The 115,343-nt window shown below is 74.5% G+C and carries 91 protein-coding genes (2 of these 91 running past the window's edge); 40 read left to right on the top strand and 51 right to left on the bottom strand.

Going from position 1 to position 115,343, the window contains the following annotated elements; all coding sequences use genetic code 11:
- On the bottom strand, positions 1-99 hold the 5' portion of the coding sequence (locus AMOR_RS14230) for a hypothetical protein (protein ID WP_248362268.1). The gene continues 99 nt to the left of window position 1, outside the view; the window shows 99 of its 198 coding nt (coding positions 1-99); its start codon is at positions 97-99; its stop codon lies beyond the left edge, outside the window.
- A 113-nt stretch (positions 100-212) separates the two neighbouring features.
- On the opposite strand from AMOR_RS14230, the gene AMOR_RS14225 reads away from it, so the two are divergent.
- Entirely contained in the window at positions 213-833 is a 621-nt protein-coding gene (locus AMOR_RS14225) for a DUF2231 domain-containing protein (protein ID WP_248362265.1), read from the top strand.
- 30 nt (positions 834-863) lie between these two features.
- Here AMOR_RS14225 and AMOR_RS14220 read toward each other — a convergent pair whose 3' ends face one another.
- Positions 864-1,187: an FKBP-type peptidyl-prolyl cis-trans isomerase gene (locus AMOR_RS14220; RefSeq protein ID WP_248362262.1), complete on the bottom strand. Its 324-nt coding sequence runs from the start codon at positions 1,185-1,187 to the stop codon at positions 864-866.
- Between the two features lie 241 nt (positions 1,188-1,428).
- Here AMOR_RS14220 and AMOR_RS14215 point away from each other — a divergent pair, with 241 nt between their 5' ends.
- Together AMOR_RS14215 and AMOR_RS14210 are read left to right on the top strand one after the other, a co-directional pair.
- Positions 1,429-3,153, top strand: a complete 1,725-nt coding sequence (locus tag AMOR_RS14215; RefSeq protein ID WP_248362259.1) for an acyl-CoA carboxylase subunit beta — start codon at positions 1,429-1,431, stop codon at positions 3,151-3,153.
- 49 nt (positions 3,154-3,202) lie between these two features.
- Positions 3,203-6,145 (top strand): ATP-binding protein, encoded by a 2,943-nt coding sequence (locus tag AMOR_RS14210; RefSeq protein WP_248362257.1) that lies wholly within the window; start codon positions 3,203-3,205, stop codon positions 6,143-6,145.
- Positions 6,146-6,293: 148 nt separating this feature from the next.
- Here the strand turns inward: AMOR_RS14210 and AMOR_RS14205 are convergent, their stop codons facing one another.
- Complete coding sequence (locus AMOR_RS14205; protein ID WP_248362254.1) at positions 6,294-7,502, bottom strand: BamA/TamA family outer membrane protein; 1,209 nt, start codon at positions 7,500-7,502, stop codon at positions 6,294-6,296.
- A gap of 135 nt (positions 7,503-7,637) precedes the next feature.
- Here AMOR_RS14205 and AMOR_RS14200 point away from each other — a divergent pair, with 135 nt between their 5' ends.
- Together AMOR_RS14200 and hpnR are read left to right on the top strand one after the other, a co-directional pair.
- Positions 7,638-8,633, top strand: a complete 996-nt coding sequence (locus tag AMOR_RS14200) for a phosphatase PAP2 family protein (RefSeq protein ID WP_248362251.1) — start codon at positions 7,638-7,640, stop codon at positions 8,631-8,633.
- 120 nt (positions 8,634-8,753) lie between these two features.
- Complete coding sequence (gene hpnR / locus AMOR_RS14195) at positions 8,754-10,274, top strand: hopanoid C-3 methylase HpnR (RefSeq protein WP_248362248.1); 1,521 nt, start codon at positions 8,754-8,756, stop codon at positions 10,272-10,274.
- Here hpnR and AMOR_RS14190 read toward each other — a convergent pair.
- Entirely contained in the window at positions 10,262-11,401 is a 1,140-nt protein-coding gene (locus AMOR_RS14190; RefSeq protein ID WP_248362245.1) for a Gfo/Idh/MocA family protein, read from the bottom strand. The two genes, hpnR and AMOR_RS14190, sit on opposite strands and share 13 nt — an antisense overlap.
- Positions 11,398-12,738, bottom strand: coding sequence for an aspartate aminotransferase family protein (locus AMOR_RS14185; protein ID WP_248362242.1), 1,341 nt, complete (start codon positions 12,736-12,738; stop codon positions 11,398-11,400). The genes AMOR_RS14190 and AMOR_RS14185 overlap by 4 nt, the downstream gene beginning before the upstream one ends.
- A gap of 179 nt (positions 12,739-12,917) precedes the next feature.
- Here AMOR_RS14185 and AMOR_RS14180 point away from each other — a divergent pair, with 179 nt between their 5' ends.
- The 4 genes from AMOR_RS14180 to AMOR_RS14165 all read left to right on the top strand — a co-directional run bounded on the left by AMOR_RS14180 (position 12,918) and on the right by AMOR_RS14165 (position 16,836).
- Positions 12,918-13,697, top strand: a complete 780-nt coding sequence (locus tag AMOR_RS14180) for a CDP-alcohol phosphatidyltransferase family protein (RefSeq protein ID WP_248362240.1) — start codon at positions 12,918-12,920, stop codon at positions 13,695-13,697.
- Positions 13,694-14,161 carry a GtrA family protein gene (locus tag AMOR_RS14175; protein ID WP_248362238.1) on the top strand — a complete coding sequence of 156 codons (468 nt, stop codon included), beginning with the start codon at positions 13,694-13,696 and terminating at the stop codon, positions 14,159-14,161. Before AMOR_RS14180 ends, AMOR_RS14175 begins: the two co-directional genes overlap by 4 nt.
- Before the next feature lie 192 nt (positions 14,162-14,353).
- Positions 14,354-16,321: a lysylphosphatidylglycerol synthase domain-containing protein gene (locus AMOR_RS14170; protein ID WP_248362236.1), complete on the top strand. Its 1,968-nt coding sequence runs from the start codon at positions 14,354-14,356 to the stop codon at positions 16,319-16,321.
- Between the two features lie 56 nt (positions 16,322-16,377).
- A complete protein-coding gene (locus tag AMOR_RS14165; protein WP_248362233.1) occupies positions 16,378-16,836 on the top strand; it encodes an SRPBCC family protein in 459 nt (152 codons plus the stop codon).
- Between the two features lie 23 nt (positions 16,837-16,859).
- Here the strand turns inward: AMOR_RS14165 and AMOR_RS14160 are convergent, their stop codons facing one another.
- A complete protein-coding gene (locus tag AMOR_RS14160; protein WP_248362230.1) occupies positions 16,860-17,075 on the bottom strand; it encodes a hypothetical protein in 216 nt (71 codons plus the stop codon).
- Between the two features lie 42 nt (positions 17,076-17,117).
- Positions 17,118-17,384, bottom strand: a complete 267-nt coding sequence (locus AMOR_RS14155) for a hypothetical protein (RefSeq protein ID WP_248362228.1) — start codon at positions 17,382-17,384, stop codon at positions 17,118-17,120.
- A gap of 306 nt (positions 17,385-17,690) precedes the next feature.
- Here AMOR_RS14155 and AMOR_RS14150 point away from each other — a divergent pair, with 306 nt between their 5' ends.
- Positions 17,691-18,068 (top strand): protease inhibitor I9 family protein, encoded by a 378-nt coding sequence (locus tag AMOR_RS14150; protein WP_248362225.1) that lies wholly within the window; start codon positions 17,691-17,693, stop codon positions 18,066-18,068.
- Positions 18,069-18,173: 105 nt separating this feature from the next.
- Here the strand turns inward: AMOR_RS14150 and AMOR_RS14145 are convergent, their stop codons facing one another.
- The 5 genes from AMOR_RS14145 to prmA all read right to left on the bottom strand — a co-directional run bounded on the left by AMOR_RS14145 (position 18,174) and on the right by prmA (position 25,119).
- Positions 18,174-19,736 (bottom strand): acyl-CoA carboxylase subunit beta, encoded by a 1,563-nt coding sequence (locus AMOR_RS14145; protein WP_248362222.1) that lies wholly within the window; start codon positions 19,734-19,736, stop codon positions 18,174-18,176.
- A 199-nt stretch (positions 19,737-19,935) separates the two neighbouring features.
- Entirely contained in the window at positions 19,936-22,422 is a 2,487-nt protein-coding gene (locus tag AMOR_RS14140; protein WP_248362220.1) for a GspE/PulE/PilB domain-containing protein, read from the bottom strand.
- A 32-nt stretch (positions 22,423-22,454) separates the two neighbouring features.
- Complete coding sequence (locus AMOR_RS14135) at positions 22,455-23,480, bottom strand: RDD family protein (protein WP_248362216.1); 1,026 nt, start codon at positions 23,478-23,480, stop codon at positions 22,455-22,457.
- Between the two features lie 62 nt (positions 23,481-23,542).
- Positions 23,543-24,265 carry a 16S rRNA (uracil(1498)-N(3))-methyltransferase gene (locus AMOR_RS14130; RefSeq protein WP_248362212.1) on the bottom strand — a complete coding sequence of 241 codons (723 nt, stop codon included), beginning with the start codon at positions 24,263-24,265 and terminating at the stop codon, positions 23,543-23,545.
- Positions 24,262-25,119 carry a 50S ribosomal protein L11 methyltransferase gene (prmA, locus tag AMOR_RS14125; protein ID WP_248362209.1) on the bottom strand — a complete coding sequence of 286 codons (858 nt, stop codon included), beginning with the start codon at positions 25,117-25,119 and terminating at the stop codon, positions 24,262-24,264. The genes AMOR_RS14130 and prmA overlap by 4 nt, the downstream gene beginning before the upstream one ends.
- A gap of 113 nt (positions 25,120-25,232) precedes the next feature.
- Between prmA and AMOR_RS14120 the strand changes: the two genes are divergently transcribed.
- Entirely contained in the window at positions 25,233-27,929 is a 2,697-nt protein-coding gene (locus AMOR_RS14120; protein WP_248362206.1) for a response regulator, read from the top strand.
- 88 nt (positions 27,930-28,017) lie between these two features.
- Here the strand turns inward: AMOR_RS14120 and AMOR_RS14115 are convergent, their stop codons facing one another.
- From AMOR_RS14115 to AMOR_RS14100, 4 genes are all read right to left on the bottom strand, one after another.
- Positions 28,018-29,739 (bottom strand): putative ABC exporter domain-containing protein, encoded by a 1,722-nt coding sequence (locus AMOR_RS14115; protein ID WP_248362203.1) that lies wholly within the window; start codon positions 29,737-29,739, stop codon positions 28,018-28,020.
- Positions 29,740-29,744: 5 nt separating this feature from the next.
- Positions 29,745-30,527, bottom strand: a complete 783-nt coding sequence (locus tag AMOR_RS14110; protein ID WP_248362200.1) for an ABC transporter ATP-binding protein — start codon at positions 30,525-30,527, stop codon at positions 29,745-29,747.
- Positions 30,524-32,578: an OPT family oligopeptide transporter gene (locus AMOR_RS14105; protein WP_248362197.1), complete on the bottom strand. Its 2,055-nt coding sequence runs from the start codon at positions 32,576-32,578 to the stop codon at positions 30,524-30,526. The genes AMOR_RS14110 and AMOR_RS14105 overlap by 4 nt, the downstream gene beginning before the upstream one ends.
- A gap of 143 nt (positions 32,579-32,721) precedes the next feature.
- Complete coding sequence (locus tag AMOR_RS14100) at positions 32,722-34,107, bottom strand: APC family permease (protein ID WP_248362195.1); 1,386 nt, start codon at positions 34,105-34,107, stop codon at positions 32,722-32,724.
- A 25-nt stretch (positions 34,108-34,132) separates the two neighbouring features.
- Here AMOR_RS14100 and AMOR_RS14095 point away from each other — a divergent pair, with 25 nt between their 5' ends.
- Positions 34,133-35,401 (top strand): hypothetical protein, encoded by a 1,269-nt coding sequence (locus AMOR_RS14095; RefSeq protein WP_248362192.1) that lies wholly within the window; start codon positions 34,133-34,135, stop codon positions 35,399-35,401.
- Between the two features lie 18 nt (positions 35,402-35,419).
- On the top strand, positions 35,420-36,361 hold the full coding sequence (locus AMOR_RS14090; protein ID WP_248362190.1) for a hypothetical protein: 942 nt from the start codon (positions 35,420-35,422) through the stop codon (positions 36,359-36,361).
- On the opposite strand, the gene AMOR_RS14085 is transcribed toward AMOR_RS14090, so the two are convergent.
- Positions 36,358-36,927, bottom strand: a complete 570-nt coding sequence (locus AMOR_RS14085) for a hypothetical protein (protein ID WP_248362187.1) — start codon at positions 36,925-36,927, stop codon at positions 36,358-36,360. The genes AMOR_RS14090 and AMOR_RS14085 overlap by 4 nt on opposite strands.
- 82 nt (positions 36,928-37,009) lie before the next feature.
- Between AMOR_RS14085 and AMOR_RS14080 the strand changes: the two genes are divergently transcribed.
- From AMOR_RS14080 to AMOR_RS14065, 4 genes are read left to right on the top strand one after another with little or no spacing between them, the layout of a single operon-like run.
- Positions 37,010-38,149 (top strand): coproporphyrinogen-III oxidase family protein, encoded by a 1,140-nt coding sequence (locus tag AMOR_RS14080; RefSeq protein WP_248362184.1) that lies wholly within the window; start codon positions 37,010-37,012, stop codon positions 38,147-38,149.
- Positions 38,150-38,176: 27 nt separating this feature from the next.
- On the top strand, positions 38,177-38,971 hold the full coding sequence (locus AMOR_RS14075; protein ID WP_248362181.1) for a hypothetical protein: 795 nt from the start codon (positions 38,177-38,179) through the stop codon (positions 38,969-38,971).
- Positions 38,972-39,020: 49 nt separating this feature from the next.
- Complete coding sequence (locus AMOR_RS14070) at positions 39,021-39,575, top strand: TfoX/Sxy family protein (protein ID WP_248362178.1); 555 nt, start codon at positions 39,021-39,023, stop codon at positions 39,573-39,575.
- Between the two features lie 9 nt (positions 39,576-39,584).
- Positions 39,585-40,199, top strand: a complete 615-nt coding sequence (locus tag AMOR_RS14065) for a DUF4230 domain-containing protein (protein WP_248362175.1) — start codon at positions 39,585-39,587, stop codon at positions 40,197-40,199.
- Between the two features lie 416 nt (positions 40,200-40,615).
- On the opposite strand, the gene AMOR_RS14060 is transcribed toward AMOR_RS14065, so the two are convergent.
- The 10 genes from AMOR_RS14060 to AMOR_RS14015 form a co-directional block, all read right to left on the bottom strand.
- Entirely contained in the window at positions 40,616-44,329 is a 3,714-nt protein-coding gene (locus AMOR_RS14060) for a DUF3857 domain-containing protein (protein WP_248362172.1), read from the bottom strand.
- The gene (locus tag AMOR_RS14055) at positions 44,326-48,147 is read right to left on the bottom strand and encodes a DUF3857 domain-containing protein (RefSeq protein WP_248362170.1); all 3,822 of its coding nucleotides are present in this window, start codon (positions 48,145-48,147) and stop codon (positions 44,326-44,328) included. The genes AMOR_RS14060 and AMOR_RS14055 overlap by 4 nt, the downstream gene beginning before the upstream one ends.
- 222 nt (positions 48,148-48,369) lie before the next feature.
- Positions 48,370-49,056: a ComF family protein gene (locus AMOR_RS14050; protein ID WP_248362169.1), complete on the bottom strand. Its 687-nt coding sequence runs from the start codon at positions 49,054-49,056 to the stop codon at positions 48,370-48,372.
- Between the two features lie 260 nt (positions 49,057-49,316).
- Positions 49,317-50,867, bottom strand: a complete 1,551-nt coding sequence (gpmI, locus tag AMOR_RS14045) for a 2,3-bisphosphoglycerate-independent phosphoglycerate mutase (protein ID WP_248362167.1) — start codon at positions 50,865-50,867, stop codon at positions 49,317-49,319.
- Positions 50,868-51,006: 139 nt separating this feature from the next.
- Complete coding sequence (locus tag AMOR_RS14040; RefSeq protein ID WP_248362164.1) at positions 51,007-51,498, bottom strand: protease complex subunit PrcB family protein; 492 nt, start codon at positions 51,496-51,498, stop codon at positions 51,007-51,009.
- On the bottom strand, positions 51,495-54,104 hold the full coding sequence (locus tag AMOR_RS14035; protein WP_248362161.1) for a S8 family serine peptidase: 2,610 nt from the start codon (positions 54,102-54,104) through the stop codon (positions 51,495-51,497). The genes AMOR_RS14040 and AMOR_RS14035 overlap by 4 nt, the downstream gene beginning before the upstream one ends.
- A 115-nt stretch (positions 54,105-54,219) precedes the next feature.
- Positions 54,220-54,681, bottom strand: coding sequence for a 23S rRNA (pseudouridine(1915)-N(3))-methyltransferase RlmH (gene rlmH, locus AMOR_RS14030; protein WP_248362158.1), 462 nt, complete (start codon positions 54,679-54,681; stop codon positions 54,220-54,222).
- Between the two features lie 16 nt (positions 54,682-54,697).
- A complete protein-coding gene (locus tag AMOR_RS14025; protein ID WP_248362155.1) occupies positions 54,698-55,801 on the bottom strand; it encodes a glycosyltransferase family protein in 1,104 nt (367 codons plus the stop codon).
- A 23-nt stretch (positions 55,802-55,824) separates the two neighbouring features.
- Complete coding sequence (locus AMOR_RS14020) at positions 55,825-57,228, bottom strand: anti-sigma factor family protein (protein WP_248362152.1); 1,404 nt, start codon at positions 57,226-57,228, stop codon at positions 55,825-55,827.
- Positions 57,225-57,803, bottom strand: a complete 579-nt coding sequence (locus AMOR_RS14015) for an RNA polymerase sigma factor (RefSeq protein WP_248362521.1) — start codon at positions 57,801-57,803, stop codon at positions 57,225-57,227. The genes AMOR_RS14020 and AMOR_RS14015 overlap by 4 nt, the downstream gene beginning before the upstream one ends.
- Before the next feature lie 231 nt (positions 57,804-58,034).
- Between AMOR_RS14015 and AMOR_RS14010 the strand changes: the two genes are divergently transcribed.
- Positions 58,035-59,930, top strand: coding sequence for a hybrid sensor histidine kinase/response regulator (locus AMOR_RS14010; RefSeq protein ID WP_248362520.1), 1,896 nt, complete (start codon positions 58,035-58,037; stop codon positions 59,928-59,930).
- A 20-nt stretch (positions 59,931-59,950) separates the two neighbouring features.
- On the opposite strand, the gene AMOR_RS14005 is transcribed toward AMOR_RS14010, so the two are convergent.
- Both AMOR_RS14005 and AMOR_RS14000 read right to left on the bottom strand, forming a co-directional pair.
- Positions 59,951-62,752, bottom strand: a complete 2,802-nt coding sequence (locus tag AMOR_RS14005; RefSeq protein WP_248362149.1) for a M16 family metallopeptidase — start codon at positions 62,750-62,752, stop codon at positions 59,951-59,953.
- A 74-nt stretch (positions 62,753-62,826) separates the two neighbouring features.
- Positions 62,827-65,610, bottom strand: a complete 2,784-nt coding sequence (locus AMOR_RS14000) for a M16 family metallopeptidase (protein ID WP_248362146.1) — start codon at positions 65,608-65,610, stop codon at positions 62,827-62,829.
- A 142-nt stretch (positions 65,611-65,752) separates the two neighbouring features.
- On the opposite strand from AMOR_RS14000, the gene AMOR_RS13995 reads away from it, so the two are divergent.
- Positions 65,753-67,192 carry a phytoene desaturase family protein gene (locus AMOR_RS13995; RefSeq protein ID WP_248362143.1) on the top strand — a complete coding sequence of 480 codons (1,440 nt, stop codon included), beginning with the start codon at positions 65,753-65,755 and terminating at the stop codon, positions 67,190-67,192.
- Positions 67,193-67,203: 11 nt separating this feature from the next.
- Here the strand turns inward: AMOR_RS13995 and AMOR_RS13990 are convergent, their stop codons facing one another.
- From AMOR_RS13990 to AMOR_RS13980, 3 genes are all read right to left on the bottom strand, one after another.
- The gene (locus AMOR_RS13990; RefSeq protein WP_248362140.1) at positions 67,204-67,422 is read right to left on the bottom strand and encodes a hypothetical protein; all 219 of its coding nucleotides are present in this window, start codon (positions 67,420-67,422) and stop codon (positions 67,204-67,206) included.
- A 124-nt stretch (positions 67,423-67,546) separates the two neighbouring features.
- Positions 67,547-70,729, bottom strand: a complete 3,183-nt coding sequence (locus tag AMOR_RS13985) for an efflux RND transporter permease subunit (RefSeq protein ID WP_248362138.1) — start codon at positions 70,727-70,729, stop codon at positions 67,547-67,549.
- A gap of 161 nt (positions 70,730-70,890) precedes the next feature.
- Positions 70,891-72,051: an efflux RND transporter periplasmic adaptor subunit gene (locus AMOR_RS13980; protein ID WP_248362135.1), complete on the bottom strand. Its 1,161-nt coding sequence runs from the start codon at positions 72,049-72,051 to the stop codon at positions 70,891-70,893.
- A gap of 210 nt (positions 72,052-72,261) precedes the next feature.
- On the opposite strand from AMOR_RS13980, the gene AMOR_RS13975 reads away from it, so the two are divergent.
- Positions 72,262-73,413 carry an endonuclease/exonuclease/phosphatase family protein gene (locus AMOR_RS13975; protein ID WP_248362134.1) on the top strand — a complete coding sequence of 384 codons (1,152 nt, stop codon included), beginning with the start codon at positions 72,262-72,264 and terminating at the stop codon, positions 73,411-73,413.
- Between the two features lie 81 nt (positions 73,414-73,494).
- On the opposite strand, the gene AMOR_RS13970 is transcribed toward AMOR_RS13975, so the two are convergent.
- The 3 genes from AMOR_RS13970 to nifJ form a co-directional block, all read right to left on the bottom strand.
- Entirely contained in the window at positions 73,495-73,686 is a 192-nt protein-coding gene (locus AMOR_RS13970) for a hypothetical protein (RefSeq protein ID WP_248362131.1), read from the bottom strand.
- Between the two features lie 110 nt (positions 73,687-73,796).
- Positions 73,797-75,302, bottom strand: coding sequence for a methyltransferase (locus AMOR_RS13965; protein ID WP_248362128.1), 1,506 nt, complete (start codon positions 75,300-75,302; stop codon positions 73,797-73,799).
- Positions 75,303-75,506: 204 nt separating this feature from the next.
- A complete protein-coding gene (nifJ, locus tag AMOR_RS13960) occupies positions 75,507-79,100 on the bottom strand; it encodes a pyruvate:ferredoxin (flavodoxin) oxidoreductase (protein ID WP_248362125.1) in 3,594 nt (1,197 codons plus the stop codon).
- Positions 79,101-79,383: 283 nt separating this feature from the next.
- Here nifJ and AMOR_RS13955 point away from each other — a divergent pair, with 283 nt between their 5' ends.
- The 3 genes from AMOR_RS13955 to AMOR_RS13945 all read left to right on the top strand — a co-directional run bounded on the left by AMOR_RS13955 (position 79,384) and on the right by AMOR_RS13945 (position 83,211).
- On the top strand, positions 79,384-80,451 hold the full coding sequence (locus AMOR_RS13955) for a serine/threonine-protein kinase (RefSeq protein ID WP_248362123.1): 1,068 nt from the start codon (positions 79,384-79,386) through the stop codon (positions 80,449-80,451).
- Positions 80,452-80,471: 20 nt separating this feature from the next.
- Positions 80,472-81,353 (top strand): DMT family transporter, encoded by an 882-nt coding sequence (locus tag AMOR_RS13950; RefSeq protein WP_248362120.1) that lies wholly within the window; start codon positions 80,472-80,474, stop codon positions 81,351-81,353.
- Positions 81,354-81,486: 133 nt separating this feature from the next.
- Positions 81,487-83,211: a CxxxxCH/CxxCH domain c-type cytochrome gene (locus tag AMOR_RS13945; protein ID WP_248362117.1), complete on the top strand. Its 1,725-nt coding sequence runs from the start codon at positions 81,487-81,489 to the stop codon at positions 83,209-83,211.
- Between the two features lie 108 nt (positions 83,212-83,319).
- Here AMOR_RS13945 and AMOR_RS13940 read toward each other — a convergent pair whose 3' ends face one another.
- From AMOR_RS13940 to proB, 4 genes are all read right to left on the bottom strand, one after another.
- Positions 83,320-84,234, bottom strand: a complete 915-nt coding sequence (locus AMOR_RS13940) for a DUF4382 domain-containing protein (protein WP_248362114.1) — start codon at positions 84,232-84,234, stop codon at positions 83,320-83,322.
- 336 nt (positions 84,235-84,570) lie between these two features.
- A complete protein-coding gene (rsfS, locus tag AMOR_RS13935) occupies positions 84,571-85,158 on the bottom strand; it encodes a ribosome silencing factor (RefSeq protein ID WP_248362111.1) in 588 nt (195 codons plus the stop codon).
- Between the two features lie 17 nt (positions 85,159-85,175).
- Entirely contained in the window at positions 85,176-86,462 is a 1,287-nt protein-coding gene (locus AMOR_RS13930) for a glutamate-5-semialdehyde dehydrogenase (RefSeq protein WP_248362108.1), read from the bottom strand.
- A gap of 5 nt (positions 86,463-86,467) precedes the next feature.
- Positions 86,468-87,607 (bottom strand): glutamate 5-kinase, encoded by a 1,140-nt coding sequence (gene proB, locus AMOR_RS13925; protein WP_248362105.1) that lies wholly within the window; start codon positions 87,605-87,607, stop codon positions 86,468-86,470.
- Between the two features lie 90 nt (positions 87,608-87,697).
- Between proB and AMOR_RS13920 the strand changes: the two genes are divergently transcribed.
- Positions 87,698-88,582, top strand: coding sequence for an energy transducer TonB (locus tag AMOR_RS13920; protein ID WP_248362102.1), 885 nt, complete (start codon positions 87,698-87,700; stop codon positions 88,580-88,582).
- An 86-nt stretch (positions 88,583-88,668) separates the two neighbouring features.
- On the opposite strand, the gene AMOR_RS13915 is transcribed toward AMOR_RS13920, so the two are convergent.
- Together AMOR_RS13915 and AMOR_RS13910 are read right to left on the bottom strand one after the other, a co-directional pair.
- On the bottom strand, positions 88,669-90,393 hold the full coding sequence (locus tag AMOR_RS13915) for an HNH endonuclease signature motif containing protein (protein ID WP_248362518.1): 1,725 nt from the start codon (positions 90,391-90,393) through the stop codon (positions 88,669-88,671).
- Between the two features lie 638 nt (positions 90,394-91,031).
- Complete coding sequence (locus AMOR_RS13910) at positions 91,032-91,814, bottom strand: hypothetical protein (RefSeq protein WP_248362099.1); 783 nt, start codon at positions 91,812-91,814, stop codon at positions 91,032-91,034.
- Between the two features lie 125 nt (positions 91,815-91,939).
- Between AMOR_RS13910 and AMOR_RS13905 the strand changes: the two genes are divergently transcribed.
- On the top strand, positions 91,940-92,848 hold the full coding sequence (locus AMOR_RS13905; protein ID WP_248362097.1) for a M48 family metallopeptidase: 909 nt from the start codon (positions 91,940-91,942) through the stop codon (positions 92,846-92,848).
- A 12-nt stretch (positions 92,849-92,860) separates the two neighbouring features.
- Here the strand turns inward: AMOR_RS13905 and AMOR_RS13900 are convergent, their stop codons facing one another.
- The 4 genes from AMOR_RS13900 to AMOR_RS13885 all read right to left on the bottom strand — a co-directional run bounded on the left by AMOR_RS13900 (position 92,861) and on the right by AMOR_RS13885 (position 95,886).
- Positions 92,861-93,463, bottom strand: a complete 603-nt coding sequence (locus AMOR_RS13900) for a LysE family translocator (RefSeq protein ID WP_248362094.1) — start codon at positions 93,461-93,463, stop codon at positions 92,861-92,863.
- A 129-nt stretch (positions 93,464-93,592) separates the two neighbouring features.
- Positions 93,593-93,955: a DUF5684 domain-containing protein gene (locus tag AMOR_RS13895; protein ID WP_248362091.1), complete on the bottom strand. Its 363-nt coding sequence runs from the start codon at positions 93,953-93,955 to the stop codon at positions 93,593-93,595.
- Between the two features lie 141 nt (positions 93,956-94,096).
- Positions 94,097-94,615, bottom strand: a complete 519-nt coding sequence (locus AMOR_RS13890) for a 3'-5' exonuclease family protein (RefSeq protein WP_248362088.1) — start codon at positions 94,613-94,615, stop codon at positions 94,097-94,099.
- A 2-nt stretch (positions 94,616-94,617) separates the two neighbouring features.
- The gene (locus AMOR_RS13885) at positions 94,618-95,886 is read right to left on the bottom strand and encodes an MFS transporter (RefSeq protein WP_248362086.1); all 1,269 of its coding nucleotides are present in this window, start codon (positions 95,884-95,886) and stop codon (positions 94,618-94,620) included.
- A gap of 120 nt (positions 95,887-96,006) precedes the next feature.
- On the opposite strand from AMOR_RS13885, the gene AMOR_RS13880 reads away from it, so the two are divergent.
- Genes AMOR_RS13880 through AMOR_RS13870 form a run of 3 tightly spaced genes read left to right on the top strand, consistent with a single transcriptional unit; the run spans position 96,007 to position 98,836 of the window.
- Positions 96,007-96,921 carry an ABC transporter ATP-binding protein gene (locus tag AMOR_RS13880; RefSeq protein ID WP_318653870.1) on the top strand — a complete coding sequence of 305 codons (915 nt, stop codon included), beginning with the start codon at positions 96,007-96,009 and terminating at the stop codon, positions 96,919-96,921.
- Positions 96,918-97,754, top strand: coding sequence for a hypothetical protein (locus AMOR_RS13875; RefSeq protein ID WP_248362084.1), 837 nt, complete (start codon positions 96,918-96,920; stop codon positions 97,752-97,754). The genes AMOR_RS13880 and AMOR_RS13875 overlap by 4 nt, the downstream gene beginning before the upstream one ends.
- Positions 97,754-98,836 (top strand): hypothetical protein, encoded by a 1,083-nt coding sequence (locus AMOR_RS13870; RefSeq protein ID WP_248362082.1) that lies wholly within the window; start codon positions 97,754-97,756, stop codon positions 98,834-98,836. Before AMOR_RS13875 ends, AMOR_RS13870 begins: the two co-directional genes overlap by 1 nt.
- 132 nt (positions 98,837-98,968) lie before the next feature.
- Here AMOR_RS13870 and AMOR_RS13865 read toward each other — a convergent pair whose 3' ends face one another.
- The 3 genes from AMOR_RS13865 to AMOR_RS13855 form a co-directional block, all read right to left on the bottom strand.
- A complete protein-coding gene (locus AMOR_RS13865) occupies positions 98,969-99,265 on the bottom strand; it encodes a hypothetical protein (RefSeq protein ID WP_248362080.1) in 297 nt (98 codons plus the stop codon).
- 66 nt (positions 99,266-99,331) lie between these two features.
- A complete protein-coding gene (locus AMOR_RS13860; RefSeq protein ID WP_248362077.1) occupies positions 99,332-100,873 on the bottom strand; it encodes an SPFH domain-containing protein in 1,542 nt (513 codons plus the stop codon).
- Entirely contained in the window at positions 100,801-101,394 is a 594-nt protein-coding gene (locus AMOR_RS13855; protein ID WP_248362075.1) for a flotillin family protein, read from the bottom strand. Before AMOR_RS13855 ends, AMOR_RS13860 begins: the two co-directional genes overlap by 73 nt.
- A gap of 175 nt (positions 101,395-101,569) precedes the next feature.
- On the opposite strand from AMOR_RS13855, the gene AMOR_RS13850 reads away from it, so the two are divergent.
- The 7 genes from AMOR_RS13850 (at position 101,570) to AMOR_RS13820 (ending at position 107,830) form a co-directional block, all read left to right on the top strand.
- A complete protein-coding gene (locus AMOR_RS13850; protein ID WP_248362072.1) occupies positions 101,570-102,220 on the top strand; it encodes a glutathione S-transferase family protein in 651 nt (216 codons plus the stop codon).
- Between the two features lie 334 nt (positions 102,221-102,554).
- Positions 102,555-102,857 (top strand): STAS domain-containing protein, encoded by a 303-nt coding sequence (locus AMOR_RS13845; protein WP_248362069.1) that lies wholly within the window; start codon positions 102,555-102,557, stop codon positions 102,855-102,857.
- A gap of 98 nt (positions 102,858-102,955) precedes the next feature.
- Positions 102,956-104,758 carry a GTPase HflX gene (hflX, locus tag AMOR_RS13840; protein ID WP_248362067.1) on the top strand — a complete coding sequence of 601 codons (1,803 nt, stop codon included), beginning with the start codon at positions 102,956-102,958 and terminating at the stop codon, positions 104,756-104,758.
- A 16-nt stretch (positions 104,759-104,774) separates the two neighbouring features.
- The gene (locus tag AMOR_RS13835; protein WP_248362064.1) at positions 104,775-105,734 is read left to right on the top strand and encodes a hypothetical protein; all 960 of its coding nucleotides are present in this window, start codon (positions 104,775-104,777) and stop codon (positions 105,732-105,734) included.
- A gap of 61 nt (positions 105,735-105,795) precedes the next feature.
- A complete protein-coding gene (locus AMOR_RS13830) occupies positions 105,796-106,485 on the top strand; it encodes a hypothetical protein (protein WP_248362061.1) in 690 nt (229 codons plus the stop codon).
- A 73-nt stretch (positions 106,486-106,558) separates the two neighbouring features.
- Positions 106,559-107,512, top strand: a complete 954-nt coding sequence (locus AMOR_RS13825) for a COX15/CtaA family protein (RefSeq protein ID WP_248362059.1) — start codon at positions 106,559-106,561, stop codon at positions 107,510-107,512.
- Positions 107,513-107,662: 150 nt separating this feature from the next.
- Positions 107,663-107,830: a hypothetical protein gene (locus tag AMOR_RS13820; protein ID WP_248362056.1), complete on the top strand. Its 168-nt coding sequence runs from the start codon at positions 107,663-107,665 to the stop codon at positions 107,828-107,830.
- A gap of 38 nt (positions 107,831-107,868) precedes the next feature.
- Here the strand turns inward: AMOR_RS13820 and AMOR_RS13815 are convergent, their stop codons facing one another.
- Positions 107,869-108,315 carry a CoA-binding protein gene (locus AMOR_RS13815; RefSeq protein WP_248362053.1) on the bottom strand — a complete coding sequence of 149 codons (447 nt, stop codon included), beginning with the start codon at positions 108,313-108,315 and terminating at the stop codon, positions 107,869-107,871.
- A gap of 193 nt (positions 108,316-108,508) precedes the next feature.
- On the opposite strand from AMOR_RS13815, the gene AMOR_RS13810 reads away from it, so the two are divergent.
- On the top strand, positions 108,509-108,838 hold the full coding sequence (locus AMOR_RS13810) for a hypothetical protein (RefSeq protein ID WP_248362050.1): 330 nt from the start codon (positions 108,509-108,511) through the stop codon (positions 108,836-108,838).
- 76 nt (positions 108,839-108,914) lie between these two features.
- On the opposite strand, the gene AMOR_RS13805 is transcribed toward AMOR_RS13810, so the two are convergent.
- Positions 108,915-110,288: a hypothetical protein gene (locus tag AMOR_RS13805; RefSeq protein ID WP_248362047.1), complete on the bottom strand. Its 1,374-nt coding sequence runs from the start codon at positions 110,286-110,288 to the stop codon at positions 108,915-108,917.
- 163 nt (positions 110,289-110,451) lie between these two features.
- Here AMOR_RS13805 and AMOR_RS13800 point away from each other — a divergent pair, with 163 nt between their 5' ends.
- From AMOR_RS13800 to AMOR_RS13785, 4 genes are all read left to right on the top strand, one after another.
- Positions 110,452-110,721 (top strand): FmdB family zinc ribbon protein, encoded by a 270-nt coding sequence (locus AMOR_RS13800; protein ID WP_248362045.1) that lies wholly within the window; start codon positions 110,452-110,454, stop codon positions 110,719-110,721.
- A gap of 4 nt (positions 110,722-110,725) precedes the next feature.
- Positions 110,726-111,634 (top strand): RluA family pseudouridine synthase, encoded by a 909-nt coding sequence (locus tag AMOR_RS13795; protein ID WP_248362043.1) that lies wholly within the window; start codon positions 110,726-110,728, stop codon positions 111,632-111,634.
- An 87-nt stretch (positions 111,635-111,721) separates the two neighbouring features.
- Positions 111,722-113,065, top strand: a complete 1,344-nt coding sequence (locus tag AMOR_RS13790; RefSeq protein ID WP_248362041.1) for a serine hydrolase — start codon at positions 111,722-111,724, stop codon at positions 113,063-113,065.
- A gap of 90 nt (positions 113,066-113,155) precedes the next feature.
- Positions 113,156-114,289, top strand: a complete 1,134-nt coding sequence (locus AMOR_RS13785) for a hypothetical protein (protein ID WP_248362037.1) — start codon at positions 113,156-113,158, stop codon at positions 114,287-114,289.
- 22 nt (positions 114,290-114,311) lie between these two features.
- Here AMOR_RS13785 and AMOR_RS13780 read toward each other — a convergent pair whose 3' ends face one another.
- Positions 114,312-115,343, bottom strand: the 3' portion of a protein-coding gene (locus tag AMOR_RS13780; protein ID WP_248362034.1) for a DUF4303 domain-containing protein. Its footprint extends 99 nt past the window's final position; the window shows 1,032 of its 1,131 coding nt (coding positions 100-1,131); the start codon falls outside the window, past its right edge; the stop codon is at positions 114,312-114,314.

Genomic DNA, 115,343 nt, shown 5'->3' with positions numbered 1-115,343 from the left:
GACGCCGGGGCTCGCGAGGCGCGCGCCCCGGGTGCCGTCGAGATAGCGTCGCCCGGTGTCCCGCAGATCGGGCAGGGGTCCCTTCGCTTGCCGAGCCATGGCCGGCATGCTCGCACATCCGCGGAACGCACGGCGTCCGTCCGGCAGGGCGGACGGGTCTCCGTTGCGCGCCGGATCGCCGGTCCGCACCGTGGTTCCGGGGGGAACGTTCCATGGCGATGCGTACGCACGAGCTGCACCCGTCCGTGATCCACATGCCGCTGACGCTCCTGCCGACGGCGGCGATCGTCGATCTCGCCGCCGCGTCGGCGCCGCGCTTTGGCCGCTCGATCGATCGGACGGGGCGCACGCTCTGGTGGGCGGCCGCGGGCAGCGCGCTCTTCGCCGGGCTCGCGGGCATGGCCGCGTCGCAGGAGGTGGAGACGCGCTCCGACCACGCGCGCGACATGATGTTCCTGCACGGGATCGGGAACTTCGGGCTCGTGCTCGCCGCGTTCGGCGTCGCGTCCTGGCGCGCGCGGAACCGCGCCTCGTACACGAGCGCGCTGACCGGGCTCGTGGCGTCCGGCGCGGCGATCTACACGGCGTACCTCGGCGGCGAGCTCGTCTACGCGCACGGCGTCGGGGTGAAGACGCTCGGCGGCGCCGCGGCCGAGGCGCCCGCGCTCTTCTCGGGCCAGGGGGTCGCGCGCCTCGGGCGCGACGCGGTGAAGGGGCTCGGGTGGCTCCTCTCCCGCGGAGCGCGCGCGGTGACCGGGCGCGAGCGGGTGAGCCGCGCCGCGCTCGGCCCCATCGCCGAGGCGGGCACCGGCGGCGCGCCGGCGATGCACTAGGCGACGAGCGCGCCGGAGCGTCCGGGCCGCTCACACGATCCGGAGCAGCTCCACCTCGAAGACGAGCGTCGCCATCGGCGGGATGAGGCCCGCGAAGCCGCGGCTGCCGTACGCGAGCTCCGGCGGGATGGTGAGCTGGCGTCGCCCGCCGACGCGCATGCCGGCGACGCCCTGGTCCCAGCCCTTGATCACCTCGCCCGCACCGAGCCGGAACGCGAACGGTCCGCGGCCGTGCGACTGGTCGAACACCTGCCCGCTCTCCAGCGTGCCGCGGTAGTGCACCTCGACGGTGTCGCCCCTCCGCGCCTCGGCGCCGCTGCCGGTGGTGAGATCCTCGACGATCAGGTCTGCCATCCGTTCCTCCTGCCGCCCTCCGTGCCGCCGCGCGTCACGCGCGTCGCGGACGGGAAAAGTCCACGAACGATCGGGCGGGCGCCACCCGTGAGCCCTTGCCCCGCCCCCACCAACCTTGTCAGAATCCGGCTCCTTTTTCCCAACTCGGGACCTCGGGCAAGCTCGTTCACCCACATCGGGCCGCCGGGGCGAGAAGCGCGCTTCACGCTCGGACGAATCACCTCATCAACAAGGGACGCCAATGTCGACGAAAGCGATCAAGCCGATCCTGACGAACCCGCTGGATCCGCCCGAGAAGGTCGAGTTCAACATCCCCGGGGAGATCTCCCGCGCGACCGGCGGCTACGAGGAGGCGATGAAGGAGGGCTGGGATCTCATCCAGCGCCCCATCCGCTCGGTGCCGATCGACCAGATCGAGAAGCAGCACTCGAAGAAGCGCATGACGGTGTGGGAGCGGATCCGCGTCCTCACGGACAAGGAGCCGAACGTCCTCTTCCAGAACTGGGGCCGCAACCTCGACGGCGCCTCGCTCGTCACCGCCATCCTCAACATCAACGGCCGCGACGTCGCCTGCTACGGGCACGACTTCACCGTGCGCGCCGGCTCGATGGACGCGACGAACGGCAGCAAGCTCGCCCGGCTGTTCCGCCTCGCCGGCGAGAAGGGCATCCCCCTCATCGGCATGAACGACAGCGCCGGCGCGTACGTGCCGGCCGGCGTCGGCGGCCTCGACGGCTACGCCGAGGCGTTCACCGCGCTCCGGAAGATCAGCGGCGTCGTCCCGTCGATCATGTGCATGTTCGGCTTCAACGCCGGCGGCGGCTCGTACCTGCCGCGGCAGGGCAGCTTCCTCATCCAGCCGGCGGAGACCTTCTTCGGCCTCACCGGCCCGGGCGTCGTGAAGTCGGTGCTCGGCGAGGACATCTCGCCGGAGGACCTCGGCGGCCCGAAGGTCCACGGCGCCTCGGGCGTCGCCGACCTCACCGTCGCCGACGAGCTCGCCGCCCTCCGCCAGGCGGTCCGGCTCCTCGCGTACATCCCGGACAACAACTCCGTCTCGGCGCCGTACCAGGAGACGAGCGATCCGCTCGACCGCAAGACCTGGGAGATCAACACCCTGCTCAAGAAGGCGTTCAACTCGCCGACGGGCTTCAACACGCCGTTCGACGTGTCGATCATCATCCAGCAGGTCTGCGACTACGGCGACTACTTCGAGATCCAGCCGGAGCGCGCGAAGGAGGTCGTCACCGCGTTCGGCCGGCTCGGCGGCAACGTGGTCGGGTTCGTCGCGAACAACAGCGCCGTCGCCTCCGGTCAGATCGACTGCGACTCCGCGCTGAAGATCGCGAGGTTCGTCCGCTTCTGCAACATCTACAACATCCCGATCATCTTCATGGAGGACACGACCGGCTTCCTCCCCGGTCGCGAGCAGGAGGCGCGCGGGATCGTGGGGGCGGGTCGCTCGATGCTCGACGCGATCGTCGACGTCCGCACCCCGCGCATCCTCCTCATCCTGCGGAACGCCTTCGGCGGCGCCTATGCGTCGTACAACAACTACCCGACCGGCGCGGACCTGGTGCTCGCGCTGCCCACGACGCGCCTCGCGGTGATGGGGCCCGCCGGCAAGGAGTTCGTCTACAAGGACGAGCTCCGGAAGACGCGCGCCGCCGCGGCCGAGATGGTGAAGAAGGGCATCCAGACGCGCACCGCCGCCGGCCTCGACGGCGCCGAGGCCAAGAAGGACGCCGAGAAGGAGGCGGGCGAGTGGCTGAAGCAGCAGGAGGCCGCGCTGAACCGCCGCTACGAGAAGGAGCTCATGAACCCGAAGGAGGGCCTCGCGCTCGGCTCGATCTCGTCGCTCGTGATGCCGACCGATCTCCGCAAGGTGCTCGGCGAGAACATCAAGTTCCTGCTCCGGCACTACAAGCCGTCGCCCATGTCCGGCCCGCAGCGCGAGTTCCACTAGGCGTCCGTCGGAACGACCCGACTCGATCCAAGACTGGAGATAGAGACCGATGGCTCCGACCGTTGATACCTACAAGTCGAACCCGCTCGTCCACCGGGACCGCCGCCTCGGCAAGTCCGAGTCGGCGTGGGTGCGCTCCTTCGCCTGCGAGGACCTGAAGCCGCTCATCGTCTGCCGCGGCCCGATCCGCAAGGAGGCGATGGACGTCTTCGAGGAGATGGGGATCCGGCACTACGGGATCCTGCTCTCCGAGAAGGACTCGATCGTCTACCCGAACGCGCTCGCGCCCGAGCTCCGCCAGCTCACCGACAACAGCCGCGTCCACCGCGTCCCCGACTACTCCGGCGCGTCGAAGGAGGAGCGCGTCGAGCGGATGAACCAGATCGTCCAGATCGCCAAGGACAACGGGTACGACTCCGTGTTCGCCGGCTACGGCTTCATGGCCGAGGACGAGGAGTTCGTGGCGACGATCGAGCGCGCCGGCCTCAAGTTCATCGGCCCGAACTCGATCACGCAGGCGCGCGCCGGCAAGAAGGACGAGGCGAAGCGCACCGCGCTCGAGGTGAAGGTCAGCGTCACGCCCGGCATCAACAACGTGACGGCGCGGACGCTCCTCCGGAAGTTCGACACGCGCAAGAAGCTCATGCTCGTCGTCGAGGCCCGCGAGTTCGACATCGATCCGAAGATCCTGAAGAACGAGAAGCTGCCGCTCGAGGAGCTCGCGGATCACATCCTGGCGGCGTCGTACGCCAAGGGGATGGACCTGTTCTCCATCGAGGAGCTCGGGGAGCAGGTGCGGCTCGAGGTCGCCCAGATGTTCGAGAAGTACCCGGCGAGCCGCGTGCGCCTCAAGGCCATCGGCGGCGGCGGCGGCAAGGGCCAGCGCATCCTCGGCGGTGCGCTCCTCACCGCGAAGGACCCGAGCGACCCGAAGCTCATCGAGGAGGCGGCGGCCGAGGCGCCCGCGCTCGTGCGCGAGGTGCTGAACGAGGTCAAGGCGACCGGCGTCGGCGACAACAAGAACGTCCTCATCGAGCTCAACATCGAGCAGACCCGCCACAACGAGATCCAGCTCCTCGGCAACGGCAAGTGGTGCGTGTCGCTCGGCGGCCGCGACTGCTCGCTGCAGATGCACGAGCAGAAGCTGCTCGAGATCTCCGTGACGCAGGAGGGCCTCGCCGCCGCCATCGCCCGGGCGGAGAAGGCCGGCAGGAAGGAGGAGGCGAAGTCGCTCCAGACGGACCTCGAGATCCTGAAGCGGATGGAGGACGACGCCGCCCGGTTCGGCCAGGCCGTCGGCCTCGACTCCGCCTCGACGTTCGAGTGCATCGTCGACCGCGACCGGTACTACTTCATGGAGGTCAACACCCGGATCCAGGTCGAGCACCGGGTGACGGAGCTCTGCTACAGCCTCCAGTTCACGAACCCGCAGGACCCGAAGGACTCCTTCGTGGTCGAGTCGCTGGTCGAGGCGATGGCGCTCCTCGCGCGGCACAAGGAGCGGCTCCCCAAGCCCACGCGCATCCCGCGGTTCGGCGCCGCGGCGGAGGCCCGGCTCAACGCCACCGACGCGTCGCTCTCGCCCCACGCCGGCGGCCTCATCCGGTTCTGGTCGAAGCCCATCGACGGCGAGATCCGCGACGACCAGGGCATCTGCCTCGTGAACCCCGACACCGGCATGTTCATGCGGTACCGGGTCGCGGGCGCGTACGACTCGAACATCGCCCTGCTCCTCACGAAGGGCGACGACCGGCTCGACAGCTACCACCAGCTCTCGCGCGTCCTCGGGAGGACGAGCCTCCGCGGCATCCAGCTCGCCACGAACCTCCAGTTCCACTACGGCCTCGTGAACTGGTTCATCGGCCAGAACGTGATGGCGAAGCCGACGACGCGCTTCGTCGTCCCGTACCTCACGCTGGTGGGCCAGCTGAAGGAGGAGGCGAACAAGCTCGACGTCGCGTTCGCGTTCGCGGAGATGAAGAAGCACTACGCGAAGCAGGTCGCCGGCGAGGATCCGTCGGTGGCGAAGGCCCTGGCCGAGGTGCTCGACCGGAAGGCGACGCTCCTCACCCGACCGATGGAGAAGCTGCTCGAAGATCCGCACCTGTTCGCCGGGTGGCTCTCGCTCAACCGGAACCAGTACCGGATCGAGAACGGCAAGCTGCTCTGGCTGCGCAACCCGCTGGGCGTCCTCAACGACACGTACCAGTACCTGAACATGGCCTACGATCCCAAGGCGCCCGCCGCCGAGGTGATCTGGCAGCACGACGACGAGCTGCTCAAGAAGTCGATCCGCTTCTACCAGGAGCTCCGCAAGACGTTCGGCCTCCAGAAGGACGAGTTCTACAAGCTCAACGAGATCCTGAAGAGCGAGGCGCCGCAGGGCGGCTACGACGCCGAGACCTGGGGCAAGATCCGCGCGGCGCACCTCGGCTACGAGGCCGGCAACGAGCTGCTCGGGCTGCTCTTCATGATCGCGGAGGCGGTGAAGTTCTTCGACTTCCGCGTCGAGACCAACCTCGACGTCACCATCCCCGCGTACCTGAACGATCCGGACCTGCAGGCGCGGATGAAGAAGATCCTCGTGCCGCCCCCGTCGACCAAGGCCGACGAGATCGTCGCCGCCTTCGGCGGCATGTTCTACCGGCAGGAGGCCCCGGGCCGCCCGCCGTTCGTGACGGAGGGCCAGCACTTCGACAAGGGCCAGCCGCTCTACATCATCGAGGTCATGAAGATGTTCAACACGGTCCGGGCGCCGTTCTCCGGCACCGTCGACAAGATCATCATGACCGGCGGCGACGGGACGGTCGTCTCGAAGGGCCAGCCGCTCTTCAAGATCACGCCGGACGAGAAGTTCGTGCCGGTCGATCCGAAGGCGATCGAGCTCGAGCGCCGCAGCCGCACCGGTGATCACCTGAAGGCCGTCCTCATGACCCTGGAGCAGAAGTTCAGCGACGCAGGGCCGAAGAGGACGTCGGTCGTCGCGGCCTGACCGCCGACGCCGGTCTCCCGGCCCGAGCGCCGGGACGAGGACCCCGCCCCCTCCGTGGGTGGCGGGGTCTTCGTGACTTCACCGCGCCCGCGGCGCTCGGGAGCGCCTCGCCCGATCGTCCGGCGGCGCGCCCGCGAGGCGTCGCCGGTCAGTACGGATACCCGAGCTCGACGTACACCTTGACGCCCTCGCCGGCGTAGGCCACGTCGACGCGGCCGAGCACGTTCGGGTGGACGAACGCGCGAAACCCCGCCCCCGCCGCGGCGCGCGGTCGCGAGCCGGCGTCGCGGAAGGCGCCGAAGACCTGCCCGACGGCGACGAACGGGTCGACGCGCCAGTCGGTGATCACGCCGAAGACGTTCGTCCGCAGGACCTGGATGCGCTGCTCCAGCTCGACCGTCCACGCCTGGCGGTCGACGAAGCGGCCCTCCGTGAAGCCGCGGAGGAGCAAGGAGCCGCCGAGGGCGCTCTGCTGATAGAACGGCGCGCGACCGGACGTGACGCCCGTCCAGTAGCCGCGCGCCGCCCCGGAGAGCCGCGGCGCCTCCGCCCAGATCGCGCGCACCTGCACGCCGCCGCGGAGGAACGTCGGCGAGCCCTCGATCCCCTCGACGACCGCGCCGCCCGCCTCGAAGCGCAGCCCGCGCTCCGCGTAGTCGCCCCCGCGCCGATCGTCGTAGCGGACGTCGAGGCCCTGCGACGCGAGGGTGGCTCCTCGCATCCCCGGCGCGTCCGGGAAGACCTGCGGGCTGAGCGGCAGGCCGGGGACGCCGGTCGATTGCACGCCGTCGCCCTCGAGGGCGAGCGTGAGCCCCGCGTTCACGTGCTCGAGGACGTTGACCCCGCGGCGGGCTTTCACGACGAGGCGCACGCTCGTGTAGCTCGACTCGGCGGACGCGGGCGCGTCCGGGCCGATGCCGAAGAAGCGCTCGAAGATGGAGCGCTGGAGCCGCACGAGGACCTCGTCCGTCGACCGGCCCGCCCCGGTGGGCAGCCTCTGCCAGACGAGCAGGTTGTTGTAGTTCGTCCGCGTGCTCGCCGACAGCATGATGGTGAGCGCGGAGTCCTCGCGCGGATAGTGGAACCAGCGGAACGTACCGGTGAACCGGATGACGGAGTTCCAGGTCAGGCTCGGTGCGAAGATGGACTCGGTCCGGTGGTCGTCGCGGCAGACGCGGAGCACCACCGGCAGGACCCCCCATGTGTCGCCCTCGTTCGGGAGCGTGGCGTACACCGGGAGCGGGATCAGCTCGCTCGTCAGGCCGCCCGGGCAGTCGGCAGCGGCACGCCCCGCGAACGCCAGCGCGAGCGCGGCGGTGGCGGCGCGGAGCCTCGATTTGGGTGAGAAGAGGTTCACGTCGACGCCAGGGCGGTGTTGCGTTACGCGAGCGGGGGCGCGGAGGCAAGGAGTTCGGGGAAGACGCGAGCGTTCGCCCCCCGCCGCGCCGAGGGACGTGGCAGCCATTCGAGACGAGCGCCATCCTTGGACCCGATGACCGACCGCGCTTCGACGGCGCCGCAGACGGCTGCCGAGACCAGGCAGGAAACGCCCTTCCCCATCGCGGTGCGCCGCGCGATGAGCGAGTGGCTCCTGCCGTCCTGGACGATGCGACGGAGCCCGTGGGCTCCCGCCGCGGGGCTGCTCTACGTCGCGACGATCGGCGCGCTCGGCGGCCTTCGCGTCGACCACGTCTTCCTCGGCATGCTCGGCCTCCTCGACCTGTACAACGAGAAGACGCGGCTCTTCCTGCGGGCGTTCTCCCCGCTCATCCTGACCGGGGCGATCTTCGACGGGATGCGATACTTCTACTGGGAGGGCATCGCAGGGCGGGTCCACGTTGCGGAGCCGTACCTGCTCGAGCGCGCCTGGTTCTCGGTGGGGGGGCGGACGCTCAACGAGCTCTTCCTCGAGCATCACTGGCCCGCGCTCGACCTCGCCTGCGGCTTCGCCTACCTCGTGTTCGTCGGGGAGTACGTGGGGCTCGCGATCCTGCTCTTCTTCCGCGGGCGCGAGGACGCGGCGCAGACGTTCGCCCGCTGCTTCCTCCTCGTGAACGTGATGGGGTTCGCCACGTACTTCGTCTACCCGGCGGCGCCGCCGTGGTACGTGACCGCGTACGGCTTCGGGCCGGCGCGCATGCACATCGAGCCCGCCGCGGCCGCGGCGCAGCGGTTCGACGCGCTGCTCGGGACGCACCTGTTCGCCGACATGTACGGGCGCGGGATCGACGTGTTCGGGGCGTTCCCGTCGCTGCACGTGTCGTACCCGCTCATCGCCGCGCTGCTCGCCTTCCGGCTCCGCGAGCTCAAGTGGGCGCGCGCGCCGGCGGTGCTGTTCTTCCTGCTCATGTGCCTGAGCGCGGTGTACCTGCAGCACCACTACCTCATCGACGTGCTGCTCGGGATCGCGTACGCCCTCGTCGCCCTCGGCGCCGTGTCGGCGCTCGAGCGGCGCGCCGGTGGGCGCCCGAGCGGCGCGCCGGCGTGACGGTGGCCTTGCGGTACCCGCGCGCGGGGGGCTCCACCCGCCGACCCCGACATTCCACCGCGGTCGGCGCCGGGAACGGGGAGGATCGCGCGACGCCGGCACGTGACGAGGGGGGATCCCGTGAGAGTGCTGCTCGTGAACCCCAGCGGGCTGATGTACTCGCGGATCTTCCTGCGGCTGGAGCCGCTCGGGCTCGAGCTCGTGGCCGAAGCGGTCCGGCGGGCCGGGCACGACGTCGTGCTCCTGGACCTGCAGACGCACGAGCACGGCGACTACTTCCGGCTGCTCGAGTCCTGGAAGCCGGAGGCGGTCGGCTTCTCGCTGAACTACCTCGCGAACGTCCCGGAGGTCATCGACCTCGCCAAGGCGACGCGCCTGCGGCTTCCCGGGTGCCTCGTCTTCGTCGGCGGGCACAGCGCCTCGTTCACGGTGCGTGAGATCCTGGAGCACGCGGGCGGCGCCATCGACTGCGTGGTGCGCGGCGAGGGCGAGGACACGGCGCCGCGCCTGCTGGAGGCGGCGGCGGAGGATCGGGCCGGCCTGCACGCGCTCGCCGGCGTGAGCACCCGTGCCGGGGACGGGCCCGCGCCGGCCCTGCGCGCGGGCCTCGACGATCTGTCGCCGGCGCGTGAGCTCCTGGCGAGGCGCAGGCGGTACTTCATCGGCGTGCTCGATCCGTGCGCGTCGGTCGAGTTCACGCGCGGGTGTCCGTGGGACTGCGCCTTCTGCAGCGGCTGGACCTTCTACGGCCGCAGCTACCGCAAGGTGAGCCCCGAGCGCGCCGCCGAGGACCTCGCGAGCGTCCGGGAGCCCGGCGTGTTCATCGTCGACGACGTGGCGTTCGTGGACGCGGACCACGGGTACGCGATCGGGGAGCTGGTGGAGCGGCGGGGCATCCGCAAGCAGTACTACCTCGAGACGCGCGCCGACGTGCTCCTCCGCAACCAGGAGATCTTCCGGTACTGGAAGCGGCTCGGGCTCCGGTACATGTTCGTCGGCCTCGAGGCGATCGACGACGCGGACCTGCGCGCGTTCCGGAAGCGCACCACGCTCGCGAAGAGCCTCGAAGCGCTGCAGGTCGCGCGGTCGATCGGTCTCACCGTAGCGGTGAACGTCATCGCCGATCCGTCCTGGGACGAGCAGCGGTTCGCGGCGGTGCGCGAGTGGGCGACCTCGGTCCCCGAGATCGTGCACCTCACCGTCGCGACGCCGTACCCGGGCACAGAGACCTGGCACACCGAAGCCCGGGGGCTCACGACGCGCGACTACCGGCTCTTCGACGTGCAGCACGCGGTGCTCCCGACGCGCATGCCGCTGGCCCGGTTCTACGAGGAGCTCGTCCGGACGCAGCAGGTGCTGAACCGGAAACACCTCGGCTGGGCGGCGCTGCGCGCGACCCTCGGGATCGCGGCCCGGCACCTCGCGCACGGCCAGACGAACTTCGTAAGGATGCTGTGGAAGTTCGACCGCGTCTACGACCCGGCGCTGCTGCTCCGTGATCACGGTCGCGCCTGCCCGTACGCCATGGGGCTGCCGCCGCACGCGCCGACGTCGAAGATCGCTCCGGAGCAGCTGTACGTTCACCGGCCCGCCGCCCCGGACGGCCGCACGCCCGACCACGGGCGCCCTCACGCACCGTGAGCGATGCCGGCGGCGAGGACCGAGCCGATCGCCCGCTCGCGGCACTGGTCGGCGGCGGAGGCGTACGCGGCGTCGATGAGCTCGATGCAGCGGTACGCGTCCTGCGCGTCGCGGCCGACGTGGTCGCCCGACTCGATCGCCGCCACGAACTCGTCGAACATGGCGTTGAACCACCGCGTGTGGCTGGCGTCCATCCATTCCGACGGCAGGGTGCGGCGCTCGACCCGCCACGTCGCCGGGCCGCCGCTCGGCGCCGGCTGCAGCTCCGCGAGCTGCAGGTCGTCGTCGTCGACCGTGATCGCGCCGCGGTCGCCCTGGACCGAGTAGATGACCTTGCGCACGCCTGCGGCCCAGGTGAGGTGGACGTGCGCGAGGCCGTTCGGAAAGGTCAGCACGGCCGAGACGGTGTCCTCGGTGGTCCACCGGCCCGGCTCGGAGTTGGCCATCTTCGCGGTCACCGCGGTCGGCCACGCGCCCATCCAGTCGAAGGCCAGGTAGAACGTGTGGCTCCCGTGGTCCATCGTGACGCCGCCGCCCGACGCGAGCACCTGGCGGCGCCAGTCCGGCTTCCACTCCGGCACCCCCCTCGCGTGCGTGTTGCGGAAGGTCTGGAGCGTGACGGACCGCACGCGGCCCACCCGGCCGGACCGGATCACCCCTCGCACGGCCTGGACCACCGGCGCGTGCTTGTAGTTGTGGCAGGGGAACAAGGTCCGCTTCGCGTGCGCCGCGTGATCGAGCAGCGCCCTCGCGTCCGAGACGCGGGTGGCGAGCGGCTTCTCGCAGAGGACGTGGAGACCGAGGTCGAGCGCGCGATGCGCGATGGCGGCGTGGTCGCACGGTGGCGTCGCGATGTCGACGAAGTCGAGCCGCCCGGCCTCCGCGGCGAAGAGCTCGTCCGCGGAGGCATACGTCGCGGCGCCCGGGAGCTGCGCGGCGACGAGCGCCCGCCGCGCGGCGCAGACGTCCCCGACCGCCCGGATCTCCACGTCGTCGCGCTGCAGGTACGCCGGGACGTGCCCCTGCGCCCCGATGAACCCGTAGCCGAGGAGCGCGCCCCGGAGCCGCGGGCGGTGCGGCGGCCGCGCCGTCGACCCTGCTCGTGACCCCGGTGACGCGCCGCTCATCGCCACCGGCCCCCGCGCGCGAGCTCCGCGAAGACCGCGTCGAGGACCGACAGGCCCTCGAGCGCGGTGTCGGCGTCGATCGTGAGCGCCGGCTGGAGCCGGACGTGCGGCGTGTAAGTCATCGCGAGGAGGCCACGCCGCAGGCACTCCTCGTAGACGTGCCGCGTCACCGCGGCGTCGAGCGGCTCCTTCGTGGCGCGGTCCTTCACGAGCTCGACGCCGATGAAGAGTCCGGCCCCGCGCACGTCGCCGATGAAGGGGTGGCGCTCCTGCATCCGGCGGAGCTCGGCCACCATCGCCGACCCCACGCGCGCGGCGTTCTCCCAGAGCCGCTCCTCCGAGATCGTGGTGACCGACGCGAGCGCCGCCGCCGCCGCGAGCGCGTTCCCGCCGTAGCTCGACGACGCGCCGGAGGGGTTCGACCAGGGCTTCGCCCGGGACACGGCGTCGCGCGCCAGCACCCCGGAGATCGGGAACCCGGAGCCGAAGCCCTTACCCACCGTCGCGATGTCCGGCCGGACGCCGGAATGATCGACGCCCCAGGGCCTCCCCGTCCGGCCGAAGCCGGTGATCATCTCGTCGGCGACGAGCAGCGCGCCCGCCTCGCGCGCCGCGTCGGCGATCGCCGGGAGGAACCCGTCCGGCGGGATGACGTTCCCGGCCGTGCCCTGCATCGGCTCGAAGACCACCGCCGCGAGCGGACCGGCGGCCTGCGCCTTCATCGCCTTCCTCGCGAGCTCGGCGCACGCGAGCCCGCACGACTCGCGCGCGAGCCCGAGAGGGCAGCGGTAGCAGTCCGCGTACGGCACGAGGGTCGCGCCGGCGGGCAGCGGTCCGAGCGCCTCGCGCGCGCTCGAGCCGAGGAGCGCCGCGGCGCCCGCGGTCTTCCCGTGAAAGCCGCCCCAGAACCCGAGGACCTCCGTCCGCCCCGTGGCGCAGCGCGCGAGCCGCAGCGCGGACTCGACCGCCTCGGTGCCGGACGAGTAGAGCTGCAGGCGATCGAGGCCCGACGGCGCCAGCTCGCACACCGCGTTCACCAGGGCGGCGCGCGGCTCCGACGTGAAGCTCCCCACGACGAGGGTCCACGCCTGGGATGCGATGGCCTCGACGTGCCGCGGGTGACAGTGGCCGAGCGCGTTCACGCCGATGCCGCCGATCAGGTCCACGTACGTGTTCCCGTCGACGTCCGTGAGCGTGGACCCCTGGCCGCTCGCCATCGCGACACCCGCCCACGTCGCGAACGCCTGCAGGCCCGGCGCCAGGTGCCGCTGCTCCTCCGCGACGACCTCGCGCGAGCGGGGACCCGGGATATCGGTGCGGACCCTGATCTTCCCCATGCGTGAAGATCCTTCCCGCCGTGAAGACGAGCGGAGACTTCGCCGGTACCATGCGTACCGGCGCGCGGCAACGCACCAGACGTCTCACGCCGCGTCTGGTACTCGCGAGGGATCGGGACGTCGGGGCCGCGACGCGCTATCCCGAGTATGCAGTGCCTCCGACGCGCCATGACCCATCCGTGTCGTTCGAGTGGCTCGCGCCGGTGGCCCGATCCGGGCCCCTGCTGGTGGCCGCGGCGCTCTCGCTCGCGCTCCTCGCGTTCGCCATCACCACCGCGATCCGCGGCCGTCCGCGCAGCGCACGCGTGGAGAAGGCCGGCGGGAGCATCCTCCTCTCGAAGTACGCGATGGAGTGCGGGCTGTGGATGTTCGGCCCGGTGACCCGCACGGCGATCCGGCTCAAGATCCACCCCGACGTGTTCAGCTGGGCGTCGCTCGTCCTCCAGGGCGCGTCGGCGATCCTCCTCGCGAACGGCAGCTTCGGGACGGGCGCGCTGCTGCTCATCGTCGGCGCGGCCTGCGACGCGGCCGACGGCGCCGTCGCGCGGGGGCGAGGGATGGCGTCGGACGCCGGCGAGGTCCTCGACGCCGCGATCGATCGCTGGGCCGAGATGGCGGTCTTCTTCGGGTACGCCTGGTACTACCGGTCGCTCTGGTGGGGCTTCCTCCTCGCCGTCGGCGCGTGCGCCGGCGCCGTCATGGTGAGCTACACGCGCGCCAAGGCGGAGGTGTACGGGATCGACGCGACGTTCGGGCTGATGCAGCGGCACGAGCGCGCCGTCTGGCTCGCGGCCGCAACCCTCGGCTCGAGCCTCTGGCAGGCGTGGCGCCCCACGCCCGCCGGCGCGCTCGCGCTGCACCTCCCGGTGCTCGTCGTGCTCGGCCTCATCGCGGTCCTCGCGAACGGGACCGGCTGGCTGCGGATGCGCCACACGCGCCGGGAGCTCCGCCGCAGATGAGCCGGGGCGCCCGGGGCGTCGCGGCGGAGGCCGGCCGGTTCGCGCGCGCGAACGTGACGGCGGCGATCGCGTCGGGGCTCGAGTGGCTGCTCGTGACGGGGCTCGTGCTCCTCGGGGTGCATTACCTCGCGGCAGCGGCGGCGGGGGCCGTGACCGGCGCCGTCACCGACTTCTCGCTGAAGCGGTGGTGGGCCTTCGATCGGGCGCACCGGGCGGGTATCGGACGCGAGGGGCTGCGCTACGTCGCGGCGTCCACGGTCTCGCTCGCGCTCAACCTGGCGGTCGCCTACGCGCTCGTGGACGGCGCTGGCGTCCCGGCGGTGCCGGGCGTCATCGCTGCGTCCGTCGTGGTGGGCCTCGCGTGGAATTACCCCGTACACCGTCTGTACGTGTTCCGCGCGGCCGCGCGCCCCCCGCCGCCCGCCGAGCGCGCGCGACGCCCCCGTTCGGCCGACTCCGCTTGACCGAGAGCGGCCCAGGCGACCCGACCGGATCTTGCTCCGTCGTGCGGACCGGGGTCACGGGCCGGAACCGCTGCGTCGGGAGTCACCTGCTGCGGCTCGGCGTCGAGACGAGCACGTGGTGCAGGGCGGGGCGGCTCGGTGGCGGCGGTGCGATTGGCCGGTAATACGCCCTCGGTCGACCGAGGCCCGCCGATGCGAAAGCTCGCGATCGGAGAACGCGCACGAGCCCGCCTGCGCTGGCTCGCGGCGATCGTCGTGCTGGCGCTCTGCGTCCGTTACCTCGCCCGCCAGGTCGACCCGGGTGCCCTCGGCCGGGCGCTCGCCGGGGTCGACTACCGGCTCGTCCTCCTGATGACGGCCGCCCACCTGTCCCTGTTCCTCGGGGTGAAGGCATGGCGCTGGCAGGTCTTGCTCGACCCGATCCAGCGCGTCTCCTTCCCGAGGCTCTACGCGTACTGCCTCGCCGGTTGCGCGTTCACGAACCTCCTCCCGGCGCGCGCAGGCCTGGCCGTGCGCGCCGTCCTCGTGCGCCGCGACGGGGTGCCGATCGCCGGCGCCGTGAGCGCGCTCGCCCTCGAGGAGATCAGCAACGCCACGGTCCTCGGCCTGCTGTGCCTGCCGCTGCTGCTCCTCCTCCACCTGCCCGGACGCGTGCGACTCGTGCTCGCGCTGGTGACCGCCGGCGCGATCGTGGCGCTGGCGCTCCTGGGCTGGCTCGCGCTCGCCGGGCGCACGCGGGCGAGCGGCGTGCTGCGCGGTCTCTCGGACGGCCTCGCGGTGCTCGCGAGCCCGCGCGAGGCGGGCGTCGTGCTCGGGCTCACGGTGGCGATGTGGCTGGTCGACCTCGGTCAGATCGCCCTCGCGATGACCGCCGTGGCGATCCCGCCGTCCTACGCCGGGGTCGCCCTGGTCCTCCTGTTCGTGAACCTCACCAACGCGCTCCCCGCCACGCCGGGCCAGATGGGCCTCTTCGAGGCGGGGGCCACCGCAGCGTGTCTGATCGTCGGGGCGACCCCGGAGCAGGGCGTCGCGGTCGGCGTGCTGTACCACATGATGCAGTTCATCCCCGAGACGGCGCTCGGACTGGCCGTCCTCGGCCGCGGCGCGCTCGCCCGCCTGCGTTCCGCCGCACCGCAGGTGGAGCTCGCGTCGCCGGGAGGAGGTGGCTCGATGATCTCGAGCGAGCACGTGCCGTCGCCGGAGGTCCCCGCCGAGGCGTCGTCCGCCCCGCGGCTACCGCTGGCGGACTGGCTGCACCACGGGCCGTTCCTCGCGCACCTCGTGGTGACGCGGCGATGCAACCTCACCTGCGGCTACTGCAACGAGTACGACCGCACGTCGGCGCCGGTCCCGTTCGAGCTCCTCGAGCAGCGGCTCGAGAAGCTGTGGCAGCTCCGGACGTGGATGGTGTGCTTCAGCGGCGGCGAGCCGACGATGCACCCGGAGCTGGCCCGACTCGTCCGGCGGATGACGGAGCTCGGGATCCGGCGGCGCCAGATCATCACGAACGGCTTCCGGCTCGGGAAGCCGCTCGTCGAGGCGCTCAACGACGCCGGTCTGACCGACCTGCAGATCAGCATCGACGGCGTGTCGCCCAACGCCACGACGATCAAGGTGCTCGACAACCTGCGCGGGCGCCTCGAGCTCCTCGCGCGGGCGGCCCGGTTCAAGGTCGTGGTGAGCGCCGTGATCGGGAGCGCTCCGCCGTCGGAGGCGCTGGAGGTGGTCCGGTTCACGCGCGGCCTGGGCCTCACCGCGCGCATCGTCCTGCTGCACGACGGCTCGGGGCGCCTCAGCCTCGGCCCGGACGAGCTCGCCGCGTTCGAGGAGGTGAAGCGGCTGCTCGGCCGCGGCGGGCGGGAGTCGGGCGATTACCGTCAGCACCTGATCGAGCACGGAGAGGCGCCGTTCGCCTGCCGCGCCGGATCGCGGTACCTGTACGTCGACGAGTTCGGGAAGGTCCACTGGTGCAGCCAGACCGTCGGGCTGTTCTCGAAGGACCTCGCCGAGTACGGGTCCGACGAGCTCGCGCGGCAGTTCCACACGCCGAAGCCGTGCGCCGCTCAGTGCACGGTCGGCTGCGCGCGGAGCGCCTCGGCGTACGACGGGTGGAGGCGGCAAGGGCCCGCGCCGGGCCCGCAGACGCCCCCGGAGCCGTGAGCGCGCGGCGTCAGGGTCGGGTTGCCCGGCGGGCTGCGCGAGCCTAGTTGTTCCTCGTGAGCACCACCCGCATCCGGCGCCACCTGAACGCGCCCCGCGCCCGCGTCTACCGCGCGCTCCTCGACCCGCGCGCCGTCGCGACGTGGATGGTGCCTACCGGCATGACGAGCCACGTGCACGCGTTCGAGCCGCGCGAGGGCGGCGTGTTCCGGATCTCGCTCACCTACGACGCGCCGACCGGGACCGGGAAGACGACCGCGCAGACCGACACGTACCACGGCCGGTTCGTGAAGCTCGTGCCGGACGAGCAGGTCGTCGAGGTGGTCGAGTTCGAGACGGCGGATCCCGCGCTGCAGGGCGAGATGACGATCACGATCACGCTCGACGACGCGGACGGTGGCACGGAGCTCTTCGCCGTGCACGACGGGCTGCCGCCCGGCGTGCCGCCCGCCGACAACGAGGCCGGGTGGCGGTCGTCACTGGCGAAGCTCGCGGGGCTCGTGGAGCGCGGCTGAGCGGCGTCGACGGTCTCCAGGCGTCAGTTCAGGAAGAGCCACCAATACACGGCCGCGTTGCAGGCCCACAGCCACGCCCACCCGCGTCGCCGCGTCGAGACGACGGCGCTCGCGAACATCAGCGTCGCCGAGACGAGCATCCACACCCCGGGAACCCTGCCCGTCGTGCCATGAAGTGCGCGCCGCTCGAGCGTGGCGAGCTCGAGCAGCACGGCTGCGATCGCGCTCAGCGTCATCACGAACGCCAGCGTGTTCCGCAGCGGGTCGGGGCCGCGCCACGGTCACACGAACGGTTCCTTTCGCCGGAGAGGCCACAGCGGCAGGGCCACCGCGAGCGCGGCGAGGGCCGCCCAGGTCGCCAGCGGCGGGACGGAGGCGTTCCACCACTCCGCCGGCCTGCCGGCTACGTCCCGCCATTCCGACGGGAAGCCGGCCGCGAAGGCGGCGACCACGCAGAGCGCGAGGGCGAGCGTCCAGCGCACCGGGTTCGGACCGCGCCATGGAAGCCAGCTCACCCGCCCGTGTCCGCCCATTGCTGGGAACAACATCAGGTCCGATTCTCGGCGTCGACGACCTGGGCGTGTTGGAGCGGCACGGTGCGACCCGGCGGACTCGTCGAGCAAGCGCGCCCACGAGCACCGCATGGATCGGCCCCCTCACCCTGGCCCTCTCCCCCGGTGGGGGAGAGGGAAAGTTCTCCCGAGGAGCGCAGGAGCGGGAGCCCGCGCGCGCACGGAGCGTCGACGGCCATCAACCTTCACGAGCGCGGTGAATCGCCGCAACGACGCAAACCCTTGCGCGAAACGTGAGGCCCGGGTTCCCTATCCACGGTGCGTTGACGCCATGGAGCGGAGATGACTCGGAACGCGTTGCTCTCCTTGATCGTGGCTGCCGGCGTGGCCCTCGGTTGCGGCGGCTCGAGCCCGAGCCGCGTCGACCAGCCGCAGACTGCTTACGCGTGCGGCCCGGGCGGCACGCAGCCCCCGGCGAAGCTCATCGTGCCGACGAGCGGCGGCGTGAGCGGACGATGGATCGTGATCCTGAACGCCGACGTCCGGGACCTCCACGCGGTCGCCACGCTGCTGGCAGCCGAGTACGGCGGGCACATCCTGTCCGAGTGGGGAATCATCAACGGGTTCGCGATGAGCCTCGACGATTCGAGGGCACCTGCGCTGTCGGAGGAGCCGACCGTCTGCTACGTCGAGCAGGATCAGCTCGTGTCCGTGGATTGATGGGTTCGACGGGCGCGTCCGCCGCCTTCACCCTGGCCCTCTCCCCCGGTGGGGGAGAGGGGAGGACTTCCGAGAACCGCCGAGGCGACCCTTCGACGAGCGCCCCTACAGCGGAATGTTCCCGTGCTTCTTGGGCGGGTTCTCCTGCCGCTTCGTCCGCAGCATCTCGAACGCGCGGATGACCTTGGGCCGGGTGTCCTCCGGCTTGATCACCTCGTCCACGTAGCCGAGCTCCGCCGCCTTGTACGGGTTCGCGAACTTGTCCCGGTACTCCTGGATGAGGCGCGCGCGCTCGGCGACCGGGTCCTTCGCGGCGGCGAGCTCCTTCCTGAAGATGATGTTCACCGCGCCCTCGGGGCCCATCACCGCGACCTCGGCGCCCGGCCAGGCGTAGTTCACGTCGGCGCGGATGTGCTTCGAGGCCATGACGTCGTAGGCGCCGCCGTACGCCTTCCGCGTGATGACGGTGACCTTCGGGACGGTCGCCTCGGCGAACGCGAACAGGAGCTTCGCGCCGTGGCTGATGATCCCGTTCCACTCCTGGTCCGTACCGGGGAGGAAGCCGGGGACGTCGACGAGCGTGAGGAGCGGGATGTTGAAGGCGTCGCAGAAGCGCACGAACCGGGCGGCCTTCACGGAGGCGTCGATGTCGAGGACGCCGGCGAGCATCGCCGGCTGGTTCGCGACGATCCCGACGGGCTTGCCGTTCAGCCGCGCGAACCCGATCACGATGTTCGTCGCGAAGTGCTCGGACACCTCGAAGAAGTGCCGATCGTCGACGATCGCCCGGATCACCTCCTTCATGTCGTAGGGGCGGGTCGGGCTGTCCGGGACGAGCGTCTTGAGGGCGTCGTCGCGGCGGGCCACGTCGTCCGAGCAGGGCTGGACCGGCGGGTCGTCGGCGTTGTTCAGCGGGAGGAAGCTCACGAGCTCGCGCACCGCCCGGAGCGTCGCCTCCTCGGTGTCGAGGGCGAAGTGGGCGACGCCGGAGCGCGTCGCGTGGGTCCGCGCGCCGCCGAGGTCCTCCTTCGTCACCTCCTCGTGCGTCACCGCCCGGATCACGTCCGGGCCGGTGATGAACATGTACGAGGTGTCCTTCACCATGAAGATGAAGTCGGTGATGGCGGGGCTGTACACGGCGCCGCCCGCGCACGGGCCCATGATGACGGAGATCTGCGGGACGAGCCCCGACGCGAGCGTGTTCCGCAGGAAGATGTCCGCGTAGCCCGCGAGCGAGACGACGCCCTCCTGGATGCGCGCGCCGCCCGAGTCGTTGAGGCCGATGACGGGGCAGCCGACCTCCATCGCCCGGTCCATCACCTTGCAGATCTTCTCGGAGAACGCGCCGGACAGCGACCCGCCGAACACCGTGAAGTCCTGCGCGAAGACGAACACCTGCCGGCCCTCGACGAGCCCGTAGCCGGTGACGACGCCGTCCCCCAGCACCTTGTGCTGGTCCATCCCGAAGTCCGCGCAGCGGTGGGTCTTGAACTTGTCCAGCTCGACGAACGTGCCCGGGTCGAGGAACGCGTCGATCCGTTCACGCGCGGTGAGTTTCCCGTCGCGGTGCTGCCGGGCGATGCGATCGTCCCCGCCGCCCTTCTCGGCCCGGGCGTTCAGCTGGTCGAGCAGCGCTCTGCGCGGATCGGGATCGATCGACTCGGGCATGTGAAGGGCCTCGCGGGGGTGCGCTCGGGTGGGCCGCGAGCATAGCGACCGCGATCCGACCGGGGCAAGCGCTTCCGCCGCGTGGCGCGCGCGAAGAAACCCCTGCTGGAGCGCGGTTCCGGACCGCGCGGGGTGCGCGCCGCCTCCGGCCCCGCGCGCTCGCGCGCGCCACGCGGCGCGAGCGGAGCTGGACGAGCCGCTACAGGATCCGTCCGGAGCGGGCCCACCAGCCGGCCCAGGCGCGCGCCGCGCTCTCGCGCTCGGCGGGCGGCGCGTCGGCCGAGTAGTCGACCGGCGGCGCCGCGGCGTCGGCGAGCTCCGCGGCGGCCTCGACGCGCACCGCGCGATCCGCGCTCGTGAGGCCGGAGAAGAGCCACTCGGCGCGACCGCGGCCGCGGTTCTCCTTCCACCACCCGAGCCACCGGCGGGGATCCGTCCCGAGCCGCTGGAGCGTGATGCGCGCGAGCGCGTCGGCGGCGGCGTCGCGGGCGGCGGCGTCCATCGCCTCGAGCACTTGCACGAGGAGCGGGATCGCCTCCGCGTCGCGCAGCGCGCCGAGCGCGCGCGCGGCGCTCGCGGATCGCGCCGGCAGCCCCGAGAGCAGCGCGCGCCGGAGCTTCTCCGAGACGCCGCGCATCGCGGGATCGCGCCGGTGCTGCCCGAGCGCGCCGACCGCGGCGGACGCGACGAGCGGGTCGGCATCCAGGGCGCGCTCGACGAGGGCGGAGAACGTCGCGGGGTCGCCGGCGGCGCCGAGCAGGACCGTCGCCGCGCGGCGCCGGGCGGGATCCGGATCCGCCACCACGTCGAGGAGCGCCGGGACGGCGCGGGCGCCGAGCGCGGCGAGGGCGGCCGGGATCGGGCCGAGGGCGGCGGGCTCCGGCGCGGCGTCGTCCGTCTCGACGGGGCCGGGGAGCCGGGCGATCAGGGCGGGCAGCGCCTGGGCGGGGTGGCCCGCGAGGCGCCGGATCGCGTCCTGCCGCGCGGCGCTGCCGGGCGCGGTCTCGACCAGCGCGGCGGCGAGGTCTTCCGCGTCGAAGGCGGCCGCAGCGACCAGCGCGGGATCGCTCACGTCGATGTCGACCTCGTCGAGCGCGGCGTGCCCGGGCTCGTGCGCCATCCAGGGGTCGACGTGCTCGGGCACGGCCGGCGGAGCACGCGTCGGCGTCACCGCCGCGGGCGCGGGCGCGACCCAGCCGCCGGCGTCCTCCGGTCGCTCGGGGGCGGCAAAGCCCTCGTCCGCATGCGGCCGGGGCTCCACCTGCGCCGCGGAATCGGCTCGACCTTCGACGGGCTCGGGGCGAGCGGGAGGCGCGGCGCGCCCCCGCCGGCGGTCCTTGCGGTCGCGGATGAGCCGCTCGAAGGCGGCGCCCAGCGCCGAGAGCAGCAGCAGGAGATTGCCGAGCCGGCGCGGCGACACCGGCGCCTCGCCGTTGTCGGCGTAGAGCACGCACACGGTCCGGTCCCGGAGCAGCACCGGGAAGACGAGCGTCGTGCGCGGGGTGCCGCGCGCGAGGCCGTCGAGGATCGCCTCGTTGCCCGAGGCCCCGCGCGGCATCGGCCCGAGGTGCGGGGCGCGGGTGTCGATGACCGTCCGGAAGAGGCCGGGGTCGCTCGTGTAGATCGCGACGCCGCGGCAGCGCTCCCGCGCGTCCTCCGTCCCGAGCGCGTCGTGCCCCACGACCGCGTCGCGGGTGACCGCGAACATCGCGGCGAACTCGAAGAAGTCGCGCGCGTAGCGCAGCGCCGCGAGGACCACCTCCTCGCGCGTCGGGGCGGCGGCGAGCGTGGCGCGCGCCTCGTCGAGGGACCACCGCGGCGGGGCGGTCCGGTCCGGCGCGGCGCGCGGCGCGGGCTCCGGCTCCGCGTCCCCCGCCTCCTCCTCGCGCCGGGGATCGACCTCGTCGGAAGCGGGCGCGGGCGGCCCGGCGAGCTCGTCCTCCGAGGCGTCCGGCGACGCCGGCGCGGGGCCGGCGGCGGGCTCGCGCGTGAAGTCCTCCTCGTCCACGAACAGCGACGCGAGGTCCTCGGACTCGAGCGCCTGGGCGAGCGCGGCGGCGAGCGGCTCGAGCGGCTCGGACGCGTCGCGGGCGAACCCGCGGCGCGCCGCGCGCACGGGCGGCGCGTCGGCGATGGAGGCGTCCGGGGCGCCGAAGCCGTCGTCGGGCGCGGCGGCCGCCGGCGCGGGGTCGGGCGGCGCGTCCGCGGGGCGCGGCGCGCCGGTCCCCGCCGCGAGCGCGGCGAGGCGCGGCTCGAGCGGGCCGCCGTAGAGGCGGTGGATGAGCGCTCGCACCCGCCACTCCGGCCCGACGTGCGCCGTGAGGTGGAGGGAGAGCATGAAGCTGATCTCGTCGAGGAGCGCGAGGTCGACCGGGTACGTGGCGACGAGCGAGAGCTCGCGATCTCCGAGGGCGAACGGGGCGAGCCCGTGCCGCTCGGCGACGCGGGACGGGAACACCCGGCGCGCGCGGGGGTCGGCCTCCTCCCACGCCGCGGCCGGAGCCGGCGGGAGGTCCGCCGCGCGTGAAAGAGCGTCGACCAGCCGCTCCTCGTCGACGAGGCCGAGCTCGAGCAGCGCCGTATCGAGCGCGCCGCCGGCCTCGCGGCGGCGCGCCTCGGCGCGCTCCATCGCGTCGGCCGCGACCGCTCCTTCGTCCACGAGGAGGGCGGCGAGGTCCGTCGGCACGTGGTCGGTTGTAGGACCCCCACGGGCAGGGGTCAAGGCGCCTCGACCACCCACGTCCGGGCGAGGAGGTCGTGCAGCGCCCTGCCGCTGACCGTGAACAGGGCGAGGAGGAGCCCGAGGCCGAGCACCGCGACCGACACGACGGACAGGATCGCGCGCCCGGTGCTGCGACCCAGAGACGGGCGCGCGCCGTCCGGCCCCACGACGCGGAGCCCGGCGATCCACTTGCCGAGGGTGGCGCCGGCGAGCGCATGGCAGAGCGTCTGGTAGACCAGCAGCAGGATCACCGTCCCGACCGCCACCGGCAGCGTCACCCCTGCGTCCGCGGCGACCGCGCCGAGGCGGCCCCACGTCGAGCCCACGCCGTCGCCCGCCTGGAGCGCGCGGAGGGCGAACACGAGCAGCGCCACGAACGGCGCGCAATCGATCGCCCATGCGGCGATGCGGCGCCACGTGGGAGCGCGGCGGAGGTGCACCTCGACGGCGTCCACCTCGGGATCGGGGAGCGCGCCGAGGTCGAGCGCGGGCTCGGGGCTCGCCTCGGCCGCGAGGGCGGGGCCTCCGGGCTCCGAGGCCGCCGCGACCGACGCGCGCGGGAGGCCGGACGGCTCGGGTCGGGTCGCGACCGGACCGGGCGCATCGAGCGGCGGCGCGCGCCCTGCGGCGGGACGCGGCAGGAGGCCCGTCCGGGCGGAGTCGGCGGGGAGCGGTAGCTCGCCGGGCGCGAAGGTCCGATCGGCGGCGCCCCCGAGGGCGGACCCGAGGTCCCAGTGCGAGCGCGAGGGGTCCACGACGGCGGGCGCGCGCGCCGCGACGTTTCGGGTCCGGGCCGGCGGCTCCGGTACGGGATCGAGGCGCTGCGTGAGGTCGCCCTGCGTCTCGGCGAGCGCGAGGGGCGCCGTCGCGACCGGCGTCCGCACGGCGGCGCGACGATCGAGCGAGACGGACGCGTCGAGCGGCCGGACCGAGGGCTCCGGACGGAGCGCGAGGGGCGCGCCGCACGCGGGGCAGAAGACCGCCCCGTCCATCGTCTCCTGCTGGCACCGCGGACAGCGCACGCCGGGAGGCTACGGGCGGAGGCGACGGGGGTCAAGCAAGCGGCCCCGCGCGCGGCGGGTCATCACCCGAGATCGCCGAAGCGCGCCTGGAGGAGCGTCACCGACGCGATGGCCGCGGTCTCCGCGCGGAGCACGCGCGGGCCGAGCCCGGCGCGGCGGGCGCCCGCCCGCTCGCACGCCTCGAGCTCGCCCGGGGTGAGCCCGCCCTCCGGTCCGACCACCGCGGCGTACACCGGTGCGCCCGTCGGCGTCGCCGTCGCGAGCGGCGCGCCGCCGGGGTGGAACACGAACGTGGCGGCGCCGGGCGGCAGCGCGGCGAGCGCGGCGGCGAGGGGCGCGGGCGCGAGGACGTCCGGCACGTCGGCGCGCCCGCACTGCCGCGCCGCCTCCTCGGCGATCCGCCGCCAGCGGCCGGCGCGCTCCGCGCCCTTCTCCGCCTCGAGGCGCACGACCGACCGCTCCGCCGCGAACGGCGCGATGACCGCGACGCCGAGCTCCGTCGCCTTCTGGACGACGAGGTCCATCTTCTCGCCCTTGGAGAGCGCGAAGAGCAGCGCGATCTCCGCGCCGGCGCGCGGCGCCTCGCGGCGCGGCCCGAGGGCGAGCGCCTCGAACCCGGGGCCGATGGTCGCGTCGTACGCGCCGCCTGCGCCGTCGAAGACCTCGATCGCCGCGCCGGCGGCCAGCCGGAGCACGTCGCGCAGGTAGTGACGCGCCTCCTCCGTGAGCGCCGCGCGGTCCCCGGCGATCCGCGCCGGAGGGAGGTGGACGCGCCGGACGGTCACGCGTGCTTCTTCCCCAGCGCGAGGAGCGCCCACTCGCCCTCGAGGCGGTCGCCGCCCGGGACCGGCGCGAGCCCCTGCGCGACGTACGCGGCGCGGACCTCGTCCGCCTGCGGCGCGAGGATGCCGGAGAGGAGCACGACGCCGCCCGGGGCGAGCTGGGCGGCGAGCTGCGGCGCGAGCTCGACGAGCGTGTTCGCGAGGATGTTCGCGACGACGAGGTCGAAGGGGCCGCGGATCGCCGGGAGCGGCGCGACCGTCAGCTCGAGCGAGGCGCCGTTCCGCTCGGCGTTCTCCCGCGCGACGTCGACCGCGACCGGATCGTTGTCGTTCCCGGCGACGCGGCCGGCACCGAGCTTCCGCGCCGCGATGGCGAGGAGGCCGGAGCCGGTGCCGACGTCGAGCACCGAGGCGCCCGGGCGCGCCGCGAGCAGGTCGGAGAGCGCCGCGAGGCAGAGCGAGGTGGTGGGGTGCGTGCCGGTCCCGAACGCCATCCCGGGGTCCAGCACCACCTCGGCGAGGCCGGCGGGGACGGGCGCGTCCACCCACGACGGGCGGACGAAGACCCGGCCGATCGTCATCGGACCGAGCCCCTTCTTCCACGTCTCGCCCCAGTCCTCGTCCGGCACCTCGGCGACGGCGCCCCCGAGCGCGGCCGCGGCGGCGCCGGCCGCGTCGAGGTCGGCGAACCAGGCGACCAGGATCGCGCGGCCGGGCGGCGGCACCGGGAGGCCCGGCATCGGCGTACCCTCCCCGTCCCGCACCTCCACCCCGCTCGCGCCGTGCTCCCAGAGCTCGGCGGAGAGGTCCTCTGCGCGCGGCTGATCGGTCTCGAGGGTGACGGAGTAGGTCGGCACGCCGTGTAGGTACCCGGTCCGCGTCCGCGGGGCCAGCCCCTCCGCCATGTGCGATATCGATTCCGGCCCGCGTTTCTCGGGATCCGCCGATCGGCGGTACCATGCCGATCACCATGAGCTTTCACGTCCTCCTGGTCGAGCCGGACACCGGGCTCGCCGAGGAGATCCGCCGCGCCTTCGGGCCGGCCGGCTTCTCCGTCACCGCCGTCTCCGCGGGAGAGCCCGCGGTCGAGAGCTGCAAGCAGGCGGTGCCGGATCTGATCCTGCTCGCCGCCGAGCTCCCGGACATGAGCGGCTTCTCCGTGTGCAACCGGCTGAAGCGCGCGCTCTCCACGGTGCCGCTGCTCCTCTACACCGGGGAGGCGACGGACGCGGCGATCGAGGCGCACCGGGCGACCCGCACCCGCGCCGACGACTATCTCAAGAAGCCCTTCGACCTCGCGGAGCTGCTCGGCCGCGCCGCGGCGCTGCTGAACGCCGACGCGCCCGCCCCGCCCCCGCCTCCCGCGCCGCCCGCCGCGCCCCGGCTCGACGGGAGCGCTCCCGCGGCGGGCGACGGGGAGGCGCCGCCCGTGCTCCAGCGCGTCGACTCCGGGCAGGTCGCCGCCCGCGGCCTCGCCGCCGCGCTCGCCGCCGCGGGTGGCGCCGCCCCGCCGGTGCGCCCCCCGGCGCGGAGCGCGCCGCCTCCGGTCCCGCCGCCGGTCCCGGCGGCGAAGCCGGCCGCGCCCTTCGCCGGCGCACCGCCCCCGCCGCCCGCGGCCGCGCCGCCGCCCCCGCGGCCGCAGGCGACGCTCGGGAAGGTGAAGCCCGCGGCCCGCCTCGACCCGACCGACGTGCTCGCCGAGTGGCCCCGCGACCCCGCGCCGCCGAAGGGCACGCCCGACGAGAAGCTCGAGTACTTCCGCGACCGACTCCGCGCCCGCGACGCGTTCCTCGCGAAGCTCCGCGACGCGCTCACGACGCTCAAGGCGGAGGGGGCCGAGCTCGCCGGTGAGCGCGACCTGCTCCAGGGCGACCTCGCCGCCGAGCGGCAGCGCGGCGAGGAGCTCGACCACCGCCTCCAGGAGGCGGCGCAGGACGCGGCCGCCCAGGCGGCGCGCCTCGAGGATCTCCGGCGACAGCTCGACGAGAGCGACTCGACGCGTCGCTCGCTGTCGGAGGTGCTGAACGAGACGATGCAGCAGCACGAGGCCGCCGAGCAGTCCTGGTCGGCGCGCGTCGCGCAGGCCGAGGAGGCGCGCGCGCGGCTCGAGGCGGAGCTCGCCGAGGCCCGCGAGAGCCACGCGCGCACCGTCGCGGGGCTCGAGGCGGAGCGCGCCGAGGAGCGCGCCCGGTTCGAGGCCGCCCGCGCCGAGGCGGACACGGCGCACGCGGACGCCCTGGCGCGCGCCGACGCCGAGCGCGTCGCGGAGCGCGCGGACGCGGCGGCGACCCTCGCGGCGGCCGAGGCGCGGATCGCGGCCGGCGAGGAGCGCTTCGCCGCGCTCGCCGCGGAGAAGGAGGCGCTGGTCGCCGAGCGGGAGCGGCTCGAGGGCGAGGTGGCGGCCCGGGACGCGGCGCTCGCCGAGAAGGACGCGGCGTCCGCCGAGGCGCGGGTGGAGGCGGAGCGGCGGGAGGCGGAGCTCCGGGGCCTCGTCGAGGAGGCGGACGGCCGGACCGACGCCGCGCGCGGCGAGCTCGCCGAGGCGGGCGAGCGGATCGCGGCGCTCGAGGCCGAGGCCCAGCGCGCGTCGGCGGCCCGGACGCAGCTCGAGGAGCTGCTCAGGCAGGCGCGGGCCGAGACCCGCGCGTACGACGAGAAGGCCGTCGCGGCCGAGCACGCGTTCCAGGCGAAGGCGGCGGAGCTCGCCGCGGCGGAGCAGCGGATCGCGGATCTCGGCGCCGCGCTCGACGAGGGCCGCGCGACGGCGGAGGGGACGCGGGGCGAGCTCGCGCGCGTCGAGGGCGCCCGCGCCGAGGCCGAGCGCCGGGCGGCGCAGGCGGCCGCGGAGCGCGACCAGGTGGGGCGGGAGGTGGAGAGCGCCCGCCGCGAGGGGGACGCCGAGCGCGAGCGCGCGCGGCGGCTCGAGGCGGAGGTGCAGCGGCTCGCGAAGCTCGAGCCGGTCGCCGAGGAGGCCTCGCGGCTCAAGAAGGAGGTCGCCTCGCTGCGCGAGCAGGTCGGTTCCCTCCGCGAGCTCGTCCAGCAGCGCACGCAGGCCGCCGAGACGGCCTCGCGCGCCGCCCAGAGCGCCGCCGCGGAGCGGGCGCGCGCGGAGGAGCGGCTCTCGGTCGAGGCGGGGAAGATCCAGGGCTCCGCGGCGCGGCTCGAGTCGGAGCTCGGCGCCGCCCGGCGGCGGATCGCCGAGGTCGAGGCGGAGCGGAACGCGCGGGCGGCCGACGTGGAGCGCGCCCGCGCCGAGGTGGAGAAGGCCCGCGCGGAGCTCCACCGCAGCGTGGAGGACGCGGAGCGGCGCCGCCAGGCGATCTCCGCCGACGCGGGCGAGGTCGAGAAGCGCCACGCCGCGGAGGTGGCGCGCCTGCGGAACGCGCTCGTCGAGCTCGAGAAGCACCTCGAGGCGCGGGCGCGCGCCGAGCTCTCCGCCCGGAAGCGCATCCAGGAGCTCGAGGCGGCGTCCGCGGGCCCGAGGCCGCCGCCGATGCCGGCCGCCGATCCGGTGGAGACGGCGCGCCTCAAGGCTCGGCTCGCGAAGGTGGACGAGGAGCTCGAGGACCTGAAGGGCGAGAACGACTTCCTGAACGGCGAGGTCGCCCGCTACGTCCAGAAGAACAAGGACCTCGCGGCGGAGGTCGCGTCGCTGAAGGAGTCGTAGCGCGCGCAGGCGCGAAGCGCCGGAGTCGAAGGGCTCGGGGCGAACGGGTGGATGGAGCGAGCCGCGGGCCGGCCGCGCGGCGTGCGCCTCACGGCTCCGAGACGTCCAGGCGGTCGAAGGCGGCGCCGAGCGCGAGCGTGGCCGCCCACACCTCGACGACCAGCACGAGCGCCGCCGCGGCCGCCGCGGCGACCCACGCGGCGTGCGCCCCCGCGAGCGGCTCCACCGCCCAGGCCAGGACGGCCCCGACCACGCCCGGGGGGATCATCGCGACGGCCAGCGCGAGCAGGTTCCCGAGCGACATGAGCACGTTCATCCCGAGCGCCTCGGGCCCGCGCGGGCGGTCGCTCGCGGCCGCCCAGCCGGGCAGCAGCACCAGGATCCCGTTCTGGATGGCGACGAGGGCGAGCGAGAGCGCCGGGCCGAGGACCGCCGCGCAGGCGATGAATGCGGCCACCGTCGTCCCCTCGTCGACCGCCGCGGCGAGCCCCGCAGCCATGAACGGCAGCAGGATCCACTGCACCACCGCGAGGGTCAGCGCCGGCGCGAGCAGCGCGCCGCGGATGATGCGCGCGCCGCGGATGGGCAGCGACCGGAGCAGCTCCAGGCTGCCCGTGTCCGCGCGCAGGTCGGAACGGACGAGCCGGGGTCCGAAGACGACCGCCATGGCCCAGAGCGTCGCCGAGAGGACGCCGGCGCCGACGCGCGCGCCGCGCTCCAGCGCGAACGGCGTCGCGATCGCACCGAGCATGACCAGCATGGCCACGCCGGCGACGATCGTCCGGCGGCTCCCGAAGGCGCGTCCCCCGGCGATGAGGCCCTTCCAAAGGAAGGCGATCTCCGGCGGCCCCTCCGCGCGGAGCGCGAACGGCGGCCGGCGCACCTTCCCCGCCCGGAACGCGGCCGGCCCGCGGCCGGCGCGGAGCGCCTCGACGTTCCGCGCCCGGCGCTCCGAGGCCTCGAGCGACGCCTCCTCGAACTGCACGGCCGAGGACATCACCCACGCGTAGTGGAGCGCGAGCACCGTGAGCGCACCGGGCAGCGCCCCGAGGAAGTCGGAAGCCGTGCGCGCGAGGGCGAGGCGGACCGGCGCGCGGGCCGGCCAGAGGATCCACCGGAGCGGCGACGCGTCGACGGCGGCGGCCCAGGCCTCGGCGTACGCGGCGGTCGGGACGAACGGGCCCGGCGGAGCGACCCTGCGGATCCCCCAGGCGAGGAGCAGCACCGCCGCCGCGAGGCCGGCGAGGGTGAGCAGGCGGCGGCGCAGGCCCGAGAGCCCCGCCTCGGCCAGGCTCGCGCGCGTGAGCGCCGCCGCGACCCCGTGGAACGAGAGCGTCGAGAACGCGACCCACGCGCCGAGCGTGAAGAGCAGCGGGCGCCCGGAGAGGCCGCGGCCGAGGACGAGCGCGGTGAACGCCGCCCCGAGGAGGCTCGCCGCGAGCGCGCGGAGCAGCCGCCAGTGGAGGAGCTGGCGGCGGGAGAGCGGCGCCGGGAAGAGGAGCTGGACCTCCGCCTCGGAGAACGTGACCGCGGCCTTGTCGCCGCCGAAGACCCAGTAGAAGGAGATCGCGAGGAGGCCGAAGCCGGTGACCGCCAGCTCGACGAAGGCGCCCGGGGCCCCCGGCCGCGGCCCCGCTCCCCGGGCGGCGCGCCCGAAGACGAGCGGGACGAAGTAGAAGACCCAGTACAGGAGGCCGATCGCGGTCGCGACGAGGTAGCGCGGCTGCCGGACCCGCCTGAGCTGCGAGCGGACGCGGTTCCTCGCGCTCGCGAGGACAACCAGGGCGAGGGCGCGGAGGACGACGGGCACGGCGGCTACCGGGGGCGGACCGGCGTGGTGGGGAGCGGCTCGGCGGGCGCGGTGGTGATCGACACGAACACGTCCTCGAGCGAGGCGCCCGCGCCGGCGGCGCCGAGCGTCGCCCGGATCTCGTCGAGGCTGCCGTGCGCGACCATCCGGCCACCCGAGATCACGAGGACCTTGTGGCAGAGCTCCTCGACGAGCGGGAGGAGGTGCGAGGAGAGGACCAGCGCGGCCCCGGCGGCGGACCGCGCCCGGAGCGACGCCTTCATCTTGCGGATCGCGAGCGGGTCGAGGCCGGTGAGCGGCTCGTCGAGCACGATGAGCCGCGGGTCGTGGAGAAAGCCGCACGCGATCGAGAGCTTCTGCTTCATGCCCCGCGAGAGCTCTCCCGGGAGCGCTCCCTCCTTCCCGGCGAGCTCGAGCTCGGCGAGCAGCGCCCGCCCCTTCTCCTCCCAGCCCCGGACGCCGTACAGGCGCGCGACGAGGTTCAGGTGCTCCTTCACCGTGAGGTAGTCGAACAGCCGCGGCTCGTCGGGCAGGAACGCGAGCGCGCGCTTCGCCTCGACCGGCGCGGCCGCGAGGTCGTGCCCGCCGATCCGGATCCGCCCCGCGGTCGGGCGGACGATGCCGGCCAGGCACCGGAGCGTGGTCGTCTTCCCCGCGCCGTTCGGGCCGACGAGCCCGAGCACCTCGCCGGGCCGGAGCGCGAACGTGAGCCCGTCGACGGCGCGGAGGTCGCCGTAGACCTTGCCGAGGCCGGTGACCTCGAGGATCGGGTCACCCGCCCCGCTCATCCGTGGGTCGCCTGGGGCTTGCGGCCGATCCGGTAGAGGACGAGCGCCATGACGGCGAAGCAGATCACGCCGAGCAGATCGTAGCCGCCCGTGCCGAGGAGCCCGGTGAGCCGCTTCGTCTGGTTGAGCGGCCCCTCGATGAACTCCTTCCACCGCTCCGGCATCGAGAGGAAGGCCACGAGGACGCCGGTGATGGCGCCGCCCGCGACGAGGCCCGTGGCGAACAGGCTCCCCGAGCCGAGCTCCGACTCCTCCGGGGTCTCGCCCTTCGACCTCGCCACCAGGTCGACGATCCCCTTCACCGCGCCCCCCGCGAAGATGGGGAGCGTCGTCGAGAGCGGCAGGTACAGCCCGACCGCGAAGGAGAGCGACTTCACCCCGCAGAGCTCCATGGTGGCGGCGATGAAGACGCCGACGAGCACGAAGTGCCAGTCGAGGTTGAGGGACAGGAGCCCCTTGATGAGCGTCGCCATGAGCGTGCCCTGGGGCGCCGGGAACTTGGCGGTGCCGATGCCGTACACCTTGTTGATGACCGTGATGGTGAGGCCGATCACGATCGCGGAGGCGATGGCGCCGACGAAGAGCGAGATCTGCTGCGCGCGCGGCGTCGCGCCCACGAGGTGGCCGGTCTTGAGGTCCTGGCTCGTCGCGCCGGCGTTCGCCGCGGCGATGCAGACCATTCCGCCCACGACGAGCGCGAGCGGCTCGTAGCGCATGCCCGTCCAGCCGACGCCCACGAAGACCATCGCCGTCGCCATGAGCGTCGCGATCGTCATGCCCGAGATCGGGTTCGACGACGACCCGATGATCCCGACGATGCGCGACGAGACCGTCACGAAGATGAAGCCGAAGACGATCACCAGGATCGCGACGAGGAACCTCTGGAGGACGGAATTTCCCGGGATCTGCGGGAGGACCACGAGGAGCGCGACGAGCCCGACGGACCCGAGGACGACGGTCTTGAAGGAGAGGTCGCGCTCGGTGCGGGCGGTGGTGGCCGCCGCCTGGCGGTCCGAGAGCGAGCGGATCGAGTCGCGGAGCGACGTCCAGATGGTCGGGAACGTCTTGATGAGGGTGATGAAGCCGCCCGCGGCGACGGCGCCGGCGCCGATCTGGCGGATGTACGCGAAGTACACCGCGCCGGGCAGGTTGCGGAAGGCGTGGGCAGCGGCGTCGTAGCCGAAGCGCGCCGGGTCGTAACCGACCTTCGGGAGCTGGGCGGCGATGACGTCCGCCGGCACGAGGACCGCGAGGAGCGGGATGAGGCCGAGCCAGGCGAGGACGCCGCCCGCGACGAGCACGCCGCCGATGCGCGGGCCGATGATGTAGCCGACGCCCAGGTACTCGGGCGTCACGTCGGCGAACACCGTCGCCGACGGCAGCCACTTGTTCCTCTGGCCGGAGACCCAGGTCGGCGTCTCGGCGATGACCCCCATGAGCTTCTGGAGGATCGCGTACACGAAGCCGAAGCCGAGCCCCTGGTACGCGGTCTTCGCGAAGTCGCCGCCCTTCTCGCCCGCGATGAGCACGGAGGCGCAAGCGGTGCCCTCCGGGTAGAGCAGCGTCCCGTGCTCCTTCACGATGAGCGACCGCCGGAGCGGGACCATCATGAGGACGCCGAGGATGCCGCCCACCAGCGCGAGCGTGAACAGCGTGACGTAGCCGAAGTAGCCCGCGCCGATGGAGGTGCTCGTGCTCGGGTCGAGGGAGAGGAAGAGGAAGCCCGGCAGCGTGAACACCACGCCCGCCGCGATGGACTCGCCGGCCGAGCCGGTGGTCTGGATGATGTTGTTCTCGAGGATCGAGGTCTTGAGGAACTTCCGCCCGAGGCTGATCGCGACGACGGCGATGGGGATCGACGCGGAGACGGTCAGGCCGGCGCGGAGCGCCAGGTACACGGTCGACGCGCCGAAGATGATCCCGAAGAGCGCGCCGGTGACGAGCGCTTTCGCCGTGAGCTCCGGCATGACCCGGTCCGCCGGGACGTAGGGCTTGAACTCCTTGGACGGCGCGGGGCTCTCGACCTTCGGTGCCAGGCTCGGCTCGGCCATGCTCTTCCCTCGTGGCGGCGCTCGGGTGCCGCGGCAGGAAAGCATGGTTCCCGGCTGCTGTCGACTCCACGGTCAACCGGCGCGACGCGGCGCGGAACCGCGGTTTCCGAGGGGTTTTCGGAGGCGGCGAGGGGTCTCGCGGCTCAGGCGCCCGGCGCCGCCGCCGGCGGCACCTCGTGCCGGGCGCGGGGCCGCGACACGAGCCAGCCGAGGAGGCCGACGACCGCCGCGCCCGCGACCCAGCGCAGGCTCCCCGGCGAGAGGCGGAAGCTGTAGACGAACATCGCGATCGTCGCGACGACGTACACGCCGGCCGCGACGAGGGCGGACGGCCTCGGCCGGGCCCCGCCGCGCCGCGCCAGGGCGACCTTGAACAGGCCGGCCGCGGTGAGCGCGGCGAAGAAGGTGAGGATCGCCCCGAGGTTCTCGAGGATGTCGCGGAGCGGGTGGGTGAAGAGGATCGCCACCGCGAGCGCGCCCTGGAGGACGATCGCTCCGACCGGCGGCTTCCCGTCCTCGCCGCGCAGCGCGGCCGGCAGGTAGCCGTCCTTCGCCATCGCCGCGTACACGCGGGGCCCGACGAACGTCATCGCGCTCATCGCCGAGATGAACACCGCGACCGTGAAGAGCGACATGACCGCGCCGGAGCCGGGCCCGAGCAGGCGGGTGATCACCGCGTGGCCGAGCGTCACGCGGTCCGTGTCGTACCGGAAGACGACCGTGGCGTCGGCGGGGGTGAGGTTCGCGACGAAGATGAAGTTCACGACGAGGTACAGCCCCGCCACGAGGAGGCAGCCGACGATCATCGCCCGCGGCACGGTCCGCTCGGGCTTCTCGAACTCCTCGGCGGCGTACACGGCGGCGTTCCAGCCGCTGAAGGCGAACGCGATGAAGAAGAGGCTCGACGCGAACGCGGCGGCGGGGAAGCCGGCGCCCGGCGCGCCCGCGGTCCAGGTCGGCCAGCTCCGCTGCCCGTACACGAGCCCGACGACGACGAAGCCCGCGAGGAGGAGGGCCTTCACGACGATGAGCCCGTTCTGGACGCGCGCGCTCGTCCGGAGCCCGACCGCGTGGAAGGTGGTGAGGAGGACGATCAGCGCCGCGCCGAGGACCTGCGCCGCGGTGACCGCGACGCCCGGGCCGACCGGCACGATCCAGGTGGCGCCGAGGCGCGGGAACACCGTGCGCGCGAACTCGCCCGCCGCGAGCGCGTCCGCGGCCACGGGCGCCGAGAAGCCGACGAGCAGCGACGCCCAGCCCGCGATGAAGCCGAGCGACGGGTGGAGCAGGTCGGAGAGGTAGCGGTACTCGCCGCCCGACCGCGGGACGAGGCGCGCGACGTCGGCGTACGCGCGCGCGCCGGCGAGCGCGAGCAGCGCCCCCACCACCCAGGCGAGGAGGATGGGGCCCGGCGACATGCTCTGCGCCATGAAGCCGGTGGAGAGGAACACCCCGGCCCCGATCATGTTGGCGGCCACGAGGCCGACGCCGGGCCACAGGGTGAGCTTCCCGGCAGATCGCGCGTTCATCGGGCGCATGGTACATGAGACCGGCATGCGCACGCTCCCCCACCTCGCGGCGGCGCTCGCCGCCGCGCTCTCCCTGCCGCTCCCCGCCCTCGCCGCCGACCCGAAGCCGCCGCCCGCCGCCTCGCCCGGCGAGCCGCCGTGCGAGCCCGTGAAGCCCTGCGAGGCGCCGATGGACGACGCGCCCGCGGCGGCCGCGGAGGCGCCGGCCGACTTCACCGCCGAGGCGAAGCTCCTCTACGCGGTCGTCTCGTGCAGCGGCGCGCCGCTCCCGGCCGGCTTCGACGCGAAGGTCGTCCAGGCGTTCTGCGCGAAGCAGAAGAAGCAGATCGCCGCCTATCGCGACGGCTACCTGCCGAAGGCGTCGGCCTTCCTCGCGAAGCTCCGCCCGGCCGGGCTGCCGACGACCGTCGTCTACCCGTTCGGCGGCGGCGATCTCCTCTCGGCGCTCACCACCTACCCGGACGCGCGGAACGTCACGACGCTCTCGCTCGAGCACGCGGGCGACCCGCGCCGGCTCGCCGCGGTGAAGGACCCGAAGGTGCTCGCGGATTCGCTCGAGGTGATCCGGCAGACGTCGGCCGGCCTGCTCACGGCCAACGACTCGAAGACCGAGAACCTCATGAAGGGGCAGCGCGGCGAGATCCCCGGCCAGCTCGCGTTCTTCATGACGGCGCTCGCGATCCACGGGTACGAGCCGGTGAGCCTGAAGTTCTTCCGGTTCGAGCCGGACGGGACGATCCACTACCTCACCGCGACCGAGATCGCCGCCTCGGAGAAGGAGAGCGCGAAGCTCCTCCGCGGGCAGTGGGTGTCGCCCGACTTCTCGCCGGCGTTCTCGAACTCCGAGATCACGTTCGTGAAGAAGGGCGAGGACCCGAGGACGCAGGCGCGCGTCCACCGCCACGTCGCCGCCGACCTCTCCGACGGCGCGCTCGCGAAGCAGCCGGGGATCCTGAAGCACCTCGCGTCGAAGGGCCGCTTCGTCGCGATGACGAAGGCGGCGAGCTACCTCCTGTGGCGCGGCGACTTCTCGAAGGTCCGGAACCTCCTCCTCGAGCGGATGGTCTTCATGATCTCCGACTCGACCGGCATCCCCCCCGCGTACGCTCGGAAGGCCGGCTTCGTCCAGGAGACCTATGGCACGTTCGAGAAGAGCTATCTGGACGCGTCGCCCACCGCGAACGCGGACTTCGTGAAGCTCTGGACGTCGCAGCCGAAGCGCGCGCTGCCGGTCCGCTACGGCTACCTCGACGGCGAGAAGCACTATCACCTGCTCGTCACGCGGAAGCCGTAGCAAGAGGGGGGCGAACCGATGATCGCCGCCGGCCCGCGGGCGATCGGCGCCGCCGCGCTCCTCGTCGCGGTCGCCTGCGTCGCCGGCCACCGCCGGCTGGCGTCGAGCCGCCTCGAGGCGCCATCCGGCCCGGAGGTGCCTCCGCCGCCGCCCGCGGCGGAGGAGCCGGCGCCGCCACCGCCACTCGTGCCGCCGCCCGAGCCCGATCGCACCCAGGCGCCGTGGTCGCAGACGCCGTTCACGCCGGTGCCCGAGGGCGCCGTCGAGGAGACCCGCGACGCGGGCGGGCGGCACCTCCGCCTCGGCACCGCGCGCGGCACGATCCACGTCTGGCTCCCGCCCGGCTATGCGCGCCGGACCGCGGGCATCGTCCTGTACGTCCACGGCTACTACACGAACGTCGACCAGGCCTTCGTGGACCACGACCTCGCGAGCCAGTTCCGCGCGAGCGGCCTCGACGCCGCGTTCATCGCGCCCGAGGCTCCGGACTGGAACGGCGCGCCGGTCTACTGGAACGACCTCGCCGAGCTCCTCGGCGAGGTCGCCGCGCGCGCGAAGCTCCGGCTGCCGGAGGGCCCCGTGGTCGTGTCCGGCCACTCCGGGGCGATCCGGACCGTCCTCCCCTGGCTCTCCGACCCCCGCGTCGAGGAGATCGTCCTGCTCGACGGGCTCTACCGCGGGGAGGACGAGCTCTCGGCGTGGCTCGCCCAGGCGCCGGCGGGGCGACGGCGGCTCCTCCTCGTCGGCCAGGAGACCGCCCCCCTGACCGAGGCGTGGCTGCCCTCGCTCGGCGCCGGCAACGTGGTGAGCCACCCCCGCATCCCGGCGCGGCTCGGCGCGCGGGAGCGGCGGGCGCCGGTCGTGTACCTGCGTTCCCAGTACGATCACATGGCGCTCGTGACGGGCGGCCGCGTGCTGCCGCTCCTGCTCCGCGCCACGCGCGTCCGGCCGCTCGGCTAGCGCGCCCAGCGGAGCGCGTACGTCGCCGCGCGGGCGGTCGGGTCGAACCCCTCGAGCGTCGAGCTGCCCGAGACGCCGGTCGCGTCGAGCACCGCCGCCATCGAGCTCGCGGCCGAGGCCAGCCACACGGGCTCCTCGACGCAGGCGGCGGGCAGCCCTCGGACCCGGAGCCGCACCTCGCCGGCGCCGCGCTCGACCTCCCACGCGCCGCCGTTGCGGAAGACCAGGCTCCAGGCCCTCGGCACGAGGCGCGCCCACGCGGCCGCGTCGCGCCCGAACGCGGCGAGGACGATCCGCGCCATCGGCCCGAGCAGCGGACCGTCGAGCGCCTCGAGCACGACGCCGCGCGCGAAACTGTCGTGCGAGGCGGGGCCGAGCGCGCCGTGGATCACGCGCACGAGCGCGACGTCGTGGCCGATGGGGAGCCAGTCGGAGCCGTGCGCCGCCTCGATCTCCTCGAGCACCGCCGCGGGCACGAACCGGTGCACCGCCCCGGCGGCGGGCGTGCGCAGCGCGGCGGTCAGGGTCTGCTTCAGGTGACGCGCGCGGACGGCCGGTTCGGACATGGAGCGGGCAGGGATTAAGGCAGGCGCGCGTCCCTGTCAACGCGCGGCGGAGGGGGCGCATTCGCGCTAGAACCGTCGAGCGATGGCGCGCCCGTTCGGCATCTACGTGCACTTCCCCTACTGCACGCACCGCTGCCCGTACTGCGACTTCGCGGTGACGACCGAGCGGCCCCCCGCCCGCGGCGAGTACGCGCGAGCCATCCTCGCCGAGCTCGCCCTGCGCGCGCCCTCGTTCTCCGGCCTCGACGCGCGGAGCGTCTACCTCGGCGGCGGCACCCCGTCGCTCTGGGACCCGGACGACGTGGGCGAGGTGCTGACGGCGCTCCGGGCGCGGTTCTCGATCCCGCCCGGCGCCGAGGTGACGATCGAGGTGAACCCGGAGTCGTCGAGCCGGGAGCGGCTCCTCGCGTGGCGGCGCGCCGGCGTGAACCGCGTCTCCGTCGGCGTGCAGTCCTTCGATCCCGGCGTGCTCGCGAAGCTCGGCCGCCGCCACGGCGCGGACCTCGCCGAGCAGGCGATCCGGGACGCCGCGGACGTCGTCGGGAACGCCAGCGTCGATCTCATCTACGCCGCGCGCCGCTCCACGGTCGAGATCGCCCGCGCCGACGCCACGCGCGCCGTCGGCGCCGGCGCGTGCCACGTCTCCGCGTACGCGCTCACGCTCGACGCCGACGTCCTCGCGGAGGAGGTCCCGCTCGCCCGCCTCCGCGCGCAGGGGCGGCTCACCCTCCCGGACGACGACGAGGCCTCGGCGCAGGCCCGCGCCATCGAGGCCGCCGTCCGCCGCGCCGGCCTGCGCCGCTACGAGATCTCGAACTTCGCCCGGGCCGGCGCCGAGTCGGTCCACAACCGGCTCTACTGGGAAGGCGAGAGCTACCTCGGGCTCGGCGCGGGCGCCTATGGCTGCGTGCGGGGGGAGGAAGGCGCGCTCCGGTACGGGAACCTCCGCGACGCGGGCCGCTGGCGCGCCGCGGTGCTCGAGGGCGCGCTGCCCACCGCGGAGGAGGATCGGATCGCTCCCGGCGCCGAGCGGAACGAGCGGCTCATGCTCGCGCTCCGCATGCGGCGCGGCGCGCCGCTCGCGGCGCTCTCGCTGGCGCAGGCGCGCGAGGCGGAGGCGCTCGTGGCCCACCGGCTCGCGGTCCGGCGCGCCGGGCGCCTCGTCCTCACGCGCCGCGGCATGGAGGTGCACAGCGCGGTGGCCGAACGGCTGTTCGAGTGAGGCGGTGCCTCTGCTACGCTCCCTGCCGTGCCCTCGAAGCCGCTCCGCGTCGTCGTGCTCCTCACCGCGCTCGGCGTGGCCGCGGTGTTCGCGCTCGGGACGCGCGCGGCGCGGCGGACGCGAACCACCTGGGAGCGGCCGGTCGACGTGGGCGTCTTCGTCCTCGGCGCGCCGCCGCGGGACGGCGTCGACGCGCTCGCGGGCGCCCTCGCCGCCGTCGCGGCGCGGCTCGCCGACGACCGCGCGCGGCTCGCCGGTGGCGGCGGGGCGGCGCTCCGGTTCGAGGTGCTCGGGCCGGCGACCCCGGCGCGGCTGCCGCCGACCGCGGCGCCCGCGCCGTCGATCCTCGCCCGCGCGGCGCACGCGCTCGATCTCTGGCGCGCCGAGCGCGCCGTTCACGCGGCGCTGCCGGAGGTGGATCCGGGTGCGTTCGACGTGCGCGTCTACGTCGTGCTCGACCCGGCCGCGGCTCCGTTCGCCGAGGGGATCGGCGCGGCCGGCGGCGAGGTGGGCGTCGTGCGGGCCGCCATCGCAGGCGACGCGCTCCTCGCCGCGACCGCGGTCGTCCACGAGGCGCTCCACGCGCTCGGCGCGACGGACAAGTACGACCGCGCGGGGCACGCGGTGGCGCCGGGCGGGCTCTGGGCGCCGGATCAGGTCCCGCCCTACCCGCAGCCCCGCGCCGAGATCATGGTCGGCGAGATCCCGCTCGGGCCCGGTCGCGGCCGCCTGCCGGCCTCGGCCGCGGAGGTCGGGATCGGGCCGGAGACCGCGCGGGAGATCGGGTGGCTCGGCGCGGCGGCGGAGGACGGCCCGCGCTAGACCGGTCCAAGGCGCGCACCGGCGCGCCGTCCGAGAGGAGGAGGATTCCATGGCGAACACGTCGACCTTCGTCGAGCATGCCCTCGACCTGCTCTCCCTCGTCCCGGGCGTCGATGCCCGCCGGATGTTCGGCGGCCACGGCCTGTACCACCGGGGCGCGATGTTCGGCCTCATCGACGACGACGAGCTCTTCTTCAAGACCGACGGGGAGACGCGGCCGCGGTTCCTGGAGGCGGGCTGCAGGATGTGGGTGTACGCGGCCATGCAGGAGACGAGCTACTACCGCCCGCCCGACGACGCCCACGAGGCGCCGGAGTCGATGCTGCCGTGGGCGCGGCTCGCCGTCGACGCGGCGCTCCGCAAGCAGGCCGCGAAGGCCGCCGAGGCGGCGGCGAAGGCGGCCAGGCGCGCCGCGCGGGAGGCGGCGCAGGCGGGGGCGAAGAGGTCCCGGCGCGGCGCCGCCGCGACCACCGCGAGGCCGGGGAAGTCGAAGTCCCACGCGAAGCCGGCGAGCCCCGCCGCCGAGGTGCGCCGCGGACGCACCGCGACCCCGCGGCGCAAGAAGCCCGGCGCGCGGGCGCGCGGCGGGCGCAAGGCGCGGTAGCATCGCCGGATGCGCCGCCTCGTCCTGCTCGTCGCGTTCGGCCTCGCCGTCGGCGGCGGCCTCGGCCTCGCCCTCCGGCTCCTCCCCGCGCGCGCGGCGCCGGTGCCCGACCCCCCTGCGGTCGTGATGCGGATCCGCGAGGTCGCGCGCCTCGAGGCGCTCGACGTCGCGCTCTACAAGAAGGTGTCGTTCGCGCCGGATCCGGCGCCCGCGGGCTCGCTCTGGGGCGACGTCGCGGGCTGGCTCCGGCACACCTTCGCGACCCCGCGGGGCAAGGCCATCGTGTTCGCGGACGCGCACGTCGCGCTCGAGCTCGAGCGGCTCGACGCGCGGAGCGTAAGCGTGGTCGGACGCACGGTGACGATCCGCCGGCCGCCGCTCCGGACCACGGTCGCGCTCCGTCCGGGAGAGACCGAGATCATCGGCTCGAACCTCGACTCCGCCGACACCGCGCGCCTGCTCGAGCTCGCGAGGCGCGCGTTCGAGCAGGAGGTGGAGCGCGACGCGGCGCTGCAGCAGCGGGCGCGCGCGTCGGCCGAGCGCGCGATCCGGGCGCTGCTCTACACCGTCGGGTTCACCGACGTGGTGTTCGTGGACGAGGGCGCCACCGCGACCGCAGGTTGAAAGCGCTGCCCGGTCGCCCTGGGCCGTCGAAGGGCGCCACGCGCCGCGGTTCGTGGCTCGACGGGCTCACGAGGAACCGAGGGAAGACCCGGAGGACGCCCCCCCGGGGAAAGGGGGCGCCCTCCGGGGAACGTGCGCCCCGGGGTCGTCAGCCGGAGCGGCGCGCGGAGGTCGGGGGCAGTCGACGGACGCGCGGCGAGACGGTGACGAGCACCTCGCTGGGAGCGGAGGGGGTGATCTCCGCGAGACCAACGAGAGTCCAGCGGAGGATCCTCCCGGCGAGGTGGCTCAGGAAGCGCACGATCACCGGATGTGCAGCGGCCGTGCCCGGCGCGCGGGGGGACCGGCCGCGCGGAGCCGCCGTCGATCTCACGCGTTTTCCCCGACGGGGGGCTCGGGTCGGCACGACCCCGGGGTCAGCGCGAGAGAACCACCGGGCGATCCTGCGCCTCGTCCACCTCCCGCGCGAAGTGCGCGAAGTCGAGGTACCGCTCCGGGGGGATGCGGCCGCGCGCCAGCTCGAGGCGCTCCTCGCGGACGAGCGTGCTCCCCTTCACCCGCTCCTCGCGGGTGAAGCGGCCGAACGGCGTCTCGATCTTCGACGCCGGTCCGGCGTGGGGCAAGAGGCCCGGCGGCGCGACGATCTCGATCCGCTGCGTCGCGCGGTCCGGCTCCGGCAGCAGGAGCGGCGTCCGGCGGCGCGCCACCTGGACGTACCGCGCGCCGAGCCGCGCCGGGAAGATGGACGACTCGAGCACCCGGCCACCGTCCGCGGCGCGCGACACGTCCGGCGCCCGGCCCTCGAAGCGGATCTCGCCGGGCGCCTCCGGGTCGTCCTCTCCGGTGACCTCGACGCGCGTCACCGAGATCCCGCGGAACATCCGGCCGAGGATCCCCTCCACGGCCTGCCGCCGCTCGGTCGCGTCGAGCCGCTCGAGCGCGCCCTTCAGCGCGCCGCCGGCGGCGCCGGTGTAGCGGTCGGCGCCGGTCACCGTCGCGCTGCCGTCCTCCGCGAGCACGATCCGCAAGGTCAGGATGCGGTCCTCGGGCGACGCCGCCTGCTCGGGTGTGCGATCGACCTCCACCGCGTCGCCCGGCTCCGGGAGCACGAGCGCCTCGCAGCCGGTCGCGGTGTCGGGGATCGCGCCGAACGGGCTGAGGCGCGGCGACGGATCGAGCCAGATCGTCTCGCCTCCCGCCTTCACGCGCAGCAGCGACGTCCCCCACAGCGACAGCGGGGGGAAGCGCCACCTGGCGGGGTCCGCGCCGAAGGGCCGGACGAGCGCGAAGCGCGCCGGGATCCCCATCGCCGAGAGCACGGCCTTCAGCACCACGAGCCGGCTCCCGCGTCCGCGCGAGAGCGCGGCGCCGGCGTCCTCGCCGAGACCGCCGCCCTGCCCGAGCACGTCCTTCGCGACCCGCGCGTACGCCGCCTTCACGAGCGCGAGCGGCGTGGCATTCGGCCCGGCCGCGGCGCGGATGTCGGCCGCGAGCGCGCGCAGCTCCTCGTTCGGCCGGGTGCGGTCGACGAGGGTGTCGCCGACCGCGCGCTGCAGCGCCTCGCGGGAGTCGGCGGTCCCGACGGACAGGAACGGGAGGACCTCGGTGCCGTTCGGCGCCGACGGCTCCGGGATGAACGCGGGAACGTCGCGCCGCTCGGCGCGGACCACGTCGTAGCCGCCCTCGCGGACCACGTCCGGCGCGGGCATGCCGTGCGCGTCGACGGCGAGCCCGAGCCCCGCCGGCGCGCGGACCGCATACACCGACCGGAAGAGGCGCGACCCGGGGACCTGGAAATAGAAGGGGCTCGCCGTGTAGCCGCCGAGGCCGCGGGGCGCGTGATCGCCGCGGACCCACTCGACCTCGACGTAGTCGCCGGGCTCGAGCCCGGTGAGCGAGACGGTCCCCTTCGCGCTCCCCGCCCGCTCGGGCTCGAGGGCGCGGCCATCCTTCTTCAGCGTGCGGAGCGTGAGGATGCTCGCGCCCGGGGGGACGGTCACCTCGCCCCACTGCTCGACGCCCTGCTGGTCGAGGACGTGGATGACCTGGTGCGTCCGCTCGGTCGCGGTGCCGCCCGGGTGGATGTCGACGGCGGCGGCGTCGAGGACCATCGTCGAGGAGACGCCACCCTGCCTCGGCGCGGACTCGTACGCTCGGATCGCGGCGCGCGCGTCCTCGGCGAGGTCCTGGAGCACCTCGCCGCCGTCGTCGAGCGCGAGCCCGCGGCGGAGCGAGAGGTCGGCGCCGTTCAGCGCGAGGGCACGCGCGCGGGCCGCCCGCGCCGCGTCGGCGTCGCCGGCGAGCTCGCGGAGATCGCCGAGCCGCTCCTGCAGCCGGGCGCTGCGAGGCCAGATCGCGGCGAGCGCCGCCACGGCGTCCGCCGCGCGGCCCGGCGCGCCGGCCGCGACGAGCGCGTCGGTGAGCGCGAGCCCGGGCTCGATGGCCCAGGGGCGCGCCGCCACCACCGGCTCCAGGGCGGCCAGCTGTCCGGCGGGATCGCCGCGCTTCTTCCGGTGGCTCGCGAGCCGCTCGCGGCCGCCGCGGCAGCGCGCGACGGCCTGCGCCGCCTCGTCCTCGTGGCCGACGTCGCCGCGCTTCCCGGCGAGCTCGTACGCGAGGTCGGCGGCGTCGCAGCTTCCGCCGCCCCGCAGCGCCTCGAACGCGAGCCCCTCGGCGCGCTCGGCGAGCCCGCGATCCATGGCCGCGCGGGCCCGCGCGGCGACGGCGGCGGGCCGGCTCGCGGCCGGTCCGAGCCCGGACAGCACCTCGTCCACGTCGTCGAGCCGCTCGGCCGCGCGCAGCTGCGCCGCCAGCCGGAGCCGCGCCTCGGCGCTCCCGGGATCGAGCCGGAGCGCGTCGCGGAGCTCGGCCTCCGCCCGGCCGCGCGCCACGCGGTCGTCCAGCGTGGGATCGTCGGCGAGGACGTCGGCGCGGGCGATGCGGACGAGCGCCGCGTCGGGCCGGGCCGCGCGCGCCTCGGCGAGGAGCTCCTTCGCCGTCTCACGGTCGGACACCTGCGCGTCGCGCGCCGCGAGCACGCGGGCGATCACCGGGCCGAGCTCGGGCTCGAGCGCGGCCGCGAGCGCGCGGCCCGCCAGCGCAGGCGGGCCGGGCTCCGGCTTCGCCGCGGGCGCGGGCGCCCCGCCCGCGGGCGCGGCGGCGTACGTCGCGTCGGACGGCGCGCCGTCCTCCCGCGAGAGCGCCACGTGCACGCCGGTGCGGGGCGTACCGCGCGTCACGACGACCACGAGGCGGTGGCGGCCCGGCGCGAGCGCGACGGCGCGCTGGAACAGGCCGCTCGGCCACCCCTCGAACGCGCGCCGCTCGTGGACGAGGACGCCGTCGAGGCGGACGCGCGCCGAGAGCTGGGTGCCGACGGTGAGGACGTAGCGGCCGCCCTTCGCCAGGGTGACGTCGGCGGCGAGCGCGAGCAGATCCGCGTCGTTCGGCTCGCCCTCGAGCGTCACCGTCCCGTCCGGCGCGGGCAGCGAGCGCGTGACGTACGGCGGGAGGCCGGCGGCGGCGGGGACCGTCTCCGGGACGATGCCGTCGTCGGGCGGGATCTTCCGGTCGAAGTCGAGCGCGTGGTGGACCGCGTAGGGGCCCGACAGGCTCCAGGCGGTGACCGCGCCGTTCTCGGCGCGCAGGCGCGCGGCGAGGGCGTGGTCGCCCTGGACCTCCGCGGCGGTCGCGCGCGCGACCCGGGCGCGGTAGGCGGCGAGCCCCTGGAGTCGCCCCGCCGCGAGGAGCGGCGCGACGGCGGCGTCGACCTCGGTGGCGCGCGCCGGCGCCGTCTCGGCGAGCTCGGCGAGGCGGCGGAGCGCGACGAGCGCGGCCGGGTCGGCGGGCGCCGCCTCGACGGCGGCGGCGAGGTGGCGGACCTCGAGGTCGCCGTCGAGGGCACGGCGGGCGAGGAGCGCGGCGACGACGTGGGACGGCGCGTCGACCGTCCCGCGCTTCGTCGCGAGCGTGGTCGCCCGCGCGCTCGCCTCCGCCGCGGCGTAGTCGTTCGTCTCGAGGGCGCGCGAGACGCCGCGGGCGCCTCCGCGAACGCCGGCGCAGCCGAGCGCCGCGGCGATCAGGAGGACGGCGGCGCTCCGGCGCAGGGCCGGTCTCTGGAGAGCGATCATCGGACGGCCTCCTGGCCGGCGGCGGGTGTCGCCGCCTCCTTCACGGGCGCGGCGGGCACGATCCGGACGCGGCGGGCGAACGCGCGGTCGATGCGCGAGACGAGCTCCCGGAAGGCCGGGTAGTCCGCGGGCGCGACCTGGCCGCCGGCGAGGGTGACCTGCCCCTCGGCGACGACCGCCCCACCCTCCTGGCGGTACGTGATGGCGAAGCCGCCGAACGGCGCCTCGACCTTCACCGGCTCGGGCGTCTCGGCGACCCGCCAGCCCGGCGGGAGCGCGACCTTGTAGGTGAACACGTTGCGCGACGCGCTGCCGAGGTCGACCGGGTACCTCCGCGCCGAGAGCGACGCCCAGGACTCGGTGTAGCCGCGCGACGCGCCGAACGGCGTGAAGCGGAGGCCGTCGCCGTCGGGCTGGGCGAACCGCGGGACGTCGAGGGCGAACTGGACCATCAGCGCGTCCTCGATCCGCGTCGGATCGGAGACCGACACCGACTCGACGCGCACCCCGGGGAAGGCGCGGTTGAACGTCGCCTCGAGCTGGGAGGACCGCTCGCCCTCCGCGAGGTACGTCCGCCGGTAGCTCGGCGCCTCCACGCCGGCGACGCGCCAGCCGCCCTTCACGCCGGCGGTGCCGTCGGGCCGGAGCGCGACGTCGTAGCGGCTCTCGATCCGGTTCTCGTCCGGGCTCGCATCCGGGATCCGGCCGAAGCGCGACGGGCCCGACGGGTTCACGACGAGCACGGTCGCGCCCCGGTCGTCGGAGGGCAGGTCTCCCGATCCGGAGTAGGCCGCGGTGCCGTCGAGCCACAGGTCGAGGTCGGGCACGTAGAGGATCGCGTGGTTGAAGATCGAGAGCGACGCCGGCGTCTCGGGCAGGCGTCCCAGCCGCCGCATCCGGAGCAGCACCAGCCGCGAGTCGATCCCCATCGCCTCGAGCAGCGCGTGCATCAGGCTCGCCTTGTCCTTGCAGTCGCCGAAGCGCCTCGCGAGGATCTGGTCCACCCGGTAGGGCTTGAAGCCGTGGATGCCGAACTCGAGGCCGACGTAGCGCGTCTGCGAGACGACGAAGCCGTACGCCGCGCGGACGAGGGCGCGCTTCGTCTCGGGATCCCAGCCCGACGGCGGCGGGGTGACGGACGGCGCGGCCACGACGCCCTGGCCCTGCGCCCGCGCGACCCGTGGCGCGCCCGCCGCCCGCGCGTCGAGCACCGCGCGCGCGAGCCGCTCCGCCTCCGCCTTCACCTCTCCGTTCGGCCGGATCTGGTCCCGCACCAGGCCCCAGTAGAACCGCGCCACCTGATCCCAGCTCGCGTAGGTCGACACGTGCACGTACCGGGCGACCTCGCTCCAGCCCGGCATGCGCGGCTCGGGCTGGATGCGCGGAGCGTCCCGGGCGGTGAAGCGGTGCTCGGTGACGCCGTTCGGGAGCGCCCGCTTCGCGTAGGCGACGCCCGCCGGACGGTTCGCGTGGATCTCGCGCCCCTCCGGGACCAGGAGGACGTAGTCGAACACCGCCTTGCGCGTCGTCTCGTCGACGAAGGTGAGGTCGCCGAAGTAGTCGGAGAGGAGGTTCTCGCTCGCGGTGTCGTCGACGCGCCACGCGATCTCGAGCACGTCGCCCGGCGCGAGCGCGGGGAACGACAGCGTCTTCGCGAGGGTGTCGTAGTAGAGCCGGTACCAGGGCTCGCTGGCGCTCTGCTCGCTCTCGTCGTGCGACTCGACGACCGTGCCGTCCGGCTTCAGGATGCGGGCCCGCTCGACCTTCACCTCCTGCCGCTCCGGCGCCCACGACACGGTGTGGCGCCGGAACGCGTCCGCGCCGCGGGCGTTCAGCACCTTCACCACCACCTGGTAGTAGCTCGACGCCATCCCGGAGGGGAGGACGCGCGTCACTTTGACGTCGGAGAGCACGACCGCGTCGTCGTCCGGCGCGGGCACCGGCGCGGCCGCTGCGAGGGCCCGGGCGTCGGCGAGGTACGGCCGCTCGAACCGCTCGCGCGCGGGCTCGAGGCTCCGCGCCAGCTCCTTCAGCTCGGGGCTCTGCGGCCGGAGCTCGAGCGCCCGCTGCACGTCTCCTTGCGCGTCCTTCGCCCGGCCGCGGACGAGGCGCGCGCGGCCGCGGCGCTCGTAGCCGTCGGCCTCGTCGGGGGAGAGCGCGATGGCCTGGCCGTACGCGGCCTCCGCCTCCTCGGCCCGGTCGTTCGCGGCGAGGAGGTCGGCGAGCCGGAGCCGCACGTGCACCTCGGAAGGATCGAGCCGGAGCGCCTCGAGGAGCAGGTCGCGCGCGCCGGTCACGTTGCCGCGATCCGCGAGGAGGGCGGCGAGGGCGCTCCGCGCCTCGGCGTCGTCGACGCGGAGGGCGAGGAGCGTCCGGTACCGGGCGGCGGCCTCGTCGAGGCGCCCGAGCCGCTGCGCGGCCCGGGCGGCGGCGCGGACCGCGGCGGGCACGGTCGGGAAGGCGCGCGCGTTCTCGGCTGCGAGGAGGGCGGCGCGCGGTTCGCGGCCGGCGCGCTCGAGCGCCTCGGCGTAGGCGACGCGCGCCTCCGGCCAGCCCGGCGCGGCGCGGATGGCCCGGTCGAGGAGCCGCACCGCCGCCTGCGGGCGATCCTGGTCGAGCTCCTCGCGCGCGAGCGCGCGCAGCGCGCGGGGCTCCTCCGGGGCGGCGGCGAGCGCCGCCTCCACGAGGAGACGGCGCCGGCCGTGATCGTCCTCGAGGCGGGCTGCCTCGAGCTGCGCGTCGAGCGACCCGGGCGCGAGCGCGGCCGCGCGCCGGGCTTCCCCCGCCGCGCGCCGCTCGTCGCGCTCGGCGGGCTGCCGCAGCGCGAGGGCACGGGCGAGGTCGAGCCGCGCCTCCGCCTCGGCGCGCCCCTTCCCGCGGAGCGCGTCGGCGCGGCGCTCGAGCCGGATCACCGCGTCCTCGATGGCGCGCGGCGCCGGGCCCGGCGCGACGGCGGGCGCCGCCGGATCCGCGGCAGCGAGGGCGCGGCCCTCGCCGTGCTCGTCCGCGAGGCGGAGCCAGAAGCCCATCCGGCCGTCCTGGTGGCAGAGCTTCACCAGGATCCGGTTCGCGCCCCTCCGGAGCGTCACCGCGGCGCCGCGCTGATCGAGCCGCGCCGCGTGGTACCCGGCGTCGGAGATCGCGAGCGCGCCGTTCACCCACACCTTCGCCGCGCCGCTGCCGCCGAACCAGAGCGCCACGCGCTCCTCGCGGGGCGCCTCGACGACCGCGAGCGCGTACGCCGCGACCTCGCGGGCCGGACGCAGCGTCGCGCCGAGGTGGACGAAGCCCTCGGTGACCGCCTCCTGCGGCAGCTCCCGCCAGGCGACCTCGCGGACCTTCCCGGGGTAGCGCGCCTTCAGATCGATCCCCGCCTCCGGCGGCAGCGCCGCGTCGAACGCCTTCTTCCCCTCGTCGTCGAACGGGCCGACGATCCGGAACCGGGTGACGAACCCGAGCCGGCGAAGGTTTGCCTGCTCACGCTGGAGGTTCCCGCGCGCACGCTCCACCCGCGCGAGCCGCCACCGCGCCGCCGACCGGACCTCCGGATCCGTATCCGCGGCGTCCGCGGTCCGGCCGTACAGCGCCGCGAGCCGCGCCAGCTCGGGGAGGTCGTCCTCGAGCTGATCGAGCTCGCCGAGGACCGCGAGACCGCGGGGTCCTCGCCGGTCGCGATCCAGCGCGGCCGACGCGGCGGCGAACCCGTCGGCGACCGGGTCCTTCCAGCCGGGCCGGGGCAGCGCGGGCTCGCCCGCCCGGACGGAGGGCGCGAGGAGGAGCAGCGCGAGAGCGAACGGAGCGACGGAGCGGGCGAGCATGGGGACCTAGGAGTGTAACCGTGAACAGCGCGCGGAGCGTCCCGTTCCCGTGATCGTGCCCGTCACCGTGCCCGTCCTCCCGTGCCCGTGACCCGCCCTCCCGTGGCCCGTGGCCCGACCCGTACCCGTGAACCCGCCTCCCGTGGCCCGTGGCCCGACGTCTCCTGGGCCGTGCCCCGTCCTCGTCCTCCGAGGCCCTCCTCACGGCGCGCGGTCGTCGCCTCACCCCGCCCGCGCGAGGGCAACCACCTCGACGGAGCGCGCGCCCGCGCGCCGGAGGGCGGTCGCGGCGGCCTCCGCCGTCGCGCCGGTCGTCACGACGTCGTCCACGAGGACGACGTGCCGCCCGGCGACCGCGGCCGTCGCCGCGAACGCGCCAGCGACGTTCCGGAGCCGCTCCGCCCGCGTCCGGCCCACCTGCGGAGGCGTCTCGCGGACACGGACCAGCGCGCCGCGGAGGCGGCGAACGGGTACGCCCGCGGCGCGGACGAGCCCGTCCGCGAGGAGCGCGGCCTGGTCGTACCCGCGCGCGATCCGCCGGGCTCGGCCGAGCGGGACGGAGACCACCACCGCGCCGGGCGGGAGCGGCGCGCGGGCCGCGAGCCACGCGCCGAGCGGCCGGGCGAGCGCCGCGCGCCCGCCGTACTTGAGGCCGTGGACGGCGTCGGCGAGCGGTCCGCCGAAGAGCCCGGCGGCGCGAACCCGCTCGAACGCGGGCGGCGCGGCGAGGCACGCGCCGCAGGCCGGGGCGAGCCCGGGAAGGCCGCACCGGGCGCAGCCGGAGGGGACGGGATCGATCGCCCCCGCGCAGATCGGGCAGAACGGCTCGCCGTCGAGCGGGGCGCGGCAGGCGGCGCAGCGCGGAGGGTAGACCAGGTCGAGGAGTGCGCGCGTCAGCGAGGCGAGCATGGGGCGAGCGGGTGCACGGGATGGGCCGGACGCCTGGGCCCGTCACCGTTACCGTTCTCCGTTGCCGTCACCGCACCCGTTACCGTGGCCCGCCTCCCGTGGCAGTGGACCGTGGGCCGAGGCCCGTTCCCGGGCTCACACGGCCCGGGCACGTCTCACGTCGAACGGGCCAGGGGGTTCACGGGCACGCGCGCGGGCACGTGTACGGTCACGGCCACGGAGAACGGCCGTCGCGTCCGCGCCCCGTCCCCACCGTCCGCTCACCGCACCAGCAACCCCAGCCCCTTCATCTCCTTCGGCTGGGGCAGCCCCATCACCTGGAGCGCGGTGGGCGAGACGTCGGCCAGCACGCCCTTCGCGCGGAGCTTCGCGCCACGCAGATCGGGATCGGCGAGGATGAACGGCACGGGGTTCAGGGTGTGGGCGGTGTGCGGCTGGCCCGTCACCGGGTCCGTCATCATCTCGCAGTTGCCGTGATCGGCGGTGACGAGCATCGCCATGCCCGCGGCCTGCGCGGCCTTCCAGAGCCGGCCGACGCACTCGTCGACGACCTTCACCGCCTTCACCGCGGCGTCGAGGATCCCGGTGTGGCCGACCATGTCCGGATTCGCGTAGTTCACGAGGATGAAGCCGTACTGCCTCGTCCCGATGGCCTGGACGAGCTTGTCCGTCACCTCGCGCGCGCTCATCTCCGGCTTCTCGTCGTACGTCTTCACGTCGCGCGGGCTCGGCACGAGGATGCGGTCCTCGCCCGGGAAGACGGTCTCGCGGCCGCCGTTGAAGAAGAAGGTGACGTGCGCGTACTTCTCGGTCTCCGCGGTGCGGAGCTGCTTCAGGCCCGCGCGCGAGACGATCTCGGGGAAGATCTCGGTCAGGTCCTGGGGCGCGTAGGCGACCGGCAGCGTGAACGTCTCGTCGTACTGGGTCATGCAGACGTACGCCGAGAGGCGCGGCACGACCTGCCGGTCGAAGTCCTTGAAGCCGGGCTCGGTGAACGCGCGCGTGATCTCGCGCGCGCGATCCGCGCGGAAGTTGAAGAAGAGGATCGCGTCGCCGTCCTTCACGGTCCCGACGGGCTTCCCGTCGCCGGTCACGACGATCGTCGGCTTCACGAACTCGTCGTTCTCGCCCTTCCCGTAGGACTGCTCCATGGCCTGGACGCCGCCCGCGGCCTTGAAGCCCTCGCCGCGGACGATGGCGGCGTAGGCCTGCGCGACGCGATCCCAGCGCTTGTCGCGATCCATCGCGTAGTACCGGCCCGCCACCGTCGCGACCTTCCCGTAGCCGGTCTCGCGGAGCCGCTTCTCGAGCTGGGCCATGTAGCCGACGCCGCTCTTCGGCGGGGTGTCGCGGCCGTCCATGAACGCGTGGACGTACGCGTGCGCCACGCCCTCCCGCCGCGCGAGCTCGAGCAGCGCGAAGAGGTGGTCCATGTGGCTGTGGACGCCGCCGTCCGAGAGGAGCCCCATGAGGTGGAGCGCGCCGCCGGCCTCCTTCGCGCGGCGGCAGGCGAGGAGCAGCGCGTCGTTCTTGAAGAACGAGCCGTCCTCGACGGCGCGGTTGATGCGCACGAGGTCCTGGTAGACGATCCGCCCTGCGCCGAGGTTGGTGTGCCCGACCTCGGAGTTGCCCATCTGCCCCTCCGGGAGGCCCACCGAGAGGCCGCTCGTCTCGAGCGCCGTGGACGGGTAGTCGCGCAGGAGCGCATCCACGTTCGGGGTTCCGGCGATGGCGATCGCGTTCGCGTCGCGCTCGGCGCGGTTCCCCCAGCCGTCGAGGACGACGAGGAGGACGGGCTTCGTCTTGGCCACGGGCACCTCTCCTTCGGGGAAAAGGTTCGGGGCCGAGATGTTAGGGAAAGGCCCGCCGCGCCACAAGAAGCGAAACGGGCGGCGGGCGGAGGTGCGACGGAGGGTCCGGGTCTCGGCGCGAGGCCGTCCGGCGGGCGCGTCAGCGCGCTCCCGCCGACGCGACGATCGCGCCCTTCTCGTCGGCGACCTTCACAGCGCGGATGCCGTCGCGCGGGACCTTCACGGCGAGGCACGGGCGCGTGAGCGCCTGGGTGACGAGCGCGTCCTTCGCGGGACCGCGGAACGAGACCTGGACGAGGACCACGCCGTCCTTCACGGCGGCCTCGTTCCGCGCGAGCTCGACCGCCCACCCCCCGGTCGGCCGCTCGCCCATCGCGACGACGATCACCGCGTCCTTCCCGAAGTCCACCGGGGGCGCCGGTGCCTCGCCGTCGAGCAGCGGCGACGGGAAGACCTCCCGCCAGGCCTCCGGGCTCGTCACGAGCGTCGCGCTCGGACCCTTCCCGGCGCCGGGGCACTGGCTCCCCCCGCGGACCGCCGCGACCGGCACGCGCCGATCGCCGCAGTCACCCTCGGCGCCGAGGAGGAGCGCGAGCGCGAACCCGCCGGCGGCGAGCCGCGCCCACCTCACGGCGCGCCCCCGAGGAGCGTCCGCGTCGGCGCGGCGCGACGGAGGGCGCGCGGCGGGAGGAGGTACGCCGGCGAGGTCCCGCCGAGGCTCGCGTCGAAGCCGATCACGAAGTCGATCCCGTCGACGTCCTTCCCGCTCACCACGACTGTCGTCGGCGCGCCGAGGGTCGGCCAGGCGCCGCACGCCTCGCCCGCGTCGCAGACCTCGCCGTCGTCGTCCATGTCCGTGCCGGCGGCGACGTAGTACGAGCCGTCCGCGACGCCGGTGAAGGCGTACCCGTACTGACCGGTCGTGCTCGTGCCGTCCCGCTGGTCCTTCGGCTTCAGGTTCGAGTCGAGGAGCAGGATGTAGACGTAGCCGATGCCGCCGCCCGTCGCGCGCGTCCCCTTCTGCAGCGTGACGGGGACCGAGAGGCTCGACCCGCCCTGCACGGCGAAGTCGACGTGCGCGCTGTACACGCCGTCCGCGAGGCCGTTCGGGTTCGCCGTCACCGTGTACGTCCCGAGACCGTTCCCGGTCGCGGGGCTCGGGCCGCTCACCGAGAGCCACGCCTCGCTCGCGGTGACGCCCGTCACCGAGAGCACCGGGACGTCGCCGCCGGTCTTCGTCGCCTCGAGCTGCGCCGAGGTCTGGCCGGGCACGAAGTCGATCCGCGGCGGAGTGACCTGCAGCGCGGGCGCGACCGGCTTCCCGCACTGGGCCTGGGCGCCCTGGACCGCCATCACCGCGTCGATGAGGCCGTGACCGAAGACGTCATCGCGACCCGGCACGCCGAGGTCCACCGTGATCTGGTCCGTCGAGACGAGCGAGTCGAGCTGGTCGGGCGTGAGGCTGGGGCAGACCGACTTCATGAGCGCCACGACGCCCGCGACGTGCGGGGAGGCCATCGAGGTGCCCTGGTAGATGGCGTACGCGGGCTTCCGCGTGCCGCTCGAGTCGTCCGCGAGGGTCGACGCGATGCCGTCCGGCTTGCCGTCGTTGTTCAGGTCGGTCGCCGAGTTCCCGCCCGGCGCGGCGAGGTCGACGTTCGGACCGAAGTTCGAGTACGGCGCCTTCGCGCGCTGGATGTCCACCGCGGAGACCGAGATCACGCCCGCGTAGCTCGCGGGGTAGCTCGCGGTGCCCGAGTTCTCGTTCCCCGCCGCCGCGACGACGACGACGCCGGCGGCGCGGACGGCCGCGAACGCGTCCTGCTCGGTCTGGGAGTAGCAGCCGAGGCAGCCGAGGGACAGGTTGATCACGTCGGCCCGTCGCGCCGGGGGCGGCGTGTGGATCGAGTTGTCGAGGCCGGCGGCCCAGAGCACGCCCTGCAGGATGTCGAACGACGTCCCCCCGCCCACGCCGAGGGCGCGCACCGGCATCACCTTCGCCCCGGGCGCCACGCCCGCGACGCCGAGGCCGTTGTTCGTCCTCGCCGCGATCGTGCCGGCCACGTGCGTCCCGTGGAAGCTGCTCTGTCCCGCCGTCGCGTCGTCGCCCGGGTCGTCGGGGTTCGGATCGACGCCGTCGCCGTCGCGGGCACGGAGCGGATCGCTGATGAAGTCGTACCCGTCGACGAGCTGCCCCTGGAGGTCGGGGTGGGCGAGGAAGACGCCGGTGTCGACCACCGCCACGATCGGGGTCGGATCGCCCGAGCTCATCGGCCCGCCCTGGGTGAGGTCCCAGGCCTGCGGCAGGTTCATGAGCGGGTAGTCCCACTGGTACCGGTAGAGCGGATCGTCGGGCACCAGGGTCGGGTGGAACACGTAGTTCGGATCCGCGCTCTCCACGTCCGCGCGGGCGCGGAGCGCGTTGACGGCGCGGAGGGTGTCGAGCTTCTCCGCCTGGATCGCGTCGAGGGGCGCCGCGAGCGACCCGGGCTGCGCCGATGCCACGCCGAGCGCGGCGAGCGCGCGGCCCCGCTCCGACGCGGTGCCGAGCCCGAGGAGCGCGGGCCGGCCCGGCGCCCCGGCGAGCGCCGCGAGCCCGAGCGCCCTCGCCCGCTCCGGGATCGTCCGGGGCTGCGTCGACGCGGCGCCCGGCGCGCCGTCCCGGAACTTGACGACCACCTCACCGGGGACGAACTCGCGGTCGGTGCGGAGGACCGCGGCCGTCGCCGGCCCCGCGCCGATCGAGAGCGTGTAGCTCGACGCGCCGGTCGTCGCGCTCACCTCGACGAAGTACTCGTCGGAGGTCGCGACGTCGATCTGCAGGATCGCGGTGCCGACCGCCGCGACGGCGCAGATCGCGGCGCGCGCCTTGTTCACGTCCTCGGCGCAGAGCGTGAGCTCCACCCCGGTCGGATCGGCGACCGCGAGCGTGATCCGCTGCCCGCCCGCGAGGGAGACCCGGTAGTCGTCGACGGGGTCGTACGCCTTGTTCGTGTTGCTCACCCAGCCGCCCACCGTCACCGCGCTCGGGAGCGGCTGCGCCTGGGCGAGCGAGTCGTTGGAGCGGCTCGGTGCCGCCGGATCCGCGACGTCCCAGTCCGCCTCGTTGGCCGCCGCCGCGCTCACCGTCCCGGTGATCCGGTGGGTCGACGCCGTCGTCGTGCTGGACTTCCCGCCACCGCAGGCGGCGAGGAGGGCGACGGAGACGGCGAGGGGGGCGAAGGCGCGGCGCAGCATCGTGGACCTCGGAGGGCTGGCGCCGTCCCTCGCGGGCGGCGGCGGGACGGAGCTTACCGCGCGGGCGCCCCTCGCGTCGCGTCGCGGCCGGGGCGCGGGCGGCTGCCGCGGGGATTCACTTGTGGTACGGCTCACCCCTCAGGATCGTCATCGCCCGGTAGAGCTGCTCGACGAGGACGAGGCGCGCGAGCCGGTGCGCGAGCGTGAAGCGCGACACCGCCAGCCTCTCGTCCGCTCGGGCGAGGAGCGCGGGCGCGAGGCCGTCCGATCCGCCGATCACGAGCGTCACGTCCTGCCCGCGCTCCAGCCAGCGCTGGACGCGCTGCGCGAACGCCGCGCTCGTGAGCTCGTCCCCGCGCTCGTCGAGCGCCACGAGCCGGTCGCGCGGGCCGAGCTTCGCGAGGAGCGTCGCCGCCTCCTCGTCCTTCGCCTGCGGGGTCCCGGCGTGCTTCCGCGCCTCCGGCACCTCGACGAGCTCGAACCGAACGTACCGGCCGAGCCGCTTGGCGTACTCCTCCACGGCCGGGGCGTACAGGCCGGAGCGATCCTTCCCCACCGCCACCACCCGGAGCTTCACGCGCGCCGCCTCGCCGTCACGCGAGCGGATCCGGCGAGGCGCCGTTCGAGGCCGCCTCGGCGACGAGCCGATCGAGGTGACCGAGCAGCTCCCGGTTCCCGTCCTGGCGGTAGGTGGCGAGCCTCGCCTCGAGCGCGGGGAGGCGCGAGAGGAACGCCTGCAGCCGCTCGGCGGTGAGCTCGTCGGCCGAGACGCCGTAGCCGAGCGCCTCCAGGTACCGCGCGTTCAGCACCTGCTCGAACTGCTTCTTCACGGGGATCGCGAGCATCGGCTTGTGGAGGTAGACCGACTCGCTCATGAGCGTGAACGAGCCGCCCGACACGACGCCCTTCGCGGTGCGGAGGTCCTCGATGAACGTCGCCTCGGAGAACGGACGGTACACGAGGTTGCCGTCGCGGAGATCCTCCTTCAGCTCCCGGCGCAGCCCGTAGATCCGGCACTCGCGCCCGGCGCCGCGGAGGATCTCGGGGAGCGCCTCGTTCGAGGTGGAGGTCTGGTAGACGAGGAGGTGCTCGCCGCGCTCGGCGCGGGCGGCGAGGATCTCGGGGCGGAGCACCGGCGGGTGGAGGGTGGTGCGCGCCTTGACCGCGCGCGGCTCGAAGAAGGTCGCGATGAGGTAGTGGAAGCAGCCCGGGAGCTTCGCCTTCACGACCGACTTCGCGACGAGGTAGTCCGCCTCGTGGCCGGCGAGGATCTCCGGCGAGTGCTCGCCGCGGTTCACGATCTGGTTGTTGTCGACCGAGATGCACGGCAGCGCGTGCGTGCGCGCGAAGAGGTAGCTCCAGGTCTCGAAGTCGGAGATCACCACCTCGGGCCGGAACTCCTCGACGAGATCGAAGTAGGCCTTCACGTTCCGCGGCCACCCGCCCGCGACCGCGCCGCGGACGTTCTCGAGCACCGTCCGGAAGTTCCGGACCTCGTTGTCCTCGTAGACGATCGAGAGGCCCCAGATCTTGTTCACCCCGAGGTGATCCCGCTCGCGCGCCTTCAGGTAGTCGTGCGCGCGGCCGGACACGACCACCTGCACGTCGTGGGTCCTCGCGAGGTGCTCGATCACCACGCGCGAGCGGATCGCGTGGCCCATCCCTTCACCCGCCACCCCATAGAGGATGCGCGCCATGCCGCGAGTGTAGCGGTTCGGGGCTACGGCAGGCAGCGGCCGGGCGCCTCGATACCCGCGTCGGTCGCGCGGAGCGGCGCGACGACGCCAGGAGGGATCCCTTCGATCCCGGCCGGCACCGCGGCGCCGGGGAGCCGCGCCTCGTGCCAGGCCCCGCCCTCCTCGCGGTAGCGGACGACCCGGAGCGCGCCGTCCGGCGCGTAGTACAGCTCCGCCTCGAAGGGCACCCCGCCCGCCGTGCCGTGACGAGCGTACTTCACGACGCGCCCCTGCGGGTCCTCCTCGACCTTGCGCCAGCTCTCGCCGTCGCACCCGGGGAACGTCGCGATCGCGCCGCGGAGCTGGCCGGCGGCACGGAGGTGCTGCCAGCGTGCGACGGGATCGTCCGCGGCTGGCGCGGCCTGCGCGTTCGCGGCGGGCGGAGCTGCGGCGGGAGGAGCCGCGGACGGGGCGGCCGCGGACCTGGCGACGCGGGACGGTGCGCGCGGGGCAGGAGCGGGCTCGGGCGGGGGGGCCTCGGCGAACGCCTGGGGAGCTGGCGCCGCGGAGAGGTCCTTGTCGGCGGCGCGAGCGGCGGGAGCCATCTCGTCCGCGGCGGCCATCGACTCCGCGTGCTTCCGCTCCGCGCCCTTCGACTCCGCGCCGCCCGCGACCGCGAAGCCGCGCTGGCGCTCGGCATGCTGCGCGCTCGGCGCGGGTGCCTGGGGGGGAGCGCGTGAGGCGGCCCCCTCACCCCGGCCCTCTCCCCCGGTGGGGGAGAGGGAGGAGTTGCCTGCGAACGGCGGCGCGGTTGCGGCGGGCGCGGCGGCCCCCTCACCCCGGCCATCGCTCCCGGGGGGGGAGAGGGAGGAGTCGCTGGCGGAGAGGGAGGGCTCATCTTCGCGTGCGGGCGGCGGCGCACGTTGCGCGACGAGCCCAGGCTCGCGAGCGGGCGCGGCGGTGCGGGATTCGCGCTTGCCCGCCTCGGCCTCCGCCGGTGTGGCCGGCTCCGACGCCTTCGTCTGCGCCGACGGCGCCGGCGCGGCCTCGGTGGCCGGCGCGCTCCCGAGGAGCACGTCCCGGTCCTCCCGCTCGAGCGGGCCGGGGCGCATCGCGAAGATCCGGTACGACACCACCGCGACCGCGAGCGCGGCGACCGCGGCGATCGAGCCACCCCATAGCCACCCGGGGACGAGGCGCGAGCGGCGCCGGTCTCGCCGGGCGCTCGCGGCCTCGCGCGCCGCGGCGAGGAGGATCCGCTCGCCCTCCTCCGGCGCGGGCTCCGGAGGGAGCGCCGCCATCATCCCGCGGGTCTCGCGGATCCGCCGGAGCGCGTCGCGGCACTCGGTGCACTCGCCCGCGTGCGCCTCGACGTCGCGCGCCTCGCGCGCGGGGAGCTCGCCGTAGGCGAGGTCGAGCAGCTTCTCCCGTGCGGTCTCGTGCTTCATCGGGCCGCGCTCCACGGCGCCGCGGGCTGCGCCGCCTCCGGGGTGACGCCGAGCGCGGCGAGCTTCTCGCGGAGGGCCTCGAGGGCGTAGCGCATCCGGCTCTTCACGGTGTTCTCCGGCGTGCCGGTCACCTCGGCGATCTCGCCGAACCTGAGGCCGGCGTACTCGCGCAGGAGGAAGACCTCGCGCTGCTCGGGCGGGAGCGCCGCGAGGGCGGCCTCGAGCTTGGGGCGCAGGAGGGCGGCGTCCGCGGCCCGGTCCGGCGCGGGATCCTCCGCCGGCGTCTCCGCGCCGCGTCCGCCCGGCGCGTCCAGCGGATCCGCCCGCCGGAACGCCATCCGGCGCGACTCGTCGACCGCGAGATTCCGCGCGATGGCGTAGAGCCAGGTCGAGACCCGCGCCCGCTCCTCCCACCCCCCCGCCGCCCTCACGACCTTCAGGAACACCTCCTGGCAGAGATCCTCGGCGCGGCCGCGGTCTCCGGTGAGGCGGAGCAGGAACGAGAAGATGGGCGTCCGATGGCGGCGCACGAGGGCCTCGAAGGCCCGCGCGTCGCCGGCCTGGAACCGGAGCATCAGCTTCTCGTCGCTCTCGTCCAAATGCGGGCTCGGGCCTCGGGAGTGGAAACGCGCCGGTGCGGGAAAGGATCTGGGGAAGTCTACCCCACTCGCCGGTTCGATCTGCGGCACGGACGCGCAGGCCGTCCCGCTGGCTGTCCCGGGGGCGCGGCATCCCGGGATCACGGCACGGCAACCGCGCCCGATGGGGGCGTCCTGCGTGGTAGATCGGGCCGACTCGGGGTGCGCATGGGGGCGGGGGTCTACAACGCGGCGTCGGTCGCGGCGCTCGTGAGCGCCGTCGTGAGCGTCTTCACGGCGGCCGGCGCGTTCCTCGCCGCGCGCCTGCCGGACTGGCGCGACCTGAAGAGGCTCGGCTGGATCGCCGTGACCGCAGCGGTGAACGCCGCGCTCGCGTGCGCCGTGAGCGGCGACGTCTCGCCCGCGGTCTGGGCCGCGTCGGTCCGGCTCGAGCTCGTCCTCGCCGCGCTGCACCTCGCGGCGTGGCACGCGTACCTCTCCGCGTGGGGCAAGCGTCCGCTCTCCGCGCGCCAGCGGCGAGCGCTCGGCGTCGTCCTCGCCGCCAGCCTGCTCGCGCTCGTGCCTGGCGCGGTGTACGGGGAGGGATCGGTCCTCCGTCCAGTCGGCTGGCTCGGCATGACCCACCGAGACCCGGTCGTCACGCCCCTCGGCTGGGCGGTCCACGCCCTCCTCGTCGGGGCCGGCGCGTGGGTGGTCGTCCGGACGGTCCGGCTCGGCCGCGCGGGCGCGCCCTGGGCCCGCACTCACGTCGCGTGCACGTCGGCGCTCCTCGCGATGGGCGCGCACGACGCGCTGGTCGCCTGCGGGCTCCCGCTCCGGACGCCGTACCTCGTGGCGTTCGGGCTTCACGCGCCGATGTTCGTCCTCGCGGTCGTGACCCTGCAGCGGATCGCGACCGGCGCGTCCGAGCTCCACCGGCTCAAGGCCGGTCTCGAGGAGGAGGCGTCGCGCCGCGCCGAGGCGCTCGCGCGCTCCGAGGCGGCGCTCGCCCGCGCGGAGCGGCTCGCGATGCTCGGCCAGCTCGCGGCCGGCGTGGCGCACGAGGTGAACAACCCGACGGCGGTGGTGTCCGCGAACCTCGCCTACCTCGGGCACGCGCTCCGGGACGACCCGCGCCCGCAGCTGCACGGCTGCATCGAGGACTCGCAGGCGGCCGTCGTCCGCATCGCCGCGATCGTGAAGCAGCTCCTCGTCGCGGGGCGGTCGGTCCGGAGCCCGGACGCGCCGCTCTCCGTCGTCGCGCTCGCCCGCGCGTTCGACGCCGCGGTCGCCGCAGCGACCGCGCGGGGCGCGGCCCACGTCGACTTCGTGCGGGAGCTGCCATCCGGGCTCTGCGTCCTCGCCCACGCGGACCCGCTCGTGCAGGTCCTCTCGAACCTCGTCGTGAACGCGGTGCAGGCGATCCCCGCGGCGCGGCGCGGCCGCGTGGTCCTCCGGGGGTGCGCGGAACGCGACCGGGTGCGGATCGTGGTGGAGGACGACGGCGACGGCATGTCGCCGGAGACGCTCCGGCGGCTGTTCGAGCCGTTCTACAGCACGAAGCCGGTGGGCGCCGGGACGGGGCTCGGGCTCGCGGTCTCCCGGGCGCTCGTCGAGACCATGCAGGGGACGCTCAGGTTCGAGAGCGAGCCGGGACACGGCACGCGGGCGATCCTCGAGCTCGCGCACGCGGACGTCGCGCCGCTCGTGACGCCGCCGCCTGGCACGATCCCCGTCCCCGCGCCGCGGCGGAGCACGATCCTCCTCGTGGACGACGACGGCCAGGTCCGCCACTCGCTCGCGCGCCTCCTCGGCCTCCGTTACGACGTCACCGTCGCCGACGGGGTCGGGGCCGCTCTCGACGAGGCCTTCGGGCGCACCTTCGACCTCGTGCTCTGCGACGTGGTGATGCCCGACGGCGGCGGCGAGCGCTTCTGGGCGGAGGTGTCCCGCTCCGCGCCCGAGCTCGCGCGCCGGGTCGTGTTCATGACCGGCGGCGCGGCGACGCCGGCGGCGCGCGCCTTCCTCGCCGCGCAGCCGCAGCCGGTCCTCGAGAAGCCCATCGACCTCGCCGCCGTCGACGGCGCGGTGACCCGCCTCGCGCGCCTCGCGCGGGCGGGGTGAGTCCGGGGACCTCCGGTCTTCTACCGCGCCGCCTCGACGGCGTAGCCGGCCTTCTCGAGCTGCGGGCGGAGCGCGGCGGCGTCCCCGACGACGAGGATCACCTCGCGCCCGAGGGCGAGCGCCGCTGCCGCCTTCTGGATCCGCTCGGGGGAGAGCGCGGCGATCTCGGCCGGCTGCCGGTCCCAGTGGTCGGGCGGGAGGTCGTAGGTGGCCTCCGTGACGAGCGCTGCCGCGGTGGCGTCCACGGTGTCGAAGGCGGAGCCGTACGCGCGCGCCACCTGCCAGCGCGCGCGGGCGGCCTCGGCGGGCTGGAGCGGCGCCGCGCCGAGCCGCTCGACGGCTCCGAGGATCGTCCGGAGCGCCAGCACCGTCGCGTCGCGATCGACCGCCGCGCGCGCGAGCAGGGCGGCGCCTCGCTCGTGATCGAGGAGGCTCACCGCGACGCCGTACGAGACGCCCTCCTCGATCCGGATCTTCTGGTTCAGCCGGGTCCGGAGCAGCCACCGGACCGCCTCCGTCGCCGCCTCGTCGCGCTCCGCCCGGGGCGGCGCCCGGAACGCCGCGAGGACCACCGCCTGCGTGGCGCCCGGCCGATCGAGGAGCAGCACGCGTCGCGCGGCGGGAACGGGTGGCGGCGGCGGCGGAATGCGGTCCCGGCCACCGCGCGCCCATCCACCGAAGTGGCCCTCGATGGCGGCCCACAGCTCGGGCGAGGGGTCCTGGTCGCTCACGACGACGAGCCTCGCGCGCTCCGGGCGGATCTCCTCCGACAGCCAGCGGGACGCGTCACCGCTCGCGAGCCGGCCGATCACGTCGGCGCTCGGGCTCGCGCCGTAGGGGTGGCCCGGGAACAGCGCCGCGGCGAGCGCTCGGGCCGCGGCGAAGTCCACGTCCTTCTCGAGCCGCGCGAGCCGTCGCGTGAACGCCTCGTGCGCCCCGTCGAACCAGCGGGGCGTCTGGTCCCGCGCCCACTCCGCCGTGCTCTGCAGGAGGACGTCCAGGTTCGCGCTGGTGCCGCGCGCGACGCGGTGGAGCGCCTCGCCGGTCCGCCGCGTCTCGGCGTCCGCGCCGATCCGCTCGAGATCGTGCTCGGCGAAGTAGGCCTGGTTCGACCCGAGGGCCAGTGCCGGCAGCCCCGGTGGGATCTCCGGCGTGCCCTCGGCGCGCGTGCGGACGACGAGGTCCACCTGCGCGACCGGCAGGTTGCCCCGGCGCGCGACGACGACGGCGAGGCCGTTCGCGAGCACCCGACGTTCCGCCGCGGCGAGGTTCGGGGGGCGCGCCACCGCGAGCGCCTCCTCCGGCCCTGGCGCCGGGCCGACGCTGGGATCCTCCGAGTCGTCGCGACGCTCGCCGCGGACACTGGCGAGGTCCCCGAGCGCGCGCGCAGGCGCGTCGCGGTCCGGCAGGACGACGAGCGCGACGGCCTGCTCGCGCCGGAGGTGCTCGTTCAGGTAGTCGGTCGGGACGCCGTGGAGCTGTCCCGCGACGAGCCTCTGCCAGCCCGCGAGGAAGTCCGGCTGGCCCGTCGCGCGGAGGAACCGGGCCACCTGCGATCCGTCGATGCTCTCCATGGCCAGGTAGCCCTTCACCAGCAGCCGGTCGCGCGTGGAGACCGCGACGTTCGCGCGGAGCCGGTTGCCGATGGCGTAGGGCAGGCGCGTCACCGCGGGGTCCCGCAGCTCGTCCTCCGCGCGCACCTCGAACGCCGCGGACTTCACGAGGTCGATGACCTTGCCGGCGTCGCCCGCGCGCGCGAGCTCGGCCCGGAAGACCACGAGCCCGGCCCCCCCGAAACCCTCGTAGAACGCGTCGAACCGCTCCACGACCTCGCTCGCGTTCCCGCCGAAAGCCTGGACGAGCTTCACCGAGAATGCCGCGTCGATGGCGGCCGCGGCGAACTGGGCCTTCGGCTCCTCCCCGGCGGCGTCGCCCGGGACGCGCCACGCGACCCAGACCACCGGCTGCCGCACCGGCGCGGTCCGCGACGCCGGCGCGATCTCGTCGTCCGGCGGGGGCGGCACCGGCGGCGCCGACCGGGCAACGGGCTGCACCCTCGTGGCTTCGCCGTCGCCGGTGAGCGGTCCGAAGGTGTCGAGGACGAGCTCCGTCACCTCGCGGGTGCTCCGCGGCGCGATCACGACGACGATCGCGTTCCGCGGGACGTACTCGGCCTTCGCCCAGGCCCGGACGTCCGCGAGCGTGATGGCGCGGAGCGACTCGGGCGTGCCGGCGCCGGTCCGGCCGTAGGGGTGATCCCCGAACGCCTCGGTGCGCAGCCAGGCGAGCTGGGCGCCGACGGGATCGTTCTCGAACCGCTCGCGGTACTCGGCGAGCACGACGTCGCGCTCGACCGCGAAGTCGTCGTCCGTGACGCCGACGAGCGGGTCGCGCATCCGCGATGCCTCGAGCGCGAGCGCGGTCCTGAGATTCGCCGGCTTCCCCGCCGCCCAGAAGTCGGTCGAGTCCGGGCTCGTCTCGGCGTTGAACCGGAAGCCCGCCTCGAGGAGCCCGTCCCAGATGCGCGCGCCCTGGGCCCATGGCGGGGCGGCGCGGAAGGCGAGGTGCTCCGCGAGGTGGGCGAGGCCGTCCTTCCCCGCGGGATCTGCGGCGCTCCCCGAGCCGTACGAGACGGTGACCGCGAACCGATCGACCTGCGGAACCTCGTACACGACCAGGCGGAGCCCGGACGGGAACGTCGCGAAGAACCCCTGGTACGGCACCGGCCGGCCCTTCGGGACGTACCGCTGGTGTGCGGCGCAGGCGAGGCCGAGGGCGGCGAGGATGACGGCGGGAAGCGCAACGCGGGCGCGTCGGGTCATCCTTCTCGGTACACCGTCCGTGTCGAGCGGATCAAGGCCGGATGCGACGTGGCCGGGCCGCGCGCTCGGTCACATCAGCGCCCGCGGGAGTTCACACACTCCACCGCGAACCCGGCCGCCTCGAGCTGCGGCCGGAGCGAAGCCGCGTCGCCCACGACGAGGATCACCTCGCGCCCGATGCCGAGCGCCGCGGCCGCCTCCTGGATCCGCTCCGGGGAGAGCGTGGCGATCGATGCCGGCTGCGCGTCCCAGTGGTCGGACGGGAGATCGAGCACGGCCGCGGTGGCGAGCGCCGTCGCCGCGCCGTCCACCGTGTCGAACCGGAACGCGAACGCGCGCGCCACCTGGAACCTGGCGCGCGCTGCGTCGGCCGGCGAGAGCGGCGCGTCCGCGAGCGCCCGCGCCGCGTCCAGGATGGTGCGGATCGTGCGCGCGGCCACGTCGGGCGCGACGGCGGTCCGTGCGATGAGCGCGGCGCCGCGCTCGTGGTCGTCGATGCGGATGGACAGCCCGCTGGACACACCGCCCTCGCGGAGGATCCGGTCGAGCCGTCGCGCGAGCCACGCGGCGAGCGCGTTCGTCGCAGCGGCGTCCCGGCCGGCGGCCGGAGGCGCCCGGAGGGCGGCGACGACGACGGCCTGGGTGGCGCCCGGACGATCCACCAGCACGACGTGGCGGGCGGCGGGGAGCGGCGGAGCCTCGAGCGCGGCGCGCGGCCGATCCCCGCGCGACCAGCCGCCGAAGTGGTCCTCGATGGCGGCCCACAGCTCCGGGGAGGGCTCCTGGTCGCTCACGACGACGAGGGTCGCGCGCTCCGGCCGGATCTCGGCGGAGAGCCAGCGGGACACGTCGCCGCTCCGGAGCCGGTGGACGCCCTCCGCCGTGGGCGCCGCGCCGTAGGGATGGCCGGGGTAGAGCGCGCGCTCGAGGGCGCGGCGAGCTGCGACGTCGAGGTCCGCCTCGCGCCGGCCGACCCAACGCTCGTAGCCGTCGCTGATCTGATCGAACCAGCGGTCGCGCTGATCGCGCGCCCACTCCGCGGTGCTCTCGAGGAGCACGTCGAGGTTCGCGCTCGTGCCGCGCGCGACGAACGTGAGCGACTCGCGCCCGAGCGAGGTCGTGCCGCTCGCGCCGATGCGGGCCAGATCGCCCCAGGCGAAGCCGCCGGAGCTGGCCTCGAGCGCGAGCACCGGCAGCCCCGCCGGGACCGCCGCGCCGCCCTCCGCCGTCGTCCGGACGACGAGCCGGACCTCCGCGAGCGGGAAGGCCCCGCGCCGCGCGACGAGGACGGTGAGCCCGTTGGGGAGCACGCGGCGCGCCGCCGCGACGAGGCCCGGGGCGCCGGCCGTGGCGCGCACCGCGTCCGCGTCCGCTCCCGGGGCGGCCGCGTCGTCCGGCGCGGGGTCGTGCTCCGCGACGCGGTCCGGCGCGGGCTCGACCGGCGGCACGGCGGTCGGGTCGGGCAGGACCACCAGGGAGAAGGCCTGCTCGCGCCGGAGGTGCTCCGCGGCGTAGTCGGTGGGCACATCCTTCAGCTGCTCCACGATCTCGTGCTGGTGTGCCGCCAGGTAGTCGGCGTCGCCGGTGGCCCGCAGGTGGCGCGCGGCGGTGGACCCGTCCACGCGCTCCACCGCGCGGTAGCCGTCCACCAGGAGCGTGTCACGGACGATCGTCGTGATCAGCAGGCGGCTGTCGTTGCCGAGCGCCCGGCGCGACCCGGTGCGGAACTCGTCCTGGGCCCGCAGCTCGAACGCAGCGGACTTCGCGAGGTCGATGACGCGCTCGGCATCCTCCGCCCGCACCAGCTCCGCCCGGAGCACGATCAGCCCGGCCGCGGCCAGCGGGACGAGCTGCACGTCGAAGTCGTCGACGAGCTCCTCGAGCGTGCCGCGCGCCGAGAGCACGAGCTTTCCGGCGAACGCGACGTGGAGCGCGAGCGCCGTGTACTCCGCCCGCGCGTGCTGCTGCGCGCCGTCGCCCGGCACGCGCCAGGCGACCCACACGACGGGCCGCGCGACCGGCGCGAGGCGTGTGACCGGCGCGAGGTCCTCGGCGCGGATCGGCGGAGGCGCGGGCACGCGCCGCGCGACGGGCACGGCCGGCGCGCGGTCCCCGATCGCATCGCCGAACACCTGCGCGACGAGGCCCAGCACGTCCGACGCCTTGCGGGGCGACGTGATGACGAGGATCGCGTTCTCGGGCCGGTACAGGCGGCTCGCCCAGCGCCGGGCATCCTCGAGGGTGAGGCCGCGGATCGACGCCGGGGTCCCGGCGCTCGGACGACCGTAGGGATGATCGCGGAACGCCGCCGCCTGCAACCAGGCGAGCTGCGTGCGCCGGGGATCGGTCTCGGAGCGCTCGCGGTACTCGCTCACGAGCACATCGCGCTCCGTCGCGAGGTCGTCCTCCGTGACACCCCCGAGCGGCTCGCGCAGCCGCGCGGCCTCGAGGGCCAGGGCGCGCCGGAGGTCCCGGGGCCTTCCAACGACCCAGTAGTCCGTCGAGTCCGGGTAGGTCGCGGCGTCGAACACGAAGCCCGGCTCGGCGAGCTTGTCCTCGATCCGGGCGTCGCGCGACCAGTACGGGCGCGCGCGGTAGCTGAGGTGCTCGACCGCGTGGGCGAGGCCCTCCTTCCCGGACGGGTCCTCGGCGCTCCCGGCGCCGTACGACACGGTGACGCTGAAGCGATCGACCTGCGGAACCTCGTACACGACGACCTGGAGGCCGGACGGGAAGGTCGCGAACGATCCCTTGTACGGGATCGGGTCGCCCTTTCGCACGTAGCGCGGCCGGGCCGCGCAGGAGATCGAGACGACGGCGACGGAGGCGAGGACGGCGGCGCGGAGGCGTCGGGTCATCCCTCTCGGTACACCGTCCGTGTCGGGCTGTTCAAGCCGGATGCGACGTGGCGCCGCGCTCGCCGTCACATCGGCGCCCGGCGGTGTTCGCCGTCCGTGACCCGCGCTGCACGCCGTCCGCCGCCCCGCTACTCATCGGAGGATGCCCGCGCTCGACGCCGTGGTGGTCGGCTCCGGCCCGAACGGCCTCGCGGCGGCGCTGGTGCTGGCGCGGGCGGGCCTGCGGGTGCTGGTCCGCGAGGCCGCCCCGGACCCCGGCGGCGGCGCCCGCACGCTCCCGCTCACGCTCCCGGGCTTCCTCCACGACCACTGCTCCGCGATCCACCCGCTCGCCGCGGCGTCGCCGCTCTTCCGGCGCCTCGCGCTCGCGCAGCACCGGCTCCGCTGGATCGAGCCGCCCGCCGCCGTCGCGCACCCGTTCGACGACGGGACGGCCGCGCTGCTGCTCCGCTCGCTCGACGAGACCGGCGCGACGCTGGACGCCGCCGACGCGGCCGCCTGGCGCGAGCTCCTGGCGCCGCTCGTCGAGCGATACGACGCGCTGCTCGACGAGACGCTCGGCGCGATCGTGCACGTGCCGCGGCATCCCGTGCTGCTCGGCCGCTTCGGGCTCCTCGCGCTCCGGTCCGCGTCGGCGCTCGTCCGGGACCGGTTCCGCGGCCCGCGGGCGCGGGCGCTCCTCGCCGGCATCGCCGCGCACGCGATGCGGCCGCTCGACGCCGCGGCGACCGCCGCCTTCGGCCTGGTCCTCGGGGCCGCCGGGCACGCCGTCGGGTGGCCGTTCCCGGCGGGCGGCGCGGGCCGGATCACCGACGCGCTCGTGGCCGAGCTCGCCGCGCACGGCGGCGCCGTCGAGACCTCGGCGGAGGTGCGCGATCTCGCGGAGCTGCCTCGCGCCCGGGCCGTGGTCCTCGACCTGACCCCGCGCCAGGTGCTGCGGGTCGCGGGCGCGCGGCTGCCGGCGCGCTATGCCCGCCGGCTCGCGCGGTACCGGTACGGCCCCGCGGCGTTCAAGGTGGACTACGCGCTCGCCGCCCCCATCCCGTGGCGCGCGGCCGGGTGCGCGCGAGCGGCGACCGTCCACCTCGGCGGATCGCTCGAGGAGCTCGAGGCCGCGGAGGCCGCCGTCGCGCGAGGCGTCCTCCCCGACCGGCCGTTCGTGCTCGTCGTGCAGCACACGCTCTTCGATCCGTCGCGCGCGCCGGCCGGCCGGCACACCGCGTGGGCGTACGGACACGTCCCGCACGCGTTCGCCGGCGACGCGACGGCCGCGCTCGAGGCGCAGATCGAGCGGTTCGCGCCGGGGTTCCAGGAGCGCGTCCTCGCGCGCGCGGTCCGCGGGCCAGCGCGGCTCGAGGCCGACGACGCGAACCTCGTCGGCGGCGACATCGGCGGAGGCGAGACCTCGCTCGAGCAGATGATCGCGCGGCCGGTGGCGTCGCCCGCGCCCTGGGCGACGCCGGTGCGCGGCCTGTACCTCTGCTCGTCGTCGACCCCGCCCGGCGGCGGCGTCCACGGCATGTGCGGCGCGAACGCGGCGCGCGTCGTGCTCCGCGATCTCGCGCGGGGGCGCCTCGCGTAGCGGGCGGACCCTCAGCCGACGCGTCGATCCGGCGCGCCGTCCGCGCCGTCGAGGAGGCGACCGTTCGGGAGCAGCCGCGGAGGCACGTCGGCGCTCGCTTCCACGAGCTTGAAGCGCTCGCAGCGCGCGAACGTGCCGTCGCAGTAGAAGCTCCGCCACACCCGGATCGCGGCCTGCATCGCCAGGTTGTGATGGAGCCCGCAGCGCTCGAGGTGTGGACAGCCCGGCATGCCGCGGGGCCGTGCAAGGCCGGGGCCGGCCGCGTGGCGCGGGGATCCGCCGTCGTTTCGCTGGTTCACGCCGGCGGGCTCCCGGGTCCCGCGCGCCAGGGGTCCCGGACGCCGCGCCGGCGGATCACGGCTCGCGCCGGCCCTGGGGGGCCGGCGAGGTCGCGCGTGTGCCCTCCGACGCGGCGCGCGATCCGGCGCCGAAGAGCGCGCCGAGGCGGCGGCGGATCGCGACCCGTACGCCGTCCATGATCTCGTAGACGGTCGGGATGACGAGCAGGGTGAGGAGGGTCGAGGTGATCACGCCTCCGATCACGGCGCGCCCGAGGGGCGCGCGGAAGTCGCCGCCCTCGCCGACGCCGAGCGCGACCGGGATCATGCCGGCGACGATCGCGACGCTCGTCATCATGATCGGCCGGAGGCGGATCCGACCCGCCTCGACGAGCGCATCGCGGATCGGGATGCCGCGCTCCTCACGCGCCCACTTCGCGAAGTCGATGAGGAGGATCGCGTTCTTCGCGACGATCCCGAAGAGCAGGATGACGCCGATGAGGCTCATGATGTTGAGCGTGTCGCCGGTGGCGAGCAGCGCGAGCACGACCCCGATGAGGGAGAGCGGCAGCGAGAGCAGGATCGCGAACGGGTCCAGGAACGAGCCGAACTGGAGCACGAGCACGAGGTACATGAGCAGGATGGCCATGAGCAGCGCGAGCCCCACCCGCCCGAACACCTCGGCCTGGTCGGCGGTCTCGCCGCCCTGGCGGATCGTGTAGCCGGGGGGGAGCCGCAGCTCGGCCGCGAGCTTCGGCTGGATGTCGGAGATCACCTCGGAGAGCGAGCGGCCCGAGACGTTGCCCTGCACGTTCACGACCTTCTTCCGGTCGAGGTGCGAGATCTCGCCGGGCCCGAACCCGTCCTCGACGTGCGCAACCTGCCCGAGCGGCAGGACCTGGGGCCGGCCGCCCGGGCCCGGCACCACGAGCGGCAGCTGGCGGAGGTCGCCGGCGCGGCGGCGGGCCTCCGGCGCGAGGCGCACCATCACCTTCCGCGTCTCGCCGGAGGGATCCACCCAGTCGCCCGAGTGGAGCCCCGCGAACGCGATCCGGAGGGACTGGGCGATCTGGCCCACCGTGACGCCGAGGTTCCCGGCTAGGCCGCGATCGACCTCGACGGCGAGCTCGGGCTTCTGGCCGCGGGTGGAGAGGCCCACGTCGACCGCGCCGGGCACCGTCTGGATGAGCTTCTTCGCCCGCTCCCCGAGCGCGTCCAGCGTCCTCGCGTCCTCGCCGCGGAGCTGCACCTGGATCGACTTGAAGGCGCCGCCGAACCCGCTCGTGAAGACCGAGACGTCCGCGCCCGCGATCCGGGACAGCTCGCGGCGGAGCACGGCGCCGAGCCGGTCCTGCGAGATCGACCGGTTCGCCTTGGGCACGAGCCGTACGTAGACGAGCGCCTGGTCGACGCCGGGCGCCTGGAGCGGGATGGGCGTGCCGATCGACGCGTACGTGTACGCGACCTCGCGGTGGGCGCGGAGGATCCGATCCGCCTCCTCGACCTTGCGGCGGGTGTAGTCGAGGGACGAGCCCGGCGGCGTCTGGATGATGAGGTTCACCTCGCTCCGGTCCGACACCGGGACGAACCCGGCGCCGCCCACCTTCGCCTGCAGGAACATCGCGCCGAAGAACAGGCCACCGGCGATGACGAGCATCGCGAGCCGGTGGTCGAGCGACCACGAGATGATGCCCTTGTAGCGATCCGCCTGCCGATCGAACCAGCGATTGAACGCGCCGAGGACGCGCCCGACGGGCCCGCGCCGCTGGCCCTGCTCGACCTGCGGGTCCGGCCAGTACGCGGACATCATCGGGTCGAGGGAGAACGAGACGAACAGCGAGACGAGGACCGCGGCCGCGATGGTGAGGGCGAATGGCTTGAACCACTGCCCGGCGAGCCCGTACATGAACGCCACGGGCACGAAGACGGCGACGATGGAGAAGGTCGTCGCCGCGACCGCGAGCCCGATCTCGTCCGTGCCGTGGTGCGACGCGACGGTGTGATCCTCGCCGAGCTCGATGTGCCGGACGATGTTCTCGCGGACGACGATCGCATCGTCGATGAGGATGCCGATGGCGAGCGAGAGGCCGAGGAGCGACATCGTGTTGAGCGTGAAGCCGAACGCCCAGACGCTGATGAACGCCGCGAGGGCGGAGACCGGCAGCGCGAGGCCGGTGATCACGGTCGAGCGCCAGGAGTTGAGGAAGAAGAAGACCACCAGCACCGTGAGGAGCGCGCCCTCGACGAGGGTCGTCTGGACCTCCCGCACCGACCGGCGCACCCGCTCCCCGGCGTCCTGGACGATCTCGAGCTTCGCGCCCTGGAGGCGCGGCTCCAGGGCCCGCGCGCGCGCCTTCACCTGGTCGGACACCGACGTCGTCGAGTAGCCCTTCGTCTTCAGGACCTCGAGCCCCACCGCCTCGCCCGAGTCGAAGAGCGCGAGCGTCCGCTGCTCCTCCGCGCCGTCATAGACGCGCGCGAGCTGGCCGAGGCGGACGACCTGCCCGCCCCGGCTCGCGACGGCGATGCCCTCGAACTCGGCCGGCGTCTGGAGCCGGCCGCGGAGGCGGATGCTCTGCTCCGTGAGCGGACCGTTCACGCGCCCGACCGGCGCGGCGAGGTTCTGCGCCTGGAGCGCCACGACGACCTCCGCGGTGGACACCCCCGCAGCGGCGAGCGCTTCCGGCCGGAGCTCCACGGTGAGCTCGCGCTTCTGCCCGCCGACGAGCCGCACGTCGGCGACGCCCTGGACGCTCCGGAGGTCGCGCGAGACGATCTCGTCCGCGAGCCGCGTGAGGACCGGCACGGGCAGCTGCTTCGACGTGAGCGTGAGGGTGACGATGGGCTCCTGCGACGGGTCGAACCGGGTGATGACCGGCTCCTCCATCTCGGTCGGCAGGTCCTGCCGCTTCGAGCTGATCGCGTCGCGGATGTCCTGCGTCGCCTCCTGCAGGTTCTTCTCGAAGTCGAAGAAGACGATGAACTGCGCGAGCCCGTCGATGGCGGAGGCGGTGGTCTGCTTCCCGTCCACGCCGCTGATGGAGAAGATCGCGTCCTCGATGGGATCGATCAGCTCCCGCTCGACGGTCTCCGGCGACGCGCCGGGGTAGACGATCGTCACCGCGACGATGGGCGGCTGCACGTCCGGGAACTCGTCCGTCTTCAGCGCGGCGAGGGAGATCACGCCGAACAGGACGAGGGCGAGCATCACGGTGACCGTGACGATGGGCCGCTTGATGGCGAAGTCGGAGATGAACATTCTAATCGGGGGCTGCGCCCCCGCCCCGCCGAGCGAAGCTCGTCGGGGCCCCACCCCGGCTCGCCGGGTCCCATGCGCCACCGCGAACGGCTTCGCCGTTTCCGCGGTGGCGCCCCGGCAGGCTCGCTACGCTCGCTGGCTCTCGAGGATCCATCACTTCCTCAGTTCGGCGTCTTCTCCTCGCCGCGCGCGCCGACCTCCTCCGCGAGCCGGACCGGGGTGCCGGCGGAGAGCATCCCCCGTGCCGACCCGAGGACGAGCACGTCCCCGGGCTTCACGCCCGACCGGAACCCGACCGCGCCCGCCACCTCGTCGCGCAGACCGAGCGTGACCGGCACCTTCTCGACGGTGCCGCCCGAGACGCGCATCACCGTGGGCGGCGACGAGGTCGCGTCCACCGCGCTCACCGGCGCCGCAGGCGCGGTGCTGCTCTCGGTCGTGACGCGTCCCTGCGCGTACAGCCCGGAGATCAGCCGCCCTTCGTCGTTCGGCACGTCGACGTAGACGCGGACCTGCCCGGTGGCCGGGTCCACCGCGGGGTTGACGCGCTCGATGCGCCCGGTGAACACCCGGTCGCCGAAGCCGGTGACGGTGAAGTCCACGTCCGCGCCGGGCCTCACGTCGCCGATGCGCGCCGCGGGGACGGACGCGTCGAACTGGAGGCGCCGGGGGTCGATCACGGTGTACAGCGCCGCGCCGGAGGCGACGACGTCGCCCGCGGAGACGGCCCGCTCGGACACGACACCGGCGAACGGCGCGCGGATGCGGGTCTTCCCCGCCTGCTGCTCGGCGGCCGCCGCGCGGGACTGCGCGTCGGCGAGCTGGGCGCGCGCCGCCTCGACCTGGGCCTCCGCGCGCTCCGCGTCCTGGGCCGCCATCGCGCCCGCGTCGGCCAGCGTCCGGGCCCGCCGGGCACCCGCCTCGGCGACCCGCAGGTTGTTCTGCGCCGCGACGATGCCCGACCGCGCCGCGTTCACCGCGTCCGCGAGCGCCGGGGCGTCGATCCGCGCGAGGAGCTGACCCTCCTTCACGCGCTCCCCGGCGTCCACCGCGACGTCGTGGACCGCTCCGCCGACCTCCGCGCGGATGCTCGCGGCGCGCTTCGCCCGGAGCGTGCCGGAGATCTCGGGGCCGGCCTGCAGCGTCCGCTCCGCGACGACCGCGACGTTCTCGGGCCCGAGCATGACGGGCTGTCGATCGGGCGGTGGCGTGGCCGCCGCGTCGTCCTGCTTGGCGCCGCCGCCCCGGCAACCGACGACCAGGGCGAGGACTGCGATCGCCGCCAGCGCGCGCGAGACGTTCGGGTTGTCGCCGCGACCCATGCCGTCGTGCCCCTTCGGTTCACTTCGAATCGCCGATTATCCGCCGAGCGAAGCCCCCGCGCGGTGACCTCGTGGGGCCGCGCAGGACACCCCGCTTGGCAGTTGCGCGAGCCCGCGCGGGGAGCCGCGACGCGCCCGATCCGGGCTGGCGCCGGGGAGGCGAGCGGCCTACGGAAGCCGCGCTCCTCCATCCCCCGACCAGAGGTCCACATGCGCGTCCCCCGGATCGTCGCCCCCACCCTCGGCCTCTCCCTCGTCCTCTCCCTCGCGTGCAGCGGCGGCGCCTCCCCGGCCGCCACCGAGCGCGCGGGGGCCGCCGCGCCGCCCTCGAGCGCCGGCGCCGCGATCGCCGACGCCGGCCGCCACGTCGGCCGCGAGCTCACCGTCATGTCGCGGAACCTCTACCTCGGCGCGGATCTCGGCCCGGTGATGGCGGCCACGACGCCGGAGGCGTTCCTCGGGGCGACGACGGTGGTCTGGGCGATGGTGAACCGGAACTCGTTCCACGTCCGCGCCGAGGCGGTCGCCGACGAGATCGCCGCGTCGCGGCCGGAGCTGGTCGGGCTCCAGGAGGCGTACCTCTGGCGGATCCAGTCGCCCGGTGACGCCATCGCCGGTGGCACCACGCCGGCGACGGAGGTGGTCTACGACTACGTGCAGGAGCTCCTCGACGCGCTCCGCGCCCGGAGCCTCCACTACCGCGTCGCCGCGTCGGTGACGCTGTTCGACTTCGAGGCGCCGGTGGCGACCGCGTCCCCGGGCGTCTTCGACGACGTGCGGCTCACGGACCACGGCGTCGTCCTCGCCCGCGAGGACGTCCCGACCGCGAGCCCGGAGGGTCACGTGTACCCGACGCTGCTCTCGGTCGGCGTGCTCGGCCGGCAGCTCCCGGTGCCCCGCGGCTGGGCGACCGTCCTCGCGAAGGAGCGCGGGCAGTGGATCCGGTTCGTCTCGACGCACCTGGAGGCGTTCGACGAGACGGTGCGGACCGTGCAGGCCGGCGAGCTCGTCCAGGCGCTCGCGGGAGAGACCCGGCCCGTCGTGGTGGTCGGCGACCTGAACTCCGAGCCGGGAACGCAGGGCGCGGCCGTGCTCGTGGACGAGGGCGGCTTCACCGACACCTGGGCGGCGCTCTACCCGGCCGCCGCCGGCCTCACCTGCTGCTACCTCGAGGACCTCACGCTGCCGGACACGCTCGAGACGCGGATCGACTACGCGCTGTTCCGGGGGCCGTTCACGCCGGCCGACGCCGAGGTCGTCGGCACCGCGCAGGTGTCGGGCCTCTGGCCGAGCGACCACGCCGGCCTCGTCGCCGAGCTGCGGATCGCGTCGCCAGGTGCGGAGCTGCAGGCGGCGCGGTGATCCGGAGACACGACGGCCCGGCCCCGCGGAGCGCGGGACCGGGCCGCCCGTCGCGGTCGCGCCGCGGGCGCCGGCCGCCGATCAGACCAGCGGCGAGAACTTGTAGAGGACCGGGGGGAGGTCGACCCCGCCGATCGGCGCGAACTTGTGTCCGGCGATCGGGGCGAACTTGTACCCGGAGACGTCGAGGCCCGGCTCCCGGAAGATGCGCGCGCCGCCGGCCGCGACCCGGAGCTCGTCGTCGTTCAGCACCTTCGGCTTCCTGTCGTCCATGAACGAATTCCCTTTCGAGTGTGTGTGCCGCGACGTGGCGGCTGCTCGGGTGGGTGGACGGCGAGACCGGCCGAACCTGACGTCGCGGGGCGTCGCCCGCCCCGCGAGGGTCAGCGCCCTGCGGTGCTCCGCGGCTCGAGCAGACCGCTCGTGAGCCCCTGCCGGACGAACCCGAGCACGCTCGCGCGCAGCCCGTCGGAGGGCGCCGCGGCCGTGCCCGCGAACCGCTCGATCGCGAAGGCCACCGAGTCGCAGCCGTCGAGCAGGGACAGCAGCGCGTACTCCTGCTCCTCGAAGGAGCGGTTGGTGCCCACGGTCCCGGCGCCGAACCGGACCGCGTGAGCCGGCGCGAGCCGCGCGTCGGGCCGTGGCCGCTCGTCGACCCAGCGCGTGCAGGGGGAGCATCGCACCGCGGCCGCGAGCAGCGCGTCGTCGCCGGAGGCGGCGAGGTCGAGGGACTCGAGGAGCGCGTCGATCGTCGCGGAGGTGCCACCGGCGAGGAACGCCGTCGACAGGCCGTGCACGAACGGCGCCGCGCCCCCCGCGCCCGGCGGGCGGCGTCGCAGGATCGCGACGACGTGGTGGAACGCGGCGGCGCCGACCGCGAGGAAGTGGCGGTGATACCGGCGGACGGCGGCGGCGTAGGCCGGGCCGAGGTCGGGAGCCTCCACCGAGGCGTACGCGACCGCCTGCTGCTCCGGCGGCAACCCCGGCTCGAGCAGCAGGACGAGGTCCACCAGCGGGTCGCCCATCGCGTCCCGCACGAGCGTCGTGGGCGCCGTGCCCGGACGGACGGCCGAGTCGAAGCACACCAGGGCGCGGCCGCCCTCGGCGAGCACCGGCGGGATCGCGGCCACGAACCGCAGCGCCAGCTCGTCTCCGAGCGCCCCGCCGTGCATGTACGTCGCCGCGACGGAGTCCGCCGGGCGAGCGACGTACGGCGGCTGCGCCATCACCAGCTCGAACCGCCGACCCTGGACGGGCGCGGCCCGATCACCGACGTGGAACTCCGCGGCGACCCCGTTGAACCGTGCGTTGAACCGGGCGAGGCCGATCGCGCGCGCGTTGATGTCGGTCCCGATCACGGGCGCCGCCCCGCGCCGCGCGGCGACCAGCGCGATCAGGCCGTGCCCGCACCCGAGGTCGAGCATCCCGCCCGTCAGGGCGGGAGGCATGAGGTCGACGAGCCGGCCGGTCGTCGCGCCGGGCACCATGACCGTGTCGCTGCCGGAGACGAGGTGGTCCGTGAAGATCCAGAGCCCCTCGTACGGCGTCACCCGGTACGCGGAGCGCAGGGCGCCGCCGGGCGTCCGGACGAGGACCCCCGCCGCGACGAGCGCGTCGCCGGCGACGGGCCCGAGCGCGTCGCGCGCGCTCTCCTCCGGCACCTCCCCCGCGAACGTGAACAGCAGCGCGAGGCGCGAGCCCGGATCCTCCCGCGTCTCCAGGATCGCCCGGGCGAGCGGGAACCGGAGGCCCTCGAACAGCGCCGCCGCCCCGTCGGCCGCGACGGATAGCACGCGGCGATCGAAGCCGACGTCGTCGAACCGCCGTCGCAGCGCGGCGCAGAGATCGCCCGGGAGCTCGTCGAGCCGTTCGATGGAGGCGAGCGCCATCGTGAAAGGCCTCGACGGAGGTTGCTAAACGCGGGCCGTGCGCCGCGCGCCGGCCCAGGTGGACCGCCGCCCTCGGGCAGGGGAGCGGGGCCTCGCCGGGCCCTTCGGCGGGCTCAGGGCGAACGGCGTTGCCAGCACCCCGAGACACGACGGCCCGGCCCCGCAGGAAGCAGGACCGGGCCGCCGTCGAGCCTTCAGGTGCGCTTACGCCCGCGGCTTCCCCGCCGCGCCCGGCACGAGGTTCGCCGGGTTCATCGCGCGCGCGAGCTGCTCGTAGAGGGCGTACTTCTCCCTCACGTCCTTCTGGGCCTGCTCGAGCATCCGCTTGAAGGCCTCGGGGTTCGCCTGCTCGACCTGGCGGAAGCGGGTCTCACCCTTCTCGAACTCGGCGAGGTCGAGCTTCGGCGCCGGGCTGTCGAGCTTGAGCGGGCTCTCGCCGCTCGCCACGCGACGCGGGTCGTACCGGAACAGCGGCCAGTACCCGGAGTCGACCGCCTTCTCCTGCTGCCCGAGCGCCTCGGAGAGATCGTAGCCGTGGGCGATGCAGTGCGAGTACGCGATGATCACCGACGTGCCGTGGTAGCTGTCGGCCTCCTTGAGCGCGTTCACCGTCTGCGCGTCCTTCGCGCCGAGGGCGATCCGGGCGACGTACGGGTGCCCGTAGCTCATGGCGAGCATCGCGAGGTCCTTCTTCCCGAGGCTCTTCCCGGCCACCGCGAACTTCGCGGCCGCGCCCATCGGCGTCGCCTTCGACGCCTGGCCACCGGTGTTCGAGTACACCTCGGTGTCGAGGACGAGGATGTTCACGTCCCGGCCCTGCGCGATCACGTGGTCGAGGCCGCCGTACCCGATGTCGTACGCCCAGCCGTCGCCGCCGACGATCCAGACCGACTTCCGGACGAGGTAGTCGGCGATCCGGAGCAGCCACTTCGCCTCGAGCGACTTCTGCCCGGCGAGCTTCTCCTTGAGGGTCGCGACGCGAGCGCGCTGCTTCTGGATGCCCGCCTCGTCGGACTGGTCGGCCTCGAGCAGCTCCTTCACGAGGCCGTCGCCGACCAGCGTCCCCATCTTCGCGAGGATCTCCTTCGCCTGCTCGTTCTGCTTGTCGATGGAGAGGCGCATGCCGAAGCCGAACTCGGCGTTGTCCTCGAAGAGGGAGTTCGCCCAGGCCGGGCCGCGGCCCTCCGCGTTCTGCGTGTACGGCGTGGTCGGGAGGTTGCCGCCGAAGATCGACGAGCAGCCGGTGGCGTTCGCGATCACCGCGCGGTCGCCGTAGAGCTGGGTGAGGAGCTTGATGTACGGGGTTTCACCGCAGCCGGTGCACGCGCCGGAGAACTCGAAGAGGGGCTCGAGGAACTGCGTGCCCTTCACGTCGAGCTTCATCTTCGTGCGATCCGCGACCGGGATCTGGAGGAAGAAGTCGAAGTTCTTCCGCTCCTTCTCCTTGAGCGGGAGGGCGTCCCGCATGTTGATCGCCTTCTTGCCCTTCTCGACCTTCGACTCCGCCGGGCAGATCTCCACGCAGAGCGTGCAGCCCGTGCAGTCGTCCGGCGCGACCTGGAGCGTGTACTTCGCGCCCTTCACGTCGGCGGACTTGTAGTCCATCGAGAGGAAGGTCGCCGGCGCCTTCGCGAGCACCTCCGCGCCGTAGAACTTCGGGCGGATCGCCGCGTGCGGGCAGATGAGCGCGCACTTGTTGCACTGGATGCAGAGGTCCTTCTCCCAGACCGGGATCTCGAGGGCGATGGACCGCTTCTCCCACTTGCTCGTCCCGGTCGGCCAGGTGCCGTCCACCGGGAACGCGGAGACCGGGAGCTGGTCGCCCTTGCCGGCGAGCATGAGCGCGGTGACGCGCTTCACGAAGTCCGGCGCCACCTCGGAGACCGCCGGCGGGCGCGGCGTCCCGGTGACCTTCCGGCCCTCGGTCTTCACCGGGTACAGATGGGCGAGGGTGTGGTCCACCGCGGCGAAGTTCTTCTGGACCACCTCGGCGCCCTTGCGCGAGTAGGTCTTCTCGATCGTCTTCTTGATGTGCCCGATCGCCTCGTCGCGCGGGAGCACGCCGGAGATCGCGAAGAAGCAGGTCTGCATGATCGTGTTGATGCGCACGCCCATGCCGGTGTCGCGCGCGACCTTGTACGCGTCGATCACGTACACCTTGAGCTTCTTCGCCAGGATCGTCTCCTGGACCTCCTTCGGCAGCTTCTCCCAGATCTCGTCGGGCCCGTACGGCGAGTTGAGGAGGAACGTCGCCCCCTCCACGCAGGTCTCCACCATGTCGTACTTCTCGAGGAAGCCGAACTGGTGGCAGGCGACGAAGTTCGCCTTCTCGATGAGGTACTGCGAGTGGATCGGCTTCGGGCCGAAGCGGAGGTGGCTGATCGTCACCGACCCGGACTTCTTCGAGTCGTAGACGAAGTAGCCCTGCGCGTAGTTCGGCGTGTCCTCGCCGATGATCTTGATCGAGTTCTTGTTCGCGCCGACGGTGCCGTCCGCGCCGAGGCCGAAGAAGAGCGCCCGGACGACGTCCTTCCCCTCGGTGTCGAAGGTCGGATCGGTCTTGAGCGAGAGGTGGGTCACGTCGTCGTTGATGCCGACGGTGAAGTGACGCTTCGGGCGGGGCTTCCCGAGCTCGTCGAGGACCGCCTTCACCTGCGCCGGCGTGAACTCCTTCGACGAGAGGCCGTACCGGCCACCGATCACCGTGAGCTGGTGGTGGAACCGGTCGATGTGGGCCTGCTCGGCCTCGCGGAGCGCGGTCACGACGTCCATGTAGAGCGGCTCGCCGAGGGAGCCGGGCTCCTTCGTGCGATCGAGCACCGCGAGGTGGTGCACGGTCCGGGGCAGCGCGGTCATGAACGCGCCGAGGTCGAAGGGCCGGTAGAGCCGGACCTTCATCATCCCGACCTTCTCGCCCCGCGCGACGAGCGCGTCGATGGTCTCCTGCGCCGTCTCGCAGCCGGAGCCCATGAGGACGACCACCCGCTCCGCCTCGGGGTGGCCGTAGTACTCGAAGAGGCGGTACTTGCGGCCGGTGAGCTTCCCGAACTCGTCCATCGCGTCCTGAACGTGCTCCGCCGCGACGGCGTAGAACGGGTTGCACGCCTCGCGCGCCTGGAAGAACGCGTCGGGGTTCTGCGCCGTGCCGCGGAGACTCGGGCGATCCGGCGAGAGCGAGCGCGAACGGTGCGCCGCGACCAGCTCCTCCGGGATCATCGCGCGGAGATCGTCGTCCGTGAGCTCCTCGATCTTCGCGACCTCGTGCGAGGTCCGGAAGCCGTCGAAGTAGTGGCAGATCGGGACGCGGGCGTTCAGCGTCGCGCGCTGGGCGATGATGGCGAAGTCGTGCGCCTCCTGGACGGACGCCGACGAGAGCAGCATGAACCCGGTCTGGCGGACGGCCATCACGTCCGAGTGGTCGCCGAAGATCGACAGCGCGTGCGTCGCGACCGTGCGGGCGCTGACGTGCATGACGAACGACGTCAGCTCGCCGGCGATCTTGTACATGTTCGGGATCATCAGCAGGAGGCCCTGCGACGCCGTGAAGGTCGTCGTGAGGGAGCCCGCCTGCAGCGCGCCGTGCACCGCGCCGGACGCGCCGCCCTCGGACTGCATCTCGGCGACGCTCGGGACGGTGCCCCAGATGTTCTTCCTGCCCTTTGCGGACCACTCGTCGGCCCACTCGCCCATGTTGGACGAGGGGGTGATCGGGTAGATCGCGATGACCTCGTTGGTCCGGTGAGCGACCGATGCGACGGCCTCGTTGCCGTCCATCGTCACCATGCGCCTCGACGCCATGTGTTCTCCTCGTCGGTGCAGGGAGTGCGCGTCTCGACGCTACGTGCGTCCGAACGCAAACCTTGCAGAAATGATCCCAGTCAATGAAGGCCCTCCAACTACCGGACCTTCCTGGCGACGCCGCCGGTTCCAGTGTCGGAGCGGCGAAGTGTAGCAGATCCGATCACCTGCTTTGCAACCGATGCGGATGTCAGTCCCTTCCATCCGCGCAACCGGTGCAGATCTCGGCACGAGCGGCGTCCCCTTGAGGTCTACCGGCCGGGCGGGCGATCCTCCGCCCCGCATGATCCGCAAGGTCGGCACGAGCCGGGTCGTCCGGGAGATCGGGCGCGGCGGCATGGGCGTGGTGTACGAGGCCTTCCAGGAAGGTCTCGACCGGCCCGTGGCGGTGAAGGCGCTCGACCAGAAGATCGCGCGGTCGAAGGAGGTCGTGGAGCGCTTCCGCCGTGAGGGGCGGGCCTACGCGCGGCTCCGGCACGAGGCGATCGTCGCCGTGCACGACCTCGTGGAGAAGGACGAGCAGCTCTACCTCGTCACCGACTTCGTGGACGGCGCGGATCTCGCGCGGCTGCTCCAGGCGGGCGGCGCGGTCCCCGCGGAGTGCGCCGCCATCATCGGCGCGCGCGTCGGCGAGGCGCTCGACTACGTCCACTTCAACGGGCTCCTCCACCGCGACGTGAAGCCGGCGAACGTCATGGTCTCGCGCGACGGCGAGGTGAAGCTCATGGACTTCGGGATCGCCAAGGGCGAGGACGATCCCGCGCTCACCCGCGCCGGCATGCTCGTCGGGAGCCCGTCGTACATGGCGCCGGAGGTGCTCGGCGGCGAGGAGGCCGGACCGGCCGCCGACGTCTGGGCGCTCGGGGTCACGCTCTACGAGCTCGTCGCGGGCGAGAAGCCGTTCCGCGGCGCGAACGCCGACCAGCTCTTCGGCGCGATCCGCAAGGGCCGGTTCCGGCGCCTGCGCGCGCTCGCGCCGGACTGCCCGCGCCGGATCGCGCGGATCGTGGAGCGCTGCCTCGCCCGGCGGCCCGACCGGCGGTGGAAGTCGGCCGGCGATCTCTCGCGCGCCCTCGCCGCCGCCGCGGCCCGCCGGCTCCGCAAGACGCACCCGCGCGCCCGCCTCGTCGCGCTCCTCGCGCACCGCGGCTTCGCCACCGAGGAGATCGCGCTCTCGAAGATGGACCTCGCGACCCTGCAGGCGACCCGGATCGCCGACGCACGCGGCACGCGCACGGCGGTGGAGTTCCCGGTCGCCCGCCGGCGCCGGGCCCGGCTCGCGGTCCTCGCGGCGCTCGCCCTCGCCGCGGGCGCCGCGGTCTGGTTCGTGAACCTGCCGCTCATGCCGTGATCGCGCCCGGATCGGCGGCGATGCGCACCCGGATCGGCCTCGTCTACGTCGCGGTGGCGTTCCTCTGGGGCTCGACCTGGCTCGTGGTGCGGCTCGGGCTCGCGGATCTCCCGCCGCTCCTCTTCGCGGGCGTCCGCATGTCGCTCGCGGCGGCGATCCTCGCGCCGTTCGCTCTCCGGGGCGGCCACTGGCGCGAGGTCGTGGGCCCCCTCCGCGCCCGCGTCGCGCTCGTCGGCCTCTTCCAGATCGCGGTGCCCTACGGCCTCCTGTTCGCGGCCCAGCAGTGGGTCCCGTCGGGCCTCTCGGCGGTCCTCTTCGCGACCTTCCCCGTCTGGATCGCCCTCGTCGCACGGGTGCTCCTCCCAGGCGAGCGGCTCGGGCCCGGGAAGCTCCTCTCGGCGGTGCTGGGGGTCGGCGGCGTCGCGGTGCTCCAGTGGCCGCACCTCCAGGACCTCGAGACCTCCCGCACGCTCGCGCTCGGGAGCGCGCTCATCGTCCTGGCCTCGATCGTGGTCGCGATCGCCAACGTCCTCGCGCGCCGTCACCTCGTCACCCTCACGCCGCTCGCCCTCACCGCCGGCCAGACCATCGTCGGGTCCGCGGTCCTGCTCGCCGCGGCCGCCCTCCTCGAGCGCGGCGCGCCGGTCGCGTTCACGCCGCGCGCCTGGGGCGCGCTGCTCTACCTCGCGGTGTTCGGGACCGCCCTCACCTACCTCGGCCTGTACTGGCTCGTGCCCCGCGTCCCCATCGCGGCGATCGGCGCGATCCCGCTCCTCGACACGACGGTCGCGGTCTTCCTCGGCGCGGTGGTGCTCGGGGAGCCGCTCTCGTGGAACATGGCCGGCGGGGCCGGGATGGTGCTCGCCGCCGCGGCGCTCGCGACCCGCGACACGCCCGGGTAGCGCGCGCCTGCGCGCGGCCGCCGTTGGGGGCGCGCCTACGGGGGAGGCGGGCCGCGTTCGCCCGCGGTTCACTCCGCGGAGAACGATCCGCCGCCGTGCGGAACGGCAGGCGACCGCCGCATCGAGGGCTCCGATGCCTCCCTTCCACAGATCCCGCGCGCTCGCCGCGGTCGCCGCCTTCCAGCTCCTGCTCGCGTGCGACCGCCCCCGGCCGCTCGCGAGCAGCGGTGACTCCTGCGACCAGTGCCACGGCGGCAACGGGAGCGCCGCCCCGCCCTGGTCCGCGCACGGCGAGACCGCCACCACCGATCGCGGCGTGGGCGCCCACCGCGCCCACGTCGACGACGGCCCGATCCGCTCGGCGATGTCGTGCCGCGAGTGCCACGTGGTGCCCGATCACGTGAAGGACCACATGACCTCGCCGGACGGGCGCGCGATCGTGACGTTCCCGCCCGACGGCCTCGCCCGCCACGCCGGCGCGACGCCGGCCTGGGAGCCCGACTACCCCGAGGGTCCGCGCTGCAGCGGCGTCTACTGCCACGGCGCGACGATGAACAGCGGCGGCCAGCACACCGCGCCGATCTGGACGCGGGTCGACGCGAGCCAGATCACCTGTGACTCCTGCCACGGCTATCCGCCCGCCACGCAGTTCCACCCGCAGGGCGACGTCGCCCGGAACTGCTACGGCTGCCACTCGGCGACGGTCCGACCGGACGGGACGATCGACGTCGCCGGGGGCCACCACGTCGACGGCAAGATCGACGCCCCGTCGGGCGGCGCCTGCAACGCCTGCCACGCCGCGCCGCCCGCGACCGGCGCCCACGCGCGCCACGCGACGCCGCCGTCGCTCGAGGACGTCGCCTACGGCAGCCTCGCGCGCCTCTCCGACGTCGCGACCTCCGGTGACGCGTACTACTTCGGCTGCGGCCACTGCCACCCGCTCGACGCGGCGAAGCACATGGACGGCACGATCGAGGTGGACCTCTCGCCCGCGGGCGCGCCGGACGGATCGTTGAAGGCGCGAGGCGCGTCCGGCGCTGCGTGGGACGCCGCGGGCGCGACGTGCTCCGGCGTCTACTGCCACTCGAGCGGACAGGCGGCGCCGGTCTACGCGACGACGCCGGCCTGGACCGCGCCGCCCGGCACGCTCGGCTGCGGCGGCTGTCACGGCAACCCGCCGCGCTACGCCACGGGCGGCGCGGGGGCGCCCGATGCGAACGGGCACATCGGGCTCGCGCCGGACAACGGCGTCCTCTACGAGTGGGGCCACTTCACCGGGCTCCCCGGACCGTGGCACTCGAGCAAGCACGGCGGCGGCACCTGGGGGCCGGGCGAGGACGCGGCGCCCATCACCTGCCAGACCTGCCACGCCGACACGGTGGACCCGACCGCCACCGGGCCGTCGGGCTTCTACTGGCTCGACACCACCGGCGACTACCAGCTCGAGGGCGGCCACTCGGCCATCTCCTGCGCCGCCGCGGGGTGCCACGGCGACGGCGACCGCTCGCCGACGGGCAAGGGGCGCGTCCTCCCGCTGCGCCACGTCGACGGCGCGCGCGAGGTGGCGTTCGATCGCCGCCCGGACCTGCCCGACCTGTCGTTCCTGCCCCAGCCGCCCGACCGGCCGACGCGGCCGTACTGGGTGACGCACGCGGCGACCGGCATCGTCTTCCCGACCCCGGACATCCCGGACGCGGTGATGGACGGCGCGACCCTCTCGCTGCGGCTCGAGGGCGCCGGGTACGACCCCGCCACCAAGACCTGCTCGAACGTCGCCTGCCACCTCCTGGAGAGGCAGGTGGTGTGGGGGACGCCGCACAACGGCTACGAGAGCTGCAGGGGTTGTCACCCGTTCTAGGCGCCCGGCGCCGTCGCCCAGGAACGGGAACGGCCCGGCGCCCGCTCGAGGGCACCGGGCCGCCTCCGGGGCGGCGCGCCGCCCGTGCGCGGCGCCGCCTCCCTCGCTCTAGAGGTTCGTCCTCTCCGCGCAGACGGTGCCCGCGCAGAAGAAGGCGGCGGCGCAGTCCGCGTCCACGTGGCAGGTCGTGCCCTGGCCGCCGGGCGCGCAGAGGCCGTCCTGGCCGCAGGCGTTCGACAGGCACTGCGTGTCCGCCGTGCACGGCGTGCCGGCGCCGCCCGCATCGCCCGGAGCGCAGAGGTCGTCCGGGCCGCAGGTGCCGCTCGCGCAGTCCGCCGCGGCCTTGCACGGCACGCCCGGGCCGCCCGGCGCGCAGGCGCCGTCGTTGCACTCGCCGGAGAGGCACTGCTGAGGCTCGGTGCACGCCGCGCCGGTGCCGCCGGGGCCGGTGCCGCCCTCGTCGCCGTTGCACGTCCCGGGCGCGTGCTCGGTCTTCTTCGTCCGGACCACCGGGCGCAGGATCCACTCGTCCCCGCTGCCCGTCGGGTGGACCGAGATCGACTTGTCGCCGTCGAAGTCGAGGGTCACGGTGGTGAGGGCGCACGGCCCGATCTCCCACGGGCCGCCGATCTTGATGCCGGACTCGGTGCCGCTCGGCACCACCAGCGGGACCTCCACCCCGTCGACGACGGCGGTGTTCCCGTCCTTCGAGACGAGCAGGCGGATCTGCGTGATCGTGCCGGCGGGCAGGTTCACGAGCCCGAGATCCTGCACGGAGTCCTTGAGCTTCATGAGGTCGACGCGGACCGGCACGTCGCTCACGGTCCTCCAGCCGATCCCGGCCTCATGGGTCCGCACCGCGGTGACGTTCACGTTGATCGCGGTGACGTTCGGGTTCGGCGCGTCCACGAGCTTCACCGCGAGCTGGCCGGGGCCCCGCTGCTGGCTGCACGCGGCGACGGTGGCGATGGCCACGATCACGGCGGCGCCCGCCACGATGCTGTTCCTGCGATGTCCGTTCATGTGTGTGCTCTCCTGGAGCTCGGGCGCTCGCCGGGCCGCCCGTACCTCGAACAAGGGACGAGTACCCGCTGATCGGGTTTCACCGCAAGTGGTTTCGGTGGATGGCGCGGTGGGCGTGCCTGCGCGCATGTGCCCAGCGGACGCACGTTGCCGCGCGCTGCCGCGCGCCGTTCAAGACGCACGGGCGCGTCGCAGAGACGGGCACACGAGGAGCGCGCAGCAGGAGCGCGCAGCGCAGGCGTATCCCTCTGGCAGCGGCGCCTGCGCCGCGCTGGTCCGTGCGCCGAGCAGCACGGCGACGAGTCTGCCCGTCGCAGGCAGCGATGGTGCGTCGAGTCAGTCCTCGACGGTGAACCGGGGCGCGTCCGCCCAGAGCCCCTCGAGATCGTAGAACCCGCGCGACTCGCGGTTCATCACGTGCGCGACGACGTCGCCGTAGTCGACGAGGATCCAGCGCCCGCCCTCGTAGCCCTCGACGCCGACCTTGCTGACGCCCTTCGCCTTCATCGTCTGCTCGACGAAGTCGGCGATGGCGCCGGCCTGGCGATCGGAGTCGGCGGTCATCACGACGAAGTAGTCGGCGTAGCTCGTGAGGCCGCGGACGTCGAGGACGGTGACGTCCTCCGCCTTCTTGTCGAGGCCGGCCTGCGCGATGGCGAGCGCGGTCGGCCGCGCGGGATCCGGCGCGGCGGCGCGGGCGGGCGCCTCGACCGCGAGCGCAGTGGCCCCGGCGACGGGCGTCGCGGCGCTCTTCGGGCGGCGGCCGGTGCCCGGGACCGCGGGCTTCGGGTAGTGCTTCCGCTTCTTGACGGGGGGGCCGCGCTTCGCGGCGAGCTTCCTCGGACCGAGCTTGCCCGGGGGGCCCTTCTTCACGGTCTTCTTCTTCGCCGTCGTCGCCTTCATCACCTTCTTCTTCGTCGCCATCCAGGTCCCTTTGCCTGCTACTGCCGCACGTGCCCTTCGCCTTCCACCAGGTACTTCTGGGTGGTGAGCTCGGCGAGCCCCATGGGGCCGAAGGCGTGCAGCTTGGTGGTGGAGATGCCGATCTCGGCGCCGAGCCCCAGCTCGCCGCCGTCGTTGAACCGCGTGCTCGCGTTCACCATCACCGCGCTCGCGATCACCTCCCGCTGGAAGCGGCGGGCGTTCGCGAGGTCGCGCGTGACGATCGCCTCGGTGTGGAGCGAGCCGTAGCGCGCGATGTGGTCCAGGGCGCCGTCGAGATCCGGCACGACGCGGATCGCGAGGATCTTGTCGAGGAACTCCTTGCCGAAGTCCTCGGGTGCGGCCGGGACCGCGCGGATCCCGGCGCGCTTCAGGATCGTGAGCGCGGTCGGGTCGCAGCGCAGCTCGACGCCCGCCTCGGCGAGCGCGCGCCCGACGACCGGGAGGAGCTTCGCCGCGGCGCCGCGGTGGAGGAGGAGGCACTCGAGGGCGTTGCAGACGCCCGGCCGCTGCACCTTCCCGTTCAGCGCGATGTCGACCGCCTGCTTCGAGGGCGCGCTCTCGTCCAGGTAGAGGTGGCAGACGCCCTGGTAGTGCTTCACCACCGGCACGCGCGAGCGCTCCGCGACCGCCCGGATGAGGGAAGGGCCGCCGCGCGGGATCGCGAGGTCGATGAGGTCGTCGAGCTGGAGCAGCTCGAAGGTGGCCTCGCGGTCCGGCGTCGGCACCACCTGCGCGCTCGCCGCCGGGAGCCCCGCCTTCTCGAGCCCCTCCGCGAACGCCTCGGCGAGCGCGAGCGACGAGCGGAGCGCGTCCGAGCCGGGGCGGAGGATCGCCGCGTTCCCGCTCTTGAGGCACAGGCCGGCCGCGTCCACCGTCACGTTCGGCCGGGCCTCGTAGACCATCAGCACCACGCCGAGCGGGATGCGGACCTTCCTGATCTCGAGCCCGTTCGGCCGTCGCCAGCTCTGCGTCACCTCGCCGACGGGATCCGGGAGGGCGGCGACGTCGAGGAGCGCCTTCGCGATCCCCTCGATCCGCTTCTCGTCGAGGGCGAGCCGATCGAGGTAGGCGGCGTTCTGGCCAGCCTTCCGGGCGGACTCGAGGTCCTCGGCGTTGGCGGCGAGGATCTGCTTCGTCCGGCCGCGGATCGCGTCGGCCGCGGCGCGGAGCGCGAGGTCCTTCGCACGCGTGTCGGCCCGGGCGAGCGCGCGAGACGCGTCCCTCGCCGCCTCCGCGAGCCGCCGCATGTCGGCGGCCAGCGACTGCACCTTCTCGCTCTGCATGACGCTCACTCCCGGCTGGCCTCGAGGACCACCAGGTCGTTCCGGTGGACGATCTCGTCGAGGTACTTATACCCGAGCGCGCGCTCGATCTCGCTCGTCTTCAGGCCGGCGATCCGCCGGACCTCCTCGGCGCCGTAGCCCGCGAGCCCGCGCGCGAACGGCCGGCCCGCCTCGATGGCGATGTCCACCGGATCACCCACCCGGAAGTGGCCGAGGACGCTCCGCACCCCGCTCGGGAGGAGGCTCCGCCCCTGCTCGACGAGGGCGCGGCGGGCGCCCGCGTCCACGACGATGAGGCCCTTGCCCTTCGCGGCCGCGGCGAGCCAGCCCTTTCGCGAGCTGAGCCGCTCGTCGCCCGGCGCGAACACGGTGCCGATGCGCTCGCCCGCGAGGAGCGCCGCGAGCGCCCCGGCGCGGCGCCCGGAGAGGAGCGCGGTCGCGACGCCCTGCGCCGCGAGGCGGCGCGCGGCCTTCACCTTGGTCGCCATGCCGCCGACGCTCCGCTCGCTCCCGGCGCCGCCGGCGATCCGCTCGACCTCCGCGGTGATCCGCGGGACGTCGTGGAGCAGCGTCGCGCCGTGCTCGGCCGGGTTCCGGTCGTAGAGCCCCTCGACGTCGGTGAGCATCACGACGAGCTCGGCCTCGACGCAGCCGGCGACCAGGCCGGCGAGCGTGTCGTTGTCCCCGACCTTGATCTCGTCGACCGCGACGGTGTCGTTCTCGTTCACGACCGGGATGGCGCCCGCCTCGAGGAGCTTCTCGAACGTCCGCCGCGCGTTGAGGAAGCGCTTGCGGGAGGCGAGGTCGTCGGCGGTGAGGAGCACCTGCGCCGTCACCTTCCCGTGCCGGCCGAGCGCGTCACCCCACGCCGCCATGAGGTGCGGCTGGCCGGTCGCGGCGGCGGCCTGCTTCGTCGGGATGTCCCACGGCTTGCCCTTGGTCTTCACGAGGCCGAGCCGCTCGGCGCCGAGCGCGACGGCGCCGGACGACACCAGGACGACCCGCCTGCCCTTCGCGACGTCGGCGAGCTCGGCGGCGAGGCGGGCGCAGTTCTCGCGATCGAACCGGCCCGTCCGGTCGGTGAGCGTGCCGGTGCCGACCTTCACGACGATCCGCTTCGCGCGGTGCAGGGTGCTGCGGGGCATGGGGAGCGCATCTTACCGGAAACCCTGGCCGCGGCACGCCGGGGCACCGGCGGCCGCGAGGGGGCGCACCGACCGTGCTAGCATCGCGGGATGACCCGCGCCGCCCCGCTCCTCGGAGCCGTGCTCCTCCTCGCCTGCCGCTCGGCGCCGCGCCCCATGTACGGACCCGCCGAGCTCGCCGCCTGCAAGGGCGCGAAGGCCGAGGCTCGGGCCGGGCTCCCGAAGTACCAGGCGTGCAGCGCGGACCTGGACTGCGTGCCGTGGTCGACGCTCTTGCTCGGGTGCGACGGCGTGGTGGCCCGAGGTGCGGCTCCGGAAGGTGTCGAGCAAGCGCTCTGGAACGCGTGCAGCGGCGTCCCGGCGCGGGCGCTCTCCTGCCCGGGGAAGATCCCCGCCTGCCTCGAGGGGCGATGCGGATACCGGCAGCCGTCGCGCGTCGGGTGCGAGGACGCGATACGCGCTTACCGCACCCGGCTCGACGCGGGTCCGAACGCCTGCGAGACGGACGGGCAATGCGCGAAGGTCGTCCTCCGGGACGGGACCGAGGTCGCGGCCACCACGACCCTCGTGGCCGCGCTCGCCCGCGAGGCGTACGTCCACGACGATGCTTGCTCACCTCAGGAGGCGGCCTTCATGGCGGCTGGGCCGTCGCCGCGCTGTGTGGACCACGCCTGCCGTCTCACGACCGCAACGCCCGTCACGGAGTGCACGAAGCCGCGGGTGGCCGACCGTGGCTGCGTGGGGCGCGCGCTCGACGCGGATCTCTTGCGACCCTTCGCACCCACGACGTTCCAGGTGAAGTTCGCCGTCCGGCGCGACGGACGACCCGCGGCGTTCGGCTTCTCGCGCCCGCTGCCCGACGACCTGGAGGTCGCGGTCGCGAACGCGGTCCTGTCATGCCGCTGGGAGCCCGGGACCTGCCGCGGGGAGCCCGTGTCGATCTGGGTGGTCCTCCCCATCCGCATCGGCCGCTAGCCGCTGGACGCCTGTCGGACAGCGCCGAGACCGGCGGCCAACCCGAGCCACGGGCTGACCACTACCGCATGGGGTGAGGGCTCCGCTCAGACCCGGCACTCGATCGCACCGGACGCCGCCCACGCACCCCCGCTCGACGCCGAGCGCGTCAGGACGACCTCCCACACGAGGCCGACCGGCGCCCGTCCCCGTACGCGGATGAACCCGCCGTGGATCGCGTGGAGGTGATGCGCGGCGCAGACGGAGACGAGGTTCTCGCCGTCGTCGCCGCCGCCCCGAGATCGGTACCAGACGTGATGGACGTGCGCCGCCGCCCGGCTGCAGCCCGGCACCTGGCACCAGCCGCGGTCTCGAGCCAGGACCATGCGATGCAGCGTGCTGCGGGTGCGCAGGACGTCCTCCCAGGTCGCGACGAAGTGCTCCGCGAGGAGCAGGACGCACTCCTCCGGGGTGAGCCAGTGCCCGGCTGCGGAGCGCGCCGCGCGGAACGCCGCATCGAGCACCCGCGCCACGCGGGGAGGAACGCGGACGGTCAGCTCGCCCGCCGAACACATCTGCGTCTCCTGGTTCTCCTCGATCTCGCGGCGAAGCGCGATGCAGGTCGTCCGCTCGGCGTTCGCGATCCACTCGCCGACCGTGTCCTCGTCCGCGACCCGGGCAACCAGCCGCGCCTTCTCGTACGACACCCTCCCGCTCCGGAGCGCGTCGCGAAGCCCCGGCAGCGTCTGCAGCCGTCGGGCGAGCGAGGCCCGCTGCTCGACGGTCCGCGCCGCCATCCCGAGCCGCTCCTCGGAGTAGTGACCGGACGAGAGGAAGCCGAGCTCTCGCCACAGGCCGAGCATGCGCAGCAGCATCGCGAGATGCCCGACGAGCTCGTCCCAGCGCTCCCGCATCGTCGCGAGCGCCCGGAGCTCCGCGTCGAGCCCGTCAGAGTCACCGCGCTCCACGGCGTCGCCGAGGTCGGGCGCGATCACCGGGTCGACGGCGTCGAGCGCCGCCCAGCACGCGGTCTCATCCTCGAGCGCCGCGCGCGCGGCCTCGAGCCACTCCGCGGCGGACGCGTCGACCTCCACGGCGTCCTCCTCGTCGCGCACGTCGACCGGGTGCGCCGCGAGGAACTCCTGGCAGATCGCCTCGAGCCGCTGCCAGCGCGGCGCGCCTGCGCCCAGGACCTGCCCCGCGAGCGCGAGCGCCTCCTCGAGTCGGGCCCGCGCCTCGGGCCCGACCTCGAGATCCACACGCTCGACCGCGCCCTCGCGCTCCGGCTCCGGTCGCCCCGCGGCCTTCACCGCCGCGTCGAGGGCCCGCACGGTCTCGGACCGCGCACGGGCTACCCACGCGGCCTCGTCGGCGCCGCGCGCGACGGGCAAGATCGCCGTCGCCTTCCGGGCGGTGACCTCGCCGCTCCGGACCGCCTCGCGCAGGAGCGGACGCACCCGCAGCTCCCGCGCGAGCCGCGCCATCTGCTGGCCCGTGCGTTCGTGGATACCCAGATGCTCGCGCGCGTAGTCGCCGACGCCGGAGCAACCGAGCTGCAGCAACCGATCGCCAATCGATAGCGCATCGAGCCCTTCGCCGATCGCGACGTCGAGCGCGCCGCGCCCCCGCGCGACGCGCGCGAGCAGGCCGTCGATGAGCCGCGCCGCCTCCTCCCGGAGAACGCCCTTGCGCTCGTGCGGCATCGGCGGCGCGAGGAGCCAGGCCTCGGCCGCGAGCGCGTCCGGAGGAGCCGGGACGGCTACCGCGCACAGGCCGATCGAGCTGAAGCCGCCGTCGAGCATCCATAGTCGATTAGCACGCCGATCTGACATCGAGCGCAATTCGCGATTGTCTGGATTGCCGACCGATTGGGGCCCGCTGGCGTGGCGCGCCCACGAGCGAGGCCTCGCGCGCGCCGCGGTACGCGTGGCCGGGAATCCGAACATGAGAGGCAGTGCTTCGCCTCGCGCCTCGTTCGCGCCCTGCTCGGTGTGGCGCGCGCGGCCTGTCCGGCCAAGCGCAAGCGGGCCCCCCTCACCCCGGCCCTCTCCCCCCGCTCTCGAACGCTCCCGGCGACCAGAGAGCGGGGGGAGAGGGAGGTTCTCTCCGGGCGACCTCGATCTCGACCCTGATCGCGACCCCAGCCAGCGCAGCCGCCGGACCCCACCCCGCGGACCCCGGACCCCGGAACCCCGGACTCGCGGACTCGCCCCGAACCCGGACCCGGACTCGACCCGGACGGCGCACACATCTGCGTCGGATCGACGTCAGTCGCCAACTCAGCCTGAATCGCCGCCTTCGCAGCTCAGGCCTCTCGGAGCCGATCACGCAGACGGCGTTCCGCCCGCGCAGAGACGCCCCGGCCTCCACCCTCTTCGAAAGCCCCTAGCCCGCCCGCAGTGCAGATCCGAGCGAACGCTCGGCACCGCGCGCCCACGACGCCCGACGCCCGACGCCCGACGCCCGGAACCTACGGCAGCCGGTACGCCACCGACGCCGCGATCGGCATCAGGTTCTGCCCCGCCTGCGCGGACATCTGCATGTACACGAAGTACGCGTACGCGGAGTTGTCCACCCGGCGCGCCTGGATCTCCTCGGTCGAGACGATCCGGACCTCCTCGTTCGCGCCCTCGGTCGCGACCGCCGCCATGGCGGTGTCGTCCGACCGGTAGAGGTACGCGCCGCCGTCCACCTTCGCGGCCGCGTCCCAGAACACGTAGGAGAACCCGGTCACGATCGCACCGTCCGGGAGCGTCACCGGCACGACGAGGAAGTCGTCCTCGCCACCGGACTGGTAGCGTCCGACGCCGCCCGGGACGCTCTGCTGGGCGGTGGTCGTGGTCGCGACGCGCGGCAGGCCGTTCAGCGCCGACACCGACACCACGCCGCGCGGGAGCTTCTGGCAGACGACGCTCCCGTCCTCGCCGACGACGCGGATCGCCGAGCCGGGCGCGCACGTACCGACGATGCGCGCCTGCTTGGTCGCGAGCGCCTCGGCGGTCTTCACGATCTCGGCGGAGTGCACCTCGAGGGCGCCCGTGACCTCCTCCGGCATCCGCGAGAAGGAGAGCCGGCCGGTCTGGATGCGCGAGGCGTCGATGGGCGGCGGCGACGCGGGCGGCTCCGGCGCGACTGGGGCGTGCGGCGGCGCGGGGTGCGCGGCGGCGACGTCGCCGCGGAGGAACGCGTATGCGACGCCGCCCAGGACGGCGGCGCCGAGGAAGGCAGCCGCGGCGACGCGCTTCGGCTTCATCGGGCGCTCCGGCGCATGCCCGCTTGTACCGCGGCGGGGCGCGGCGATTCAAACACGCGGGTCCGCGCGGTCGCCGCACCCGCCCGGATGCTGACCGGGCGCGGCGGCGCGGCTAGAGCGCCGCAATGCCCACCTCTCGCCCGCTCGCCCTCGCCACGATCCTCGCCGCGCTCGCCTGCTCCAGCGCGCAGCGCACGAAGACGGAGACCGAGCTCGCGAACGTGCTCGTCCCGCCGGAGCAGGAGAAGCAGCTCGGCGTCCAGGTGAAGCAGCAGCTCGAGCAGGAGCAGCACGTCCAGTACATCGACGACCCGACCGTCACGTCCTACGTGAACGACGTCGCCGGGAAGATCCTCGCGCAGGCGAAGAAGGACCGCCCGGACGTCCAGTGGACGGTGAGCGTGATCAACGACCCGAAGCAGGTGAACGCGTTCGCGACGCCGGGCGGGTACCTGTACGTGTACTCGGGGCTACTCGAGGCGGCGGACGACACCGCGGAGGTCGCCGGCGTGCTCGGCCACGAGTCCGGCCACGTGGTCGCGCGCCACTCGGCCCGGCAGATGGTGGACCAGTTCGGCCTCGAGACGCTCGCGTCGATCGCGCTCGGCAACGACCCCGGCGCCGCCTCCAAGCTCGCCGCTGGCCTCGCCGGCCAGACCGGGATGCTCGCGTTCTCGCGCGCCGACGAGTCGGAGGCGGACGAGTACGGCGCGCGGTACGCGTCCGCGGCCGGCTACGATCCGCACGGCCTCGTGACGTTCTTCCAGAAGCTCGAGAAGGGTGAGGGGAAGCAGCCGGGTTGGGCGCGCTACCTGTCGACGCACCCGCTCACGCCGGACCGGATCACGAAGATCGAGGCGTACATCCAGAAGAACCACCTGACCGGCTCCGGAGGGACGAGCAGCACGGAGATCGCCAAGGTGAAGGAGCGCCTCAAGTCGATCCCGCCGCCGCCCGAGCAGCCCAAGACGCAGACGCCGCCCGGCGGCACGTCCGGGGGTGGGACGCAGCCTGCGCCGGGCGGCGGGAAGTAGGCGGCGCGCAGCCTACCCCGCCCCGCGCGCGGCCTTCCCGACCTGCCAGATCCCGAAGCCGAGCAGGGCCGCGCCGGAGACGAGCGCGAGCGCGCGCTGGAACCGCGGCCCGAGGCGGCCGGCCCCGCCGGCGAGCAGGATGAAGCTCGCGTTGCCGGTCGTGAGCAGGACGTAGAAGCCGGCGAGGAACGCGAACGCGTCCGCGGGCCGCGCGCGCCAGGCCGTCGCGAGCGCCGGGCCGCCGATGGCGCTCCAGAAGATCCAGGCGTTCGGGTTCGTGAAGTTGAGGAGCGCGGCGCGGAGGAAGCCGCGCGGCGGCACGCGCGCCTCGGGCGGCTCCGGCCGGAGCGCGCCCTGGAGCGTGGTCACCGCGAGCCAGAGCACGATGGCGCCGCCCACGACCTGGAGCGCGCGGAGCAGGCCCGCCGGGACCTGGGCGAGCGCCGCGAGCACCACCGCGATCACCGGCGGGTCGGAGGTGAGCGGCACGAGCGCGACCGGCAGCGTCCGCGCCGCGCCGTTCCGGATCGACTGCGCGAGCAGGTACGCCTGGAACGGGCCGGGCGAGAGGGCGGCGTAGAGGCCGAGGAGCGCGCCTTCGAGGAAGAGCCGCACGGGAGGCGGAGGAAAGCACCCCGCGGCCCGCGCGTCGAGCGCGTCGGCACGGCGCGGCGCGCCCGCGAGACGCGACGACCCGGCCCGCGCCAGGCGGACCGGGTCGTTTCACGCCGGATGCTCGCGAGCCTAGCCCTGGTACGGGTCGTCCGAGAATCCGAGGAGCGGGTAGAAGATCGGCGAGAGGAACGTGAGGCCGAGGCCGTAGCCGACGCCCTTCCCGAAGGCCTTCGCGAGATCGATCCCGACGAGGATCAGGATCACGAGGTTCACGAGCGGGATGAACAGCAGGACGAGCCACCAGCCCGGCCGCCCAGCCACCTTGAGCAGCACGTACATGTTGAAGAAGGGGATGAGCGACGCCCAGCCAGGCTGGCCGGCCTTGGAGAAGATCTTCCACATCCCGATCGTCATGAGGACCATGACGGCGAGCGAGACGAGCTGCACGACGGCCATCGCCTGCGCGACGCCGGCTGCGACTTCATTTTCCACTGGGTGAACCCTCCCTTGCCCGGTGGAGCCCGGGCATCGGCGGGCATCATCCCAGAGACCCGATCGGGACGTCTACTGTCAGTATGTGCGCGGCGGAGGGCGCCGGTGCGTCCCGGCCACACACGCGCGCGCCGGGGCGGATCAGCGAACCTGCAGCTTCAGCCCCATCTCGACGAGCTTGAGGATCACCTCGGCGTTCCCCTTCGCGTCGTTCACCGGATGGTGATCGTGCGCGGTCGAGCGGAGGTGCTTCCACGTGGCGTACGCGTCCTTCACCATGCCGCAGTAGAGGTCGCCGATGCGCCGGCCGGACCAGCCGAAGGGGTTCCGGCCGAGGTAGGTGTGGAAGTACCAGTTGATGAACTGCCAGTCGTACGCGAGGTTGTCCGAGAAGAAGACCGGCCGGCCCTTCGAGGTCTCCTGCACCCACTTCTCGAACCGCTCCATCACCTCGCCGGGCTCGTCGTACGTGAGGTGCTCTGCGCGCGTCGCCCCGGAGATCGCGAGCGCCTCCGGGAGCCAGAGATCCGAGATCGGCCGCGTCCGGCCGTAGAAGGTCCGGGCGAGGCCGGGCTCGACGACCACCGCGCCGAAGGAGACCATCGAGTACTTGCCCGGGATCGGGCCGTCCGACTCGACGTCCACCACGTAGAGCGACATGGCTAGTCCGGCTCGAGGTAGTCGAGGTCGACGCCGAAGGTCTCGCGGAGCGAGAGCGCGGAGACGAAGGCGAGCGCGAACCAGACCGCACCCACCGCGAGGGCCGCGCCCACGAGCCCGAGCCCGGGGCGGAGCCACAGGAACGAGGTCGTGACGAGCGCGACGAGGCCGCGCACGAAGTTCGGCACGGTCGTCGCGACGGTGGCGCGGATGTTGGTCCCGAACTGCTCCGCGGCGACGGTGACGAAGATCGCCCAGTAGCCGCTCGTGAGCCCGAGCAGGCCGCAGAGGACGAGGAAGGTGCGCGGCGAGGCGCCGGGCGCCACGGCGAAGTAGACGCCGATCGCGGCAGCGAGGAGGGTCACGAACAGCAGCACGACGCGCCGGCGGCTCCCGATCACCTGCGAGAGGACGCCGCTCGCGACGTCGCCGGCGACGAGGCCGCCGTAGAAGAACGCCACCGCGTCGCCCGCGGACACGGGGCCGGTCACGCCGAGCTTCACCGCGAACTCCGGCGCGAAGAACACCAGGATCGCGTTCGCGAACCAGATCGGCATCGCGATGAGGATCGAGGCGAGATAGCGCCCGAGGCGATCGCGCCGCGTGAAGAGGGAGAGGAAGTCGCCGCGCGAGACGCCGCTCGCCGTCTCGAGCTTCCGGAACATGCCCGACTCGTGGACGCCGATCCGGAGCACGAGGAGGAGGAGCCCGAGGCCGCCGCCGACCCAGTACGCGGCGCGCCAGTCCAGGAGCTTCGCGACGAGGTTTCCGACCACGGCGCCGGACACCCCGACCGACGCCACGATCATCGTCCCGTAGCCGCGGAGCCGGGCCGGCAGGATCTCCGAGACGAGCGTCACGCCCGCGCCGAGCTCGCCCGCGAGCCCGACGCCCGCGACGAACCGGAGCACCTTGTACGTCGCGAGGTCGTGGACGAACCCGTTCGCGAGGGTCGCTAGCGAGTAGAGGGTGATCGAACCGAACAGGATCTGGAGCCGCCCCTTCTTGTCGCCGAGGACGCCGAAGAGGATGCCGCCGAGGAGCATCCCGTACATCTGCCAGTTCAGGATCGCGACGCCCTGCGAGACGAGCGCCTCGCCGGAGACGCCGAGGGCCGTGAGGCTCGGGCGTCGCACGATCGAGACCAGGATGAGGTCGTAGATGTCGACGAAGTACCCGAGCGCCGCGACGATCACGGCGGCGTTCAGGACGGAGCGCACGGCGGGGACCGCCGGGGCGGTGCGGGCCAGGGTCGAGGTGTCGGTCTCCATCGGGAAGGCCGAGATAATCACGCCGGTCGCCCCGCGTCGAGACGCCACGCCCGGACGATCCGGAGCGAGCGGCGCGCATCGCCCGTCGCCCGGCGCGCCGGATCGTCTACCATCCGGGGCGTGCTGGCGATCGAGGCGCGGGGGCTCGCGAAGCGCTACACCGGTCCGCTCGGCCGCAAGGTCCACGACGCGCTGCGTGGCGTCGACCTCGCGGTGCCGCGGGGGACCGCGTTCGGCCTCATCGGACCGAACGGCGCGGGGAAGACCACGTTCGTGAAGACGCTCCTCGGCGTGGTCCGGCCGACCGCCGGCGCCGTCCGGCTGCTCGGCGGCGACCCCGAGGATCCACGCATCCGCGCCCGCGTCGGCTACATGCCGGAGCGCCTCCGGCTGTCGCCCGCCTGGACGCCCCTCGAGATCCTGGCGAGCGTCGCGCGCCTCAAGGGCGCGCCGCTCCCGCGCCCGCGCGCGCTCGCGCTGCTCGAGGAGGTCGGCATCGCGCACGCCGCGGCGCGCCGGGTGGGCGGCTTCTCGAAGGGCATGCGGCAGCGCGTCGGGCTCGCCGCGGCGCTGGTGGGCGACCCGGAGCTGCTCGTCCTCGACGAGCCGACCGACGGGCTCGATCCCATCGGCCGCGTCGAGGTCCGGGCGCTCCTCGCGCGCCGGCTCGCGGCGGGCGCGACGCTCTTCCTGAACTCCCACCTGCTCGCGGAGACGGAGCGGATCTGCGGGCGCATCGGCATCCTGGTGGAGGGTCGCCTCGCGCGGGAGGGGCCGCTCGAGGCGCTCACCGCCACGTCCGCGGAGTGGCTCGTGCGGTTCGAGGGCGACGCGCCCGCGCCGGCGCTCGCGGAGGCGGGCTTCACGGCGGGCGGGGACGGCCGGTGGCGGTTCGCCGGCGAGCCGGAGCCGCTCAACGCCGCGCTCGACCGGGCGCGCGCGGCCGGCGCGCTCGTGGTCGAGCTCCAGGCCGACGGGAAGGACCTCGAGGTCGTCCTCGCCGAGGCGCTCCGCGCCGGACGGGAGGCGGCGTGAGGGTCCTCGCGGTCACGCGCGACCTGCTCCGCGAGGCGCGGGCGCGGAAGTGGATCCTCGCCCTCGTCGCCGGCGCGACCGGGCTGCTCCTCCTCGCCGGCTTCGGCCTCGAGCTCGAGGTCGTCGACGGCGCCCTCGCCGCGACGCGCTTCTTCGGCGGGCGGACCCCGTACGGCGCGATCCGCGCCGCGGACGTCGCGCTCCGGCCCCTCTTCGAGGCGACGAGCTACACGGTCTTCTACGGCGGCCTCGGGTTCGGGATCCTCGCTTGCGCCGACTTCGCGCCGGCCCTCCTCGCGCCGGGGCGCATCGAGCACCTGCTCTCGCTGCCGGTGCGCCGGGCGGAGCTCGTCGTCGGGACCTTCCTCGGCGTCGAGGCGCTCGTCCTCGGCGGCGCGCTCTACGGCGGGCTCGGCCTGTCGCTCATCGTCCTCGCGAAGACCGGGGTCTTCGGCTGGGCGCCGGTGGTCGCGGCGCTGCTCGCCGCCGCGGCGTTCGCCGGCCTCTACGCCGTGATGGTCGCGACGGCGATGGTGGTCCGGAGCGCGGCGCTGTCCGCCGCCGCGGGGGCCGTCGTCTTCGTCGCCGGCATCGTCGCGGGATTCCGCGCGAGCCTCGCGCCGATGTTCGAGCGCGGCCTCTCGCGCGCCGCCTTCCTCCTCCTGACGGCGCCGCTCCCGCGCATCTCCGAGCTCGCGCGCCACGCGGCGCGCGTCGCGAACGCGCTGCCGCTCGACGCCCGCCAGCTCGTCGTCCAGCTCGGCGGGACCGCGCTGTTCGCCGGCGCGGCGCTCGCCCTCGCCGTCGCGCTCTTCGAGCGGAGGGACTTCTGATGACTCGCCGCCGCTGGCTCGCCGTCGCCGCCGCGCTCCTCTGCGCGGCCGCGTTCCTCCTCTCCTTCGGGGAGAACGAGCCGACCCGGGTCGACCGCGCCGAGCCCGACTTCCCCACCCACATGCGCGCGGAGGAGTGGGAACGGCACGAGCAGCGCGCGACGCTCGAGCTGCCTGCCCCGCCGCCCGGTCCGGCCCGGCCCACCTCCACCGTCGAGGCCCCCGCCGCGCCGGCGCGCCGCGATCCGTTCCTCGTCTCGCTCCCCGTCGAGCCCGGGCAGCCCATCGTGGTGCTCGAGGCGAACGCGCTCCGCCACTCCCGGCTCGGCGAGCTGTTCATCGGCTGCCTGCTCGCGAAGGACCCGAGGACGTTCTCCTCGTTCCAGGAGGAGACCGGGATCGACGCCCTGAAGGACATCGACCGCGTTGCGTTCGTGGGGGACACCATGGTCGTGTCCGGGTTCTTCGACCGGGCGCGCTGGTCGGAGATGGAGAAGGACGCGAAGGTGGAGGCGTACGGGGCCGCCGGACGGATCTACGCGCCGCGCGACGGCCGCCAGGAGACGCTCGGCGTCTGGCGGGATCAGCTCCTCGTCGTCGGCAACGGCGACGCCGCCGTCCGGCGCGCCCTCGACCAGCTCGAGGGCCGCGCGCCCGTTCCGGAGACCGGCATCCCCGAGGACATGGCCTACGGCGAGCTCTACGGGGTGGTGCCCGGCGACGCGGCGCGGAAGCTCCTCCGGGGCGCGGACCGCGAGCTCGGAGAGCGGCTCGCCGCGGCGGCGAGCCGGATCGAGCTGCACGTCGACGCGATGAACGACGTCGCCGCGGTCGTGCGCGTCCGCGGGGACGCCGGCGCCGGCCTCGGCGACCTCGCGAAGGCCGTCGGCGCCGCGCTCGCGGTGGCACGCGTCGAGGCGCAGGCGACCGACGACCGGCAGGCGGCCGACCTGCTCGAGTTCGCCCGCGTCCGGCCGGGCGGCGACGAGTTCGCGATCGACCTGGCGCTTCCGGCCGACCGGCTGGAGCGGTGGTTCGAGGGGTGTGCCCGGAGCCCCGCCGCGGCGGCCGAGCCGCCGTAGCCGCGCACCCGCACCGTCAGTCCGTGCGCAACGAACGCGCGATCGAGCGGGCGATGCGCAAACAGCTCGCCTGCCGGCCCGCCGCACGGGCGCCAATGTCGCGCCCCCTGCGTCCAGCGTCGGTTTTTCGAGTCAGGCGACGCTGCGCGGCGGTGGATCGTCCTCGACCGGAACGGTCGCAGCCACCGCGCTGCGCGCCATCTGAGCGCCCCAGAGCCCCAGGACGAGGCAGGGCAGGATCAGCGCGATCCCTTCCGGGAGATCCGGGAACTCGATCACGGCGGTCGTGAGCGCGCCGACCACCACGACGAACGACGCGAACAGCGCGAGGAGGACCGCGAACGCGGGGTGCACCACCACTTCCCACACGCGGCGGCGGTTCAGCTGGATGACTCCATCGGGGCGGTGTCGAACCTTGAGGCGGCTCATGACCAGAGTCGATGCAGGGCGCGTTCCAGATCTGCCGGGCGGGACCTCCCCACCCGGCCGACCCGATCAGCGCGCGGACCCGTTCCCCTGGAGCTTCCCGACCACCTCGTTTCGGATCCGGTCGCGGTACGCCTGCATGTCCGGGTCACGCGGCTCGGCGGGCTCGCCCACCTTCGCGCCGAGCCGATCCGACAGGAGCAGCGCGAGGAGCGACTCGAACAGCGAGGAGCCCGACGACCCCGTGGCGCCGCCCGTGCCCGCCGCGCCGCCGACCACGATCTTGGGCACCACGTCGACGCGCGACGTCTCGACGGCCTCCGCGAACCGCGAGAGCACCTGCTGCGTGAGCTGGAGCTGCGGGCCGCCGTAGGCGCGGACCTGCTCCTCGATCGCGAGGGCCTGCGCGACGCCGACCTTCGCCGCCTTCTCGGCCTCGGCCTCGGCGAGCCGCTTCACGCGCTCGGCCTCGCCCCCGCCCATGAGCTTCACCTTGTCCGCCTCCGCCTCGGCGAGCGCGCGGATCTGCGAGGCCTGCTGCACCGAGCGCTGGTAGTCCGCCTTGCCGGTGTTCGACTGGACCGTGATCGAGAGCTCGGACTCCGTGATCGCGGTCTGCTGCTTCGCGCGCGCCTCCGCCTCGCGGAGCTCGCGCTCCTTCACCGCCGCCTTCTCCTGGCGGGAGTAGGTCTCGACCTGCTCCTCCGCGATCTGCCGCGACCGGAGCTGCGTCAGGATGGACTCGATGGCGCGGTCGTTGGGCTGCGACTGCGGCGTCCCGATGAGCACCTCCTTCAGCTCGAGCGAGTAGCCGTCGAACTTCCCCCTCATCTGCTCGCCGGCGAGGCGCTGGATCTCCGAGCGATCCTGGATGAGCTGGATCAGCGTGCGGGTCTGGCCGACGTTCTTGAAGTACGCCGACACCATCGGGTCGAGGGTCTGCTCCACGAGCCGCTTCACGTCCCCGAACTGCTGGATCACGAGCGGCGCCTTCTTGTAGTCGATGTGCACCACCACCGAGAGCGGGAGGGTCGGCTCGAACGCGTCCTTCGTGATGAGGACGACCTCGGAGAGGTTCTCGTCGTAGCGGTGGACGCCGGTCTCGCCCTTCACCCACTTCAGGATGAAGTTCGTCGTCGGCACGGTGAGGACCTTCCCGGCGTACGTGTTGAAGGCGTACTTGCCCGGAAGGAGCGGCTCGCTCCAAACGCCGCGCTCGCCGCTCCGGACCATCTCGCCGTGGCGGTACCCGTCGCCGGACAGGTCCACGCCGGCGTGGCCGGTGTACGAGACCACCACGCCGACGTGGCCCACCTCGATGACGGTCTTCGGGATGAGATCGACCGTGGCGAAGAGGCGGTTCAGGTAATAGGTGCCTTCGACGAGGACCTGCAGCTGCCGCCCGCGCAGGCCGCCGGCGGCGAGGAAGCGCTCGGGGTCCTGGAAGTTGTTGTGATAGCGCTCCGCGTCCTCGGGGCGGTCGCCCACCGTGGGCGCGATCACCTCGCCCTGCGGGAGCGACGGGCCGTCGTGGACGGTCACGATCCCCACGGCGTCGTCGGTGATGACGACCGGCTCGAAGCCGTTCCGGTCGTGGAGGAGCTGGGCCATGCCGCCGAAGAGCCGGGCCTCTTCCTCGGAGAGCGAGAGGAACGCGAGGCCGTCGGTGGCGATGACGACGAACTGGGCGAGGTTGATCGCGTAGGTGCCCTCGCGCAGGACCCGGCGCTGCGGCCCCCGCTCCGCAGGAACGCCGCCGCGTCGGTGAAGTCCGCGGCGCGGGCGTTCGAGGCGAGGGTCTGCGTGGGCGGGAGCGTCTCCCCGTCGCGAGCGAAGACGTAGCCGATCTTGCCCTGCGGGATCGTGACGAGCGGGACGACGTGGACGCGGTACTGGAACGGCGGGAACACGTGCCAGCCGCCCCGGAGCACCTCGGGCTGGAAGCCGGCCTCGCCCTCGAGCGCGATGAAGCCGTGGTCGAGCGAGCCTCTGAAGCTCCAGAGGCGCTCGATGACGCCGACGCGGTTGTTCGGGATGTACCGGACCGTGTTCGAGAGCCAGAAGAGCACCGCGAACAGCGCGACGCCGACCACGGACGCGATGACGCTGAAGCTGAGCAGGATGTCGATCATAGGGCTCCCCCTTTCGTGGGAGCGTGTGGATGGCGCCGAGCATTGGGCCGGCCGCGGGCGAAGGAAAGCGCAACCGGAAAACCGCAGCGGTGACGGCCGCGACCGGATGGGGCGGGTCCGGCGCCGGCGCGTGGGTCGGGCGCGCTCCGCTGAACGGGCGTGCTAGACGGGGGAGATGCGCCTCTTCCAGTTCTCGTACAGCCCGTTCGCCGCCAAGGTCCGCAAGTGCCTCGAGCTGAAGGGGCTCACCTTCGAGACGGTCGAGGTCCCGTACCTCGACCGGCGCGCGCTCGTCGCGGTGACCGGCGGCTCGGTCCAGATCCCGGTGCTCGAGGACGGCGGAACGGTCGTCTCCGACAGCGCCGCGATCACCGCCTACCTCGACGGTCGCTACCCGCCGTCGCTCCGCGTCGATCCGCTCGCTATCGTGCTCGAGGGCTGGGCGGATCACGTGCTCGAGGACGTCGCCTTCCGGCTCGCGTCGCCCGGGCTCGAGGCGGGCTTCGCGGCGGCGCAGGGCGGGCGCGAGGACGCGCGGGCGATGTTCCGCGTCGTGAAGGAGCGGAAGTTCGGGCCGGGCTGCCTGGACGCCTGGCGCACGCAGCGCGGCGCGCTCGCCGACCGGGTCGTGGACCTGCTCGAGCCCATCGCGCGCGCGGTGGCGACGCGGCCGTGGATCCTCGGTGACACGCCGTCGGTCGCGGACGCCGCGGTGTACGGCCAGCTGCACATGGTGCAGGCCGCGATCCCCGGGTTCGTGGCGGAGCGCGTCCCCGCCCTCGCGAGCTGGTTCGCGCGGGTGCGCGACGCGGGGCGGCGCGCCTAGCGCACGCCTGGCGCGCCGCGAGCGGCGAGCCGGTCCCGCCCCGCGCGAGCCGGCCATGCTCGAGAGGCGGGCCCGCCCGTGCACCGAGGTGAGGCCGGGCGCGGCGGCGCAGGTGCCCGGACCGTCGGTCTGCCTGCACCCAGGGTCGAACGCGAGCCCGGACCGCAGGGTGCGATCCCCGCGCGCGGACGGCGGGATCTCCGAGGCGGGCGGCGATCTTTCCCGGCGCTGGTCGCACCCCGATCCGGGACGCGGCCCCCGGCACGGATCTTCCACGCTCTCGCCGCGAGGTCGACGAGCGGCCGCGGGACGGTGCTCGTCGCCGGAGGTGGACATGATCGCGACGACGACGGCGGGCCCGCGCGTCATCCGGATGGACGGCGTCTTCGACGTGCCGGCGGCCGAGGCGCTCGCGCGCGTCATCGCCGAGGCGGGCGAGGGCGTCGAGGTGGCGATCGATCTCACTCACGTCCGCGAGTTCCACGACTTCGGGGTGACGGTGCTCGCCCGCGCGCTCGCGAGCCGCGGCGCGAGGGTGGCGGTCCGCGGACTGCGCCAGCACCACCTCCGGCTGCTCCGCTATCTCGGCATCGAGACGGGGGCGGCCCAGCTCGACCGCCCGATCGAGGCCGCGTAACGGGGCGCCCCGCGCGGGCGAGCCGCCGGCCGCGCGCGAGCCCGCTCGAAGATCGGGTCGCTCCCTCGCCCCGGAACGGCTAGATTCCGGGAGCGCGAATGCAGGACGTCCTCGGAAACACCCTCGGCCTCAAGCCCTCCCAGCTCCACGCCCTTCGCCGCACGTACCGCCGACGCGTCGACGCCCAGTCGATCGTGTCTCCGGAGCTCGCGCGGCACCTGACGGAGGTCTCGCTCGAGACCAACCGGCAGATCGGGGTCCTCCTCGACCGCAAGGGCGACGTGCAGGCGGTCGTCGTCGGCGACGCGAAGAAGCTCGAGCTGCCCGACGTGGGCCGCTCCCGCGCCGGCGACAGCCGCCTCCGCGGCCTGCGGCTCGTCCACACGCACCTGAACGGCGAGCCGCTCTCCCGCGACGACCACACCGACCTCGCGCTGCTGCGGCTCGACCTGGTCGCCGCCGTCGAGGTCCAGGACGACGGCCTCCCGGGCCGGGTGCACTACGCGCACCTGCTCCCCGAGAACCCCCAGGGCGCGATGTGGAAGGACGAGGTCGCCCCGTCCGTGCACGAGCTCGACTACGACGCGCTCTCGGGCGCGCTCGCCCTCGAGGACGAGTTCGCCCGCGCGCGGGCCATCCGGCGCACGGGCGGGAAGGAGCGCGCGATCCTCGTCGGCTTCGGCGGGCGCGAGCGCGGTCGGCTCGAGGCGGAGGCGTCGCTCGAGGAGCTCCGCGAGCTCGCTCGGACCGCGGGCGTCGAGGTGATCGACGCGACGCTGCAGCTCCGCCGCGACCCGGATCCGCGCTACCTCATCGGGAAGGGGAAGCTCGAGGACATCGTCCTGCGCTCGATGCAGCTCATGGCGACGATGATCGTGTTCGACTCGAACCTCTCGCCCTCCCAGGCGCGGCACATCGCCGAGGCCACGAGCCTCAAGATCCTCGACCGGACCCAGCTCATCCTCGACATCTTCGCCCAGCGGGCGCAGTCCGCCGACGGCAAGCTCCAGGTCGAGCTCGCGCAGCTCCAGTACCTGTACCCGCGCCTCGTCGGACGCGACGACTCGCTCTCCCGCCTGGCGGGCGGCATCGGCGGGCGGGGCCCCGGCGAGACCAAGCTCGAGATCGACCGCCGCCGCGTCCGCGACCGGATCACCGCGCTGCAGCGCCGGATCGAGGCGCTCGGGGAGAACCGCCACCTCCGCCGCAAGCAGCGGAACGCGCGCGGGCTGCCGGTCCTCTCCATCGTCGGCTACACGAACGCCGGCAAGTCCACGCTCCTCAACGCCCTCACCGACTCGGACGTGCTCGCGGAGGACAAGCTCTTCGCGACGCTCGATCCGACGAGCCGGCGGCTCCGCTTCCCGCGCGACCGCGAGGTGATCATCACCGACACCGTGGGCTTCATCCGCGACCTGCCGCCGGATCTCGTGAACGCGTTCCGCGCGACGCTCGAGGAGCTCACCGACGCGGACCTGCTGCTCCACGTCGTGGACGCGTCCGACCCGCGGCAGGAGGAGCAGATCGCGGCGGTCGAGGCGATCCTGAAGGACCTCGGGCTCGCCGAGAAGCGGCGCCTCCTCGTGCTGAACAAGATCGACCGGCTCCCGGCGTCCGAGGGCGCCGCCCTCGCGCACCAGCGCGACGCCGTGGCGGTCTCGGCCGCGACGCGGGACGGCCTCCCGGCGCTCCTCGCCCGGTGCGAGAAGCTGCTCTGGGCTGACGGCCGCGTCGCGCTGGGCGACGTCGTCGAGGCTCGCGACGGGGAGGGGCGCGCCCCGGACGCCCCGGAGCCCGCGCCTCCGCCGCGAGAGGCCGAGCGCCCCGCGCCGTCCGCGACGCCCGTCGAGGGCGAGCCGGGCCCCCGCCTGCTCCCCGCGACGCTGCGCCGGGTCTCGTGAGAGGATGCGCGGATCGATGCGCCGCCTCGCCCTCCTTCTGTCCTGCGCCATCCTCCTCTCCGCCTGCTCGCGCGGCGACTCCGACGCGCGCGCGCGGGTGTTCGCGCCCGGCGAGGCCGGGCACGGTGACGGCGTCCCCACGTTCGACCCCGACCACCCCGAGGCGGCGCTCGCGCTGTCCGCGGACGCCGTCGCGCGCGCGCTCGGCGCGTTCGCGTGGACCGGCGCCGTCGACTGGACCGTGACGCGCGCCGGCGACGACGCGGCGCGCGTGCACGCCATCGAGCGGCACGCGGTGCGTCAGACGGAAACCGGCGACTTCGAGGTGAAGGCGGAGATCGACCCCGGGCTCGGGCCCGGCGCCGAGACCGGCAAGCAGGTCGTCTGGACCGGGGGCATGACCTACGCCCGCGCCCTCCCCGCGTCGTTCCGCGAGCGCCCGACCGATCACGGCCGGGACGCGCGACGGTTCCGCGACGAGAGCTTCGGGATGGTGGCGGCGCTCGCCCGGCTGTACGGGCCCGCCCTGCGCCTCGAGGCCGCCGGCGAGGCGAACGCGCTCGGGCGCACCGCGCGGCGCTATCGCTTCCTGCTCGCGAAAGCGGACCCGGCGCCCGCCGCGGCCCCGGCGCCGGGCGCGAGCGCGGACCCGGACACGAAGATCCGGCGCGCCTTCCTCGACGGCCGCGTGCCGCTCTCCGTCGACGGCGAGCTCCTCGCGGACGCCCGGACGGGCGCGCCGCTCGAGGTCCGCCTCTCCGGCGTGTTCGGCGTGAAGGACCAGCCGGGCGTGCGGGCGACGGTGGAGCTCCTCGCGAAGGTCCAGGCCATCGGCGGCGCGGTCCACGCCGTCGTCGCGCCGAAGGCGCTGCCCGACGAGCGGAAGCCCGCGGGCCCCTCCACCGCGCTCGAGGCCGCGGGCCTCAAGAAGCGCGAGAGCGGGCCGGGCGGCGAGCCGGCGGACGATCAGGAGTAGCGCGCACGACCCTGCCGCGCCCCCGCCCACGCCCTAGATTTTAGCTCGGGGGAGGGGTTCCATGAAGATCGGGATCGCGTGCGCGCCGCTGGCGCTCGCCGCGGCGCTGGCGTGCATGGGCGGCGGCAGCCACCGCCCGGAGACCGTCGCCGAGACCGACTTCGGCCGGCTCTCGCCCGCGGAGATGCAGCCCGTGAACGCCGCCCGGACCGAATCGGACGCCGCGCGGGACGGCGTCGCTCGCGCCGATCTCCACCTGCAGGAGGCGCAGCACGAGGCGGACTACGCGAAGGCCGAGCAGACCGCCGTCCGCGCCGACCAGGAGCGCGCCGCGGCGGCCGCCAAGGCCGCGAAGGAGAGCGGGGACCCCGGCGACACGGCGCGGGCGCAGGAGCTCGCGTCGACCGCGCAGCTGCACCAGCAGGCGGCGGAAGCGCACGCCGCCTACGCGAACCAGCTCGTGCAGGCGCGCCAGGCGGGCGTCGCGGCGGCCAAGGCCGAGCAGGCGCGCGCGGAGGCCGCGCTGGAGCGCGCGAAGCTCACCGCGCTCGAGCAGGCGCAGATCCCGGCCGCGACGAAGTACGACCCCGCGCGCTTCGACGCCACCGTCGCCCAGCGGACGCGCGAGGCGGCCGAGGCGCGCACCCGGGCGTCGCAGGCGGATCACGCGGCGCTGCAGGCGCTCGGGACGTGGCAGACCCTCCAGCAGCGGTGGCAGGCCCGCGCCCAGGGCCCGATCCAGCGCGGCTGACCGGGCGGGCCCCGCCGGGTCGTCCCGCGCCAGGAGATTGCGTCCGCGCACCGGCCGTGTTTTCCGTTCGGCGATGAGGTCCTTCCAGCGCTTCGCGTGGGGCGTGCTCGCCTACAACCTCGCGGTGGTCGCGTGGGGTGCGTTCGTCCGCGCCACCGGGTCCGGCGCAGGGTGCGGCTCGCACTGGCCCCTCTGCAACGGCGAGGTGGTGCCGCGCGGCCACACCGTCGAGACCGCCATCGAGTTCACGCACCGCGCCACGAGCGGGCTCGCGCTCCTGCTCGTGGTCGGCCTCGTCGTCTGGGCGGTCCGCGCCTTCCCGCGCGGGCACGCCGCCCGGGCGGGGGCCTTCGCGACGGCGGCGCTCATCGTCGTCGAGGCGCTGGTCGGCGCCGGTCTCGTGCTCTTCGGGTGGGTCGCGAAGGACGCGTCCGCCGCGCGCGGCTGGGTGGTCGCGATCCACCTCACGAACACGTTCCTGCTCCTCGGCGCGATCGCGCTCACCGGCGCGTTCGCCGAGGCCCCGCGCGGCCTCGCGATCCGCGGCCGGGGCCCGCTCGCGGCGGTGTTCGTCCTCGGCCTCGCCGCGACGATCCTCGCCGGGGCGACCGGCGCCATCGCCGCGCTCGGCGACACGCTGTTCCCCGCCGTGAGCTTCGCCGAGGGGCTGCGCCAGGACCTCGAGCGCGGCGGCCACGTGCTGCTCCGCCTCCGCGTTCTCCACCCGTTCGCTGCGATCGGCGCCGCGATCGCGGTGTCGGCGTGCGCGCGGGCGGCGCTGCGGGCGAGGCCCGGGCCCCGCGTCCGTCGGCGCGCCGTCGCGCTGCTCGTCCTCGTCGGCGTGGAGCTCGTCGCCGGCGCCGCGAACGTCGGGCTGCTCGCCCCCGTGCCGCTGCAGCTCGTCCACCTCCTCGTCGCGGACCTCGTCTGGATCCTGCTCGTCCTCCTCGGGGCGGCGACGTTCGCGCCCGCGGCGCGCGCGCCGGAGGAGACCCGGCTCCGCGGCGTGGCCGTGCAGCACGGCTGACGCCTGCGACGGTTCCCCGCAGCGCGGGTGGGCGCTGCAGCGCCCCCGTCCGACGCGCACGCAGAGTCCGGCAGGACTCCCTCCGGAAGGGGCTGAAATGAGCTTGCACCGCGGACGTACGATCCTCGCAGGGCACACGAGGAGGTCGTCATGGCGAAGCTCGAAGCTCTCGAAGGCGTCGGCGTCTTCGTCCTCGCGATCGCGCTGCTCGCGGCGTTCACGCTGCGGATGTCGGTGCCACCGGCGGACGTGCTCCGGGCCCAGACGGCACCGCGCGTCGTGACGGTGCACCCGACCATCGTGATCCCGGTGCGCTGAGCACGCGAGGAGGTCCAGGACCGGCCCGGGGCAGAGCGCTAACCCGGACCGAGCCGCCCCCACTCGACCATCAGGCAGCGATCCTGGACGACCAGGATCCCGGCCTTCGCGAGCGCCTCGGCGGCGGCGTCATTGCGGATCCCCTTCTGGAGCCACACCGCCCGCGGCTTCTTCGCGACGAGTTCGTCGACGTGCTTCGCCACGTCGGCGGGCCGGCGGAAGACGTCGACGAGGTCCACCGGGCCCGGGATCTCGGCGATCGACCGGAACACCGGCTTCCCGAGGATGGTCTTCACGTCCGGGTAGTAGATCGGTACGGGGACGATCTCGACGCCCGCCCGAGCGAGCGCCTGCGGAACGTAGAACGCGGCCTGGTCGGCCTGCCCCTCGGTCTTGATGCCGAGGACCGCGACGCGCTTCACGGTCGCGAGCAGGTCGCGGATCCGGTCGTCCGTCTCGAGCAGGTTCGCCTTCCAGTCGGCCATCGCAGGTCTCCTCGGTGGGTGTTCTTCACGGTGGGAGCCCCTCCGCGCAAGGGGGGAGTCAGAGCCCAGATGTAGGATCGCTCGCTCGCTGGTTTGCTCCGCGATATCGAGTGCTTGCCCCCAGGGCCGCACAGGGGCCGGGCGGGCTCCCAGAAAAATGGACAGCCCGCGCCTCGCGCCTACGATGACCGCCATGGAGACGAAGAAGAAGTCGACCGCGGTCGTGACGGAGGCGACGGCGCAGGCCGCCCTCCGGCGCGGGGCCGCGCGGACGCTCTCCCCCGAGGAGGAGCGCGTGCTCCGGATGCGCCTCGGCGCCGCCCCGGCGCGGACCGAGCCGCTCGAGCGCGCCGCGCCGGAGCGGTCCGACCTCGAGATCGAGCTGCTCTCCTACGAGATCGAGGCGTACATGAAGTGGCGCGCTCGCGAGGCGGAGCGCGCGCCCGCGGCCCGCGCCGCGCCGGTCCCGATGCCCTCCCGGACGAAGGAGAAGATCGTCCGGGCGCTGCGCAAGAAGCCGTAGCTCGCCTCGCCCGTCCCGGGTCCGCCCGGGACGGAGACCTGCCCGAGCCGCTTCGCCCCGGCCAGAAGCCTTCCTGCTACGCCTTGCCCTCGAGCCGCGCCGCGAGCGCGGCCGCGGCGCGCGCCGGCGACGCGTCCCCCGCCGCGTCCGGCAGCCGCCCCGCCGCGAGCAGCCCCGCGAGGAAGCTCGCCGTCCGCGGGTTCCGCCACCAGTCCTCGTCGAACCGCTCCCGCACCTCGTCGCGGAGCCTCTCGCCCGCGCCGGCGCCGACGAGCGCCGAGGCGTGGCCGGCCGCGTCGGCGTCGCGCGCCGCGCGGACGCCCTCCCAGATCGCGCCGGTCGCGGCGGTGAGGGCGTCGCGGTAGCCCTCGCGCCAGGCCGCGCCGGAAAGGCCGCGCGTCACCTCGGTCGCGACGCGGAGCGCGGCGGCGCGGGCCCGGAGGGATAAGAGCCGCCGCAGCGCGAGGTCGCGGATCAGGTCGGGCGCGTGGCGGCGGTCGACGTCGGCGCGCTCCGCGAGCCAGCGCGGCTCGAGGACGAGCGAGCCGAGCAGCTCCCCGAGCGCGGCGCCGAACACCGGGTCGCGCCGGTGCGGCGGCGTCGAGGCGCCGGCGAGCGCGCGGCCGGCGCCCTCGAGCAGATCTTGCCAGTCGCCGGCGCCACCCCGCGCGCCGAAGATGATGCGCGCGCCGAGGACGTGGACGCCGGGCCACTTCGCCGGCCGCTCCGCGTCGTCGATCCGGAGCCTTCCCGCGTCCAGCCCGAGCGGCTCGAGCGTGAGCTTCAGCGCGAGCGGCAGCATCCCGGCGCGGAAGAGTCCGTCCCAGCGCGCGAGCCGCGCGAGGTGGAGGAGGTCCGCCCGGTGGAGGTCGCCCTGGGGCGCGGGCGAGAGGGCGAGGTCGTGGCGGGCGCGGAACGCGAGCACGTCGCGATAGGGGTCGTCGGAGGCCGCCAGCACCGCGTCGCCCTCCACGACGATCCGCCAGTCCGGCGCGACCCCGACCTCCGCGCCGGCCCGGGCCCGCTGCTCGACGGCCGCCTCGCGGAGGCTCGCCGCCGGCCCGAGGGCGGCCTCCGCCGCGCGGGCGAAGGCGAGCCGCCGGCCGCGGTCCGGCTCGTGGAGGGCCGCCCGCTCGAGGACCGCGAGCGGCGCGAGGCCGTCGGGGCCGGCACCGGAGGCGACCGACTCGGCCGCGCGCCAGGCCTCCTCGTCGGCGGCCTGCGCCCGCTCGGCCCGGAGCGCCGCGGCGCGCGCGGCGAGGTCCTCGCGCCCCGCGTCCCGGAGCGCGGCGACGGTCTCGCGGTGGGCGGCGCGGGAGCGGGCGGCGAACAGGCGGGCGAGCGCCGGCTCGGCCTCGAGCCCCGCGACGTGGCGGGCGCGCTCGGCCTCGAGGTCGAGGAGGAGCGCGTCCACCTCCCGCGCGACGAGTTCGATCTCCACCGCGTCCATGGTAGAAGCTCCTCCCGCCGGGGGCGTTCGTCCGGGAACCGCGGCGCCCCGGGTACTTAGCACGCCGCCGCGCGGCTCACCGGCGCGGCGAGCGCCCCGGGCGGCGGTCGCTTGACAGCGCTGCCGCGGCTTTTAGGTTCGGGATCGACGGAGATTCGCGGGTATGCCCATCTACGAGTACGAGTGCCCGAAGTGCGGCCGGTTCGACGTCCTGCAGAAGATGTCGGCGCCGGCGCTCGAGGTCCACGACGTCTGCGGCTCGAAGGTGACGAAGCTCATGAGCGCGAGCTCGTTCGCGTTCAAGGGCTCCGGCTTCTACATCAACGACTACGGCGGCAAGAACCCCGGCGCGATCACCGACCGGAGCAAGGACAAGGCGGAGTCGAAGCCCAGCCCGTGCGCGAGCTGCCCCGCGAACAAGTCCGCGGCGTAGCGGCGTGCGCCGCCTGAACCTCGTCGTCTCCGAGGCGGACCAGGGCGAGCGGCTCGACCGCTTCGTCGCCGCGCGCGGTGGCATCTCCCGCGGCCTCGCGCGCCGCGCCCTCGACGCCGGTGGCGTCTTCCTGGACGGCCGCCGCTGCAAGGTGGCGGGCAAGACGCTCCGCCCCGGCCAGCAGGTCACCGTGAACCTCGAGGAGGCCGGTCGCGCCGCCGGAGCGGCGACGGCCCTCGAGCGGAGCCGGCTCCTCTACGCGGACGCCGCGCTCGTCGCGGTCGACAAGCCGGCCGGCGTCCCCGCGCAGCCCACCCTCACCACGGACCGGGGCACGCTCCCGGAGCTGGTCGGCGCGCTCCTCGGGTCGCCCGTGACGATCGTCCACCGGCTCGATCGCGAGACGTCCGGCGTGACGGTCCTCGCTCGCACGAAGGCGGCGGCCGCCGCGCTGTCCGAGGCCTTCCGCACCGGCGGGCCCTCGAAGACCTACCTCGCCCTGACCGCGCGGCCGCCCGCGCCCCCCGAGGGGCGCGTCGACCTCGCGCTCGGGAAGGACCCCGCCCGCGCTGGCCTCCGCCGCGTCGATCCCGCCGGCGAGGCCGCCGCTACCGGCTACCGGACCCTCCGCGCGTCCGCCCTGGCCGCGCTCGTGGAGGCCCGGCCCGAGACCGGCCGGACCCACCAGATCCGGGTGCACCTCGCCGCCCTCGGCGCGCCGCTCCTCGGCGATCCGCGCTACGGCGGCCCCCGCCGCGTGGGCGAGGTGGCGATCCCGCGCGTGATGCTGCACGCCGCGCGGCTCGAGCTCGCGCACCCGGTCACCGGCGCGTCGCTGGTGCTCGAGGCGCCCGTGCCGGAAGATTTCCGCGCGGCCGAGGCGGCGCTCGTGCCGCCCCTCCCGGTCGCCTGAGGCGTGACGCCCGAGGCGCGGCGCCTCATCGGGCCGGGCCCCGTGACAGCCCCGGCCGTCCGTGGTCTCCTCGCCGCCGCAGAAGCCATGCACGCCGCACCGCTCCTCCTCGTGCTCGCCCTCGCCGCCGCGCCGTCCCGTGCGCGACCGGCTCCGCCGCCGCGGGACCTCGCGCACGCGCTCCTCGACGCCGTCCACGCCGCCGGGCTCGACGAGCTCGCGGACGCGGGCGCGGACGAGGGCAGCTGCCCGACGGGCCCGGGCTGCCCGCGCCCGCTTCCGCGCATCGGCGCGGTGCCAAACCTCGACGTCGCGGTGATCCGCCTCGACGCCGAGGGCCGGGCGCTCGAGGCGGCGGACGTCCAGCTCGCGCCGGACGCGCCGGGCGGGGTGATCGTCCCGCTCGATCGCGACCTCGCCGCTCGGGTCCGGTTCCGCCGGTGGAGCCCCGCGCGTCGCGAGGCGGCCGACGCCGGGCCGCCGTTCCGGGACGAGGACGACGTCGGGGGCAGGCGGAACGGCCGGGACTTCATGGCGCCGTACCCGGCGTCGGTCTTCAAGCTCGTCGTCGCCTTCCACGTGCTCCGCCGCGCCGCGGACAGCGCGCTCTCGCTCGGGCTGCCGGTCGCGGACGGCCCGGGACCCGACGCGGAGGTCCGGCCCGTCGAGGAGTGGCTCGACGCGATGATCACCCGCTCCGACAACCGCGCCACGCGCGCGCTGCTCCGTTACCTGCACGCCCGGGGCGAGGTGGACCGCATGAACGCGGACCTCGCCGCGCTCGGGCTCGGCACGCTCCGCGTCGAGGGCACGAGCCCCGAGGACGGCGGCCGCTGGGCGCCGGGCGAGGTGAACGTCACCGCGATGGACGCGGCGCGGCTGCTGTGGCTCGTCGCGGGCGGTCCGGGCGTCCTGTGGTACGCGCCGGGCGGGCGCCCGGTGACGCGGAAGGCGCTCCCGGAGAAGGCGCGGGCGCGGCTGCTGACGCTCCTCGGGGACCAGGGCATGCACGACGTGCTCTCCTCCGGGAGCCTCTGCGGGGTCCGGCCCGAGGGGATCCCCGCCCGCGTGCCGGGGCGGTTCGTCGATCCCGCGACGGGCGCCGAGACGGTCGGCGAGATCGCGTACGGCCGGGACGTCCGCCCGTGCAACGCGGCCGCGGAGGTCCGGTTCCTCCACAAGACCGGGCTCACCTGGAACTTCGCCGCGGACGCCGGGATCGTCGAGAGCCTGCCCGGCGAGCCGGCGCGGCGGTACGTGATCGTGCTCGTCGCGAGCGCGGGGAGCCGCTACCTGGACCCGGAGAACGCCGCGGCGCCGCTTCACCCGTGCGACGCCGAGCGGCTCTGCGTCTCGGGCCGGATCGCCCGGATCGGCGCGGCGGTGGATGAATACGCGACGCGGGCGGCGCGTCGATCCCGGGCCCGCTGACCCCCCTGGTTTGGCCCCGGACGGAGATCCGGTATCGTGTGCCCCCGACGCGCGCCTCACCACCCCGCGCGCAGCAGGAGACCTCCCTCGATGCGCCTCGCCGCTCCCCGCCTCCTCGCGGCCGCTACCCTCGCCGCCATCCTCTCCGCGCCCGCCGCCCGCGCCGCGTCGACGCCGGACGAGCAGGCCCGCTTCCTCGCCGGCCTGCCCGTGCCCGCCGGGTCCCCGCTCGCGAAGCTCGAGGAGGGTGCGTCGTGGAAGGCGCACCAGAAGGCGATGGACGACGCGTGGGCGAAGCTGTCGAAGCGCCTCGCGGTGATGGACGGCTGGGCGAAGGCGGAGCTCGCCCCCCGGATCCAGCCGAACGCGAAGCTCCTCTACCTCTTCGGCGGTCCGGACGCGGTGACGCCGCTCTGCCTCTACCCGGACGCTCCCGCGTACCTGCTCGCCGGCCTCGAGAAGGTCGGCCGCGTGCCGCCGCCCGAGGAGCTGAAGCCGAAGGCCCTCGAGAACGCGCTGTCCGGCCTCGCCGAGGCGCTCCGCACCGTCGTGCCGGCGAGCTTCTTCCGGACCGACGAGATGGGCCACGACCTCCGCGGCGACGAGATCGACGGCGTCCAGCCGATCCTGTACCTGTTCATCGCCCGCTCGGGCGGGAAGATCCTCGGCGCCGAGCACATCGAGATCGACGCGACCGGCGCCGCGAAGCCGAAGGCCGACGGCGAGAAGTGGGGCGCCGGCACGCCCGGCGTCCGCGTCCGGTTCCAGCGCGAGGGCCACGCGCCGCAGGAGATGATCTACGTGCGGGTCGACCTCGGGGACGCCGCGCTCCAGAAGAAGCCGGGCTTCCTCACCTTCGCCCGCGCCTACGGCAACGCGAACGCGTTCCTCAAGGCGGCGTCGTTCATCCTCCACGACAACCGCTTCTCGAAGCCGCGCGCGCTCCTCGTCGAGCAGAGCCTCTCCGTCCTCCAGGACGACTCGGGGCTCCCGTTCAAGGTGTTCGAGAAGGGCGGGTGGGAGCTCACCACCTTCGGGACCTACCTGCAGCCGAAGCCGCCGTTCCAGCGCGCCTACCAGAAGCCGCTCATCAAGCTGTTCGCGGCGGAGCCGGCGCGCCCGCTGCCGTTCAAGATCGGCTACCGGAAGGACGCGGACGAGTCGAACCTGCTGCTCGCGGTGAAGAAGCCGGCGACGGCGGCGGCAACCGCCGCTCCGAAGTAGCGGAAACGGCCGCCGGCGCCTCTCACCGCTCGGTGTTGCGGAGCAGGAACGGCTCCGGATTCAGCAGCTTGTAGGTCTGCGGGTCCATCACCGGCTCCGGGAACCGCCGGGGCCGGAGCTGCCACAGCACGCGGGCGGTGTTCTCCGCGAGGGTCGGCGCGATCTTGAGGCGCCGGTCGCGCTCCACGAAGTCGGCGACGAGCTTCTGGAGCCGCGCGATCTCCCGCTCCTGCACGCCGCCGATCCGGCGCAGGAGGAACAGCGCGCTGCCGGCGAGCCAGACCTCGCGGGTCTCGAGCCCGCGGTTGTGATCGAACGGCGACGCGAAGCCGTAGTGCGCGAGCAGGTCCACGAGCGACGGGACCACCTTCGGCCCGAACCGCGCCAGCTCGACCTCGACGTCCCAGGGGCTCATCCCGCGCGCCCGCGCCTCCTCGGCGATGGGCGTCCGCCACTCCATGTACAGGTCCTCGTAGAGCGCGAGCCAGATGCGCATCCGCTCGCGGCGCGGGGCGCGGTTCACGCACCGCACGAAGGGCGCCATCGAGGTCTCGTGGAGGTGCCGCTCCACGGTCGGCCGCGGGTTCAGGAGCTTCAGCCCCTTCAGGAAGAACGCGGGCGAGGCGGAGGGCGCGAGCACGTTCACGGTGAGGAAGGCCCGCTCCGCGCCGCGCCCGAAGAGGCCGGCGCGATCGACCGCCTTGAGCGCGCCGGCGAGCGCCGCGTAGAGCGCCACGTCCGTCCCCGGCTTCCAGTCCACGACCGGGGGGATCGCGAGGGCCCGCATCTCCGCCGAGAAGTCGTGGTAGCCCCAGTCCGGCGTCGACCAGCGCAGGAGCCGCCGCCCGGACTCGCCGCGGTACCGCGGGTCGATCTCCGCGCGCGCCGCGGCGCGCTGCGCGAGCGCCTCCTCGGTGTTCGCCGAGGCGGACACGGTCGTGTGGGTGGCCTCCGCGTCGAGGAAGAGCGCGAAGGCGTAGAGGGTCTCGGAGCCGACGCGCGCGCGGAGCGCCTGGACGGCGGCCGCGGTGCGGGAGACGAGCTCGCGGCGGAA

Source organism: Anaeromyxobacter oryzae (assembly GCF_023169945.1).
Classification (GTDB): domain Bacteria; phylum Myxococcota; class Myxococcia; order Myxococcales; family Anaeromyxobacteraceae; genus Anaeromyxobacter; species Anaeromyxobacter oryzae.
This window is presented reverse-complemented; position numbering and strand designations above follow the sequence as displayed.

Coding starts and splice junctions, on each gene's coding strand:
- AMOR_RS14225 (WP_248362265.1), top strand. CDS start 213: ATGGCGATGCGTACGCACGAGCTGCACCCGTCCGTGATCCACATGCCG.
- AMOR_RS14220 (WP_248362262.1), bottom strand. CDS start 1,187: ATGGCAGACCTGATCGTCGAGGATCTCACCACCGGCAGCGGCGCCGAG.
- AMOR_RS14215 (WP_248362259.1), top strand. CDS start 1,429: ATGTCGACGAAAGCGATCAAGCCGATCCTGACGAACCCGCTGGATCCG.
- AMOR_RS14210 (WP_248362257.1), top strand. CDS start 3,203: ATGGCTCCGACCGTTGATACCTACAAGTCGAACCCGCTCGTCCACCGG.
- AMOR_RS14200 (WP_248362251.1), top strand. CDS start 7,638: ATGACCGACCGCGCTTCGACGGCGCCGCAGACGGCTGCCGAGACCAGG.
- AMOR_RS14190 (WP_248362245.1), bottom strand. CDS start 11,401: ATGAGCGGCGCGTCACCGGGGTCACGAGCAGGGTCGACGGCGCGGCCG.
- AMOR_RS14185 (WP_248362242.1), bottom strand. CDS start 12,738: ATGGGGAAGATCAGGGTCCGCACCGATATCCCGGGTCCCCGCTCGCGC.
- AMOR_RS14175 (WP_248362238.1), top strand. CDS start 13,694: ATGAGCCGGGGCGCCCGGGGCGTCGCGGCGGAGGCCGGCCGGTTCGCG.
- AMOR_RS14170 (WP_248362236.1), top strand. CDS start 14,354: ATGCGAAAGCTCGCGATCGGAGAACGCGCACGAGCCCGCCTGCGCTGG.
- AMOR_RS14155 (WP_248362228.1), bottom strand. CDS start 17,384: ATGTTGTTCCCAGCAATGGGCGGACACGGGCGGGTGAGCTGGCTTCCA.
- AMOR_RS14150 (WP_248362225.1), top strand. CDS start 17,691: ATGACTCGGAACGCGTTGCTCTCCTTGATCGTGGCTGCCGGCGTGGCC.
- AMOR_RS14145 (WP_248362222.1), bottom strand. CDS start 19,736: ATGCCCGAGTCGATCGATCCCGATCCGCGCAGAGCGCTGCTCGACCAG.
- AMOR_RS14120 (WP_248362206.1), top strand. CDS start 25,233: ATGAGCTTTCACGTCCTCCTGGTCGAGCCGGACACCGGGCTCGCCGAG.
- AMOR_RS14110 (WP_248362200.1), bottom strand. CDS start 30,527: ATGAGCGGGGCGGGTGACCCGATCCTCGAGGTCACCGGCCTCGGCAAG.
- AMOR_RS14105 (WP_248362197.1), bottom strand. CDS start 32,578: ATGGCCGAGCCGAGCCTGGCACCGAAGGTCGAGAGCCCCGCGCCGTCC.
- AMOR_RS14100 (WP_248362195.1), bottom strand. CDS start 34,107: ATGAACGCGCGATCTGCCGGGAAGCTCACCCTGTGGCCCGGCGTCGGC.
- AMOR_RS14095 (WP_248362192.1), top strand. CDS start 34,133: ATGCGCACGCTCCCCCACCTCGCGGCGGCGCTCGCCGCCGCGCTCTCC.
- AMOR_RS14090 (WP_248362190.1), top strand. CDS start 35,420: ATGATCGCCGCCGGCCCGCGGGCGATCGGCGCCGCCGCGCTCCTCGTC.
- AMOR_RS14085 (WP_248362187.1), bottom strand. CDS start 36,927: ATGTCCGAACCGGCCGTCCGCGCGCGTCACCTGAAGCAGACCCTGACC.
- AMOR_RS14080 (WP_248362184.1), top strand. CDS start 37,010: ATGGCGCGCCCGTTCGGCATCTACGTGCACTTCCCCTACTGCACGCAC.
- AMOR_RS14070 (WP_248362178.1), top strand. CDS start 39,021: ATGGCGAACACGTCGACCTTCGTCGAGCATGCCCTCGACCTGCTCTCC.
- AMOR_RS14065 (WP_248362175.1), top strand. CDS start 39,585: ATGCGCCGCCTCGTCCTGCTCGTCGCGTTCGGCCTCGCCGTCGGCGGC.
- AMOR_RS14060 (WP_248362172.1), bottom strand. CDS start 44,329: ATGATCGCTCTCCAGAGACCGGCCCTGCGCCGGAGCGCCGCCGTCCTC.
- AMOR_RS14055 (WP_248362170.1), bottom strand. CDS start 48,147: ATGCTCGCCCGCTCCGTCGCTCCGTTCGCTCTCGCGCTGCTCCTCCTC.
- AMOR_RS14050 (WP_248362169.1), bottom strand. CDS start 49,056: ATGCTCGCCTCGCTGACGCGCGCACTCCTCGACCTGGTCTACCCTCCG.
- AMOR_RS14035 (WP_248362161.1), bottom strand. CDS start 54,104: ATGCTGCGCCGCGCCTTCGCCCCCCTCGCCGTCTCCGTCGCCCTCCTC.
- AMOR_RS14025 (WP_248362155.1), bottom strand. CDS start 55,801: ATGGCGCGCATCCTCTATGGGGTGGCGGGTGAAGGGATGGGCCACGCG.
- AMOR_RS14020 (WP_248362152.1), bottom strand. CDS start 57,228: ATGAAGCACGAGACCGCACGGGAGAAGCTGCTCGACCTCGCCTACGGC.
- AMOR_RS14015 (WP_248362521.1), bottom strand. CDS start 57,803: ATGCTCCGGTTCCAGGCCGGCGACGCGCGGGCCTTCGAGGCCCTCGTG.
- AMOR_RS14010 (WP_248362520.1), top strand. CDS start 58,035: ATGGGGGCGGGGGTCTACAACGCGGCGTCGGTCGCGGCGCTCGTGAGC.
- AMOR_RS14005 (WP_248362149.1), bottom strand. CDS start 62,752: ATGACCCGACGCGCCCGCGTTGCGCTTCCCGCCGTCATCCTCGCCGCC.
- AMOR_RS14000 (WP_248362146.1), bottom strand. CDS start 65,610: ATGACCCGACGCCTCCGCGCCGCCGTCCTCGCCTCCGTCGCCGTCGTC.
- AMOR_RS13995 (WP_248362143.1), top strand. CDS start 65,753: ATGCCCGCGCTCGACGCCGTGGTGGTCGGCTCCGGCCCGAACGGCCTC.
- AMOR_RS13990 (WP_248362140.1), bottom strand. CDS start 67,422: ATGCCGGGCTGTCCACACCTCGAGCGCTGCGGGCTCCATCACAACCTG.
- AMOR_RS13985 (WP_248362138.1), bottom strand. CDS start 70,729: ATGTTCATCTCCGACTTCGCCATCAAGCGGCCCATCGTCACGGTCACC.
- AMOR_RS13980 (WP_248362135.1), bottom strand. CDS start 72,051: ATGGGTCGCGGCGACAACCCGAACGTCTCGCGCGCGCTGGCGGCGATC.
- AMOR_RS13975 (WP_248362134.1), top strand. CDS start 72,262: ATGCGCGTCCCCCGGATCGTCGCCCCCACCCTCGGCCTCTCCCTCGTC.
- AMOR_RS13970 (WP_248362131.1), bottom strand. CDS start 73,686: ATGGACGACAGGAAGCCGAAGGTGCTGAACGACGACGAGCTCCGGGTC.
- AMOR_RS13965 (WP_248362128.1), bottom strand. CDS start 75,302: ATGGCGCTCGCCTCCATCGAACGGCTCGACGAGCTCCCGGGCGATCTC.
- nifJ (WP_248362125.1), bottom strand. CDS start 79,100: ATGGCGTCGAGGCGCATGGTGACGATGGACGGCAACGAGGCCGTCGCA.
- AMOR_RS13955 (WP_248362123.1), top strand. CDS start 79,384: ATGATCCGCAAGGTCGGCACGAGCCGGGTCGTCCGGGAGATCGGGCGC.
- AMOR_RS13950 (WP_248362120.1), top strand. CDS start 80,472: ATGCGCACCCGGATCGGCCTCGTCTACGTCGCGGTGGCGTTCCTCTGG.
- AMOR_RS13945 (WP_248362117.1), top strand. CDS start 81,487: ATGCCTCCCTTCCACAGATCCCGCGCGCTCGCCGCGGTCGCCGCCTTC.
- AMOR_RS13940 (WP_248362114.1), bottom strand. CDS start 84,234: ATGAACGGACATCGCAGGAACAGCATCGTGGCGGGCGCCGCCGTGATC.
- rsfS (WP_248362111.1), bottom strand. CDS start 85,158: ATGGCGACGAAGAAGAAGGTGATGAAGGCGACGACGGCGAAGAAGAAG.
- AMOR_RS13930 (WP_248362108.1), bottom strand. CDS start 86,462: ATGCAGAGCGAGAAGGTGCAGTCGCTGGCCGCCGACATGCGGCGGCTC.
- proB (WP_248362105.1), bottom strand. CDS start 87,607: ATGCCCCGCAGCACCCTGCACCGCGCGAAGCGGATCGTCGTGAAGGTC.
- AMOR_RS13920 (WP_248362102.1), top strand. CDS start 87,698: ATGACCCGCGCCGCCCCGCTCCTCGGAGCCGTGCTCCTCCTCGCCTGC.
- AMOR_RS13915 (WP_248362518.1), bottom strand. CDS start 90,393: ATGTCAGATCGGCGTGCTAATCGACTATGGATGCTCGACGGCGGCTTC.
- AMOR_RS13910 (WP_248362099.1), bottom strand. CDS start 91,814: ATGAAGCCGAAGCGCGTCGCCGCGGCTGCCTTCCTCGGCGCCGCCGTC.
- AMOR_RS13905 (WP_248362097.1), top strand. CDS start 91,940: ATGCCCACCTCTCGCCCGCTCGCCCTCGCCACGATCCTCGCCGCGCTC.
- AMOR_RS13890 (WP_248362088.1), bottom strand. CDS start 94,615: ATGTCGCTCTACGTGGTGGACGTCGAGTCGGACGGCCCGATCCCGGGC.
- AMOR_RS13885 (WP_248362086.1), bottom strand. CDS start 95,886: ATGGAGACCGACACCTCGACCCTGGCCCGCACCGCCCCGGCGGTCCCC.
- AMOR_RS13870 (WP_248362082.1), top strand. CDS start 97,754: ATGACTCGCCGCCGCTGGCTCGCCGTCGCCGCCGCGCTCCTCTGCGCG.
- AMOR_RS13865 (WP_248362080.1), bottom strand. CDS start 99,265: ATGAGCCGCCTCAAGGTTCGACACCGCCCCGATGGAGTCATCCAGCTG.
- AMOR_RS13860 (WP_248362077.1), bottom strand. CDS start 100,873: ATGGCCCAGCTCCTCCACGACCGGAACGGCTTCGAGCCGGTCGTCATC.
- AMOR_RS13855 (WP_248362075.1), bottom strand. CDS start 101,394: ATGATCGACATCCTGCTCAGCTTCAGCGTCATCGCGTCCGTGGTCGGC.
- AMOR_RS13850 (WP_248362072.1), top strand. CDS start 101,570: ATGCGCCTCTTCCAGTTCTCGTACAGCCCGTTCGCCGCCAAGGTCCGC.
- AMOR_RS13845 (WP_248362069.1), top strand. CDS start 102,555: ATGATCGCGACGACGACGGCGGGCCCGCGCGTCATCCGGATGGACGGC.
- hflX (WP_248362067.1), top strand. CDS start 102,956: ATGCAGGACGTCCTCGGAAACACCCTCGGCCTCAAGCCCTCCCAGCTC.
- AMOR_RS13835 (WP_248362064.1), top strand. CDS start 104,775: ATGCGCCGCCTCGCCCTCCTTCTGTCCTGCGCCATCCTCCTCTCCGCC.
- AMOR_RS13830 (WP_248362061.1), top strand. CDS start 105,796: ATGAAGATCGGGATCGCGTGCGCGCCGCTGGCGCTCGCCGCGGCGCTG.
- AMOR_RS13825 (WP_248362059.1), top strand. CDS start 106,559: ATGAGGTCCTTCCAGCGCTTCGCGTGGGGCGTGCTCGCCTACAACCTC.
- AMOR_RS13820 (WP_248362056.1), top strand. CDS start 107,663: ATGGCGAAGCTCGAAGCTCTCGAAGGCGTCGGCGTCTTCGTCCTCGCG.
- AMOR_RS13815 (WP_248362053.1), bottom strand. CDS start 108,315: ATGGCCGACTGGAAGGCGAACCTGCTCGAGACGGACGACCGGATCCGC.
- AMOR_RS13810 (WP_248362050.1), top strand. CDS start 108,509: ATGGAGACGAAGAAGAAGTCGACCGCGGTCGTGACGGAGGCGACGGCG.
- AMOR_RS13805 (WP_248362047.1), bottom strand. CDS start 110,288: ATGGACGCGGTGGAGATCGAACTCGTCGCGCGGGAGGTGGACGCGCTC.
- AMOR_RS13800 (WP_248362045.1), top strand. CDS start 110,452: ATGCCCATCTACGAGTACGAGTGCCCGAAGTGCGGCCGGTTCGACGTC.
- AMOR_RS13790 (WP_248362041.1), top strand. CDS start 111,722: ATGCACGCCGCACCGCTCCTCCTCGTGCTCGCCCTCGCCGCCGCGCCG.
- AMOR_RS13785 (WP_248362037.1), top strand. CDS start 113,156: ATGCGCCTCGCCGCTCCCCGCCTCCTCGCGGCCGCTACCCTCGCCGCC.